The organism is Kitasatospora sp. NA04385 (genome assembly GCF_013364235.1).
Taxonomy (GTDB): Bacteria; Actinomycetota; Actinomycetes; order Streptomycetales; family Streptomycetaceae; genus Kitasatospora.
This window is the reverse complement of record NZ_CP054919.1, coordinates 229923-342901: the sequence shown is the minus strand read 5'-3', so window position 1 is coordinate 342901 and position 112979 is coordinate 229923. Positions and strand designations below refer to the sequence as shown.

Annotated in this window: 104 protein-coding genes, 8 pseudogenes, 1 CRISPR repeat array and 2 riboswitches (2 of these 115 cut by a window edge); of the genes and pseudogenes, 50 read left to right on the top strand and 62 right to left on the bottom strand. The window is 74.2% G+C overall.

Features of this window, described 5'->3' with window-relative positions; all coding sequences use genetic code 11:
* Positions 1–404, bottom strand: a pseudogene (locus HUT16_RS01500) (alpha/beta hydrolase) (its annotated part extends 232 nt beyond the left edge of the window); the annotation flags it as partial.
* Positions 405–744: 340 nt separating this feature from the next.
* On the opposite strand from HUT16_RS01500, the gene HUT16_RS01495 reads away from it, so the two are divergent.
* Entirely contained in the window at positions 745–2121 is a 1377-nt protein-coding gene (locus tag HUT16_RS01495; protein WP_254897585.1) for a Fic family protein, read from the top strand.
* 267 nt (positions 2122–2388) lie between these two features.
* Positions 2389–2788 (top strand): annotated as a pseudogene (locus HUT16_RS39595) (ATP-binding protein); the annotation flags it as partial.
* Positions 2789–2825: 37 nt separating this feature from the next.
* Here the strand turns inward: HUT16_RS39595 and HUT16_RS01485 are convergent.
* The gene (locus HUT16_RS01485) at positions 2826–3143 is read right to left on the bottom strand and encodes a hypothetical protein (RefSeq protein WP_176184666.1); all 318 of its coding nucleotides are present in this window, start codon (positions 3141–3143) and stop codon (positions 2826–2828) included.
* A gap of 471 nt (positions 3144–3614) precedes the next feature.
* Between HUT16_RS01485 and HUT16_RS01480 the strand changes: the two genes are divergently transcribed.
* Positions 3615–3965 carry a hypothetical protein gene (locus HUT16_RS01480; RefSeq protein ID WP_254897584.1) on the top strand — a complete coding sequence of 117 codons (351 nt, stop codon included), beginning with the start codon at positions 3615–3617 and terminating at the stop codon, positions 3963–3965.
* A complete protein-coding gene (locus HUT16_RS01475; protein WP_176184664.1) occupies positions 3962–4222 on the top strand; it encodes a hypothetical protein in 261 nt (86 codons plus the stop codon). Before HUT16_RS01480 ends, HUT16_RS01475 begins: the two co-directional genes overlap by 4 nt.
* Positions 4223–4534: 312 nt before the next feature.
* Here HUT16_RS01475 and HUT16_RS01470 read toward each other — a convergent pair whose 3' ends face one another.
* Together HUT16_RS01470 and HUT16_RS01465 are read right to left on the bottom strand one after the other, a co-directional pair.
* A complete protein-coding gene (locus HUT16_RS01470; protein ID WP_176184662.1) occupies positions 4535–4783 on the bottom strand; it encodes a type II toxin-antitoxin system RelE/ParE family toxin in 249 nt (82 codons plus the stop codon).
* On the bottom strand, positions 4780–5034 hold the full coding sequence (locus HUT16_RS01465; RefSeq protein ID WP_176184660.1) for a type II toxin-antitoxin system Phd/YefM family antitoxin: 255 nt from the start codon (positions 5032–5034) through the stop codon (positions 4780–4782). Before HUT16_RS01465 ends, HUT16_RS01470 begins: the two co-directional genes overlap by 4 nt.
* Positions 5035–6402: 1368 nt before the next feature.
* Here HUT16_RS01465 and cas3 point away from each other — a divergent pair.
* From cas3 to cas2e, 8 genes are read left to right on the top strand one after another with little or no spacing between them, the layout of a single operon-like run.
* Positions 6403–9276: a CRISPR-associated helicase Cas3' gene (gene cas3, locus HUT16_RS01460; protein ID WP_368662661.1), complete on the top strand. Its 2874-nt coding sequence runs from the start codon at positions 6403–6405 to the stop codon at positions 9274–9276.
* A gap of 28 nt (positions 9277–9304) precedes the next feature.
* Positions 9305–11020, top strand: coding sequence for a type I-E CRISPR-associated protein Cse1/CasA (gene casA, locus HUT16_RS01455; protein WP_254897583.1), 1716 nt, complete (start codon positions 9305–9307; stop codon positions 11018–11020).
* On the top strand, positions 11017–11682 hold the full coding sequence (casB, locus tag HUT16_RS01450; RefSeq protein ID WP_176184656.1) for a type I-E CRISPR-associated protein Cse2/CasB: 666 nt from the start codon (positions 11017–11019) through the stop codon (positions 11680–11682). Before casA ends, casB begins: the two co-directional genes overlap by 4 nt.
* Positions 11679–12875: a type I-E CRISPR-associated protein Cas7/Cse4/CasC gene (cas7e, locus tag HUT16_RS01445; protein ID WP_176184655.1), complete on the top strand. Its 1197-nt coding sequence runs from the start codon at positions 11679–11681 to the stop codon at positions 12873–12875. Before casB ends, cas7e begins: the two co-directional genes overlap by 4 nt.
* Entirely contained in the window at positions 12872–13627 is a 756-nt protein-coding gene (gene cas5e, locus HUT16_RS01440; RefSeq protein ID WP_176184653.1) for a type I-E CRISPR-associated protein Cas5/CasD, read from the top strand. The genes cas7e and cas5e overlap by 4 nt, the downstream gene beginning before the upstream one ends.
* On the top strand, positions 13627–14331 hold the full coding sequence (gene cas6e / locus HUT16_RS01435) for a type I-E CRISPR-associated protein Cas6/Cse3/CasE (RefSeq protein WP_176184651.1): 705 nt from the start codon (positions 13627–13629) through the stop codon (positions 14329–14331). Before cas5e ends, cas6e begins: the two co-directional genes overlap by 1 nt.
* A gap of 4 nt (positions 14332–14335) precedes the next feature.
* Positions 14336–15271, top strand: coding sequence for a type I-E CRISPR-associated endonuclease Cas1e (gene cas1e / locus HUT16_RS01430; RefSeq protein WP_176184649.1), 936 nt, complete (start codon positions 14336–14338; stop codon positions 15269–15271).
* Positions 15268–15618 carry a type I-E CRISPR-associated endoribonuclease Cas2e gene (gene cas2e, locus HUT16_RS01425; RefSeq protein WP_176184647.1) on the top strand — a complete coding sequence of 117 codons (351 nt, stop codon included), beginning with the start codon at positions 15268–15270 and terminating at the stop codon, positions 15616–15618. The genes cas1e and cas2e overlap by 4 nt, the downstream gene beginning before the upstream one ends.
* 101 nt (positions 15619–15719) lie before the next feature.
* Positions 15720–16540: a CRISPR direct-repeat array (repeat unit 29 nt; unit sequence CTGCTCCCCGCGCCCGCGGGGATGGTCCC).
* A gap of 762 nt (positions 16541–17302) precedes the next feature.
* Here cas2e and HUT16_RS01420 read toward each other — a convergent pair.
* On the bottom strand, positions 17303–18175 hold the full coding sequence (locus tag HUT16_RS01420) for an IS3 family transposase (RefSeq protein WP_176184646.1): 873 nt from the start codon (positions 18173–18175) through the stop codon (positions 17303–17305).
* The gene (locus HUT16_RS01415) at positions 18111–18485 is read right to left on the bottom strand and encodes a transposase (RefSeq protein WP_176184644.1); all 375 of its coding nucleotides are present in this window, start codon (positions 18483–18485) and stop codon (positions 18111–18113) included. The genes HUT16_RS01420 and HUT16_RS01415 overlap by 65 nt, the downstream gene beginning before the upstream one ends.
* Before the next feature lie 57 nt (positions 18486–18542).
* On the opposite strand from HUT16_RS01415, the gene HUT16_RS01410 reads away from it, so the two are divergent.
* Entirely contained in the window at positions 18543–18932 is a 390-nt protein-coding gene (locus HUT16_RS01410) for a hypothetical protein (protein ID WP_254897582.1), read from the top strand.
* Between the two features lie 64 nt (positions 18933–18996).
* Here the strand turns inward: HUT16_RS01410 and HUT16_RS01405 are convergent, their stop codons facing one another.
* Both HUT16_RS01405 and HUT16_RS01400 read right to left on the bottom strand, forming a co-directional pair.
* Positions 18997–19872: an IS5 family transposase gene (locus tag HUT16_RS01405; protein WP_176184642.1), complete on the bottom strand. Its 876-nt coding sequence runs from the start codon at positions 19870–19872 to the stop codon at positions 18997–18999.
* Positions 19873–19917: 45 nt separating this feature from the next.
* Positions 19918–20550, bottom strand: coding sequence for a PadR family transcriptional regulator (locus tag HUT16_RS01400; protein ID WP_176184640.1), 633 nt, complete (start codon positions 20548–20550; stop codon positions 19918–19920).
* A 45-nt stretch (positions 20551–20595) separates the two neighbouring features.
* On the opposite strand from HUT16_RS01400, the gene HUT16_RS01395 reads away from it, so the two are divergent.
* Together HUT16_RS01395 and HUT16_RS01390 are read left to right on the top strand one after the other, a co-directional pair.
* Positions 20596–21351, top strand: coding sequence for an ABC transporter ATP-binding protein (locus HUT16_RS01395; RefSeq protein ID WP_368662660.1), 756 nt, complete (start codon positions 20596–20598; stop codon positions 21349–21351).
* Entirely contained in the window at positions 21348–24182 is a 2835-nt protein-coding gene (locus tag HUT16_RS01390; protein ID WP_254897581.1) for an FtsX-like permease family protein, read from the top strand. Before HUT16_RS01395 ends, HUT16_RS01390 begins: the two co-directional genes overlap by 4 nt.
* A 230-nt stretch (positions 24183–24412) precedes the next feature.
* Here the strand turns inward: HUT16_RS01390 and HUT16_RS01385 are convergent, their stop codons facing one another.
* Entirely contained in the window at positions 24413–24586 is a 174-nt protein-coding gene (locus HUT16_RS01385) for a hypothetical protein (RefSeq protein ID WP_176184148.1), read from the bottom strand.
* A 503-nt stretch (positions 24587–25089) separates the two neighbouring features.
* Between HUT16_RS01385 and HUT16_RS01380 the strand changes: the two genes are divergently transcribed.
* The 5 genes from HUT16_RS01380 (at position 25090) to HUT16_RS01360 (ending at position 28307) form a co-directional block, all read left to right on the top strand.
* A complete protein-coding gene (locus HUT16_RS01380) occupies positions 25090–25659 on the top strand; it encodes a Uma2 family endonuclease (RefSeq protein WP_176184639.1) in 570 nt (189 codons plus the stop codon).
* Between the two features lie 591 nt (positions 25660–26250).
* Complete coding sequence (locus tag HUT16_RS01375; protein ID WP_176184637.1) at positions 26251–26472, top strand: hypothetical protein; 222 nt, start codon at positions 26251–26253, stop codon at positions 26470–26472.
* 256 nt (positions 26473–26728) lie between these two features.
* Complete coding sequence (locus HUT16_RS01370) at positions 26729–26920, top strand: hypothetical protein (RefSeq protein WP_176184635.1); 192 nt, start codon at positions 26729–26731, stop codon at positions 26918–26920.
* Positions 26917–27276, top strand: coding sequence for a DUF6221 family protein (locus HUT16_RS01365; RefSeq protein ID WP_176184633.1), 360 nt, complete (start codon positions 26917–26919; stop codon positions 27274–27276). Before HUT16_RS01370 ends, HUT16_RS01365 begins: the two co-directional genes overlap by 4 nt.
* A gap of 431 nt (positions 27277–27707) precedes the next feature.
* The gene (locus tag HUT16_RS01360) at positions 27708–28307 is read left to right on the top strand and encodes a hypothetical protein (protein ID WP_176184631.1); all 600 of its coding nucleotides are present in this window, start codon (positions 27708–27710) and stop codon (positions 28305–28307) included.
* Between the two features lie 149 nt (positions 28308–28456).
* Here the strand turns inward: HUT16_RS01360 and HUT16_RS01355 are convergent, their stop codons facing one another.
* From HUT16_RS01355 to HUT16_RS01340, 4 genes are all read right to left on the bottom strand, one after another.
* Positions 28457–28837: a hypothetical protein gene (locus HUT16_RS01355; RefSeq protein ID WP_176184629.1), complete on the bottom strand. Its 381-nt coding sequence runs from the start codon at positions 28835–28837 to the stop codon at positions 28457–28459.
* A gap of 50 nt (positions 28838–28887) precedes the next feature.
* A complete protein-coding gene (locus HUT16_RS01350; protein WP_176184627.1) occupies positions 28888–29517 on the bottom strand; it encodes a hypothetical protein in 630 nt (209 codons plus the stop codon).
* Between the two features lie 1218 nt (positions 29518–30735).
* Complete coding sequence (locus tag HUT16_RS01345) at positions 30736–31092, bottom strand: hypothetical protein (protein WP_176184625.1); 357 nt, start codon at positions 31090–31092, stop codon at positions 30736–30738.
* A gap of 57 nt (positions 31093–31149) precedes the next feature.
* A complete protein-coding gene (locus HUT16_RS01340; RefSeq protein WP_176184623.1) occupies positions 31150–31677 on the bottom strand; it encodes a hypothetical protein in 528 nt (175 codons plus the stop codon).
* Between the two features lie 102 nt (positions 31678–31779).
* On the opposite strand from HUT16_RS01340, the gene HUT16_RS01335 reads away from it, so the two are divergent.
* Together HUT16_RS01335 and HUT16_RS39080 are read left to right on the top strand one after the other, a co-directional pair.
* Complete coding sequence (locus HUT16_RS01335) at positions 31780–32508, top strand: IS630 family transposase (RefSeq protein WP_254897580.1); 729 nt, start codon at positions 31780–31782, stop codon at positions 32506–32508.
* A pseudogene (locus HUT16_RS39080) lies at positions 32442–32834 on the top strand (transposase). Before HUT16_RS01335 ends, HUT16_RS39080 begins: the two are co-directional and overlap by 67 nt.
* A gap of 170 nt (positions 32835–33004) precedes the next feature.
* On the opposite strand, the gene HUT16_RS01330 reads toward HUT16_RS39080, so the two are convergent.
* The 4 genes from HUT16_RS01330 to HUT16_RS01315 all read right to left on the bottom strand — a co-directional run bounded on the left by HUT16_RS01330 (position 33005) and on the right by HUT16_RS01315 (position 35684).
* Positions 33005–33394, bottom strand: coding sequence for a DUF4265 domain-containing protein (locus tag HUT16_RS01330; protein WP_176184621.1), 390 nt, complete (start codon positions 33392–33394; stop codon positions 33005–33007).
* A gap of 274 nt (positions 33395–33668) precedes the next feature.
* On the bottom strand, positions 33669–34109 hold the full coding sequence (locus tag HUT16_RS01325; protein ID WP_176184619.1) for a hypothetical protein: 441 nt from the start codon (positions 34107–34109) through the stop codon (positions 33669–33671).
* 632 nt (positions 34110–34741) lie between these two features.
* Positions 34742–35122 (bottom strand): DUF4259 domain-containing protein, encoded by a 381-nt coding sequence (locus tag HUT16_RS39590; RefSeq protein WP_176184617.1) that lies wholly within the window; start codon positions 35120–35122, stop codon positions 34742–34744.
* A gap of 64 nt (positions 35123–35186) precedes the next feature.
* Positions 35187–35684, bottom strand: coding sequence for a transposase (locus HUT16_RS01315; RefSeq protein ID WP_176184615.1), 498 nt, complete (start codon positions 35682–35684; stop codon positions 35187–35189).
* 606 nt (positions 35685–36290) lie between these two features.
* Between HUT16_RS01315 and HUT16_RS01310 the strand changes: the two genes are divergently transcribed.
* The 4 genes and pseudogenes from HUT16_RS01310 to HUT16_RS01300 form a co-directional block, all read left to right on the top strand.
* Positions 36291–36902, top strand: coding sequence for a DUF6461 domain-containing protein (locus tag HUT16_RS01310; RefSeq protein ID WP_176184613.1), 612 nt, complete (start codon positions 36291–36293; stop codon positions 36900–36902).
* A 413-nt stretch (positions 36903–37315) separates the two neighbouring features.
* Positions 37316–37865 (top strand): annotated as a pseudogene (locus HUT16_RS37685) (DUF6192 family protein); the annotation flags it as partial.
* A gap of 4 nt (positions 37866–37869) precedes the next feature.
* A pseudogene (locus HUT16_RS37675) lies at positions 37870–38299 on the top strand (RacP protein).
* Between the two features lie 79 nt (positions 38300–38378).
* Positions 38379–38894 (top strand): annotated as a pseudogene (locus HUT16_RS01300) (transposase); the annotation flags it as partial.
* A 206-nt stretch (positions 38895–39100) separates the two neighbouring features.
* On the opposite strand, the gene HUT16_RS01295 reads toward HUT16_RS01300, so the two are convergent.
* The 4 genes from HUT16_RS01295 to HUT16_RS01285 all read right to left on the bottom strand — a co-directional run bounded on the left by HUT16_RS01295 (position 39101) and on the right by HUT16_RS01285 (position 42110).
* Positions 39101–39574 carry a hypothetical protein gene (locus HUT16_RS01295; RefSeq protein ID WP_176184609.1) on the bottom strand — a complete coding sequence of 158 codons (474 nt, stop codon included), beginning with the start codon at positions 39572–39574 and terminating at the stop codon, positions 39101–39103.
* A 962-nt stretch (positions 39575–40536) separates the two neighbouring features.
* Positions 40537–41004: a hypothetical protein gene (locus HUT16_RS01290; RefSeq protein WP_176184607.1), complete on the bottom strand. Its 468-nt coding sequence runs from the start codon at positions 41002–41004 to the stop codon at positions 40537–40539.
* Between the two features lie 63 nt (positions 41005–41067).
* Positions 41068–41292, bottom strand: coding sequence for a hypothetical protein (locus HUT16_RS37310; RefSeq protein WP_217712010.1), 225 nt, complete (start codon positions 41290–41292; stop codon positions 41068–41070).
* A 14-nt stretch (positions 41293–41306) separates the two neighbouring features.
* Positions 41307–42110 carry a hypothetical protein gene (locus tag HUT16_RS01285; protein ID WP_217712009.1) on the bottom strand — a complete coding sequence of 268 codons (804 nt, stop codon included), beginning with the start codon at positions 42108–42110 and terminating at the stop codon, positions 41307–41309.
* Positions 42111–42208: 98 nt separating this feature from the next.
* Positions 42209–42330, bottom strand: a riboswitch (cobalamin riboswitch).
* Positions 42331–42661: 331 nt separating this feature from the next.
* Between HUT16_RS01285 and HUT16_RS01280 the strand changes: the two genes are divergently transcribed.
* Positions 42662–44791, top strand: a complete 2130-nt coding sequence (locus HUT16_RS01280; protein WP_176184605.1) for a tetratricopeptide repeat protein — start codon at positions 42662–42664, stop codon at positions 44789–44791.
* Here the strand turns inward: HUT16_RS01280 and HUT16_RS01275 are convergent.
* From HUT16_RS01275 to HUT16_RS01265, 3 genes are all read right to left on the bottom strand, one after another.
* Positions 44775–46055, bottom strand: a complete 1281-nt coding sequence (locus tag HUT16_RS01275) for a hypothetical protein (protein ID WP_254897579.1) — start codon at positions 46053–46055, stop codon at positions 44775–44777. The genes HUT16_RS01280 and HUT16_RS01275 overlap by 17 nt on opposite strands.
* Before the next feature lie 635 nt (positions 46056–46690).
* Complete coding sequence (locus HUT16_RS01270; protein WP_254898211.1) at positions 46691–47335, bottom strand: response regulator transcription factor; 645 nt, start codon at positions 47333–47335, stop codon at positions 46691–46693.
* Between the two features lie 59 nt (positions 47336–47394).
* Positions 47395–48663: a sensor histidine kinase gene (locus HUT16_RS01265; RefSeq protein WP_176184601.1), complete on the bottom strand. Its 1269-nt coding sequence runs from the start codon at positions 48661–48663 to the stop codon at positions 47395–47397.
* A 150-nt stretch (positions 48664–48813) separates the two neighbouring features.
* On the opposite strand from HUT16_RS01265, the gene HUT16_RS01260 reads away from it, so the two are divergent.
* The 4 genes from HUT16_RS01260 (at position 48814) to HUT16_RS01245 (ending at position 52436) form a co-directional block, all read left to right on the top strand.
* Positions 48814–49176: a DUF4190 domain-containing protein gene (locus HUT16_RS01260; RefSeq protein WP_254897578.1), complete on the top strand. Its 363-nt coding sequence runs from the start codon at positions 48814–48816 to the stop codon at positions 49174–49176.
* A gap of 198 nt (positions 49177–49374) precedes the next feature.
* Entirely contained in the window at positions 49375–49794 is a 420-nt protein-coding gene (gene mscL / locus HUT16_RS01255) for a large conductance mechanosensitive channel protein MscL (protein ID WP_176184599.1), read from the top strand.
* A complete protein-coding gene (locus HUT16_RS01250) occupies positions 49791–51035 on the top strand; it encodes an aromatic acid exporter family protein (protein ID WP_176184597.1) in 1245 nt (414 codons plus the stop codon). The genes mscL and HUT16_RS01250 overlap by 4 nt, the downstream gene beginning before the upstream one ends.
* Positions 51036–51146: 111 nt before the next feature.
* On the top strand, positions 51147–52436 hold the full coding sequence (locus HUT16_RS01245) for a TIM44-like domain-containing protein (protein ID WP_254897577.1): 1290 nt from the start codon (positions 51147–51149) through the stop codon (positions 52434–52436).
* A 54-nt stretch (positions 52437–52490) separates the two neighbouring features.
* Here HUT16_RS01245 and HUT16_RS01240 read toward each other — a convergent pair whose 3' ends face one another.
* Together HUT16_RS01240 and HUT16_RS01235 are read right to left on the bottom strand one after the other, a co-directional pair.
* On the bottom strand, positions 52491–55037 hold the full coding sequence (locus HUT16_RS01240; protein ID WP_176184593.1) for a glycoside hydrolase family 9 protein: 2547 nt from the start codon (positions 55035–55037) through the stop codon (positions 52491–52493).
* A 287-nt stretch (positions 55038–55324) separates the two neighbouring features.
* Positions 55325–56002 (bottom strand): hypothetical protein, encoded by a 678-nt coding sequence (locus HUT16_RS01235; protein WP_176184591.1) that lies wholly within the window; start codon positions 56000–56002, stop codon positions 55325–55327.
* Between the two features lie 111 nt (positions 56003–56113).
* On the opposite strand from HUT16_RS01235, the gene HUT16_RS01230 reads away from it, so the two are divergent.
* The 5 genes from HUT16_RS01230 to HUT16_RS01210 all read left to right on the top strand — a co-directional run bounded on the left by HUT16_RS01230 (position 56114) and on the right by HUT16_RS01210 (position 59274).
* Positions 56114–56548 (top strand): Hsp20/alpha crystallin family protein, encoded by a 435-nt coding sequence (locus tag HUT16_RS01230; RefSeq protein ID WP_176184589.1) that lies wholly within the window; start codon positions 56114–56116, stop codon positions 56546–56548.
* A gap of 392 nt (positions 56549–56940) precedes the next feature.
* Positions 56941–57336, top strand: coding sequence for a DUF2267 domain-containing protein (locus HUT16_RS01225; protein ID WP_176184587.1), 396 nt, complete (start codon positions 56941–56943; stop codon positions 57334–57336).
* A gap of 185 nt (positions 57337–57521) precedes the next feature.
* Complete coding sequence (locus HUT16_RS01220) at positions 57522–58022, top strand: hypothetical protein (RefSeq protein ID WP_176184585.1); 501 nt, start codon at positions 57522–57524, stop codon at positions 58020–58022.
* Between the two features lie 358 nt (positions 58023–58380).
* The gene (locus tag HUT16_RS01215; RefSeq protein WP_176184583.1) at positions 58381–58683 is read left to right on the top strand and encodes an STAS domain-containing protein; all 303 of its coding nucleotides are present in this window, start codon (positions 58381–58383) and stop codon (positions 58681–58683) included.
* 162 nt (positions 58684–58845) lie between these two features.
* On the top strand, positions 58846–59274 hold the full coding sequence (locus HUT16_RS01210) for an ATP-binding protein (protein ID WP_176184581.1): 429 nt from the start codon (positions 58846–58848) through the stop codon (positions 59272–59274).
* A gap of 32 nt (positions 59275–59306) precedes the next feature.
* On the opposite strand, the gene HUT16_RS01205 is transcribed toward HUT16_RS01210, so the two are convergent.
* From HUT16_RS01205 to HUT16_RS01195, 3 genes are all read right to left on the bottom strand, one after another.
* Complete coding sequence (locus HUT16_RS01205; protein ID WP_176184579.1) at positions 59307–60107, bottom strand: aminoglycoside adenylyltransferase domain-containing protein; 801 nt, start codon at positions 60105–60107, stop codon at positions 59307–59309.
* Between the two features lie 161 nt (positions 60108–60268).
* Entirely contained in the window at positions 60269–60721 is a 453-nt protein-coding gene (locus HUT16_RS01200) for a heme-degrading domain-containing protein (protein ID WP_176184577.1), read from the bottom strand.
* Positions 60718–61779, bottom strand: coding sequence for a Gfo/Idh/MocA family oxidoreductase (locus HUT16_RS01195; RefSeq protein WP_176184575.1), 1062 nt, complete (start codon positions 61777–61779; stop codon positions 60718–60720). The genes HUT16_RS01200 and HUT16_RS01195 overlap by 4 nt, the downstream gene beginning before the upstream one ends.
* A 53-nt stretch (positions 61780–61832) precedes the next feature.
* Between HUT16_RS01195 and HUT16_RS01190 the strand changes: the two genes are divergently transcribed.
* Both HUT16_RS01190 and HUT16_RS01185 read left to right on the top strand, forming a co-directional pair.
* Positions 61833–62972, top strand: coding sequence for an ROK family protein (locus HUT16_RS01190; protein WP_176184573.1), 1140 nt, complete (start codon positions 61833–61835; stop codon positions 62970–62972).
* A gap of 179 nt (positions 62973–63151) precedes the next feature.
* Positions 63152–63715, top strand: coding sequence for a dihydrofolate reductase family protein (locus tag HUT16_RS01185; protein WP_176184571.1), 564 nt, complete (start codon positions 63152–63154; stop codon positions 63713–63715).
* Here HUT16_RS01185 and HUT16_RS01180 read toward each other — a convergent pair.
* The 12 genes and pseudogenes from HUT16_RS01180 to HUT16_RS01135 all read right to left on the bottom strand — a co-directional run bounded on the left by HUT16_RS01180 (position 63697) and on the right by HUT16_RS01135 (position 83651).
* Entirely contained in the window at positions 63697–65667 is a 1971-nt protein-coding gene (locus HUT16_RS01180) for a N,N-dimethylformamidase beta subunit family domain-containing protein (protein WP_254897576.1), read from the bottom strand. The genes HUT16_RS01185 and HUT16_RS01180 overlap by 19 nt on opposite strands.
* On the bottom strand, positions 65664–67091 hold the full coding sequence (locus tag HUT16_RS01175) for a condensation domain-containing protein (protein WP_254897575.1): 1428 nt from the start codon (positions 67089–67091) through the stop codon (positions 65664–65666). The genes HUT16_RS01180 and HUT16_RS01175 overlap by 4 nt, the downstream gene beginning before the upstream one ends.
* Complete coding sequence (locus HUT16_RS01170) at positions 67088–67399, bottom strand: acyl carrier protein (protein WP_254897574.1); 312 nt, start codon at positions 67397–67399, stop codon at positions 67088–67090. The genes HUT16_RS01175 and HUT16_RS01170 overlap by 4 nt, the downstream gene beginning before the upstream one ends.
* Positions 67396–67605, bottom strand: a complete 210-nt coding sequence (locus tag HUT16_RS01165; protein ID WP_176184567.1) for an MbtH family NRPS accessory protein — start codon at positions 67603–67605, stop codon at positions 67396–67398. The genes HUT16_RS01170 and HUT16_RS01165 overlap by 4 nt, the downstream gene beginning before the upstream one ends.
* 2 nt (positions 67606–67607) lie before the next feature.
* The gene (locus tag HUT16_RS01160; protein ID WP_176184565.1) at positions 67608–70643 is read right to left on the bottom strand and encodes a non-ribosomal peptide synthetase; all 3036 of its coding nucleotides are present in this window, start codon (positions 70641–70643) and stop codon (positions 67608–67610) included.
* The gene (locus HUT16_RS01155; RefSeq protein ID WP_176192417.1) at positions 70640–72151 is read right to left on the bottom strand and encodes a class I adenylate-forming enzyme family protein; all 1512 of its coding nucleotides are present in this window, start codon (positions 72149–72151) and stop codon (positions 70640–70642) included. Before HUT16_RS01155 ends, HUT16_RS01160 begins: the two co-directional genes overlap by 4 nt.
* Before the next feature lie 42 nt (positions 72152–72193).
* On the bottom strand, positions 72194–77824 hold the full coding sequence (locus HUT16_RS01150; RefSeq protein WP_176184563.1) for a non-ribosomal peptide synthetase/MFS transporter: 5631 nt from the start codon (positions 77822–77824) through the stop codon (positions 72194–72196).
* Complete coding sequence (locus HUT16_RS39585) at positions 77821–78270, bottom strand: phosphopantetheine-binding protein (protein ID WP_368662659.1); 450 nt, start codon at positions 78268–78270, stop codon at positions 77821–77823. The genes HUT16_RS01150 and HUT16_RS39585 overlap by 4 nt, the downstream gene beginning before the upstream one ends.
* A 148-nt stretch (positions 78271–78418) precedes the next feature.
* Positions 78419–79621 (bottom strand): annotated as a pseudogene (locus HUT16_RS39580) (amino acid adenylation domain-containing protein); the annotation flags it as partial.
* 121 nt (positions 79622–79742) lie between these two features.
* Positions 79743–81221: pseudogene (locus HUT16_RS39575) on the bottom strand (condensation domain-containing protein); the annotation flags it as partial.
* A 179-nt stretch (positions 81222–81400) separates the two neighbouring features.
* Entirely contained in the window at positions 81401–82642 is a 1242-nt protein-coding gene (locus HUT16_RS01140) for a benzoate/H(+) symporter BenE family transporter (protein ID WP_176184561.1), read from the bottom strand.
* 220 nt (positions 82643–82862) lie between these two features.
* Positions 82863–83651 carry an amidohydrolase family protein gene (locus HUT16_RS01135; RefSeq protein WP_176184560.1) on the bottom strand — a complete coding sequence of 263 codons (789 nt, stop codon included), beginning with the start codon at positions 83649–83651 and terminating at the stop codon, positions 82863–82865.
* A 103-nt stretch (positions 83652–83754) separates the two neighbouring features.
* Between HUT16_RS01135 and HUT16_RS01130 the strand changes: the two genes are divergently transcribed.
* Positions 83755–84117 (top strand): MerR family transcriptional regulator, encoded by a 363-nt coding sequence (locus tag HUT16_RS01130; RefSeq protein WP_176184558.1) that lies wholly within the window; start codon positions 83755–83757, stop codon positions 84115–84117.
* Between the two features lie 67 nt (positions 84118–84184).
* Here the strand turns inward: HUT16_RS01130 and HUT16_RS01125 are convergent, their stop codons facing one another.
* The 4 genes from HUT16_RS01125 to HUT16_RS01110 all read right to left on the bottom strand — a co-directional run bounded on the left by HUT16_RS01125 (position 84185) and on the right by HUT16_RS01110 (position 85745).
* Complete coding sequence (locus HUT16_RS01125; protein ID WP_176184556.1) at positions 84185–84439, bottom strand: hypothetical protein; 255 nt, start codon at positions 84437–84439, stop codon at positions 84185–84187.
* Positions 84436–84780 carry a CU044_2847 family protein gene (locus HUT16_RS01120; RefSeq protein WP_176184554.1) on the bottom strand — a complete coding sequence of 115 codons (345 nt, stop codon included), beginning with the start codon at positions 84778–84780 and terminating at the stop codon, positions 84436–84438. The genes HUT16_RS01125 and HUT16_RS01120 overlap by 4 nt, the downstream gene beginning before the upstream one ends.
* A 198-nt stretch (positions 84781–84978) precedes the next feature.
* A complete protein-coding gene (locus HUT16_RS01115) occupies positions 84979–85245 on the bottom strand; it encodes a DUF4235 domain-containing protein (protein WP_176184552.1) in 267 nt (88 codons plus the stop codon).
* A complete protein-coding gene (locus HUT16_RS01110) occupies positions 85242–85745 on the bottom strand; it encodes a DUF3618 domain-containing protein (RefSeq protein WP_176184550.1) in 504 nt (167 codons plus the stop codon). The genes HUT16_RS01115 and HUT16_RS01110 overlap by 4 nt, the downstream gene beginning before the upstream one ends.
* 269 nt (positions 85746–86014) lie before the next feature.
* On the opposite strand from HUT16_RS01110, the gene HUT16_RS01105 reads away from it, so the two are divergent.
* Positions 86015–86803, top strand: coding sequence for a DUF6193 family natural product biosynthesis protein (locus HUT16_RS01105; protein WP_176184548.1), 789 nt, complete (start codon positions 86015–86017; stop codon positions 86801–86803).
* Between the two features lie 69 nt (positions 86804–86872).
* On the opposite strand, the gene fxlM is transcribed toward HUT16_RS01105, so the two are convergent.
* From fxlM to HUT16_RS01065, 8 genes are all read right to left on the bottom strand, one after another.
* The gene (gene fxlM, locus HUT16_RS01100) at positions 86873–89203 is read right to left on the bottom strand and encodes a methyltransferase, FxLD system (RefSeq protein WP_176184546.1); all 2331 of its coding nucleotides are present in this window, start codon (positions 89201–89203) and stop codon (positions 86873–86875) included.
* 164 nt (positions 89204–89367) lie between these two features.
* Complete coding sequence (locus tag HUT16_RS01095; RefSeq protein WP_176184543.1) at positions 89368–89991, bottom strand: NUDIX domain-containing protein; 624 nt, start codon at positions 89989–89991, stop codon at positions 89368–89370.
* Between the two features lie 67 nt (positions 89992–90058).
* A complete protein-coding gene (locus HUT16_RS01090) occupies positions 90059–90280 on the bottom strand; it encodes a hypothetical protein (protein ID WP_176184542.1) in 222 nt (73 codons plus the stop codon).
* On the bottom strand, positions 90277–90843 hold the full coding sequence (locus HUT16_RS01085) for an AAA family ATPase (protein ID WP_176184540.1): 567 nt from the start codon (positions 90841–90843) through the stop codon (positions 90277–90279). Before HUT16_RS01085 ends, HUT16_RS01090 begins: the two co-directional genes overlap by 4 nt.
* Positions 90840–91454: a hypothetical protein gene (locus HUT16_RS01080; protein ID WP_176184538.1), complete on the bottom strand. Its 615-nt coding sequence runs from the start codon at positions 91452–91454 to the stop codon at positions 90840–90842. The genes HUT16_RS01085 and HUT16_RS01080 overlap by 4 nt, the downstream gene beginning before the upstream one ends.
* Positions 91451–92038 carry a GNAT family N-acetyltransferase gene (locus HUT16_RS01075; protein ID WP_303392059.1) on the bottom strand — a complete coding sequence of 196 codons (588 nt, stop codon included), beginning with the start codon at positions 92036–92038 and terminating at the stop codon, positions 91451–91453. The genes HUT16_RS01080 and HUT16_RS01075 overlap by 4 nt, the downstream gene beginning before the upstream one ends.
* 283 nt (positions 92039–92321) lie before the next feature.
* On the bottom strand, positions 92322–93797 hold the full coding sequence (locus tag HUT16_RS01070; RefSeq protein ID WP_176184535.1) for an NUDIX domain-containing protein: 1476 nt from the start codon (positions 93795–93797) through the stop codon (positions 92322–92324).
* Between the two features lie 476 nt (positions 93798–94273).
* On the bottom strand, positions 94274–95026 hold the full coding sequence (locus HUT16_RS01065) for a phosphotransferase family protein (protein ID WP_176184533.1): 753 nt from the start codon (positions 95024–95026) through the stop codon (positions 94274–94276).
* Positions 95027–95253: 227 nt separating this feature from the next.
* Positions 95254–95320: riboswitch (Fluoride riboswitch) on the top strand.
* A gap of 47 nt (positions 95321–95367) precedes the next feature.
* Here HUT16_RS01065 and HUT16_RS01060 point away from each other — a divergent pair.
* The 6 genes from HUT16_RS01060 (at position 95368) to HUT16_RS01035 (ending at position 100719) form a co-directional block, all read left to right on the top strand.
* Entirely contained in the window at positions 95368–95856 is a 489-nt protein-coding gene (locus tag HUT16_RS01060; RefSeq protein ID WP_176184531.1) for an NUDIX domain-containing protein, read from the top strand.
* Positions 95853–96383, top strand: coding sequence for a phosphatase PAP2 family protein (locus tag HUT16_RS39570; protein ID WP_176184529.1), 531 nt, complete (start codon positions 95853–95855; stop codon positions 96381–96383). The genes HUT16_RS01060 and HUT16_RS39570 overlap by 4 nt, the downstream gene beginning before the upstream one ends.
* Positions 96384–96511: 128 nt before the next feature.
* Positions 96512–97000: an inorganic diphosphatase gene (locus tag HUT16_RS01050; RefSeq protein WP_176184528.1), complete on the top strand. Its 489-nt coding sequence runs from the start codon at positions 96512–96514 to the stop codon at positions 96998–97000.
* Positions 97001–97043: 43 nt separating this feature from the next.
* The gene (eno, locus tag HUT16_RS01045) at positions 97044–98309 is read left to right on the top strand and encodes a phosphopyruvate hydratase (RefSeq protein ID WP_176184526.1); all 1266 of its coding nucleotides are present in this window, start codon (positions 97044–97046) and stop codon (positions 98307–98309) included.
* 221 nt (positions 98310–98530) lie between these two features.
* Entirely contained in the window at positions 98531–99268 is a 738-nt protein-coding gene (locus HUT16_RS01040) for a hypothetical protein (RefSeq protein ID WP_176184524.1), read from the top strand.
* Between the two features lie 113 nt (positions 99269–99381).
* The gene (locus HUT16_RS01035; RefSeq protein WP_254897573.1) at positions 99382–100719 is read left to right on the top strand and encodes a PP2C family protein-serine/threonine phosphatase; all 1338 of its coding nucleotides are present in this window, start codon (positions 99382–99384) and stop codon (positions 100717–100719) included.
* A gap of 164 nt (positions 100720–100883) precedes the next feature.
* Here HUT16_RS01035 and HUT16_RS01030 read toward each other — a convergent pair whose 3' ends face one another.
* The 3 genes from HUT16_RS01030 to HUT16_RS01020 form a co-directional block, all read right to left on the bottom strand.
* A complete protein-coding gene (locus tag HUT16_RS01030; protein WP_176184523.1) occupies positions 100884–101765 on the bottom strand; it encodes a metal ABC transporter permease in 882 nt (293 codons plus the stop codon).
* Positions 101762–102568, bottom strand: coding sequence for a metal ABC transporter ATP-binding protein (locus tag HUT16_RS01025; protein ID WP_176184521.1), 807 nt, complete (start codon positions 102566–102568; stop codon positions 101762–101764). Before HUT16_RS01025 ends, HUT16_RS01030 begins: the two co-directional genes overlap by 4 nt.
* Before the next feature lie 86 nt (positions 102569–102654).
* Positions 102655–103590: a metal ABC transporter solute-binding protein, Zn/Mn family gene (locus HUT16_RS01020; RefSeq protein WP_176184519.1), complete on the bottom strand. Its 936-nt coding sequence runs from the start codon at positions 103588–103590 to the stop codon at positions 102655–102657.
* 250 nt (positions 103591–103840) lie between these two features.
* Here HUT16_RS01020 and rpmB point away from each other — a divergent pair, with 250 nt between their 5' ends.
* The 4 genes from rpmB (at position 103841) to rpmF (ending at position 105855) form a co-directional block, all read left to right on the top strand.
* On the top strand, positions 103841–104077 hold the full coding sequence (gene rpmB, locus HUT16_RS01015) for a 50S ribosomal protein L28 (RefSeq protein WP_176184518.1): 237 nt from the start codon (positions 103841–103843) through the stop codon (positions 104075–104077).
* Positions 104077–104382 carry a 30S ribosomal protein S14 gene (gene rpsN / locus HUT16_RS01010; RefSeq protein WP_176184516.1) on the top strand — a complete coding sequence of 102 codons (306 nt, stop codon included), beginning with the start codon at positions 104077–104079 and terminating at the stop codon, positions 104380–104382. The genes rpmB and rpsN overlap by 1 nt, the downstream gene beginning before the upstream one ends.
* A 5-nt stretch (positions 104383–104387) precedes the next feature.
* Positions 104388–105551, top strand: a complete 1164-nt coding sequence (locus HUT16_RS01005) for a GTP-binding protein (RefSeq protein ID WP_254897572.1) — start codon at positions 104388–104390, stop codon at positions 105549–105551.
* A 139-nt stretch (positions 105552–105690) separates the two neighbouring features.
* Positions 105691–105855 (top strand): 50S ribosomal protein L32, encoded by a 165-nt coding sequence (gene rpmF / locus HUT16_RS01000; RefSeq protein WP_176184514.1) that lies wholly within the window; start codon positions 105691–105693, stop codon positions 105853–105855.
* A gap of 187 nt (positions 105856–106042) precedes the next feature.
* Here rpmF and HUT16_RS00995 read toward each other — a convergent pair whose 3' ends face one another.
* The 6 genes from HUT16_RS00995 to HUT16_RS00970 all read right to left on the bottom strand — a co-directional run.
* A complete protein-coding gene (locus HUT16_RS00995; protein WP_176184512.1) occupies positions 106043–107755 on the bottom strand; it encodes a methyltransferase in 1713 nt (570 codons plus the stop codon).
* A 411-nt stretch (positions 107756–108166) separates the two neighbouring features.
* Entirely contained in the window at positions 108167–109189 is a 1023-nt protein-coding gene (locus HUT16_RS00990) for an ABC transporter permease (protein WP_176184511.1), read from the bottom strand.
* Positions 109186–110757 carry a sugar ABC transporter ATP-binding protein gene (locus tag HUT16_RS00985; RefSeq protein ID WP_176184509.1) on the bottom strand — a complete coding sequence of 524 codons (1572 nt, stop codon included), beginning with the start codon at positions 110755–110757 and terminating at the stop codon, positions 109186–109188. Before HUT16_RS00985 ends, HUT16_RS00990 begins: the two co-directional genes overlap by 4 nt.
* A gap of 101 nt (positions 110758–110858) precedes the next feature.
* On the bottom strand, positions 110859–111908 hold the full coding sequence (locus tag HUT16_RS00980; protein WP_176184507.1) for a substrate-binding domain-containing protein: 1050 nt from the start codon (positions 111906–111908) through the stop codon (positions 110859–110861).
* 95 nt (positions 111909–112003) lie between these two features.
* Positions 112004–112759 (bottom strand): SDR family NAD(P)-dependent oxidoreductase, encoded by a 756-nt coding sequence (locus HUT16_RS00975; RefSeq protein WP_176184505.1) that lies wholly within the window; start codon positions 112757–112759, stop codon positions 112004–112006.
* On the bottom strand, positions 112756–112979 hold the 3' end of the coding sequence (locus tag HUT16_RS00970) for a dihydrodipicolinate synthase family protein (protein WP_176184503.1). 757 nt of this gene lie beyond the right edge of the window; 224 of the gene's 981 nt are visible here — the last part of the coding sequence; its start codon lies beyond the right edge, outside the window — the gene reads right to left on this strand; it ends in the stop codon at positions 112756–112758. The genes HUT16_RS00975 and HUT16_RS00970 overlap by 4 nt, the downstream gene beginning before the upstream one ends.

Sequence of the window (112979 nt, the reverse complement as noted above, 5' to 3'; positions counted from 1 at the left end):
TCTGGCCAGTGCTGGCCGAAGACCTCAGCCGTGATTCTCGGTTCGGCCGCCACGAACGGCACGCCGATCGCGGTGCTCATGTTGATGCCCCAGAAATCGGTCGGGCCGTCGGCGCCGATCTCCGGGCGCTCCCGGAGGGCGTCCAGGAGCGCCCGGTACTCGGGCACGGCGAGCTTCGCCAGGTGGTCGTTGTAGCGGATGACGATCGGGCCTTCCGGTTCGCCGGCCGTTCGGGCCGTGAACAGCGCGGTGATCTCCGCCTCGTCGTGCTCCGTGCGCGGCCGGTCGCCGTGACCGGGCACGTCGATGACCGCGACGTGGAAGCCGTAACCGTTCACGGGCAAGCGGGCGCGGCCAGCCATCGCAGGGTGCTTCTTGTGGTTGCCGCCGCCTTGGCCCATCAGGTGTTCTTCCTTGATCGGGAGTTACACCGATGACCGTACAAACCCTCCGTATGGCGAGCGGCGATGGGCCCGCCGACCAGCCACGATGGCGACGGCGGGCGATCCGAGGCCACGACAGCCTCGACCGTTACACAACGTCACCACCGGATATGAGACAGAGCCGTTCTTTTGCAGACCCTAAACGAGCGGTCAAACCTCATGGGGGTCTCTGCTACTCGATCTTGACTGGGTGTGTTCGGCAGCTGTTGCCGATACGCGCATGGCCGGTCTTGCCGGGGGTGGGGGCCGGGTTCGCGGAAAACCTGTTGAGGGGCTGGTCAGCGGTCGGCAGGCTTGGGCGGTGATCCGTACGCTGACCCCCAGCGATCTGAGCTGGGATGACGTGGACCCTTCCCGATACCCCTTCGACGCTGCCGCGGTGCACCAGGTGGTGCACTCTCTCGGGCCGGCCTCGCATGTTCCCCACCGTGTCGATCTTTCCTCGGCCGACCGGGCAATGACTAGCCGGAGGCTCGATGAGGGTCGCGCGTGGGCCGACGCGATGTCCCACGCCCTCGTCGAGCACTACGGCCGCTGGAGCGTGGGCTGGCGTTGGGCGCACGACGAAGGCGATGTGGGCGGCGGGCCGGTGGGGAGCTGGTGCTGTCCCAGGGACTCGATCACCATGCCGCAAGAGACGCTGGCCCGGGTCGCCTCCGCGCTGTCCGAGTGGCGTGCGTGGCTGGAGAGCCTCGCCGGACGCTTCGACGCGTACCCGCTGGACCTCTCCTCGGTCGGCGAGCAGCGAATCCTTTGGGAGCGCGCCGCACACCACCTGATCCTGCAGGTGACCGACCGCACGGGCTGTGGCAGCGGTTGGCACGGGCACTGCCGCCAGGTACTCACCTGGTTCCTCACGCACTGGGGAGTCGAACCCTCGGTCGCACGGACCATGGTGGACCAGGCGATCGGCGGACGGTTCAAGAGCTGGACCGGCCCTGACGTGCTGCTGGTCGAGGAGGTCGCGGAGCGGCTCTCGTTGTCGCTGCGGCCGGATCACGGCGAGTGGTCCGACCCCCCTCCCGCGCGGGACCACCTGCAGAGCTGGCTCACGATACGCGCGACCGCCCCCTGGCAGAAGTGCCCCGTCAGCGACAGCGGACCGGTGACTGCAGCACGGGACGGTGCGGCCGACGACATCCGGACCTTCGACCACGCCCTGGACCCCGCCCGTGCCCAAGGCATGCTCGCCGCACTCGACCTGGCGCGGACCGACGCGGCCCGCGGCGCCGCACTCGACTTCGAACTCCTCCGCGGATGGCAGCAGCACGTCCTGGGCACCAACCAGCCGCCACCCTTCCGCAGCAGGCCGGCATTCGCCAAGGAAGGCCGGGAGCGCTACGGCATCGGCCCGGACACCCGCGCCCGGATGGACTCCTGTCTAGCCGAAAGCTCCCCCGGCCTCGACGATCCACTGCCCATCACCGCCCGCGCCGCCCGCGCCTACCTCGACGTCTGCTTCTTCCATCCCTTCGACGACGGCAACGCTCGCGCCGCCTTCCTCGCAGCCGTCTTCGTCCTGGCCCGCGAAGGCATCACGCTCCACAGCGTCCCACTGCTGCGGCGCGTCTCCTTCGAGGCTGACGACCCGCGAGATGGCCCAACTCTCGCCTACTACATCAACATGCTCATAGAAGAGACCCGCCGTAACTCGGTTCCTCCCCAGCAGGGGCGGTAGGACGGACGGCAAGATCCCCCGATGCCCCGGTGGAACAGCCCAACCGGGCCGGTCAAGGTCACCTGGCAAAGGTCAAAGCGTTGTCCTCCGTCAGGTGATCTTGACCGGCGCGGTTGAACGGCCGTTGGTGCGGTCGGTCCGTGAACGAGCTGCCGGAGAGCGTGGACCGCGACATCCTTGACCATCGAGTCGTCCAGGCGATCATGTTGATCCAGAGGGCGACCGGCTGCACGCTCCGCGAGGCGATCGATGTCTTCGCGGAACGGTACGAGGAACTTCGCCGAGACCAAGACCAACGTCGCACTGCTCGGCCCGCCCGGCGTCGGAAAGACCCGCATCGCTATCGCCCTGGCAGTGGCTGCCTGCCGGGCCGGCTTCACGATCTACTTCACCTCGCTGGACGACATGGTCCGCCAGCTCAAGGCCGCCGACTCCATCGGACGCCTGAGCCGCAAACTGCACACCTATCTGCGGTCGCGCATCCTCGTGCTCGAAAAGGTACGAGAAGGTCTCGATCATCCTGGCCTCGAACAAGAGCTTCAGAGAATTCGGACAGGTCTTCGGCGACGAAGTCCTCGCCACCGCCATCCTCGACCGGCTCCTCCACCACTGCGACGTCCTCCCGATCAGCGTCCCCAGCTACAGGTTCAAGAACCACCTCACTTGACGGCGAAGCCGGTGTCGCCTGACCGGTCTGACCGGCACTACTCGCTTCGAGCCCTATTGACCTCAGCGGCCAGCACGGCGGTCCCGTGCAAGTGCGTGAAGTACTTCGTGGCGTATTCGTCATCAGCAATGGACGGAAGGATCGTTCCAAGTTTCGCAGTGCGTCCCTGCAGGATGTCCCGGTGCCGGGCATCCAGGGGGCCGTCCAAGGCCGACGCGATACAGCCGGCGAGCGTTGAGTCCATCATCACCACGCACTCACCCTCGGGCTCTCGCAGGTAGAAGCCCGGAGGGAAGGGCATGCCCCTGAACTCGCCCCACAACTGTGCCAGCTGATCCAGATTTGCTTCCGCCATGCCCCCGATCATGCCCTACGGCCAGGAGTCACGGGAACGGGTTCTGCAGGCAGCCCTGCACGTTCACTTGTACCGGAACAGCAAGGGACCATCCCCGCAGACGCGGGAAGCAGGGTTCGGATTCTGCCGCCGACGAGCCAGCGGTGGGGCCATCCCCGCGGGCGCGGGGAGCAGGTGATGCCGAGGACGGTCAGCAGGAGCCGGGGGGCCATCCCCGCGGGTGTGGGGAGCAGGAGCTTTGTGGACAGTGTTGTGGAGGTGTCAAGGAGCGTGGTGGTGCGGGCGCATGCTCCCACGGCCCTCCGACACCGCATGGGGTTGCCCGGTGGGTGGCCCTTGCCGGTGTTGTGCCCAAGGGTTGTTCCTGCGGATGCGGATGTGGGGGGCAGAGGACGGCTGACTTCTGCGGGTGAGTGAAGTGCGTCTCGCGGAGCGAGTAGCCTCGCAGCAGAGAAGAGAGGGAGTGCCGCTATGAGTCAGCCGGTGCATGACGGAGTCGAGCTTATCCCCCGGCCCGAGCAGAACCCGGCCGCGCTCAAAGCCGCCCTGGCCGTTGTTGCCGCGGACCGCCTCCCTGAGATGGTCGACGGGCAGACGAAGGCCATGGCCGAGGCCATCACCAGCGGCAGCGTCCAGCCGATCCGTGCCTTCGTCGCGCACTGGGCCGCCGTGGTGGAGATCGAACGGCACCCGGCAACCGCGCGGGCCTACCACCGGGCGAACTACCTCGCCAACCACGCCGGCACCGTCCAGGAGTGCAGGGAGCACGCCACCGTCGTCGCCGAGGTCTACCGCTCCGCCTACGCGGCGGTGAACGGATGACCTGGAGCTGGGAGTACCTGCCCAGCAAGCAGCACGTCACCGCCGGAGCGCCGGCCGACTTCCTCGCCGCTGTCGAGCAGAGGGCGGCCGAGCTCGTCCGTGCTGCCGAAGCGCTCTACCTGGACGGGACCACCTACCAGGGCAGCGGCGAGCCGATGCACTACCTCGACGTCGCAGGCGGCCTCCTCGCCTACTACGTAGTCCCACGCCTCGAACTCGTGGTCCTCTGCCAGATCACACCACCACCAGCCCTCTGACCACACATCCACGCCTCCGGTAAACCGGAATCGAGAGCCGCCCCGCAGAAGCGGGGAGCAGGAGCCGACGGCGAGCAGGGACCAGCGGGTGAGGGGGGCATCCCCGCGGGCGCGGGGAGCAGCTGCTGACCAGAACCTTGTCGGCGCGCCAGAGGGGGCCATCCCCGCAGGCGTGGGGAGCAGCCCTCCAGGCCGACGACGGACTTGGATCGGGAGGGGCCATCCCCGCGTGGGTGGGGAGCAGGGCCACTTCGAGCCGTAGCGGTCCGTGATGTAGGGGTCATCCCCGCGGGCCCCGGTGTTGTCGAGTGGTCAGGCCCGGCCGAGGTGGAACACGGTCACGGTGACCGTCTGGTCGTGGACCTCGTACTGGACGCGGTAGAAGCCCACCTGGACCCGGTAGATCCCGCTGATCCCGACCGTGAAGGCGCCCGCGGGCCTGGGGTTGTCGGCGAGCAGGTCGACGGCCTGGAAGACCTGCTCGATCCCCGCCCGGTCGCCGACGGCGTACTTCTGCGCTACGGCCAGGGCCTCGGGCTCCCAGACGATGCGGTAGGTCACGAGGCCTCTCCGAGGACCCGGCGGCGGGCCTCATCATGGGGAACGGCCGTCCCGGTCTCGCCGCGGGCCTTGCGCGCCAGGTACTCGGCGGTGGCCCGGTAGTACTCCAGCTCCTCCAGCTCGGCCGGGCTGATCAGGACGGCCATGGTCTGGCCCCGGTCCGAGAGGGCGATGTGCTTCTGTTCGGCGCTGACCTGCCGCGCCAGGGCCCCGAGCTTGTTGCGGGCCTCAGTGATCGGATAGGTATCCATGCGTCGAATCTATCAGTAGTGCGCACTTACGCGCGGAATACCGCAGTATGGGCCTGCGGCGCCTGGGCACTGGGCCGCCCCCGAAAACAGGGTGAGCCAGTTGACTGCTGACGCGCTCGGTCCGGACGTGGGACCAACCCCGCGGTCGCGGGGAGGACCGGTTCAGCAGGGCTTCGTAGGCGGGCCTCCAGCGGCAGACCCCCGCAGGCGCGGGGAGCAGGTAGAACCGCCAGGCGCTCTCACGTTCTGGCAGGGGCCATCCCCGCAGGCGCGGGGAGCAGGTCGCCCCAGACGACGCACCCCCCGACACGGCGGGGCCATCCCCGCGCGGGCGGGGAGCAGCTGATGGAGCACGGCTACGACCCCAACGGCGCGGGACCATCCCCGCGCGGGCGGGGAGCAGTTGGTGAGCGACCGGTTGTCGCCGTCGCGGCCGGGACCATCCCCACGCGGGCGGGGAGCAGGGCCTGGTTGGGGTGGCGGTGGGCGCGGTGTTGGGGCCATCCCCGCGCGGGCGGGGAGCAGAGCGTGGGCACCCCGTTGAACTGGACGGTGCTGGGGCCATCCCCGCGCGGGCGGGGAGCAGTCCTTCGTCGCGTCGAGGGCCTGCAAGAGGGCGGGGCCATCCCCGCGCGGGCGGGGAGCAGGCCTGTGCGGCGCTGGTATTCGGCGAGGGCGCGGGGCCATCCCCGCGGGGGCGGGGAGCAGCCTTGTTGACCTGCGGTGCTATGTGCCGGGGGAGCGGAAGTCTGCAACTTTCGAAGATTTGGACATAAGTGGCATAGCTTCCTTTTCTATGGTCGAGTGGGGGTTTTCAGGGCGCGGGTGCAGTTCTGTGGTGCGGCCGTCGGGTTTCGTGGCGAGCCGATGTTGTCGCAGTGTCGCTGTGCCTGTCGTCGGGGTGCAGGGATCGGCTCGATGTGTGCGGGGAGTGGTTGAGGCTGTCTTCGCGGCCCTTTGGGTGGGTTTGTTGCTGTGGAGGTGTCAAGGGGCGGTTGAGCGGGGCTGGATGGTCCCACGGCGGTATGACACCGGGCGGGGGTCTCGGCCATCGGTGTCGGGTGTCGGGGGCCGTGCTGTCCGAGGGGTTCCGCCCCCCCCCCCCCGGGGGGGGGCAGCGGCGGTGTGGTCGGGCGGCTTCTTCCGGGTGTTGCCATACCTGGCGGTCTGGGGTGGGATCGCCCGGTGCGGGGCTTTGGAGGGGGAGAGTTTCCCTGGTCGGGCCCTGTGCGGGGTGGTGTGTCGGCATCTGTGCGTGGGGTGTCGGGATTTCGTCATGGGAGGGGGCATGGCCGTCGGTGGTCCATATGATCGTCCGTCATCTCCGGGTGCTTGCCGGGGTCGTGCGGTGCGGAGAGAGGTGGGCGGGTGGGCGGCGGGTTCGATCTGCGGTCGCGGTTGTCGGCGGGGGCCCGGAGTGTGTGGGCGAAGCACGACAAGGACGGTGAGGGGTGGCTGCCGTTGTGGTGCCACATGCAGGACAGTGCGGCGGTGGCGGGGCTGTTGTGGGACTTCTGGGTGCCGGATCGGGTGCGGGCGCTGGTGGGCGGGGTACTGCCGGAGGGGGAGGTGGACGGGCGGCGGTTGGCGGTGTGGCTGGCGGGGGTGCACGACGTCGGGAAGGTGACGCCGGCGTTCGCATGCCAGGTGGACGCTCTGGCCGACCGGATGCGTGATGCGGGGTTGGAGATGCCGTACCGGGCGGGGCTGGGTGCGGATCGGCGGCTGGCGCCGCACGGTCTGGCGGGGCAGTTGCTGCTGCAGGAGTGGTTGAAGGAGCGGCACGCGTGGCCGGGGAGGGTGACGGGGCAGTTCGCCGTGGTGGTGGGCGGCCACCACGGCGTTCCGCCGGAGCAGGTGGCGCTCCTGGAGTTGGACGGGCGTGCGGAGCTGTTGCGGACGCCGGGCGGGAGCGAAGAGGTGTGGCGGAGGGTCCAGGGGGAGTTGCTGGACGCGTGTGCGGCGGAGTTCGGGGCGCAGGGGAGGCTGGGGCACTGGCGTGGGGTGAGGTTGCCGCAGACGGTGCAGGTGGTGCTGTCCGGGTTGGTGATCATGGCGGACTGGATCGCGAGCAACCCTGATCTGTTCCCGTACTTTCCGCTGGAGGCCGGGTTCGACGGCGGGCGCCGGGTGGCGGCGGCGTGGCGGGGGTTGGACCTGCCGGGGCCGTGGCGGCCGCGGGTGCCACAGGAAGACGCCCAGGTGTTGTTCGCGTCGCGGTTCGAGCTGCTGCCGGGGGCGGTGGTGCGGCCGGTGCAGGCGGCGGCGGTGGAGATGGCGCGGGCTATGCCCGAGCCGGGGCTGCTGATCGTGGAGGCGCCGATGGGGGAGGGGAAGACGGAGGCGGCGCTGGCGGCGGCGGAGGTGTTGGCGGCGCGGGCCGGTGCGGGCGGGGTGTTCTTCGCGCTGCCGACGATGGCGACGAGCAACGCCATGTTCCCGCGGCTGCTGGGCTGGCTGGACCGGTTGCCGGTCGAGGGCGGCGAGCGGCTGTCGGTGCTGCTGGCGCATTCGAAGGCGGCGCTGAACCGGGATGCCGCCGAGTTGCGGGCCCGCTCGCGGCAGCGGGTGGCGGCGGTGGACGTGGACGGTGCGGAGCGGGTGCCGAAGGTGGGTGAGGAGGGGGCGGGGCCGGCGGAGCTGGTGGCGCACCAGTGGCTGGCCGGACGGAAGAAGGGCCTGCTGTCGTCGTTCGTGGTGGGGACGGTCGACCAGTTGCTGTTCGCCGGTCTGAAGGCCCGCCACCTGGTGCTGCGTCATCTGGCGGTGGCGGGGAAGGTCGTGGTGATCGACGAGGCGCACGCGTACGACACGTACATGAACGCCTACCTGGACCGGGTGCTGGGCTGGCTGGGTGCGTACGGGGTGCCGGTGGTGGTGCTGTCGGCGACGCTTCCGGCCGCGCGCCGCCGGGAGCTGGCGCAGGCGTACGCGGGCGTCGGCGAGGGAGATGACGGGCGGTTCGCTGCTGTGGGGCAGGCGCGGGAGTATCCGCTGCTGACGGCGGTGTGCGCCGGGCACGATCCGCTGCTGGGGCGGCCGGCGGCGTCCGGCCGCGGGGGCGAGGTGCGGTTGGAGCGGCTGGATGACGACCTGGAGGTGCTGGCGGACCGGCTGGAGGCCGAGCTGGAAGGAGGTGGGTGCGCGCTGGTGGTGCGCAACACCGTCGACCGGGTGCTGGAGGCGGCCATGGTGCTGCGGGAGAGGTTCGGGAACGGAGCGGTGAGCGTCGCGCACGCCAGGTTCATCGACACCGACCGGGCCGAGAACGACAGCGCGCTGCTGGAGTTGTTCGGCCCGGACGGCTCGCGGCGACCCGGGCGGCACATCGTGGTGGCCAGCCAGGTGGCGGAGCAGTCGCTGGACGTGGACTTCGACCTGCTGGTGAGCGACGTGGCGCCAGTGGACCTGCTGCTGCAGCGGGTGGGGCGGCTGCACCGCCACCGGCGCCCGGGCCGACCCGCGCGGCTGCGGGAGGCGAGGTGCCTGCTGACGGGCGTCGACTGGTCCGCCGCGGTACCCGCGCCGGTGCGCGGATCGGAGGCGGTGTACGGGCGGCACGCGCTGCTGCGCGCGCTCGCCGTGCTGCACCCCTACCTGGAGGAGGGACGGAGCCTGTCCCTGCCCGGTGACATCAGCGCCTTGGTGCAGGCGGCGTACGGGGACGGGCCGGTGGGGCCCGTGCAGTGGGCGTCGGTGCTGGAGGAGGCGCGGCTGGTCCACGAGCAGCTGCAGGTGAAGAAGGCGCGGGCGGCGGATGTGTTCCGGATCAGGGAGGTGGGCAAGGACGGCCGGTCGCTGATGGGCTGGCTGGCCGGGGGAACGGGTGATGCGGACGACACGCGTGCCGGGCTGGCCCAGGTGCGTGACAGCCCGGAGAGCATCGAGGTGGTCGTCGTCGAAGAGTTGGAGGACGGCTCGCTGGCGACGGTGAGCTGGGCGGGCGAGGGGAGGGGAGGTCTGCCGCTGCCGACCGGTTCGGTGCCGTCGCCGAAGGCGGCGAAAGCGGCGGCGGCCTGCGGGCTGCGCCTGCTGGCGCGCTTGGCAAAGCCGTACATTATTGACCGGGTAATTGCCGAACTTGAGCGTTTCTACTTCGAAAGTTGGCAGGTTAAGGAAAACCCTTGGTTGGCAGGCCAGTTGATCCTTCCGATCAGGCCCGGTTGTCCGACCCTTCTGGCAGGGTTCCGACTCATGTACACCCGTGAGAACGGACTCGAGGTGTCGAGTGCCGACGCATGAGCGCACCCAAGTCCTGGATGGAACAGCAGTGTTCGACCTGACAGGGCAGGCGTGGATCCCGGTCCTGCTGGCCGGCGGCCGCGAGAGCGAATTGTCACTGCGCGAGGTATTCGAGCAGGCGCAAAGAATCAGGCGACTGGCCTGCGAACTCCCCACCCAGGAATTCGCCCTCACCCGCCTGCTGCTGGCCATCGCCCACGATGCCCTGGACGGCCCGGGCGACACCGAGGAATGGGCCGACCTGTGGGAGGACCCGCAGGCGCTGCACCCGGTGCTGCCCTACCTGGAGGAATACCGGGACCGCTTCGACCTCCTCCACCCGCGCACGCCGTTCTTCCAGTGCGCGCAGCTTCGGACCGGCAAGGACGAGGTCTTCCCGCTGAACCGGATCGTGGCGGACGTGCCCAACGGCAACCCGTTCTTCACCGCGCGCTTCCCCGGCGTCGAGCGCATCACGTTCGCCGAGGCCGCCCGCTGGGTCGTGCACGCCCAGGCCTACGACACCTCGGGCATCAAGACCGGCGTGGAGGGCGACCCGCGGGCCAAAGCGGGCAAGGCCTACCCCCAGGGCCCGGCCTGGGCCGGCAACCTCGGGGCGGTGCTCGCCGAAGGCACGGACCTGCGCGAGACGTTGCTGCTGAACCTGATCGCGGCCGACCACTGGAGCACCGTCCACGGCGACCTGCCCGCCTGGCGCCGACCGCCCGCCGGCCCCGGCGCGGCCGACGACCTGGCCTTGCGTCCCACCGGCCCGCGCGACCTGTACACCTGGCAGTCCCGCCGCATCCGGCTGCACGCCGACCACGACGGTGTGCACGGCGTCGTCCTCACCTACGGCGACCCCCTCGTCCCTCGGAACAAGTTCGGCACCGAGCCCATGACCGGCTGGCGGCGCAGCCCTGCGCAGGAGAAGAAACTCGGCCAGTCGCCGGTGTACCTGCCCAGGGAAGTGGACCCGGCCCGATCGGCCTGGCGCGGTCTGGGCTCGCTGATCGCCTCCGCTGCCCCGTCCCAGGGCGCGGCCGCAGACCCTGCGCCGGAACTGAGGCCGGGGCTGGTGCACTGGCTGGCCCGGCTGGAAGCGGACGAGATCCTGCCCAAGGGGCGCCGGATGCGGCTGCGGACCTTCGGCGCCGTGTACGGCACCCAGCAGTCGGTCATCGACGAGATCGCCGGCGACGCGGTGGCGTTCGCGCTGGTCGTGCTGAGCGAACGGGACTCCCGTCTGGGCGAGACCGCGAAGATCGCGGCCACCGACGCGGATCTCGCCGTCCGGGCCCTGGGCGACCTGGCCTCCGATCTCGCACGGGCGGCAGGCAGCGAGTCCGAGACCCCCAAAGCGAGCGCACGGGACGCCGGATTCGGAGCCCTCGACGGCCCCTACCGGCTCTGGCTGGCGGCCATCCGCGACGGCGACGACCCGGCCGCGCTGCGCACCGACTGGCAGCAGCAGGCCCGCCGGATCGTCTCCACCCTCGCCGACGGCCTCATCGCCCAAGCCGGAGACACCGCGTGGGCGGGACGGACAGTGGTCACCAAACAGGGCGAGGCCTGGCTGAGCACCGACTCCGCCGACCTGTGGTTCCGCAGCCGCCTCAAGCGCGCCCTGCCGCTGGCCCACCCCACCACCCCGCAGCCCGATCCCACAGACCGCCCTCCGGCACCCCTCGCCCCCGGTACCTCCGACGCCCCGGTACCCGCAGACCCTGACACCGCCCCCGACAGCGAAAGGGCGACCGCATGACCACCGCCCCACCAGCCACCGTACAGCGCCGCCGCGTGCTCGGCCCGGTCGGTACCCTCGCCGGCAGCGAGATCGGCCGCCTGCAGAAGGGCTACCTGGACGACCGCCCCGACGCCGTCGCCGCCCTCGCCCGGCTGCGCCGCGGCGCCGGCAAGGACACCTCCACCATCCCCGACCTGTGGGGCCTGCTCGACAGCGACACCCTCCACGCCGACCCGGCATTGCACCAGGACGCCGCACACACCGCCCTGTACACGGCCGCGACCCTGTACGCCTTGCACCAGCAGTCCCGCGGCACCCGCATGCACCGGCCCGGCGGTGACGAACTCGGCACCGCCGTACGCCGCCTGATGCCCGGCGGCGACATGGACGAGCCGACCCGCAAGCGCTTCGTGCGGGCCGGATCCGCGGCCACGATGCCCGTCCTGGCCACCCGCCTGCGCGAGATCGTGCTGCTGCTGCGCCGCGGAGACTTCGCTCTCGACTACGCCCTGCTCGCCGAGCAGCTCTACCAGTGGCAGCAGCAGCCGTGGGGGCCGGACAGCATCCGGCGCTCCTGGGGCCGCTCCCTGCACGCCCACCGCGCCAAGCCCGCCAGCGGTACAGCCTCCGATACCGACAGCACCGCCGACACCGACGAGAACAAGGACAGCGCCCAGTGAGCAGCCGCATCATCCTCGACGTGCACGCCCTGCAGAGCGTCCCGCCGAGCAACCTGAACCGGGACGACACGGGCGCGCCCAAGACCGCGGTGTACGGCGGCGCCACCCGCGCCCGGGTCTCCAGCCAGTCCTGGAAGCGCGCCACCCGCCGCTACTTCGACACCATCCTCGACCCGGCCGAGCTCGGCGTGCGCACCAAGCGGGTCGCCGAACTCCTCGCCGAGCGCATCACCGAGCTCGCCCCCGGCACGGGTGAGGCCCAGGCGCTGGCGCTGGCGGCGGAGGTGCTGCAGACCGCGACCGGTTCGAAGATCGAGCCGCCCAAGCGCAAGGTCGAGCAGGCGAAGAAGAACGGCGGCGACGACCCGGCGCCCGAGTCCTCCTACCTGATGTTCCTCAGCGCCCGCCAGCTCGACCACCTCGCGGCCCTGGCCGTCGAAGGCGCCGCCGACATCAAGGCGTTCTTCAAGGACAAGGACGCCAAGGCCCGCGCGAAGAAGATCGCCGACGGCCGGCACTCCGTCGACATCGCCCTGTTCGGACGGATGGTCGCCGACTCCACCGACATCAACGTCGACGCCGCCGCCCAGGTCGCCCACGCCATCGGCGTGCACCGCAGCGAGACCGAGTCCGACTACTTCACCGCCGTCGACGACCGCAACACCGACGCCGAACCGGGCGCGGGCATGATCGGCACCGTCGACTTCAACTCCGCCACCCTCTACCGCTACGCCGCCCTCGACGTCGACCTACTGGAGCGCAACCTCGGCCGGGGCCTCGACCAGGACGAGGCGCCCGCCACCCCGGTGCGCCGCGCCGTCGAGGCGTTCCTGGAGGGCTTCGTCTCCTCCCTGCCCACCGGCAAGATCAACACCTTCGGCAACCACACCCTCCCCGACGCCGTCCTCGTCACCCTGCGGACCTCACGTCCCGTCAGCTTCGTCGGCGCCTTCGAGAAGCCCGTCGCCCCCGACGCCGACGGCGGTCACCTGGAGCCCGCCTGCGCCCGCCTCGCCGACTACGTCCCCGAGATCGAACGGGCCTACGGCGACGACGACGCCCAGACCTGGGTCCTGCGGGTGGGCCCCGCCACCGCCAAGCTCTCCTCCCTCGGCCAGGAGACCCCGCGGCTCTCCGGCCTGGTCACCACCGTCGGCGCCGCCGTCGCCGCCCGCCTGGAGCAGCGCGGATGAGCGTGCTGGCCCTGCAACTGGCCGGCCCCCTGCAGTCGTGGGGGGCCACCTCGCGCTTCGCCCGGCGCACCACCGAGAACGCCCCCACCAAGAGCGGCGTGATCGGACTGCTCGCCGCCGCGCTCGGCCTCGAACGCGGCGACGATGCGGGGCTCGCCGAACTCGCCGCCCTGCGCTTCGGCGTCCGCATCGACCAGCCCGGTGCCCGGCTGCGCGACTACCAGAGCGCCCAGCACTTCGACACCGGCGAGTCGATGCCGCTCTCCGAGCGCTTCTACCTGGCCGATGCCGTCTTCGTCGCGGCCGTCGAAGGCCCGGCCCCGCTCATCGAACGCCTCTACACGGCCGTCCGGGCCCCCGTCTACCTGCCCTACCTGGGGCGCCGCTCCTGCCCGCCCTCCCGCACGCTGGACCTGCACGACGACCGGAGCGTCCACCACGACGGCGACCTCGAAGCCGTCCTGGCCCGACTGCCCTGGCGTGCCTCCGCCTGGCACCAGCAGCGCCACCGCGACCGCACGAGCGTCGACCTGACCGTCCTCGCCGAGATCCCGCCAGGTAGCAACCCCGCCGCGTCCGTCCAGGGCGACGTGCTGCGCGACCAGCCGCTCAGCTTCGACGTCCGCCACCGCCGCCACGGCCTGCGCACCGTCCGCACCACCACCGTCACCGTGCCCAACCCCCGTGCCAGGCCACGGTCCACCGCTGCCGTGCCCGCCCACGACCCGACGACACACCTGGAAAGCGCCTGATGTACCTGACCCGCTTCCGCTTCAACACCGCGCGCGCGGGAGCCCGCCGACTGCTGTCCTCCCCCCAGCACCTGCACGCCGCCGTCATGTCCGCCTTCCCCGAGATCCTCCCCACCGCCCCCGGCCCGCGCGTCCTGTGGCGCACCGACCACAACGCCGCCGCCGAAGTGCAGTTGTACGTCGTCGGCCCGTCCCGCCCCGACCTCACCCACCTCGTGGAACAGGCCGGCTGGCCCGCCGCAGCCGCCACCGGCACGGCCGGCTGGCAGACCTACGCCTACGCCCCGTTCCTCGAACGCCTCGACAAGGGCACCGCCTGGAACTTCCGCCTCACCGCCAACCCCGTCCACCACGTTCGCACCAAGGACGGCGAGCCCACCAAGCGCACCGCCCACCTCACCGCCCGGCACCAGATGCAGTGGCTGCTCCAGCGCCAGGACGCGGGCGGCTTCCGCATCCTGGCCAAACCCGCCGAGCGCCGGCACACCGAACACGGCGACGAACACCAACTCGCCGTCCACGGCCAGCGCAGCCTCGCCTTCTCCAAGCACGGCGCCACCGGACGCGTCACCCTCACCGCCGTCACCTTCGACGGCCGCCTCGAAGTCACCGACCCCGACGCCCTGCGCGCCGTACTGACCGGCGGCCTCGGCAAAGCCAAGGCCTACGGCTGCGGCCTGATGACCCTCGCCCCGATCGGCTGACCCCGTGAGCACCGTCAGCCGCCGACCGGCCAGCAGCCCGCGCGAACTCGCCCGCGCCGCCGACCGCATCTCCTTCCTCTACCTCGAACGCTGCACCATCCACCGCGACGCCAACGCCCTCACCGTCGAAACCGCCGACGGCACCACCCACATCCCCTCCGCCACCATCGGCACCCTGCTCCTGGGCCCCGGCACCCGCATCACCCACCAGGCGATGAGCGTCCTCGGCGAAACCGGCGCAGCCGTCGTCTGGACCGGCGAACACGGCGTCCGCCACTACGCGGCAGGCCGCTCCCTGTCCCGCTCCTCCGCCCTCGCCGAAGCCCAGGCCCTTCGCTGGGCGAACCAGCGCACCCGCCTGGACACCGCCCGGGCCATGTACCGCCTGCGCTTCCCCGGCGAAGACCCGGCGGGCCTCACCCGACGGCAACTCCTCGGCCGTGAAGGCGACCGCATGAAGGACTGCTACCGCGCCGAAGCCGCCAGAACCGGCATCCGCTGGAGAGGACGCCACTACACTCCCGGCGACTTCACCTCCGGAGATCCCGCCAACCAGGCCATCACCGCGGCCGCCCAAGCCATGTACGGCGTCTCGCACGCCGTCATCGCCGCACTCGGCTGCTCACCCGCCCTCGGGTTCGTACACTCCGGCCACGAACTCTCCTTCGTCCTCGACATCGCCGACCTCTACAAGACCGACGTCGGCATCCCCGTCGCCTTCGACGTCGCAGCCGCCTCCCCCGAGGACATCGGCGCCCGCACCCGCCGCGCCCTGCGCGACCGCATCCGCGAACTGCGCCTGCAGGAACGGATCGTCACCGACATCCGCAACCTGCTCGCCGTCGAAACAGCCACCGATGACGAGGACACGGTCACCCTCCAGGCCGACCACGGGCAACACGTCGCCGCCGGAGTCAACTACGGGGAGGGCAACTGGTGACCGTCATCGTCCTCACCAACTGCCCTGTCGGACTACGCGGCCTGCTCACCCGCTGGCTCCTGGAGATCTCCGCCGGAGTGTTCATCGGCTCTCCGACCGCACGCGTACGGGACGTCCTCTGGGCCGAAGTCCGGCAGCACGCGGGCCAGGGCCGGGCCCTCCTGATCCACACCTCGAACACGGAGCAGGGTTTCACCTTCCACACCCACGACCACGCCTGGAAACCCGTCGACCACGAAGGCCTCACCCTCATCCACCGACCGAACACCACCGCAACACCGGCACCCGGTCCCGCAAAGCCGGGCTGGAGCACCGCGTCCAAACTGCGCCGTTTCGGAAGACGCTGAACGACTGCTGGAAGAGCCTGGATTGCATGTCCGTTATGCCGGAATCAGCGAAGTTTGCAGTTTCACGCCACATCGCCAGGTAAACCCACAGGTCATCAAGACTGCTCCCCGCGCCCGCGGGGATGGTCCCGTTGACGGTGATCGAGTCGTCGTACCGACCCACTGCTCCCCGCGCCCGCGGGGATGGTCCCTTGGCCGAGGCGCTCACCCACACCGCGGCCGACTGCTCCCCGCGCCCGCGGGGATGGTCCCTGCGCAGGTCGCGACACCCTTGGACGGGTGTCCTGCTCCCCGCGCCCGCGGGGATGGTCCCCTCACCCAGAGTCCGGTCCGCAGGTCGCTGTCCTGCTCCCCGCGCCCGCGGGGATGGTCCCGTCGTTCGCTTGCCCTCGATGGCGCGAAACGACTGCTCCCCGCGCCCGCGGGGATGGTCCCACCCTCACCGGCACCCAGTTCCTCACCTACTGCTGCTCCCCGCGCCCGCGGGGATGGTCCCCGTCCTCCCACGACTTCGGGGTGACCTGGAGCCTGCTCCCCGCGCCCGCGGGGATGGTCCCGCCTGTACCGAACCACCCGGGGGAGGGGTTGACTGCTCCCCGCGCCCGCGGGGATGGTCCCTTGCGCTAGCGTTCCTCTCGGGTTCCCGCGACCTGCTCCCCGCGCCCGCGGGGATGGTCCCAGTTCACCTGACTCTCCCTGCCGGTTGCCGGGCTGCTCCCCGCGCCCGCGGGGATGGTCCCATCACCTGCGGGATCAGCAGCGTGCTGTCGGCCTGCTCCCCGCGCCCGCGGGGATGGCCCCGGCTGCCGACCAGCACCTTGAGTTTGATCCTCTGCTCCCCGCGCCCGCGAGGATGGTCCCGACCGGCCCGTCGACCAGCACCTGCCCGCCCGCTGCTCCCCGCGCTCGCGGGGACGGTCCCCCGGTCGTGACGCCTGCGACGACAACGATCATCGCTGCTCCCCTTCGTCGGACGCTGGCCAGGGGACGACCAGTGACGGCACGGCCCCTGCCTGAGGACGCCGCCAGGGTCGTCCTCGGGCATGTCCCACCAGCCTCCCAGCCTTTGTTGCTTGTCGTTGGCGCGCATGCCTTCGGGTGATTGGGGCACGCGAGTCGCATGAATCTCAAGGTGATCACGAGCCTCAAGCCCAGGGCGGCGAGTTCTCTGAAGCGCGTCGAGCAGGCCGTCGCTGAGCACGCCGGTACCCGCCGTCAGCTGGATGCGGCCCTTGCCGAGGCCGTGGCCGCCGGGGTGGGCGAAGAGCAGCTGCGCGAGCTGGGCCAGTGCGAGCCCGGCCCCATGGACGTCACGCCTCCAGTGAGGCGGACCTGCCCCTCGTCCGGGCGATCTGACGAGCCCTGTGAGGGTGGACGGGCCTAGGCCGTGTATCGAAAGTGGCTGGTGGCGAGCCGTAGGTCATGCTCGTCGAGAACCAAGTCGCTGTTTGTATCGCGAATCTGCGATGGTGTCCGTCATGGATTCCGAGCCGTGTACTGATCTCTCTCGTCACTATGACCCAGGGGGTGGGTTGGCTCGGTTCGCGGGTCGGATGCTTGTGGTCTGTCCGCGATGTGGGGGCCGCGCCTTCGTGATCCCTCGGCCAGGCCTTGCTGATCCCAGATACTTCAGCGAGCTCCTGTTGAGCTTGCTCTGCTTTGACGGACACCCTCGTTGTGGTGGTCAGGCCACCGGGACGTTCTCGTAGTCGGCGGGACTGCGGTAGCCGAGGCTGCTGTGCAGCCTGCGTATGTTGTACCGGCCTTCGATCCACTCGAAGATCGCGGAGCGGGCGGCCGTCCGGCCCGGCCACAGTCGGTCACTGATCAGTTCCCGCTTCAGGGTGGCGAAGAAGGACTCAGCGAGCGCGTTGTCCCAGCACTGCCCGGTGCGGCCGGCCGGCAGACGGACTCCGAAGTCCATTGCCAGCGCGGCGAATTCACGACTGGTGTACTGACAGCCGCGATCGGTGTGGAAGATGGCCCGGCCCGATGGACGGCGGGTTCGGCAGGCTGCCCGTAGGGCGTCGGCGACCAGTTCGGTGCGCAGGTGGTCGGCGGTGGCCCAGCCGACGACGCGACGGGAGGCGATGTCGATGACGGTGGCCAGGTAGAGCCAGCCCTCCTCGGTCGCGATGTACGTGATGTCGCCGCACCAGCGCGAGTCGAGACCGGTCGGGTCGGGCCGGAAGTCGCGCAGGACCAGGTCCGGTCGCATGACGGCGTTCGGGTCCGGGGTGGTGGTGCGGTGGCGCCGACGGCGGTGCCGACCATGGAGGCCGGCCTGGCGCATCAGGCGGGCGACCCGGCGCCGTTCGCACCGGTCACCGGCCTGTTGGAGCTGGGCGTGGACGCGCGGGGCTCCGCAGCCTCCCCGGGAGTCCGCGTGGATCCCGGTGATCTTCTCGGTCAGCTCGGTGTCGCGGACCGCGCGGGGACCTGGTCCGCCGTTGCGGCGGGCGTAGAAGGCGGCTCGGGAGACCTGGAGCAGTTCACACGCTCGTTTGACGTTGTGGCCTGCCTGCTTCTCCGCCTCGATGAACGGGTGGACCGTCACCGGGTCTCCTGCGCGAAGAAAGCCGTGGCCGCTTGAGGATCTCGACGTCCCCGCGCAGCCTGCGGTTCTCCCGCCGCAGTCGGGCCAGTTCCTCACGCTCGTCGCCGGTCAGGCCCTCGCGTTCGCCGGCGTTGACCTCGGCCCGGCGCACCCAGTCGCGCACCGCGGTCCCGGTCAGGCCGAAGTCCTCCGCGACCTGCCCCACCGACCGGTCACCGCGCCGACACGGGTCGACGATCTCCGCCTTGAACTCCGGCGTGAACGAGCGCCTGGGCCTCGGCTTCTTCCCCATGCTCTCCATGATGGACATCATCCCTCCGGGGCCGAGGCCCCTGATCAGGAGTGTCCGTCAAAGCGGATCAAGCCCGTGTTCCAGCCGCGTCGTCTGGCTTGTGGAGGATGCGGTGCCGTCGCCGACTGGAAACCCGAGGTGCAGGGGGCTGGGCTGGTTGGCGCGGTGCTGGGTGGTAGTGAGGATCCGTTCTTCCGGCTGCCGCTGTGGCTTCAGACCCGTTGCGTGGGTCAGATCCTGTGGGCCTACAACGAGGATCACGTCGATGAGCTGTCCGCCTATGCCGGTGCGTACTTGCGAGAGCGCGGCGTAGCGCGGCCGACGATGGCGATGTTCGCTCGGCTGCCGGCGTGGATGAAAAGGTCGGACAATCGGTCGGAGGTGCTGGCCGGCCTGGAGACGCTGCGCGCTGGCGAAACGGACGGCACCTGCCGACCGCTCCGATGCCGCGCACGGGCGCGGTGACCGCCCACGAGCGCGCAGAAGTATGTACTTCCGGGGCGGCCCCTATGAGTTTTGAAGAGCCTGGTCACAGCCATTCGTTGATGGCGGCGATGAGGATCGTCGCCTCGTAGCGAACCGCGAGCTTGTCATATCGCGTTGCGACGGCCCGGTGCCTTTTGAGGCGGTTGATCCCGTACTCGACCGCATGACGCTCACGGTAGTCAGCCTTGTCGAACTTCGGCGGTCGATCGCCGCGGGAGCCGAGCTTTTGACGGTTGCGCGCCTGATCGGCTTTGTCGGGGATGGTGCAGCGGATCCCGCGGCGGCGCAGGTAGGCGCGGTTCTTGCGGGAGGCGTAGGCCCGGTCCGCCCGCACACGATCGGGGCGGACCCCTGGCCGACCCGGTCCGACACGGGGCACGCGGACCCTCTCCAGAACAGCTTCGAACTGCGGCGAGTCCCCGCACTGCCCAGCGGTCACCACGATCGACATGGGCTTCTTACCCTGCTCCACTGTCAGGTGGAGTTTGGTGGTGAACCCGCCGCGCGACCTCCCCAGCCCGTGGTCACCGGGCTCGATGAAGACACCGCCCGGCGGTTCCTTCTGCAGGTCGCCGTGCTTGCGGGCTCCAGCCGCATGCTGATGCGCGCGGCAGACCGTGGAGTCGACGCTCAGATCCCATGTGATCGCCCCCTTCGCGTCGGCCAGGGACTGGAGCCGGGTGATGATCCGCTGCCAGGTCCCGTTTCGTTGCCACCGACGGAAGAGGTCGTAGACCTGGCTCCACGGTCCGTACTCGGCGGGGATGTCCCGCCACGGAACGCCGGTCCGGACACGGAACCGTATGCCGTCGATCAACTGCCGCCGAGCCCAGAGCGGCGGTCGCCCCGCCCTGGCGCCCTTCGGCAACAACTGCTCCAGCACCGCCCACTGCTCGTCTGTGAGATCTCCGCGACCCATGAACCATGATCATCCACAGTCCAAGATCCACTTTCGGTACACGGCCTAGAAGGCGGACTCGGTCCGGGCCTCTCTCGTCCCGCCGTGGCCCCCGTCCTCGTCGGCGTCACCCCGCACCGGTGAAGGTGCGCCCTCCGATGCCCGCGCGCTCCGTGCCGTGGCGAGCGGGCCTAGATGCTGTGCGGCGCTGTCCAGCAGGCCGAGGTCGGCCTTGGTGTGCGCGATGGCGGCGTCGATCAAGACGGCGACCAGTGGCTCGTTGGCGTGGGAGCGGCGCTGCCGCGCCAGGCCCGCGAGTTCGGACAGGTACGTCTGCCGCTGCGACTCGATCAATTCGGCCAGGGCCTGCGGGCCCAGGGTCGACGCGCCGAGGAGCTTCAGGAACAGTTCGTCGCGGAAGCCGCCGACGCGCACCCAGGCGCTGGTCGCCCACGAGCGCAGCTCGGCCTCGCCCGCCTCGGTGAGCGTGTAGAGGTTCTTGTCGGGCCGGTCGGTCTGCGTGACCTGCGAGCGTGAGACATAGCCGTCGCGGACCAGCCGTTCGAGGATCTGGTAGAGGTGACCGATGTTCAGGCCACCCCACTGCGGGCCGATGGCCTCCTCGAAACGGGCCTTGAGTTCGTACCCGTGACTCGGTCGCCGGGTCAGTAGCGAGAGCACGGCGTGATGGAGCGGCATGTACGTCCCTTCTGCATTGTGACAATATATCGTTGCATTGGCACAATGCAGGGCGGCGACGTGCGCGCCGCGAGGGACGAGGGCGAGGCGGCATCCATGGCTGTGAGGGTGGCTTTACGCGGGGTGAGTCGTCGGTATCCCGGGCTGACCGCTCTGGACGGGGTGGACTTGGAGGTCGCGGCCGGCGAGGTGGTGATGTTGACCGGGCCGTCCGGCGCCGGTAAATCCACCGTCCTGCATGTCATAGGTGGCATGGACCAGCCCGACGAGGGACACGTCGAGATCGACGGTGCGGAACTCGCGCGCCGGGACCTGGACCGTCACCGGCGGCGCATCGGCTTCGTCTTCCAGCGCTTCCACCTGCTGCCCGCGCTGACCGCACTGGACAACGTACTCGCCCCCGTCCTGCCGCGCAGAGTGGACTTCGACCGGCGTGCACGCGGTATGGAACTGCTCGAAGCCGTCGGCCTCGACCAGCGGGCCGACGCCCTGCCTTCGCAGTTGTCGGGCGGTCAGCAGCAACGGGTCGCCGTCGCACGCGCGTTGATCAACCGACCGGGTCTGCTTCTGGCGGACGAGCCCACGGGCAACCTGGACAGCGTCATCGGACGGGAGGTCATCGACCTGCTGATGTCGCTGCGCGAGCGGTACGGGATGACGATGCTGATCGCCACGCACGACGCGGAGGTCGCCGCCAACGGCGACCGGGTGGTGCGCCTGCAGGACGGCAAAATCGTCTCGGACCAGCGGATCACGCCGTCCTGCGACGTGCTGCAGCGGCTGGGGGGCCTGCGCCCGTGATCACGGTGATCCTCGATCAGCTCCGGCGGCGGCGCGGGCGCGCGCTGGCCCTGGCCGCCGGAATCCTGGTGGCGGCGACCAGCTTCACCCTGCTGACCGCGACGGTGAGCACGAGCCAGGCCGCGACCGTGGGCACCGTACGGGACAACGCGCGGTCCGCCTACGACATCCTGGTCCGCCCGCCCGACTCGCAGACGGATGTGGAGCGGCGGAGCGCACTGGTCGCGCCCAACTTCCTGTCCGGCACGTTCGGCGGCATCACCACGGAGCAGTACAACCGCGTCCGCGGCATGGCCGGCGTCGACGTGGCCGCGCCGGTCGCCAACATCGGCTACCTCATGGTGGCGAGCACCGTCACCGTGGACGTGTCCCGCTTCCTGGACGGCCACGCGTCCCGGCAGATCCTGCGCATCAGCCCCACCCTCACCTCCGGACTGGGCAGTTACCGCACCTCGGACGAGTACGTCTACCTCACCCGCTCCCCCCTGACGTCGGGATCGGAGTCGGACGGCCTCTTCGAGTCCGACACCCTGGAAGCGGGCGACGCGGACAAGAACACCGAGGGCTACCGGATCAACGGCAAGTACGACGTCTGCTTCTACTTCAACCAGGACAAGACCGGAGGGCAGCAGTTCGGCCTGAACCTGCCATTGAAGCCGAACATCATCGCCGAGGACCTCAGTGACAGGTCACCGTTCGATCCGGACCTGAGTTCACGGATGAACTGCCAGTCCGGCCGGGACAAGGCCACCATCGACATCCCGGTCAGTTATCCCGTTCTGCTCTCCGCCATCGACCCGGTGGCGGAGGACCGGCTGGTCGGCCTGGGCAGCACCATCGCCTCGGGCCGGATGCTCAGCGAGCAGGACAAGCCACGGGAGGTGTCGGGCGCCGAGAGCATCCACGGACAGCGCGACATCTACATCCCGGCGCTGCTCAGCGACAACCCGCTGACCACCGGCACACTCGACGCCACCGTGGAGCGGCTCGACGTCGGCGACCCTGCCGAACTGCCCTCCAAGCTGGGCAACCCGGCGGCGCACAGTTTCGTCCAGAGCCTGCGCGGCACCCCGGTGGGCACGACCCGGGTCGACCTGAGCCAGGGCTACCGCAGGGCACTGAACGTGGATTCGTTCGACACCGGTGTCTACTGGACGGTCGGTCCGGTCACATACCGCCCGACCCCCAACGGCGATCTGGCCGCGCAGCCGCAACCGCCGCAGAAACCCGGCCTGTGGATCACCAACTCGAACAAGCAGCCGTTCGGCAACGTTCCAGAGGAGAACCACCAGGGCGTCCAGTACCGGGAGGTGACCAGCCACACCTCCACGGACTGCATCGGACTGGGTACTTGCGACGGTGTGGACTCCGGCCGCCTTCCCAATCCCTTCGTCCGGCTGGTCGGCCGCTACGACACCGGTCAACTTCCCGGCTTCTCGCCCCTGTCCGAGACTCCGCTGGAGACCTACCAGCCGCCCCAGGTCACCGGCGCGGACAGCGCGACCCGGGCGAAGCTCTACGACAAGCCGCTGCTACCCGACCGTAACCTAGGCGGCTACATCAGTCCGCCGCCCACCATGCTGACGACGATGGACTCCATCACCGCACTCACCGAGAGCCGTCGGGTCCCCAGCCTCCAGGACAAGGCGCCGCTCAGCGCGATCAGGATCCGGGTGGCCGGAGTGACCGGCGTGGACACCGCCTCCCGGGCGCGGGTGAACGCGGTGGCCGGGAAGATCCGTGCCACCTACCCCCTGCTCCAGGTCGACGTCACCGTCGGCAGCTCACCCGCCCTGCGGACGGTGGTGCTGGCCGACTCCGCACAGGTGACCGAGCGTTGGGTCGCCAAGGGCGTGGCCCTGCGCATCCTCAGGGCTGTGGACACCAAGAGCGCGGTGCTCTTCGTACTGGTCCTCGTCGTGTGCGCACTCTTCCTCGGCCAGGCAGCGCTGGCCTCGGTGCGCTCGCGCCGCACCGAGATCGGCACGCTGCGCTGCCTCGGTTGGAGCGGCGGCGAGGTGCTCCGCCTGGTCCTCGGTGAACTGGTGGTGATCGGGCTGGCCGCCGGGGCCGCGGGCGCGGTGCTTGCATACGTGCTGGGCGGGGCGCTGGGACAGCCCGACGCCGGCGCCAAGTCGCTCCTCGTACTCCCGGTGGCGCTTCTGCTTGCCACGGCGGCGGGCCTGATCCCCGCCTGGCTTGCCACCCGGCTGGGACCGATGGAAGCCGTCCGGCCCCCGGTGACGGCGGCCCGCCGCGCGCGTCCGGTGCGTTCGGTGGCCGGACTGGCCGCGCTCAACCTGCTGCGGGTGCGGGGCCGCACGCTGCTGGGTGCGGCGGGGCTGGCGCTGGGAGTAGCCGCCTTCACGGTGCTGCTCGCCCTGACGCTGGCCTTTCGGGGCGAGGTCGCCGGGTCGTTGCTCGGCAGCGCCGTGGTGGCTCAGGCACGCGGGGCGGACTACCTCAGCGTCGCCCTGTCCCTGGTGCTGGGAGCCGCCGGCGCCGTCGACGTCCTCGTCATCTCGCAGCGCGAACGCGCGGCCGATCTCGCGGTGCTGCGAGCGACCGGCTGGACCAATCGGGAACTGGCGAAGCTGACCCTCTACGAGGGAATCGGCCTGGCCCTGCTGGGCGGCCTGTCGGGCGCGGTGGCCGGTCTGGCCGGGGTGCTGGCCCTCGGGCGGGGCGTGCTGCATGGACACCTGTTCACGGTCACCGGCGCTGCGCTGCTGGCCACGCTCGCGGCGACTGCCCTGGTGGTGGCAGCCCTGGCGGTACCGATCCGGGGGCTGTCCCGGATCAGCGCCGCCGACCTGGCCGCAGCGGACTGAGCCGGCGGAGGTCATGGGCGCTCCTCGATGCCGGGAGACCCCAGCCGTGAATACGGCTGGGGTCTCCCGGCATCGAGGATCTCCGCGGCCGTGGTCCCCCTTCCGCCGAGTTCGCCTTCGGCGTGCTCGGCGACCTGCTCGGCCGCAAGCTGCTGATCGCTGCCGACTCGACGGCGGCGGCGCTGGCCCGGACCGTCCAGATCCTCTGAATGGGCACCACGCTGGACGGTCTAGTGACCTGAGCCGGGGATTCGCTGGTGGTAGGCGGCGACCTTGTCGAGGATTTCGTCGGCGGTCTTGGTCCAGATGAACGGGTGTGGGTTGTCGTTCCAGTCGGTGAGCCAGGTATCGACGCACGCCCGGTCGCAGCTCTTCTTCGGCCGCGCGGAAGTATCACCGGCCATGATCCGCATCGTAGGCGCGGCTGGTGACGGCCCCCGGCCGGACCCGCCCCCGCCGCCGCGGCGGGGACCGGGACCGCGCCGCCCTCCCGGCCCGGAGCCCTTGGGAGCGTGCGGGCGTGCGGAGCCGACGCGGGTTCCCGGCGGGCCGTGGCCCGGGTCGCCGGGCGGGGGTTGGAAGGGCATGAACCCTCTCCACGACTCCCTGCGCTTTCCGCCGCCCTGCCTCGACTCCTACCCGGCTGACCTCCGCTCGCGCAGGGAGGACTTCGTGACCTGTGGTGTTGTGACGGTTTTCCAGTTTCTTTGCTGTGTGTGGCTGTTGGGGTGTCAAGGAGCGGTGTGTGGGTGCATCGTGCCATGGAGGTACGACGGGAGAAGGAGTTCATCGTGGCCGGGCCGGCGAGGCCGAACAGACTCCTGCGGGTGCGAGCAGGTTGAGGGGTGTGTTGGTGGGTTGTGGGGCATGGGGTGGTGGCCTGGGTTTGGGGTGGGAGGATGGCGGTATGGCCGAGTTTCGTGTTCCTGAACGCCACGCGCAGTTGTTGGAGTTCGCGCAGAGCCTGACGCCTCCCGCTGGGTGGAAGGTCGAGGTATCGGGTGATGAGATCATCATGATGGCCGGGCCGTCGGTGATCCATCAGCGGAACCTGCTCATCGTGCGGGAGCAATTCGACGCTCACCGGCCGGTGGGGCTGATGCCCAGCGAGAACACGGATCTGGTTTCGCCGAACGTCGGCAAGCTCCGCAACCCGGACCTGACGTACATCCCGGTGTCAGTAGTGGAGCTCGGCGGGAACGAGGTGCCGGCGGAACTCGCCGAGATCGCCGTTGAGATCGTCTCCGTGTCGAACCCCGAGAACGACCTGGTCGGCAAAGTCCGCGACTACCCCCTGATGGGCATCCCCCTCTACTTGATGGTCGATCCGCGCGAGGGCACGGTCGTCCTGTTCTCCGAGCCGTCAAACGGGTCGTACCGTCAGCAGTGGACCGGAAGGTTCGGTGACACCGTCCCGATCCCGCCTCCCTTCGACTTCGACCTCACCACAACGAACCTGATCCGCTACACCACCTGAACCTGCAGAGGCCGTCCCTGCGGGCGCGGGGAGCAGGCCGTCACCTCCCGCGTCGGGTGATTCGTGCTGGGGCCATCCCTGCGTGGGCAGGGAGCAGATCGCGCAGTTTTTCTTCGGGATCGCGAAGTGGGGACCATCCCCGCGCGCGGGGAGGACTGCAGGCCCTGCCCTGCCGTTCTATGTCGCCGCGACTGACTCCCACTCCCGCGGGGACGGTGGGGTCTCCTCCAAGACCATTCACCGGACCGTCGGCTGACCCCCGCTCGAGCGGGGAGGAGTTCATCGGGTCGTACGAGAGCCAGTGCTCCGCCGGGTTCGCGAGCCATTGCTGGTCCGTCCGTGGCAACGATGTACTCGCCCGCAGGCCGGATCTCCGGTGACTTCGGGAGCCACTGATGGAGTGCTCCTGCGGGTGGCGCGGGCGCGACGGGCGGCAGAGGCGTAAAGGCTCCTTGACGCTTCGGTCACGTATAGGCACTCTCGACAGACACGGCCCTCGTGCTCATCATCGGCCACCGAGTCCGCCCCCACCATCACGCCGGACGACGTGGCTGCCGTGGCCCGCATCATCACCGAACATGGGCAGGGACAATGGGGTCGTACGCCACCACGCTGATTCCCCTCAGCGTCCTGCTCGGGAGCGTGGGCTGGGTCTACCAGGACGCGTCGGCCCGTGCCAGGCGCGGATCTCCCGTCTACTTCTCGGCGGGAGCGATCGAGCTGAGCAAACCCGCCACCTGGGCGCTCGGCTGCTTGTGCCTGTGGGTCGTCCTCCTGCCGCTCTACCTCACCTGCCGGCGGCAGGCCGGCTGAAAGCCGGTACGACGGCCGAACGGCCCATGGCCGCGGATGTGCTGAACGCGGCGCGCCAGGCGCATGGCTCCCAATCTCACCGGAGCCCAGGTGGCTCCCGAACCGGGCGAAGACGTGGCTCTCGCCAACCTCGGAGAAATCAGTGCCAGTCTGCCTGCTCGGCTGACCCCCGCTCGCGCGGAGAGGACTCAGCCTGCTCCTCGCCGCGTTCGCGCTTACCGCGCTGTAGGCCGGGCCGCTGCGAGAGGATGACCCCGTGAACGAGCCGTCCGAGTTCAGCAAGGAAGTCGCAAGGCTGACCGATGCAGTGCACAACCTGGCTGCCACGCAGGCCACCCCGGTTGACGCGATGCGCGAAGTGCAGGGCGTCATGCTGTTCGGCATGCACGACGACCTGGTACAGCTCGACGGTGAACTCGACAACATGTATCCGGAGGCGTTCGAGTGACCGCCGCCCTGCTGGCGTTCCTGCGCGAACGCCTGGACGAGGACGAGCGCGACCCGGGCGGATGGAGCCCGGCACGGGTCCTGGCCGAGGTGCTGGCGAAGCGGGAGTTGCTGAACGCCTCCAACGCGAACTGCCCGCTAGCCTGCCGCGCCGAGCACACCTTCAGCGGCTCGTGCAGCCTCCGCTGGATGGGCCCCCTCCACGAGGACGAGCACACCGGCGAGCGCTGGCTCGTCGACGACACCGGAGCCCGCCACACACCGCCCCCCGCCATCACGGAATGGGTACTGCGACTCCTCGCACTGCCCTACGCCCACCACCCCGACTACCGGCGCGAGTGGGCACCTGGGGCGTGACGGCCACAGCTCAACAACACCGCCCACACACCATCCACGCGCCCGCCAGGGTATGCGACATAACCAAGCAGACCGTCGTCACGAAGCGCGGCGCCAACCACGGCGGCTGACCCCCGCGTGCGGGAAGATCCGCTCAGTACGCCGACGAGCCCTCTCCGCGACGGCGGATCCCCGCTCGTGCGGGGACGACGCTCCGCCCCGCGGTGCTGGCCGTAAGCCGGCCGGCTGACCCCCGCTCGCGCGGGGAGGACCGCTGCGTGGCGGCGAACGGCGTGGCGCGCTGCTTCATGGCGCGACGGGCACAACGGCTGGTCGTAGAGCTTGGGTTGGGGTGACACGGTGCCGGGGCGCGGGTTCTCCCGAGGGTCGTCCGGGTGACCCGCAGCGGCTTCGCCCACCACGCCTGCGCCCGGTCCGCGACGATCAGGGCCATGCCCATGAAGACGCCCCTGACCGCGGCCGAGTACGAAGACTTCGGCGCGGTTCTCACCGGGGTCCGCAACGAGTTCCTCGAGCGCCGCGTCCGGCTGGAGAACGCCTACGCCCGTACCGGGCCGGACGCCGCCGCGGCCCGGCTGCTGAAGAAGGCCATCGACGCGCTCGATGAAGCCCGGTGCGAGCTGGACCGGCAACCTACTACCCGGGCACTGACGGGGCCGTGGTCGTGCGCCGCGAGAAGTTCCAGGGCCTCATCATGGCCGACACGGCCCCTGAGAGTCGACCACCCGGCCCGGCTACGGCCCGTACGCGGTCAGGCCCGGCGTCACCACGTTCGGGTAGCCGATCGTCTTCGCCGCGCCGTTCAGCGCGCACCGATCACCCTTTTTCCCCGGGGCTGGAAAGTCACCGCCCCGGATGCAGGCTGGTACCGCAGCACCCCGCTGTCGACCGTGAACGGCCACGGCGACACCTCGCCGCGCGACACCGACCGCTCCACCCCCCGCGCCGTCGGCAGCTCGGCCGACGGCCCGTCGTCGCTGTTCGCACTCACGATCCACATCACGATCGCCGCGCTGAACGCGACCACGTAGCCCCGACCCGTCCTCGGCTTCCCTGCCGCCATGCGGCCCCTCCCTTGAGACCGGACAGCGTAGAGCTGCACCGCCCTTGCCAGCCACCGGCCCAGGCAGCGCCATATCCCCGGCCCTGCCGTCGACACGGGCGTAAGGGCGAGGCGAACTCACACCTGCACAACACTGCTCCGGCCCGCCAAGGACGTGGCGCCCATCAGCCGCGCGATGTCACGCGGGTCGCTGGTGACGATCGCGACCCGGCCTTGCCGCTTGGCCGCCACCGCCACGACCAACGAGTCGATGGTGCAGTCCTTCCTCGGCCGGGCCTTGTCCAGCACCTGCGCAGCTTCTTTGGCCAGCCCGGCGTCAACCGAGATGACCGCCTCCGCCCCCAGCGTCTTCAGGTACCGGTGAACGTTTGTGCACCGCACTGAACCGCCCTGCAACGCCTCCGTCAATGTCACCGACGCGAGTACCACTTCGAAGTTCTCCGCCAGCGCTTTCTTTAGCGCCTGCGTCACCTTCACGTTCTTGGCCGGATTGGCCATGCAGTTCAGCCCCTGGCAGTCCAGCACCGCGAACCCAGCCGGCTGAGGGATCACTCTTCCACGGGCCACTGCTTCTCCACCTCCGCGTTGGCCTGGGCGACGACATCCGGAGGCACCGGCCCAGCATCCTGCTCGAGCTGCTCGATCAGCTCGGCCAGCCGCTCCCGCTGCACATGCTGGTTGACCACGGCCGCCACGTACTCGACGGCGAGCTCCGGGCCCACCCACTCGAGCAGGTTCTCGGCAACCGCTGGCGGCAGCACCACGCTCAGCCCCACCACCCCGACCGCACCCGCGGTCTCCGCCGCTTCCGGGAACAGAGGCTCGGTGGCCAGAGCCGACGGCTCGACCTTCCGGCCCTCCGCCTTCACCGTTTCCACGTACGGCCCCGTGCCCATGGACGTTGCCGTCCCCTCGATGTGGACACCAGCGAGGGCAGCACCGCTGGGGACAGCCACGTCGCGCATCAGCGCCTCGGCCCGGGTGTCGAACTCGGCGGGCCCCTCCGCGGGTGGCCCTTCAACGGCCATCACGCCGAATTGCTTGGACTCAGCCGCGAGCACCCCCGCCACCGTGCCCGCGGCCAGCTGCATCAGCTCCGGCCGCCGCTCGGGTGGCACCTGGTCGAACAATCCCGCAAACCAGGCCGAAATATCCGAAATGCCAGTATCTCCTGCCATGGCCCGAGCGTACCCAGACCTCACCGCACCCGCGCCCCGGCAGCAGCCTGGCCACCGCCGGGGCGCCGCTTCACGCCCCGGCCCGGCGCAGCCTCATCGCCTCCCGCTGCCGCCGGCACTCCTCGTTCGGGGCGTCCCCGTCGCCGACCCCACGTGCCCAGGACGGCGCCGGGATCCGCTCCCCGTCGTCACCGCGCTGCTCGGGCAGCACCGCCGCCCCGGCGGCCAGCGTAGGGAAACGGCCGTGGGCTCCGCCCCGGCCTCCCAGGCGGGCACCCTGATACGTCGCTGCGCCTGGGCGTCCTGCCGCAGCGACGCACACACCCGGCACCCGTGGCCGGAGTCGACCTCAACGTGCTCGTCGCACCGCGGGTCGTTGCACAGCTGGTCCCGCTTCAGCGCCGCCACCAGCGGCCCGACCGGCCCCGCCAGACCTCGGGCGAACAGCAAGGCCGCCCAGTACCGGTCCCACCTCGGCAGCACCCGGAACTCCACCAGCTGCTCCGAGGTACGCTCCCACGGCTCACCGACCGCCAGCGCCTTGAGGACCGCGTCCTGCAGCTTCCTTGGCGGCCGGAGCACCTCCGAGGCAACCCGCAGCCCGTCCGGGAGCAGGCCCAACGCCTGGCGCACCAGCGCCCGCTGAGCAGCGGTCAGCGGGGGCCGCGTCTTGCCGGGGGACTGAGAGTCGCCCCGCGAGCTTCCTCGCCGAAGGCACCGGACGCGGCGGAGCCGCCAGCCTTGCGCGCGCTACTATCTGATAGGTGCCATGCGGGCGGCCAGAGCGCGGCTGACCCTCGCTCGCGCGGGGACGACGGCCACCACCCCTGCTACGGCCTCCAGCGGACCGGCAGACCCCCGCTCGCGCGGGGAGCAGTTGCTCACATGCTTGGCGGACCTCCTGTGCTGGGCCGACAGTGGCGTTACGGCGGCGCTCCGGCCTTGACGGCACGGTAGCCTTGAAACCTGGCCTTTGGGGCGGTGATCTGCTGCGGCGCAGGTCGCTCCGGCCTGGATCGGATGGACCTGGCCGCGGTCGCCGCACATCGTCCTGGGCGCGGCCCGGCATAGGGGCACTGCACCGCCAGCGCGTCAATCCCGCCGCGCCGCTCACCAATCGGCCAGCGCGGGGCGCAGAGCGTCCAGCACCGCGGCGGGACTCCAGCGGGCGGCGGCGCCGGGCCGGGCGGCGAGGTAGTCGGCGTAGCGTTCCGGGCTTCAGCCGTGGGCCTCGGCCAGGTTGGTGGCGAAGTTGGCGAGGTAGGCCGCGCTGGGTGCGTTGAGCTCGGCGTCGGTGAGTGTCCAGGGCACGGTGAAGGTGAGCACCGGGATGTTGTCGATCGCGTCGGGGCACACCAGGGTCTCGTAGCGGCCGGGGCCGAGGGCACAGGTGAGGTCGAGGTCGGTGCCGGTTTCGCGGTGCATCTCCCGGGCGGCGATGTCGGCGAACTGCCCGATGGTGACGAGGTAGGCCGGGGAGGGCATCTCGCCGTCGACCACCGGGTCGTAGAAGCCCATCTCGCCGGTCCACACCGTCAATTCCAGGGCGAAGTAGAGCGTGCCGGGCAGTAGCACCGGCAGCTCTCCGTAGTTACCGCTGTTCCCCGGCCCCTCTGCGTTCCTGACCGAATCTCACTCGCAGTAGCCGATCCATCCGTCGGGCTGGATGCCTGTCCTCATTCCGCTGCCCAGTTCCACGGGCGCCATCAAGGCGGACGCCGCGCCGATGAGGCGCCTCATGTAGGAGTCGGCGGAATTCGCGCCATGGACGCCTTTCAGCTGCCCATAGGCATAGCCCTCGGTCTCCGGTTCCGCGTACGCCGCCCGCTGGTCACGGATCCCTCGTTCCTGCGCGGACTCCCAAACCCCCGCCACGCTCACCGGATCGAAGAACGAGCCGTCGGTAGCGATCGCCCAGCCGCCCCTGAAAGAGGCGAACTCACGATTGTGTTCGTTCCAAGGAAACGCGACCACGCACTGCAACCCCGTCCGCGTATAGCGGGACAACAACGCCTTTCCATGCCAGGTGTGCCAGTAGAACTGGAAGAGAGGCACGCGGCGGCGGGTGGCGAGGTCGAGGAACTCGCGGACCGCGCCGCGCACTCGCTGCGCGTTACGGGCCGCCTCCTCCCGCGCTTTGTCCCGCTCTGACGCTTCCACGCGAGCACGATCCGCCTGCAGTCGCGCATGTTTCGCCGCGGCACGTTCAAGATCCGACATATTAACCCGAAACGGTAAGGTTCGGCGCTCGTTGATCCGGGCGTGACGGATCTGGTGGGGGACGCTCGGTGGCTGTCGCCGAAGCCTCAGGAAGCTCTGCGGATGCGGGCGGTTGCGGCGCTTCGGGCGGGCCGTGAGCGGCACGAGGTGGCCGAACTCTTGGGCGTGACCGTGGAGTCGGTGGACAGTTGGTGGGCCGCCTGGCAGGTCGGCGGCCGGGAGGCTCTGGTGTCCAGGGCCCGCGGCCGGCGGGTGGGCGAGCACCAGCTGCTCGATCCCGACTGTCGGCAGTGCGTCCGGCAGGCCCTGATCGACCACCATTCCGAAGGCCTGGGCCTGGGCGGGCAGTTGTGGACCTGCCCGATCGTCTGCGACCTCATCGCCCTGCTCTACCGGGTGCGGCTGACCGAGCGGGGCGTGGGCAAGTACCTCAAGCGCTGGGGCCTGTCGTTCCAGCGCCCGGACAAGCGCGCGATCGAGCAGGACCCGCAGGCGGTCCGCGCCTGGCGCGAGGAGACCTGGCCCACGATCCGCGCGAAGGCCCAGGAGGAAGGTGTCGAAGCACTGTTCGCTGACCAGACCGGTGTCCGCTCCGATCAGGTGTCGGGCCGGACCTGGGCCCCGCGCGGCGAGACGCCGGCCATGCGGCGCACGGGCAATGCTTCTCGGTCAACGCGATGTCGGCGATCAGTCCGTGAGGCCGGATGTGGTTCACGGTCTACCGGGGATCGTTCACGGCCGAGGTGTTCTGCGACTTCCTCGACCGCCTGAGCAGGCAGTTCGACCGCCTGGTCCGCCTCGTCGTCGACCGGCACTCCGTCCACCGCAGCAAGAAGCTCAGGGCCTGGCTCGCCGGCCACCCCTGACGCATCACCCTGCACCTGCTGCCTGCCTACGCGCCCGAGACCAACCCGGACGAACTGGTCAACGCCGACCTGAAGCGGACCCTACTGCCGGCCTCCCGGGCCCGCAACGCCGACCAGCTCGCCGACGAGGTTCGACGCTTCTTCCGCCGCCGACAGAAGCAGCCGCACATCGTCCGCGGCTACTTCCAAGGCCCGCACGTCCGCTACATCACCGAGGTGCCGGAAATTTAGCGTTTCGGGTCAATACCAGGGCCCCAAGCGCCACCGAATACCCGCCGCCTGGGCTCCCCGAAAATTGGGATTAACCATCCCGACTACGGGTGAAACGCCCAGTGAGCGGGTTTGGCCAACGCCAGAGCGAAAGGGAGGAAGAAGGCTGTGGCTGTCCGGCCGCTGACCGCTCAGTCAGCGGAGGCTGAGTGATCTCCGTTGCCGAACCACCACTCAACCCCATCGATGCCCGCGGCCCACGTATCCATCACCCGCTCGATCGCGGGCAGCCCGATCCTCCGGCTGACAGTGACGACGATGAAGCGCAGGTCTGCCGGTGCCTCAGCCATGCCCGAGAGAAGTACGGTTGATTCTCTGAGCGCCGCAAATGACTCGGGGCTGAAATGCCCAAGACCAGCTGTCTGGATGCACCAGTTATCACCCTGTTCAACAACCTCGAACTGACCATCATCGGCAACCCGCAGCATGTCGCCGGCCGCACAACCAAGCACCATGCCCGGGCTTCCCGCCAGCTCGAACACGTCCGACCGCACCGACCGAGCCGGCAGCACTTCGAACACGGGACGCCCGGACCCGGCGTGACCCGCCAGAAGTCGTATGTGAGTACGGGCGCCGGCTGGGAGCTGAGGTTCGGACGTCATGCGGGTGATCGTCCCACAAGCCTCCGCCAGTGCCCCCGGCCATCCATGATCCGAAAGGTGGGAGGTGGGGAACCCGAGAGAGCAGGTCTGTCCCAAGTACTGAGCGCAGGGTGGGGAGATGCAGGGTTCTGGCTGGAGTTCCACGAAAGGCAGACGCATCCTCAAGTAGGCGTGATCCTGCACCCGGGCAGGATCAGCACGCCCACCGGTCGTATCCGGGCGGGACTTCACCGCGAAGAAGGCTGATGAAGGCACGACCACAGGCCAGCAACGGGTTGGTGGGCAGGTCCACGTCGAACGCCTCGTGATTGCCGCCCGTGCCGAAGGAGTTCGCGAGATCCTTCGGGATGGCCGGAGCCCATGCGAGCAGTCGTTGGACGGCACGCTCCGAGAGACGAAGCGCGAGCGCGACGCGATCGGGGTCCGTTCCAAGGCGCTCGTCCAAGCACGACGAGACGCATCCCATGAAGCCGGCCGTGGCCTGCGCCTCCCAGTCGTCACGGGCGTGGGCCAGCCATGCCGGAGCGTCAGCGACCGCCTTGGCCTCCTGTGCCAAGAGGTACAGCCACACTTCGGCCTGGTAGTCATGGACCCAGAACCCAGAGCCGCGGTAGTCCATGTTCGAGCTGCCCACGCCGCGAGTAGATCACATGGGCCCAGGGGTCTTCACAGAATTCCGGCCAGCGCCAGATTCAGAGAGCACCATCACGGAGAGAAGGCCGCGACCGTCTTGTCCCTCTGGAGCAGACCCCCGTGCCCGGAACCAGTCGCTGAAGCCGAGGTCGGTGGTGTGCCGGTCCGCCCAGCTGCGGCGGAGCGCGGAGACAGTCCAGGTCCCTCCCCGAGGGGGGCGAGGAAGAGCCGGTCGCCTTCGATCGTGTTCCCCCAGACCAGAGCACCGCCTCGGGGAGCAACACCACGTGGGGAACCGTGGGGGCCGCCTCGATCAGATGCCCTTCGTCCTGCCGGACAGGAGCCTCGAGCTGGGGCAAGAGATCGCCAGCGGTCTTCATCCGGTTTCTTGCCCCGCAGGACGGTCCCGCGCCGGAAGTCGGCGCCGCTCACTGCCGCCGATCGGCCGGAGAGTAGCTCCGCGGTCCGACCGACCCTGCAACCGGTGACGACTGTCGTCCTCTGCGCACTTGCCGCTTCGACCGCCGGGTGGGGCCAACTCACCCCGTTACCCCGGGCCAAAAAACGGTTCTGGCTCAACTTCCGTGGCGCAAATGACGATGAGTGACCGTCATCGGTTGAACGCGTCAAGGATCATCTGCACTTCACGGCGCCATTCGCTGGCATCGCTGCTGTCCGTCCAACCTTGTGCAAGTTCGGAGCCACCGCCGAGGATCCGCTGAAGTGCAATGCGTGCCGGTGAGCGCAACGAGGACGGGCCGGAGGCAACGGCTCCTCCGGCCCGTCCTCCAGGTCGATGAGGATCCCGCTGCCAGGAAGTTGGGCGGCAATCAGTGCGGCAGCGGCCACGGCTTCTTGTCCGTCTCCACCATCGACATGGTCGCCGGCACTGACGACCCGCCTGAGCGCGCCTCCCAGTACTGCGGCGAGCTCTTGCGCTGGGAGCCCGCTGAGTCGATCAACGAAATCACCGGCGAGATCACTGTCGAATGGTCCGGTTCCCCACGTTCCCATCATCGACTCCTGGTAGTGCTGATCTGTGTCGGAGGCAGTATGGCACTGCCTACCGACGGCGATATCACGGAGCCATGAGCACCCTCTTGCGAAGAAGCGCGAAGCTGGCGCGTCCGAACATTTGTCGGTTGAACATCTCGATCGGGTTGACGGTTCCTTTGGCGGGGCCGGAGTTCCAGTGGGTGGCCAGCTCCGCGTGGACGGCGTCGTAGTCGCTGCTCAGGCTGATGGCGAAGGAGGTGACCAGGCCGGAGGTGGTGTCGAGTTCGGGGCAGCGAGCGAGGAGCGTCTTGCGCTGGACCTCCTCGTCGGGGGGTGAGCCCGGCGGGGTGAGGGGGCAGCCAGCCGGCGACCTGCCGTGTCGAGGGCGGTGGGGGGCGGCGGTGTCGGCGGCCTCCGCATAGGCGCCGGCCCGGTCGCGGCGAGCGAGGAGCGCAGTCGTTCGGCGCTCTGTGTGTGACGGCGCGTCAGGCCTTCGATCTGCTCGACGAACGTTCGCCGCAGGCACGACCGGTCCGGACACCGGACAGGAGAGCCAGCGCACCCGGAGCGCGAGCACCACCCGCCGTTCCGCGCTCGGTAGATCGGCCAGGAACCGCGGGTAGGAGCCGCACGACTCGACCGGACCCCGCACCCCGGACAGTCGGCCTCGCCGGCGGCCGACCACGCCTCCACCTGCACCACGGAACCGGCGGCCTCCCCCTGGACGACCGCCATCTCCGACACCGACGGGAACAGCAACTCCCTGAACAGGGAGCACGATTGCGTCACGACCGCCGACTGTCAGCCATCCGGAAGCCGGGCCGACGACTTTCAGTCGATCTACGAGTCCGACGAGAGCCGGTGTTCCTCAACGGACCGTCACCGATCACACAAGCTGAGCCAGAACCTCATATGAGAGCCATGGCTTCGGTGTGAACGGGAGCCGGATCTGGACCGTTCGTGGCGACGGTGTACTCGTTCGTGGCGAGCGTTCTCCGGTGAGTTCGGGAACCGCTTCGGCGAGTTTGGGAGCCACTGATCGAGTCACCTGCCGAACCTGGGCGGAATGCCCGCAGGAGGCTGGGCCAGGGTGCCGATAGCTTGTGGCTGCGGGCCCGGACAGCCTCCCTGACAAGCCTCGGCCGGGGCCCGCCTCGATGTCGGAAACGCCTGGTATGCATGCGCGATGGACATTCAGGACGACCGGTTCGACTGGATCGACGAAGAGGAAGGGTTCTACTCGGTCTTCACACTCGTCGAGGGTGTTGCCGAAGACGAGGTGATCCGGCGGTTCGGAGGCGACCCCGGGAACACGCGCCTTCTGGTGACTGACGAGATCTACGATCTTCAACCGAGCCATCAAGACCACCGTGGTCATGTGGGGGTCGGCACCGTGGGCGGGGTGGTCTTCGCTCTGGAGGTCGTCGGCTCGACCGGAGCGGTGCCCGGTGTTCTGCGTGACCTGTCTCGCGGGGGCAGGTGTTTCGGGTTCCTGCTCGACATCAATGGCGACGACTCCGCGCACTACGCGGTCGACGGCGACCTTGTCGTCCACGAGGAACCCTACGGACCTGTCACGCCGCTGAGGGAAGGCGACGCCCGTTGGAATCCCGTCTGGTGCACCGGCTTGATCGATGTCGAGGACCCCACCGAGTTCTGGGGGCCGAAGCTGTTCCTCCTGGCCGAGCGGGTGATGGGCGTGACCGTCGAACGGTCGTGGTTCAGCCGACCGCTGAGAACCGCGGAGATCCCCTACTCCGGGATCTTCATGAACACCCCCGCATGGGACATCCCGTGAACGCCGAACTCCGCTTCCTCTTCTGATCAGCGCCGGAAGGTCGGCCCCGCGGGCGCGGGGAGCAGGGGGTGGTGCGCATCGTCCACTTCCAGGAGATGGGACCATCCCCGCTCGCGGGGGCAGGTGTTGGCGTACGAGTCAACGTGCACCACCTCGTACAGGTGACTGTGTGCCGAAGTTGATGCGGTGACCGGCTGTTGTCGGTGAGCCTACTGTCGTCGGTTCGGGCGGCGGAGGGGCGGTTGACGTGGTGGTGGACTCGCAACGCTGACGTCGTGTCCGAGGAAGCTGGGCGGGTCGGCGAGCGGAAGTGCGGGGCGTGTCGCGAGCGGTTGAGATCGGGCGTGCGGGCCCATGCGGAGTTCTGCTCATCGAGGCGTCGTTCCAGGCGGTGGCGGGTGCGTCGTCGGCTGCGGAAGAGGGTGGCGGCCGAGCTGACCCGTGACGACCAGGTTGCCGTGGCGGTCGCCCCGGAGTTCCTGCGGCGCCCGGCAGTGGTCGCTCGGGTCGCTGCGGCGGACAAGGTTCGGACGGTGGTCGAGGAGTTGACCCGGGACGACCGGGTCGCCGTTGAGGTGACGACCGGCTTGCTGCGGCGCCCGGACGTCGCGTTCCGTGCGATGTCGGACGGTACCGCCCGCCGCCAGGTCAACCATGCCCGGGTCGAGCGCGGCTGGCAGGCCCGCGAGCACTTCGAGCAGACCAGTTCCGTCGCGCCGGCGATCTGCCGCATCGACCGGTCGGCGGAGTTCCTGGACCTGGTCACGGCCTGCCACGCGTTCGTCGCGGCGGCCGGACGGGTCGTCCCGGGCCTGCGTGACCGGCAGCTGAGTGCGGACGAGCAGGCAGTCATCCACGCGGATCGCCGCCTGCCGGGCCACCCTCGGCTGGATCGAGACCGCGGTCGACACCGGCAAGGCCGACGTCGACGGTCAGCCGGCCCGACTCCTGCAGAGCGAGTAGCGGGATGCCCGGCGCGTCCCGGCACAGGTCGCCCGCCGCCGAGCGGCACACCGAAGCCGTCCGGTTCGTGTTCTTCGAAGCGAGGGCGGCCGGTCTGAGGTTCGACCAACTGGCCGGGTGTAGCGAACTGGGAGCGAGCCAGGTGAGGGCGGGCATGGCCTGCCTGCAGGACATCATCGCCGAACGTTCCTGGCCGCCCCCGATCTGGACCAGGGCGGACGGCTGCAAGTTCTGCTCCGGCCCCACCGAGTCGCAGGGCTACGAGGTCGCGGTGATTCGCGAGAAGCTCACCGAAGATCCGTCGCTTCATCACCGGCGTCGTCGCCCCGCACGCCGCCCTCCAGCCCAAGGGCCGATGGATCCGGCACTTGAACACCCAGCTCAACTCCGTCGAGTCCACGCTCGACGTGATCACCGACTACATCGAGGCCTGACCGTCTGGGTCCGGCCGTCCGGCCGTCCGGGCGGCCCCGGGCCCAGATCCCTGCCCATTCCCGCAGGGAGGAGGTGAACGTGGCGCGCCGTCGTTGCCACCCGTCGGACACCCGGGACGACGAGTGGGCCTTCATCGAACCGCCACTGCCGAAGCCAACCTGTGAGAACCCGGCCGGCGGGCGGCCGGAGAGGCACCCGCGACGGGAGATCGTGGACGCGATCCGGTGTGTCGTGGACACCAAGGGCCTGCCCTTCTTCGTCATGGTCACCCCGGCCGACATCACCGACCGCGACGCCGCCAAGGAAGTCCTCTTCCGGCTCCGGCCGATGCACCCCGAGATCACCATCGTCTGGGCCGACTCCGCCTACGCCGGACAACTCGTGGCCCGGGCAGAGAAGTACCTGAACCTCACGGTCAAGATCGTCAGCCGGCCGAAGGACGCGTGGGGGTTCGTCGTCCTGCCCCGCCGCTGGGTCGTCGAGAGGTCGATCGCCTGGGTGATGCACGCCCGCCGGCACGCCAGGGACTGCGAACGCCTGATCCAGCACTCCGAGTCGCTGATCATCTGGGCCGCGACCACCCTGATGACCAGGTGCATCACCCGATGCCAGTCCCGCAGGTCCAGCCAACCGGCCTCACGCGAAGCCCAGCGGGACTGACCGTTCTCGCGGCCATCTCAGTGACCCTGGCCCGGAGCCGTCCGGCCGGGCTGGCCAGCTGTCTGTCCACTCTTCCACGACCACTGTCCAAGCCGCAGTCACCCGGCCGAGGGACGCCTTCACGTATCCGGGCCACGGCTCTACGGCCACGCGACCACGCCGCCTCGAACCTCCAGAGGCTCCAACCGGTCCGACTCGTAGAACCTGGTCCAGCCCACGCGGACCGTTCCCGTGGACGGGCGGTGCCGGTCATCGGCTTTGGCGGCCAACCAGGTGAGCAGTTCACCAGTGAGGTCGAAGTCGTCGGGATGGATCTCCTGCCGGACGGTCAGAGCCCACGGCCCGTTCCACGAATGCTCAGGCCTGACCAGCGCCGAGACGAGCGCCCCGCCCACGTGGACTGCCGCGTCGTGCCGGCCCAGAAGCGGCCTGGGGTCGTCCTCGACGATGAGCCCGTCGCTGCCGTCCTCGACCACGACCGGGAACCTGGGCACGATGCGGAGGGCCTCGGGCTGCGGGCCCAGCCCAAGGTGCCACCGAAGTTCGGCTTCCTCCTGGTCGGACAGGTCCTCGCGCAGGTTCAGGACGATCGAGAGCTCATAGACGCTAGACATGGCAGCACGCTATCGCCCGGGTATGACGCCGCAGGCCACTGCGCGTGGTCACCGCAATGGGGCGGATCGAAAGGAAAGCAGGTACTCGGCACCCACGGTTAGAGTGCGGCACGGTGGGGCCGATTCCGAGGCCGCCAGCACCGGAGAACGGCAGCCTCCCTGGTCTGCTCGGGGGCGGCCACGGACCAACCAGCGTCCAGGCATCGTCGAGGGCCACGAGTGCAGCCAGTCAGCCCGGCCCCACCTCCGACCGAGCCCCTTCGCAGCCCCACAACACCGGTGCACGCAACTCTGTACTTCATGGAGCACGCGGAGGAGTACGGCGACAGCAAGACGCCTCGCTGCCGCTGGTCATGCTGTTCACGTCCTCCCGAGCGAGCGGGGATGGTCCCGCGCTGCCCCTCGGGTGGGATCAAGCCTAGGCTTGCTCCCCCGCGCCCGCGTGGAGTGCAGGGTGGCCCGGTGCGGTCGGTGAAGGCGAACACCCGGTCAGGGAGGTGTTCCAGGACATGTTCGATGCGGTCGAGGTCGGGTCGTTGGAGTTCTTCCGGGTCCTAGTGCTCTGGAAGGTGGTCCTGCGGCGGGCCGGCAGGGTGCGCAGGGTCTCGCGGTCCAGCCGGGTGGTGGCCGTCTGTGCGGCGAAGCCCTCGTTGTCGGGGCTGAGGTGGTGGGGACGGCCTCCCGCGGGGGCGGCCGTGCCCGTCTGGTCGAAGCGGTGGACGACGTCGCGGATGGGGCCGTCGTCTGCCGGAAGTGCACCGGGCGGCCCGTTCCGTGGCGTGCGATGTGTTGCAGTCTGCGGCTCCCGTCCTCGGACGGCCTCCTGGTTCTGACCGGTTCTGCCGCCGAACCTTCGGACACCGGCTGGATGTTGCGGCCGTCCAGCCGGTGTCCGGCACGCCGATGCCGATCCACCGATCCGGTGGACGTTTCCGGTCACAGCGCCAGTAGCGGCCTCGGGGTCAGGGGGCGGTGATGCCCGGCTGGGAGCCCGCGCCGAAGGCCCAGCCTTCGACCTCGCCCGGGGCCGGGTCGTAGCTGCCCGCGCCCAGGCTGCTGTAGCTCCACGCCCCGCCGTGCGAGGCGTGCCAGTACGACCAGTACGCCGACGCGGGCGCGCCGTTGCACGGGTTCGGCAGCACGTTGATCTGGCAGACGAAGCCCGGGAACCGCGGGTGGAAGGCGTAGGAGAACCCGGCGCCGGTCAGCGCGGCCAGCCCGCTGGACGGGTCGCCGAGCGCGCACCCGGTCTGGATCGTGCCGCCCAGCGCGGTGAAGTCCACCACGACGGTGACACCGGTCGTCCCGCTGCACGCCGCCGCGTGCGCGGGCGGCGCGGCCGCGGTCGACGCGCCCAGCAGCGCGGCGGTCAGGGCCGCGGCGGCGGCCAGCGGGGCGAGCGGACGGCGGAACGCGGTGGTACGGAACATCGGACGCCTCCTCGGCGGACGGAACGGGAACGTGCGTGGGGGAGTGGCCGCAGCGGTCCGGGGTCAGTGCGCGCAGGCCGGGGCCGGTGCGGCGGGGCGGGCGCCGTGCGCGCTCAGGGTCGCCAGCGGTGCGCCCGACAGCCCGAGGACGGCCTGCGCGGTGGCCCGGGGCGCGGTGGCCGGGTCCAGCCCGGTCGCGTCGTAGGCGACCGCGCCCCGGTCGGCGGCCGGTGCGCCGCAGCCCGCCTGGAGCGAGCGGACGAAGGCCCGGGCCTGCAACCCCGCCACCGGACGGCCCCCGGTCAGCAGCGCCTGCGCGGCCAGCCCGGTGGAGTTCGCGTTGCCCGCGCTCCCCCCGGCCGCCGCCAGCGAACCGTCCGCGCCCTGGTGCGCCACCAGCCAGGACAGCCCGGCCCGCGCCGCGGCGCCCGGCCGGTCGCCGCCAGCGCCTGCGCGGCCAGCGCCGTCGCGTCCGGGTCGGAGGTGCAGACCGGCTGCGCGAAGGCGACCGGGAACCCGCCGTCCGCGCACTGCGCCCCCGCCAGGTAGCCGACCGCCGTCGCCGGCGCCCCGCCGGGGGTGCGGGCCAGCGCGAGCAGCGCGTACGACTGGCCCAGGCTGTTGCTGTAGTCGCCCCACTGCGAGACGTCCGAGAACCGCCCGGACGGCTGCTGCAGGGCCCGCAGCCGCGCCACCAGGTCGACCCCGCCGAACGAGGCCGGGTCCGCGCCGCGCACCTGCGCGGCGAACGCCAGCTTGGCGGTGGCCCCGGCGTACGACTCGCCGACCCCGTCACCCGCGTACCCGGCCAGGTTGGCCGGCTGGGCGAGCCAGGCGGTGGCCCGGGCCGCCGCGTCGTCGGAGACCTTGGCCGCGGCGAACGCCAGCACCGCGTCGACGGTCAGCCCCTGGTCGGGGTAGGAGACCCCGCCGAAACTGCTCTCCAGGTGGTCGCCGCCCACCAGTTGACCGGCCAGCCAGCCCGCGGCCGCCGCGTCCGGGCGCACGGTGACGGGTGGCGCCGCCGCAGCGGTGGCCGCGGGCAGCAGGGCGGTGGCGAGGGCCGCCGTGGCGAGCAGGACGGCGGCGCGAGCGCGCAGTGACATCGGGTCAGCCTCTCCGGACCCGCGGGGCCGGACGCCCGAAGCGCCGCGCGCACGAGCGCGGCACCGGAGCCCCGACCCGCAGTCCGCGACGGGTGGAAGGTATCGGAAGACCCGGCGACGGGCATTCGGGCTCGCCCACCACCTGCGCGGATGGGCCTACCGTTGCGGGACAGCGCCGGAATTCGACCGGACTTCCCCCACCGCCTGGCGTACAGCTGAACTGACGGGCCATCATCGCGGCGACGCCGACGAACGGTCAAGGGGCCCGACGAACGGTCAAGGAGCCCGACGGGCGGCCAAGGGGCCCGACGGGCGGTCAAGGGGCCGGAGCGCGCAGTGGGGGCGCTCGCGGCCGGGCCGCCCCCCGGACGTCCGCCGTGCCGGAGGGGACCGCGCGGGAACCCCGGCGGAGCCCGCGTTCCGGGGTCTTCGGGAGGAAGCGGAAGGACGCGTGCTGACGGAGCGTGGCGTGCAGGCTACGGTTGGGCTCGTCAGGTGGCGCACGCAGGCGGCAGCGATGTCGGCCGAGCACGGTTGTGGGGGTACGGGGCATGATCGATCCGCTGTCGGTCACGGCGGTCACGGGGGTGCTGGGCGCGGTCGGCTCGGCGGTGGCGGGGGAGGCCGGGAAGTGGGCGTGGGAGTCGGTCGGGAACCTCGCGCAGCGGGTGACCGGGCGCCAGGTCGCCGCCCCGGCCGGGGCGGAGGAGCGGGAGGCCGTCGCCCGGCTGCTGGTCGAGGGGGCGCGCAACGACCCGGCGCAGGCCCGGGCGCTGGCCGCCTGGATGAGCGGCCTGGCCGGCGGCGCCCCGGGCCCGGCGGACGCGGTGCCGCGGCTGCTGCCCGCCTCCACCCGGTACTTCACCGACCGCAAGGGGCCGCTCGCCGAACTCGACAAGGAGGCCGGGCGCAAGGCGGACGGCAGCCCGCGCCAGGTGCTGCTGCACGGCCCGGACGGCATCGGCACCAGCGCGGTGGCCATCCACTGGGGCGCCCGCGAGGCGCACCGCTTTCCCGACGGCCAGCTGTACGCCGACCTGCGCGCGGCCGGGCCGGGCGGCGTGCTGGACCCGACGACCGTGCTGCGCCGCTTCCTGCGGCGGCTCGGCGTCCCCGCCGACCACCTGCCCGCCACCGTCGAGGACCGCGCCGAACTGTTCGCCGCGCTGCTCGCCACCCGCCGCCTGCTGGTCGTCCTCGACCACGCCCACTCCGCCGCCCAGCTCCGCCCGCTGCTCACCGCCGCCCCCGGCGTGCTCACCCTGATCACCGCCCGCCGCCCGCTGGCCGGCCTCGACGCGCTGAACGTCGCCGTCGGCCCGCTCGCCGACAAGGACGCCCGCCGCCTGCTCACCGACCTCGCGGGCAAGCACGCCGTCACCGCCGCCAAGGCCGCCCTGCCCGGCGTCCTGGAGCGCTGCGCCGGGTCCCCGTTCGCGCTGCGCGCCGCCGCCCCCGTGCTGGGCGACCTCGCCCCCCGGGCGCTCACCGACCGGCCGGGCGCCGATCCGCTGGAGGCCGCGACCGCCGACCGCTACGCCCGGCTCGCCCCGAACGCGGCGCTGGTGTACCGGCGTTGCGCACTGCGGCCCTGGCCCGCGATCGACGCCCGGGCCGCCGCTGCCGCCACCGGGCTGGCCGAGGCGGAGGCGGCCGAGGCGCTCGACGAACTCGCCGCCGCCGCCCTGCTGGAGACCGCGCTCGACGGCCGGTACCGCTACCGCCCGGCCGTCCGCCGGCACGCCGAGGCCGCGGCGGTGCGCGAGGACGGCCTCGCGGCCTGCGCCACCGCCGTGCACCGCACCGTCGCGCACCACCTGCGGCTGGCCGTCGGCGCCGACCACGCGGCGCTCCCGCAGCGCTGGCACCTCGGGCCGCTGTACGCGGAGATCGGCCCCGACGGGTACCCCGACGAGGCCGCCGCGCTGGCCGTGCTCGGCGCCGAACTGCCCAACCTGGTCGAGGCGGTGGCCGCCGCCGAGGAGTTCGCCGCCCCCGGGACGGTCTGCCAACTGGTCGAGGCGCTGTGGGCGTTGCAGCTGAAGGCCGGGCGGCACGACGAACTGCTGCCCGCGCTGCGGGCCGGTGCCCGGGCCGCGCTCGCCCCGGGCACCGGCGCCCGGACGGCCGCCCGGATGCACGTCCAACTCTCCTTCGCGCTCGCCGAGTTGCAGGAGTACGACGAGGCCGAGCAGCACCTGCTGCTCGCCGCCGACGCCGAGCAGCGGGACGGCCACCTGCGCGGACAGGCCACCGCCGTCGAGACGCTCGGCCTGCTGCGGCTGCGCCAGTGGCGCTACGCCGACGCGCTGGAGTGCTTCGAACGGGCCGTCGGACTGCTCGACGGCATCGGGGACGCGGACAGCGGGCAGGGCGACCTGCCCCGGGCGCGCGCCCTGCTCGGCCGCCACCGGGGGCGGGCGCTGCGCGGGCTGGGCCGGTTCGCGGAGGCCGCGACCTCGATCGAGACGGCGGTGGCGTTCTTCCGGGGCACCGGCGAGGCGTACAACCTCGCCCGGGCGCTGACCGACCTGGTACAGACCCTGATCGACCAGGGCCGCGGGCCGGACGCGCTGCCGCTGCTGGACGAGGCGGCCGTGCTGCTGGAGCGCGGCGGCGCGACCTTCCACCTGGTGCCGATCGGGGTGCTGCGCGACCTGTGCGTCAACCGGCCGGAGTGACCGTCACCCGGTGAACCGCGCCGCCGGAGCGGACCGTCAGCACCCCCGGCACCGGCCCGGCGGCCAGCAGCGCGGAGGCCGCCGCAGCCGGGTCGATCCCGTCGTCGGCGCCCGCCAACTCCAGTGCGGCGCCCGAGCGGTGGCGGACGGTGCAGGTGGCCGGGCCGGTCACCTGCACCGCCAGCGTGCACGAGCGGTACCGGGACAGCGTCTGCTCCGCCCAGAGCAGCGGCGGGCCGAGCCGGGGATCGGCGGCGGCGCCGTGCCGGACGATCACGTCCGCGAGCGCCAGGGCGCCGGGGTCCAGGGTGTCCTCGGGTGCCACCAGGTGGGCCTCGCCCGCCCCCGCGGGCTCGTAGCGGGCCGCCGCGAAACGCCGCACCTCCACCGCCCCGTCCGCCCCGGTCCGGGTCAGCACCCGGACCGGGGCCGTCACCACGACCGGCTGGTGCGCGGGCAGCGGCAGTCCGTCCAGCAGCGCGGGCCCGGCCGGCTCGGGCAGGCCGAGCAGCCGGTAGAACAGCGACCGCAGCAGGCCCGCCGACCCGCCGGGATCGGAGGACGTCAACTCGGCGGGGCCGGACGGCACTTCACGGGCGGCGATCACCCCCTCCAGCTGCGGGCCGAGCGCCGCGTACGGGTCCAGCTTCGGCGCCGCCCGGACGAACGCCGCGACCTGCGACCCGTCGTCGATCACGGACGGCCCGGTCGCCGCCAGCACCACCGGCGTGCCGATCGCCGCCGCGTAGTAGCTCACCGACCCGAAGTCGCCCACCACGGCGTCCGCGGCGATCAGGGCCTGCCGCCAGTGGGCCACCGGATCGACCAGCGCCACCCCCGCCCGGCGGGCCCCGTCCAGCCACAGCCGGACCTGCCCCGGGCCGTGGCCGTGCCACACGTTGGGGTGCAGCACCACCGCGACCCGGTACTCGTCCAGCGGCAGCTCCGGCAGCCGGGAGAGCAGCAGTGGCAGCACGTCGTCCGGACCGCCGTCACCGAACAGCGAGGTCGGGTTCCAGGTCGAGTTCAGGACCAGCAGCCGCTGGCCGGACCGCACCCCGAACGCCCGGCGGAACGCGTCCCGGCGGGGGAGCGCCGCCAGGATCCGGTCGAAGCACGGGTCGCCGCCCAGCACCGCCGTGTGCGCGGCCTCCGGGCACGCCGCGGCGAGCCGGTCGAGCTGATCGGGGTGCGACAGCACCAGCGCATCGGCGACCGGCTCCCCGCCCTCGTCGAGCAGCCACTCCGGCGACAGCCCGAACACCGGAACCGCCCCGGCTCCCGGCTCCCGGCTCCCGGCTCCCGGCTCCCGGCTCCCGGCTCCCGGCTCCCGGCTCCCGGCTCCCGGCTCCCGGCTCCCGGCTCCCGGCTCCCGGCTCCCGGCGTTGCCAGCTTCTTATTGTAGCCGACACCGTGCGAGAGGACCGCCAACTTCCCCTTGAAGCAGTGGAGTTGGCCGCCGAAGCTGGCGGAGACCACCAGCTCGGGGTCGAGGCCGCGGGCCTGTTCCCAGGGCACGACCGGGAGGCCCAGCGCGGCGAGGAGTTCGGGCAGGCCGGAGCGGAAGGGCGAGCTGCCCGGGCAGGTGGCCAGCAGCTGGACGCGCAGGTCGTCGCGGAACAGGCCGACCACGTCCAGCAGCCGGGTCGCCGCCGTCACGTTGTGCACGACGAGCAGGACCCGGCGGCACCTGCTCCTCGTGGTCCAGCGCGCGGCGTCCGTGCCGACCGGCACCCTGATCCAGTCGTCCGACAAGCCCGCCCTCCGTGATGGCCCCGGTGGCCGAGTGTCGGCCCGCCGGGGCAGCTTAGCGATCATCCGGAGCGGTGCGCCACGCCCGCTCCGCCCGGTGCGGCCGTCGCCGGGTGCTCCGCCGGGACGGAGGCCCCCGACGGGACGTCAGCCGGGCAGGCCCGGGACGACCAGGCCCGATTCGTAGGCGATCACCACGGCGTGGGTGCGGTTCTGCGCGCCGAGCTTGGTCAGCACGTTCCCGACGTGGGTCTTGACCGTCTCCGGGCTGACGGTGAGCGCGCGGGCGATGTCCGGGTTGGAGCGCCCGGTGGCCATCAGCCGGAGCACGGCCTCCTCCCGGGGCGTCAGACCGGCCTCCGGCAGGGCCCGCCCGGAGTCCAGCGGGCGGGCGGTGACCATCCGGCGCAGGTCGGCCGGGAACAGGACCTCCTCGCCCGCCGCGACGGTCCGCACCGCCCGGGCGATCCGCGGCACCGGCAGCCGCTTGAGGACGAACCCGGCGGCTCCGGCACTCAGCGCGGCGGTGACGTGGCCGTCGTTCTCGAACGTGGTGATCACCATGACCTTGGGCGGGTCCGGCACTTCCGCGAGGATCCGCCGGGTCGCCTCGATGCCGTCGCAGCGCGGCATCCGCACGTCCATCAGCACCACGTCCGGCCGCAGCAGCCGGGCCCGTTCGACCGCCTCCAGGCCGTCGGCGGCCTCGCCGACCACGCTGATCCCGGGCTGCGCCGCGAGCAGGACGCGCAGGCCGCTGCGGGTCACCGCGTCGTCGTCGGCGATCAGCAGCGCGACCCCGGCGGCCGGGGCGTCCGCCGGCCCGGGGGGCCGGGCCGGCTCCGGGGCGTTCACCCGGACGTCCGGACGGGGAGGCGGGCCGCCAGGACCCAGTGGTCGGCGCCGTCGGGCCCGGCCCGGAACTCGCCGTCCAGCAGGCGCACCCGTTCGGCCAGGCCCGGCAGCCCGTGGCCGGAGCTCGGGAAGCCCGCCGACCGCCCGCCCCGGTCCCGGCCGGTCCGGTTGGCCACGGCCAGCTCCAGCCCGGCGGCCGAGAGCACCGCTGTGACGCGGACCGGGCCGTCCGCGCCGTGCCGCAGCGCGTTGGTCGCCCCCTCCTGGAGGATCCGGTAGGCCGCCCGCGACACCGCCCCCGGCACGCCCGCCAGGTCGTCCGTCAGCTCCGCCTCGACCTCCGTGCCCGCGTGCCGCAGCCGCTCCAGCAGGTCGGGCAGGTCGGCCAGCGTCCGGGCGGGCGCCGTCCCCGCGGCCTCCTCGCGCAGCACGCCCAGTACGTGGTCGAGGTCCTCCAGCGCGGCCCGGGTCGACTCCTCGATGCTGCGCAGCGCGGCCCGGGCGGCCACCGGGTCACCGGTGAGCACCTCGCCGGCCACCGCCGCCTGGATGGTGGCCGCCGTCAGGGTGTGCCCGATCGAGTCGTGCAACTCCGTGGCCAGCCGGTTGCGTTCGGCCAGCCGCCGTTCCCGCGCCACCGCCAGCGCGAGCCGCTCGGCGGGGGAGGGGCCCAGCAGCCGCGGCGCCAGTCGGCGCAGCACGCTCGACACCGCCGCGCACACCAGCACGGCCAGCAGCACGCACCCCAGGGCCGCCGCCCAGCTCGCCCAGCCGTCCCCGGACCGCACCGTCCGGCCGGAGAACGACAGTTCCAGCTCCCCGCCGAGCCAGCGCCCCGGCAGGGCCAGCGCCGCCAGCAGCAGATTGGCCGTCAGCCCGGCGGCCCAGCCCGCGGCGACGTGCAGCAGCAGCCACAGCCCGGTCCGCCGCCGGTCCGCGACGAACGCCCCGGAGGCCCCGGAGGCCCCGGAGGCCTCGGAGGCCCCGACCGGTGCAGCCGGTGCGGGCAGCGGTACGTCCAGCATCCGGCGGGCCGCCGCCACCAGCACCCGCCGAGTGCTCCGGGCCGTCCCGACCAGCGCCACCAGCCCCGCCCACAGAGCCGCCACCAGCGCGGCCCGCGCCCCGTACGGCCCGGACTCCCACAGCAGCGCGGGCAGCACCGCGAACGGCAGCAGCAGCAGGCTGGCCGCCGCGCCGAGGAACGCGAACAGCGCGCCCGTGTACGTGGAGCCGCGCAGGAACGGCCCGATAGCCCAGGTCATGGACGACAAGTATGGCCGCCGGCCCGCCGCGCCCCCTCCCCCGATCGGGGGAGCCCCGGTTCCCTCCGGACCGGGAGGCGCGCACCGGGCCCCGCGTTCCAGGATCGGTGCGGCCCGGAAGGACCGGGCCGCACCCGGAAGGAGCCCCGGATGGACACCCGAGGAACCACCACGGCAGAACGCAACACCCCGGCGACGGCGACGGCGACCGCGGTCCTGGGCGCGCTGGGCCTGTTCACCTCCCCCGCCGTCGTCGGCGGCCTGCTCGGCGCCGCCGGCCTGGTCACCGGAGCCGTCGCCCTGCACGCCTCCCGCCGCAGCGCCTCCGGCCGCACCGCCCCCGGCCGCCGCCGCGCCCTCGTCGGCCTGGCCCTCTCCCTCGCCGCCGTCGCGGTGTCCGTCCTGGCCGCCGTCCTGCTCGCCTGGTACGCCGACCACACCCAGGAGTGCTACCGCCCCGACGGCCTCCACCAGTACGTCGACTGCGTCCGGCGGAACCTCTCCACGCAGTGAGCGGCCGACCCCGACCGGTCCGCCGTACACCGTCCCGCCGACCCCGGCCGGTGAAGGGGCGGGCGCAGCGTCCGGGCATGGGGGCGGGCGGACCGGGCAGAAGGCCGCCGGGTGCGCGGGAGGCCGACCGCAGGCGGTCGCCGCGCCCCGGACCGGCTCGCGCGGGCGGGCGGAGGCGAACGGGAAGGATGAGCGTCAGTGAAGGGTTTCCGTGGCTTCGTCCTACGGGGCAACGTCGTCGACCTGGCCGTGGGCGTGGTGATCGGAGCGGCGTTCTCCGGCGTGGTCACCGCCCTGGTCCGCGCCTTCCTCACCCCGCTGGTCGGCCTCGCCACCGGCGCGGTGGGCGACTTCAGCCGCCGGACCGTCAGCATCCACCACGTGGAGTTCCCGTACGGCGGCTTCATCGACGCCGTGATCACCCTCCTGCTCACCGCGCTGGTGCTCTACTTCGTGGTCGTGCTGCCGTTCAACAAGCTGCACGAGCGCTTCGCCCCGCACCAGGACGTCCAGGCGCCCAAGCGGGACTGCCCCGAGTGCCTGTCCGCGATCCCCGCCCGGGCGATCCGGTGCGCCTTCTGCACCGCCGAGCTCGCCCCGATGCCCGACCTGCCGTGACCGCCCCCGGCCCGGCGTCGTGGCGCCGCCGGGCGGCCGACGGCCGGCGGGCCGCCCGGGACGCGCTGCGCCACCCCGTGCGCGCGGCCCGCCCGCACCGCGAGTCGGTCGCGCAGACCGTCCGGGTGGCGGTGGCCTGCGCACTGGCCTGGGAGGCCGCGGTGCTGCTGCTGGGCGAGGACGAACAGCCCGTCCTCGCCCCGCTGGCGGCGCTGCTGACCGTCCAGCTCACGGTGTTCCGCACGCTGGCCCAGGGCCTGCGGCAGATCGGCGGCGTCATGCTCGGGGCCCTGGCCGCCCTCGGCCTGCTGCGCCTGGCCGGGGCGGGCTTCGCCAGCATCGGCCTCGCCGTCGCCGTCTGCCTGGCCCTGGGGAAGCTGCTGCGCCTGGGTGAGCAGGCCACCGAGGTGCCGGTCACCGTCCTGCTCGTCCTCAGCACCGGCGCGCCGTACGCTCCCGTCCGGATCGGGGACACCCTGGTCGGCGTCGCCTCCGGGGTGCTGGTCAACCTGGTCGCCGCGCCCCCCACGTACGTCGGCCACGCCGCGCACCGGACCGCCCGGGTCGCGCACCGCCTCGCCGACATCGCCCACGACACCGCCCGCGGCCTGCACGAGGGTTGGGACGAACGGGCCTCCGACGGCTGGCTGCGCCGGGTGGAGGCGGCCGCCCGCGAACTCGACCAGGCGCGCCGGGTGGCCGTCCAGGCCGAGGAGGGCATCCGGCTCAACCCCCGGCGGCTGCGGCAGGGCGCCGATCCGGCGGTCGCGCTCGGCCCGCTGGGCGAGGGGCTCACCTGCCTCGGCCACGTCTGCGACCAGCTCGGATCGGTGCTCCGCGGCCTCGACGACCTGGCCCGCGGCGAGCGCCGGTTCCCGGACGGGGAGCAGGCCCGCGCCGAGGCCCGCGCCCGGGTGCGGCCGCTCGGCGACGTCCTGGAGGCGGTCGGCGACGCGCTCGACGTGCTCGCCCGCATCCAGCGCGACCACGTCCGCGAGCCGGGGCACACCGAGGACCTGACGGCGGCCCTGGAACGCGGCCGCGACCACCACGCCGCGGCCGCCGAGACGCTCCGCCGCACCGACCGGGGCCCGGCCGTCTGGTCCCTGCACGGTTCGATCGTGGACGAGACCCAGCAGATCCTGCACGAGCTCGACCCCCGCCACGGCCCCCACCCGGCCGCCCTGCACCCCCGGCCGCTCCGGCTCCCGGCCCCGCGCCGGACCCCGTCCGAGGGCTGACCCCGCGGCCGGGGCGGCCCGGCTTGTAGGCTCGCAGGGAACAGTTCTGTTTCCTGAAGGGGGAGCCCGGTGCGCGCCCGTCGCTGGATAACCGTGGTCGCTGGAGCCGTCGTGCTGAGCAGTCCGACCGTCGCGCAGGCCCGTGGCGGGGGCGGTAGCCACGGGTTCGGCGGCAGCAGCGGTGGTGGTGGGGGCAGCCACGGCGGCGGCGGCTTCCACGGGTCGACCGGGGTCGGCTTCGGCTACGGCGTCGGGGCCGGCGGCAGCGGGTTCCTCGCGCTGCTGGTGATCGTGGCCGTCATCGTCCTGGTCCTGTGGCTCAGGCAGCGGCGCCGGAAGGCGAAGCAGTCCGCCGACCTGAACACGGTCTCGGACCGCACGGCGCACCGCGCCGACGAGCAGGCCCGCGAGCGCGCCGTCCGGATCGGGGCCCGGGTCGACGCCCTCGCCGAAACCGACCCGAGCTTCGAGCGCACCGCGCTGGAGCAGCGGGCGGTCTGGCTGTACACCACCGCCCAGCAGGCCTGGACCCGCAACGACCACGCCACGCTGCAGCGGATCATGTCCCCCGTGCTCTACGGCAAGTGGGCCGACGGGCTGCGCGACTACGAGTCGCGCGGCGAGGTCAACGTGGTGGAGATCCTCTCCGGCCCGACGGTCGAGCTGGTCGACCTCGCGAACCGCGCGGGCGAGACCAACGACACCGTCACCTTCCGGATCACCGCGACGCTCAACGACTACGTGCGCCGCAGCCACGGCGCGGACGCCACGCGCAAGGACGGCTCGACCCGCCCGGTCGAGTACTGGACGCTGCGCAAGGACCGGGCCGGCGAGTGGATCGTGTCCTCGGTGGAGCAGGCGGCCGAGGGCGCGCACCACCTGACCAACGCCATCGAGACCGACGGCTGGGACCAGAAGGAGGTCGCCCGCGAGGCGGTGCTGGAGGTGGCCGGGAGGACCGCGGTCAAGGGCGCGCACGACATCCTGTCGCTCACCAACATCTCCTGGAGCACCGACGCCGACGCGGCCGTCGGCGACCTGAGCGTGCTCGACGGCCGGTTCGACCGGGCGGTCCTGGAGGTCGCCGTCGAGCGGTTCCTCGAGGAGTGGGTCATGAACGACGGCAGCCTGGACTTCACGTCCGTGCGCACGGTCGACCGGACGGTCATGCGCGACGCCCTCGTCAGGTCGGTCACGGTGCGCTCGCTGGTCTCGCGCGAGCCGATCGTCTTCCGGGTCGCGGTCGACGCGGAGGGCGTCTACTACGAGGTCGACCGGCGCACCGAGCAGGTGCTCCGCGGCGACGCCCGCGAGCGCAGGCCGATCACCTTCGCGTTCGACCTGCGGCTGGACGACACCTCGACCGGGACCTGGACCGTGGTCGCCGCCGACGTGGAGTAGGCCGCGCCCCGGGCCCGGCCCCGGCGTGACTCACCGCCGGGGCCGGGCCGGTGCTCAGGCGCAGTCGGCGCCGTTCACGGTGAACCGGGGCGGTGCCGCGTTGCCGCCGGAGTACGTCGCCTGGAAGCCGAAGCCCGCGCTCGCGCCGGGCGCCAGGGTGCCGTTCCACCCGGCGTCCCGCGCGGTCACGGCGGCGCCGCTCTGGGAGACCGTCGCGTTCCACGCGTTGGTGATCCGCTGGTCGCCGGTGAAGTTCCAGCCGAGCGTCCAGCCGGAGACGGTCGAGGCGCCGGTGTTCTTCACCGTCACCGTCGCGGTGAACCCGTTGCCCCAGGAGCTGTCCACCTTGTACGCCACCGCGCAGGACGCCGCGGGCCCCGCGGTGTCGTCGTCCGCCTCGGTCGCCGTGAAGGTCGCCGACCGGACGCCGGGGCCGCCGACCGTGAAGAGCGCGCTGCCCGCCGCCGGGTCCGCGTCCTGCGCCGCGGAGACCCGGACCTGCTGCGCGGTGGACCAGTCGGCGGGGGTGAAGACCAGCGGGGCGGCCGCCGCCGACAGGTCGGGGTCGCCCGAGGTGCGGGTGACCGTCACCGTCACGTTCTGGGCGGGCGCGGCCGAGAGCCGCACCGCGACCGCCGCCGTGCCGCCCTCGGGGACGGTCACCGCCGCCGGGGCCACCTGCACGGCGGGCGTCGCCGGGGCCGCGGGCCGCTCGGCGGCGAAGGAGGCCAGCCAGGCCAGCGAGGCGTTCCAGTTGACCGCCACCTCGTTGGTCGAGTACGAGCCGATGTCGTCGACGTAGCAGGCCGCCGGCGCGCAGCCCGCCAGCCGGGCCTGGGCGACCGGGTCCTGGAGGCCGGAGTTCGGGCCGCCCGCGAAGGAGCCGGCCGGCGGGTGCGGGAGCGCGGCGTCGTTCTGGTGCGCCCAGAAGCGGTGGTGCTCGTTCTCCGCGGCGCGCTCGCCGTAGCCGCTCACGTAGGAGCGGTCCAGGGCGTTGCGGCCCAGCAGGTAGTCCATCGCCTCCAGTGCGCCGGTGCGGTAGCGGGCGGCGCCGGTCAGCTCGTGGGCGACGGCCAGCACCATCGCGTTGTTGGCGATCGAGCTGTTGGAGCCCCACACGTAGCCGTCGGGGGCGAGCGGCACCGCGTAGCCCTGGCCGCCCATGGTGGACAGGTAGCCGTCGGCCGCCGTGGTCAGCAGGCCGCGCAGCCGGGCCAGGTCGTCGGCGGGCAGTGCCACCCCGGGCACGGTGGCCAGGGTGATCCGGCCGAGCGTCGCGGTGCCGCCCCACCAGAAGGCGTCCACCGGCGCGGTGTGCAGCGGCGAGGAGGCGACCGCGTCCCGGTACTGCGACTCGCCGGTGGTGGCGAGGAGTTCGGCCGCCGCCCAGTAGAACTCGTCGGAGACGTCGGCGTCCTCGTAGGCGCCGCCGCCGGTGCTGTCGGTGGCCGGGGCGAGCACGCCCGGGTTGGTCCGGGCGGCCGTCCAGGCGCGGCGGGCCGCGTCCAGGCAGCGGGCGGCGAAGGCGGCGTCGTACGGGGCGTAGACCCGGGCGCACTGGGCGGCGGTGGCGGCCAGGTTGAGCGTGGCGGCGGTCGACGGCTTGTGCAACTCGCGCTGCTGGTCGTCGAGTTCGGGACGGGTCGGCAGGCCGGTCCACTGCGCGTCGTGGATCTTGTGGAAGGCCATCCCGGCCATCGGCCTGCCGTCCGGGACCTGCATCCGCAGCAGGAACTCCAGCTCCCAGCGGGCCTCGTCCAGCACGTCCGGCACCCCGTTGCCGCGCTCGGGCACCCGCAGCGTGGAGTCGCCGAGGGCCGCGTCGCCGCCCGAACGGCGGGCCCGCTCGAAGGAGTTGACCAGCTCCCAGGTCGCGATGCCGCCGTTGACCACGTACTTGCCCTGGTCCCCGGCGTCGTACCAGCCGCCGCGGACGTCCAGCCGGTAGTCGCACACCCCGGCCTGGCACGGCACGCTGGTGTCGCCCTTGTTCGGCGCCACCCCCAGGTGCCCGGCGGGTCGGGCGTACGCGCTGCCGCCCGCGAGGGCCGCGTCGATCGCGATGCCGCTGCGCTGCTGGTAGAAGAAGTTCAGGCTGTCGGAGCGCAGCCCGTCGTACAGCGACGCCGAGATGTCGAACGGGTGGCCGGCCAGGCCGCCGACGGTCAGGGTGAAGCCGGTGCCGGTGCCGGTGTACGCGCCGAAGTCCACCAGGTGGGTGGACTGGCCGGACGCCTGGTCGGCGCCGTGCACGGTGGTGGTGCCGGTCGCGACCTGCGCGCCGGAGGAGTCGCGCAGCTGCCAGGTGAGCGGGGCGGTCGCCGAGCTGACCACGGTGGCCCGCTTGGGGCCGTCCGGGAGGTAGCCGAGCTGGTTGACCCGGACGGGGAAGTCGGCGGGCGTGCCGACGGTCGTCGCGCCGGTACCGGCCGCGCTGACAGTGCCGGCCGCGCTGACGGTGGCGGCCACGCTGACGGTGGCGGCGCCGGCGGCGGCCGGGGCGATCGCGGTGGCGGTGACGCCGGCGGCGATCAGCGCCAGCCCGGTCAGTGCGGCGGCCGCGCGCCGGGGCAGCCCGCGGCCTGGGGTGATCGGAGGCACGGGTGGGAGCCTTCCTGTGGGGGGGAGGGGTGCAGGGAGTGGGGCCCGCTGGGGGTGGGAGCGCTCCCACTCGTCCCCATGAAGCCAGCCCGGCGGTGGGCACGTCAAGAGGCGGTAAACGGAAGCGAGTTGACGGCGGCTCGGGGAGACCGCGGCTCGGGGGGGGCCGGCCCGCAGCGCCGACGGGTCGGGGGCGGGCGCCGTCCGCGCCGGTCGCGACCGCCTCCGTGCGTTCCGGCTGCCTCCGTGCGTTCCGGCCGCCCGGGGCCCGCCGACCCGGAAGGCGCTCAGGCGCGGCGCCGGTTGCTGGCGGCGCGGAGGTGGCCGGTGCGGTCGGTGAGCTCGTCGAGGCGGGCGGCCAACTCGGCCTGGTCGCTGCCCAGGTGGGGGCGCAGGCCGACGAGCGGAGCGAGCAGGTCGGCCGCGTCGGCCGTACCGAGGGTGGCGGTGAGGGCCTCCTGGGCCGGGCGGGCGTCCGGGCCGAGCCCGGCCGCGCCGAGCCGGGCGGCCAGGACGCGCAGTTCGGCGGCGTGGTCACGGGCCCAGCCGGTGACGGCGCGGTCGGCGGCCCGGTGGTCGCGCACCGCCTNGACGCGCTCCGCGCCCGTCCCCGCGCCGTCCGCTCCGGTCCGGCGTAGCCGCAGGTAGCGGTTCTCGGCGGCCTGGCGGCTGGCCACCCCCATCGGATGGGCGAGGTCGGCCCAGGTGGCGCCGCCCGCGCGGGCGCTCTCCACCAGCCCGGCCTCCCAGCCCGCGAGCCGGGCCCGCAGTTCGCGCAGGAGCAGCAGGGCGGCCAGGGCCGGCGCCGGGTCGTCCCCCGCCGGTCGCTGCTCCGGGGGCCCGGGCGTGCCGGCCCGGCGAACGGCCTCCTCGATGGCGGCCAGGGCCGCGACGGCGGCGACCGGCGAAACCGGCGCGCCGGCCTCGCCGCGGGGGTTCTCGGGGGGCGTCGGTCTGTCACTCATGGCGTCATCCTATCGATGACGTCCTGTCTTTGTCATCGGATGGACGACGTGCTACAACGGTTCCAGGTGATGTGCACCGGCACCCTTTGATCCCACAGGAGGTGTTTCGCGATGCTGCTGCGCACCGACCCGTTCCGCGAACTCGACCGTCTCACCCAGCAGTTCACAGGTGCGAACGGCACCTGGTCGCGTCCGGCCCCGATGCCGATGGACGCCTACCGGGCCGGCGACGAGTACGTGGTCCACTTCGACCTGCCGGGCGTGGACCCGGACGCGATCGACGTCGACGTCGAACGGAACATGCTGACCGTCAAGGCCGAGCGCCGCCCCCGCCCGCAGGGCGAGGGCGTCACGTGGGAGCTGTCGGAGCGCCCCCTCGGCGTCTTCTCCCGCCAGGTGATGCTCTCCGACACCCTCGACCCCGAGGGCATCACCGCGGACTACGACCAGGGCGTGCTGACGCTCCGCATCCCGGTCGCGGAGAAGGCCAAGCCCCGCAAGGTGGCCGTCGGCCACGGCGGGGCCCACCGGCAGATCCGCGCCTGACCCCGGCCCGGGCCCCGCGTCCGCGAACACCGCGCGTCGCGGGGCCCGCCGCACGCCCCGACGCGGTGCTCGCCCTCGTGGACGTGCTCTTTGACGTGACGTCCACGGACGGCGCGGGGCTGCGGGCCCTCGTCGCGGCCGGACGGCTCGGTGCCCGGACGGCTCGCTGCCCGGACGGGCGCGGAGTCGACGGCCCCGTTGCCCGGCTCCTGCGGCCCACCGGACCGGGGCCGCCTCGCGAACCCGGCACCGCCCCGCCCACCGGCGCCGTCCGCGCCGTCCGCGCCGTCCTTCCATCCGCAGCCGGGTGGTCGTCCCGCCCCCGCCCGGCGTCCGCCCCCGCCAGCCGCCGCCGCGCCCACCGCGGCGGCCACCCCAGGGAGGTTCCACCGATGACCCGGCACCGCCGCCTCGTCCGGCAGGTCCGCACCGCGGGCCGCTACGCCACGGACGAGGAGGCCGAACGCGTCCTGACCGCGGTCCTGACCCAGCTCGGCGGGCAGCTCGACGGCGAGGAGCGCTGCGCCCTGGCCGCCGTCCTGCCCGCCCGCCTCCGCCGGGTGTTCGCCGACCAGGTCCCGCTGCCCGCACCCATCGGCGCCCCGGCCTTCGTGGAGGCCCTCGCCCACACCCTCTCGACCAGCCTCGCCGCCCGCTGGGACGCCTCCTCGGTCCTGACCGCGCTGGCCGACCTGGCCGGCCCCGACTTCGCCGACCGGGTGCTGGCCCGGCTGCCGCGCGGTTACGCCCTGCTGTTCGGCCGCGCCGACCTGGCGCCCGCGGCCTGATCCCGGGCCCGCGCCGCCCCGGCGGTGCGGGCGGCGGCTCGCGGCGCGGGCGCGGAGCCGCCGCGTCCCGCTGGGGATTGCCGACCGCCTCCGGGGGGAAGCCGCGCGGTACGGCCGAACCCGCTGGTCCCGCCCCGGGGTGACCCGCCCGGCCGCACCCGACCGCACGAGAGACGGACGCGCCCATGACCGCACCACCCACCGGCCACCGGATGCTCACCCTCTACCTGAACAACCACCTCGCCGGCGCCGAGGCCGGCACCCGGCGGGCCCGTCGGCTCGCCCGGACCCGCTCCGGCTCGGACGCAGGGCGCCCGCTGCGGCAACTGGCCGCCGACATCGCCTGCGACGAGGCGTCCCTGCGCCGCCTGATGCGGGAACTCGGCGTCCCCGAACGGCGCCCGTACGCCTGGCTCGGCCGCGCGGGCGAACTGGCGGGCCTGCTCAAACCGAACGGCACCCTGCTGCGCCGCTCCCCGCTGACCGACCTGGTGGAGCTGGAGGCCCTGCGGCTCGGCGTCGTGGGCAAGCGCCAGCTCTGGGCCGTCCTGGCCGACCGCCTCGGCGACGACCCCCGGGTCGACCCGGCCCGGCTCGGCGAACTCGTCGACCGGGCCGACCGGCAGGCCGAACTGCTGGAGGAACTCCGCCTGCGCGCCGCCGGGGTACTGGCCCCCGGGGCGTGACCGCGGCGGGCCCGACCCCGAAGCAGCGGACGGCCCCGCCGAGCACGGACGGCACGCCCCACCCGGCGACCGGGCCGCCCCGGAGGCGGGCGCCGGGGCCGGTGACCGGTCGGCGACGGCGGTGGCGGTGGCGGTGGCGGGTGGATCGGCAGCGCCCGGTGAGTCCGGTGGGCCCGGTGAGTCGGGCGGGTGGGGCGGCGGTGTGCCGGATCGGTGAAGAGGCGGCACCCGTTTCGGGCGGGCGCGGCACGTCGCCGTACGGTGGCTGGAGGGGGCACACCGACAGAAAGGGGCGCGCCTCATCGACAGCACACCGAAAGCCTTCACCATCACCGCCTCCGACACCTACGTGGGGCCGGTGATCGTGTGCACCGGGGAACTCGACGTCCACACCGCCCCGCACCTGGACCGCCAGCTGGGCTGGGCCCTCGCGATCCGTCCCGCCCCGGCGATCCTCCTGGTCGACCTCCAGGAGGTCTCCTTCATGGACTCCACCGGTCTCAACAGCCTGCTCACCGCCCGGCGCGAAGCCGACCGCCACGGCGTCCTGCTCGCCCTCGCCCACCCCGGCCCGCAGGTCACCCGCCTGCTGGAGCTCACCGGGACGGCGGCCCTGTTCCCCCTCAGCCCCCGGCCCCCGCGCCCGCAGCACCCCGACTGACCCGCCCCCCCCGCGCCCCGGTGGTACGGGCCCCGTTCCGACCCGAAGACCCGATGCGGGGACGTCGAACGGACCCGTACCGCGGCGGCTGCCGTAAAATCCGACAAGCGGCCGGTCGGCCGGACGCGTCACCTGTGCACCCTCCTCATCCGAGGCGATCCCATGCCCCCCGCGCCCCCGCGAAGCCCCTTCGACGATCCGGTGCCCGCCCCGGCGGCGCCCGTGGCGACCGCGGGTGCGGCCCGGGCCGCCGTCACCGCGCTGCTGTCCGACACCGGCCGGGCCACGGTGGCTCCGCTGGGCGCGGTCCACCTGGTGGTGACGGAACTGGTGGCCAACGCCTTCCGGCACGCCGACGGCATGACCGGCTTCGACGCCCGCGTCGACGCCGACGGCGCCGCCCTGGTCGTCACCGTGGACGACGGGGACGAACGGACGCCCGTGGAGACCCCCGGCGTCCTGGACGACCCGGCCGCCCTGGGGGGCCGGGGCTGGCCCCTGGTCCGGCTCCTCGCCGCCACCTGCCGCACCGACCCCCGCCCCGAAGGGGGCAAGCGCATCACCGTCACGTTCCCGCTGCGCCCCCGCTGACCCGCGCACCCGGCACGGCGGGCGGTGCCAGGTCAGGCGCCGGCCGCCGCGGCGCTCTCGTCGACCAGGGCCCGCACCCGGGCGAGGAAGCTCCGGACCTGCGGGCCGGGCAGCGGCAGTGCGGCGGCGCGGGGGCGTTCGAAGCTGCGGACGGCGGCCTCGATCAGCGGGCGGAACTCCGCCTCCGTGGCGGCGACCTGCCCGGCCGCCGCGCGCTTGGCGAGCCAGCGCCCGGTGCGGCAGTGGACCACGGAGCGGCAGCCGTTGAGGACCCGGTTGTCGGCGAGGTGCCCCTCGCCGTCGCCGTGCTCGCGCACCGAGGCCCGGACCGCGGCGTACAGGTCCGCCGGGCCGGGCGCCGCGATCAGCTCCGGCGCGGGCGGGCCGTACAGCGCGATCCCGTCCTGGTGGGCCACGGAGCGGTCGATGACGTACCAGAACGACGGCCCCCCGGCCGGGTCGAAGGCGGCCCGGCCCGGCAGGTGGGCGCCGGTGTTGAGGTCCAGCAGGTAGCCGGCCTCCCCGGACGGGACGCGGGCGAAGTCGGCCGGGTAGACGACCAGTTCCAGCCCCGCCGCCGGGCACGGCAGCCGCCGGTGGTCGAGGGCGTCGGCCAGCTCCCGCAGGGTCGCGGCCGGGGGCGGGCCCGCCACGAGGACCGTGACGTCCACGTCGCTGCGGCCGTGCCGGTAGTCGCCGAGCGCGAGGGAGCCGACCGCGACCACCCCGGTCAGCCGGGGGCCGCACACCGCGTGCGTGCGGCGCACCAGCTCCGCCAGGTAGGGCCGCACTTCGGCGGGAACGGTCCGGAACGGCTCGGTCTCGGTGCCCATCCGGCCAGTATGGGCCACCCGCCGGGAGGGACGGCCCGAGGAGCTCCCCGCCCGTCGCCCGTCGCTCCCCGCCCGCCGCCCGCCGCTCCCCGCCTGTCGTCAGCCGTCCGCCGCGCCCCGGCCGGGCGAAACGCCGCCGCCGGGGGCGCTCGGCTCCGGGGTTACCGCTCCGCCAGGTACCGGGCCAGGCACTCGGTGACCAGCAGGTGGTCCTCCAGTTGCGGCAGGCCGGAGACGGTGACCGTTCCGACCATGCCGGTGCCCCGGACCAGCAGCGGGAAGGAGCCGCCGTGGGCGGCGTACCGCGCGGGGTCGAGGTCGAAGGTCCGGCCCCCGGCGCGGTGGCGCTCGCCCACCAGGTAGGAGGCCTCGCCGAAGCGGCGGACCACGGCCGCCTTGCGGCGGATCCAGTCGTCGTTGTCGGCGCTGCTGCCCGGCAGGGCGGCGTGGAAGGCCTGCTGCTCGCCGTGGCGGATGTCGACCGCCACCGGGAGGGTGCGCTCCAGGGCGGTGGCGACGATCAGCGAGCCGAGCCGCCAGGTCTCCGCCAGACCGGCCGCGGGGAGCTGCAACTCCCGGTGCTGGCGCTCCAGTTCGGGGATGCTCGGGCTCACGGCGCGACCACCTGGCCGGTGCGGGAGGAGCGCTGCGCCGCCTCCAGCACGCGCAGCACCTCGACGGCGTCGCCCGCTTCGACCGGGGCGGGCCCGCGGCCGTGCAGCGCCTCGGCCAGGCCCGCGTAGTAGTCCTGGTAGCTGCCGGGCCGGGTCGCCACCGTCTCGACGGCGTCCCCGGCCCGCAGCGAGCCCCAGCGCTCGCGCGGGAAGACGCCCCAGTCCGGGTCCGCGGGGGTGCGGCCCGCGCGCAGCGCGTCCTCCTGCCCGTCCAGGCCGTGGGTGACGTACGCGCCCCGCGAGCCCAGGACGCGGAAGCGCGGGCCGAGGTCGCCCGCGGTCGCGCTCATCCACAGGTGCGAGCGGGTGCCGTCGGCGTGGGTGAGGGCGACGAAGCTGTCGTCGTCGGTGGCGGCGCCGGTGCGGCGCGCGTCCAGTTCGGCGTAGACCCGCTCGGCCGGGCCGAAGAGCACCAGCGCCTGGTCGACCAGGTGCGCGCCGAGGTCGTAGAGCAGGCCGCCGGCCGCGGCCGGGTCGCCCGACTCCCGCCAGGCGCCGGTGAGTTCGGGGCGCCAGCGTTCGAAGCGGGACTCGAACCGGTTCACCCGGCCCAGCCGGCCGGTGTCGAGCAGCTCCCGGACGGTGCGGAAGTCGCCGTCCCAGCGCCGGTTCTGGAAGACGCTGAGCAGCAGCCCCCGCTCCCGGGCCAGGGCGACCAGCCGGTCGCCCTCGGCGGAGGTGGCGGCGAGCGGCTTGTCGACCACGACCGGCAGCCCGGCCTCCAGCGCGGCGGTGGCCAGCGGGACGTGGGTGCGGTTGGGGGAGGCGACCACCAGCAGGTCCAGGCCCAGCTCGGGCGCGGCGGCCAGCAGCGCGTCGGCGTCCGCGAACAGGGCCGCCTGCGGGTGCTCGCGGGCGGCCCGGGCGCGGCGCTCCGGGTCGGCGGTCACCACGGCCACCAGGCGCAGGCCCGGGGTGGTGCTGATCAGGGGGGCGTGGAAGACGGCACCGGCGATGCCGTAGCCCACCAGCCCGACGTTGAGGGGTGAGGAGTCCATGCCCCAAGTTAAACAACAGTGTGGACTAACCGGCAAGCTCCCATAATCGACAGGTGACCACCGACCCGGCCCCCTCCGACGCCCCCGGCACCCCCGCCCCGTCCGACGCCCCCGCCCCGGCCGCCGCGCGCGGCGCCCTCAACCTCGCCCTGCTCCGCGACCGCAACGACGCCGCCGTGCTGCGCGCCGTCCGCGCCGCCGAGGACGGCACCAGCCGGGTCGAACTGGCCGCCCGCACCGGTCTCACCGCCCAGGCCATCAGCAAGATCACCGCCCGCCTGCTCGCCGACGGCCTGCTCACCGAGGCGGGCCGCAGCCACGTCGCGGGCCGCAGCGGCAAGCCCCGCACCCTGCTCCGGCTCGTCCCGGACGCCCGCTCCGCCCTCGGCGCCGAGATCGGCCGCCACGAGCTCCACCTGCTCCGCACCGACCTCACCGGCGCCGTCGTCGCCCGGACCCGCACGCCGATCGACCCGGAGGGCGAGCCCGGCCCGATCCTGGACCGCCTGGCCGCCATGGTCCGCGAACTCACCGCGGACGCCGGGGGCGCGGCGGGCGGCGGCCGCGTCCTCGGCCTCGGTCTGGCCTGCCCCGGCCCGCTCGACGCCCGCGACGGCGTCCTGCACCAGGTCACCGGCATGCCCCGCTGGCACGGCCTCCGCCTGCGCGAAGCCGTCCAGGAGCGCACCGGGCTCCCGGTCCTGGTCGAGAAGAACACCACCGCGGGCGTCCTCAGCCGTCCCGGCCCCGACCACCGCGCCTTCGTCTACCTCGGCGACGGCGTCGGGGCGGGCCTCGTCCTCGGCGGCCGGGTCCAGCGCGGCGCCCGCACCAACGCGGGCGAGTTCGGCCACCAGTGCCTCGACCCGGACGGCCCGCGCTGCGCCTGCGGCGCCCGCGGCTGCCTCGAAGCCCTCTGCCTGGCCGCCCTGCGCGCGGGCCGCACCGACCGGGCCGCCGCCGCCCTCGCCCTCGGCGTCGCCAACCTGGTCCGCCTGCTGGACGTCGAGGAGGTCACCCTCGGCGGCGCCGCCCTGCTCGACGACCCCGAACCCTACGAGGCCGCCGTCCGGGCCGCGCTCGCCGACCGCCTCCCCGACCCGCACTGGCAGCACGTCACCCTGGCCCGCGCCGCCGCGCACGCCGTCCCCCGGGGCGCGGCTGCCCTCGCGCTGTCCCGCCTCTTCGGCTGACGGCGCCCGCCCGCCCGACGGCCGGTCCGCCCGCCCCCCGGCCGGTCCGCCCGACGGCCCGACGGTCCGTCAGTTCGCCACCGGCGGCGGGCCGGTACTGCTCCGCGGCCCGCGCCGCACGCCTCCGGAGCGCTGTCGGTGCCCCGCAGTAGGGTCGGAACCCACCCCGAGGAGGCCCGATGCGCAGCGTCACCTATTCGATGAGCACCTCGCTCGACGGCTACGTCACCGGCCCGGACGGCGGCATCGACTGGGGCCTCCCCGACGAGGAGACCTTCCGCCTCGCCACCGACGAGGTGCGCGCGGCGGGCGTCCACCTGCTGGGGCGGCGGCTGTACGAGGCGATGCTCTGCTGGGAGGACGCCGACTGGGACCCGGGGCTGTCCTTCCCGACCGACGAGTTCGCCGCGCTCTGGAGGGCGCTGCCCAAGGTGGTCTTCTCCACCACCCTGACGGAGGTGCGGGGCAACGCCCGGTTGGCCGCCGGCGGCCTCGCCGAGGAGATCGCCCGGCTGCGGGCCGAACCGGGCGGCGGCGACATCGCGATCGGCGGCGCCACCCTCGTTGCCGCGGCCGCCGCCGCCGACCTGGTCGACGAGTACCGGGTCCGGGTCCACCCCGTCCTGCTCGGCGGCGGCCTCCCCTTCTTCGCCCGGCACGGGCGCCGCGTCGCCCTCGAACTGGTCGAGGCCCGCCCGGTCGGCCCCCGCGTCCTCCACTACCGCTACCGCGTCGCGCGCTGACCGGCCCGGCGGCCCTCCTCGGCGGGTGCCGTCGGCAGGTCGCCCGGATGGCTGAGCAGCCGCCCGTCGCCCGTCGCCAGCAGCAGCCGTCCGGCGTGCCCGGCCAGCGGCCCGGGGGACGGGACGGCCACCGGCGCGGCGAACGGCGCGAACGGCGCCCGGGTGAGCACCGGGGGGCGGGTGAGCAGCCCGTCGGGGGTGACGGCGTGCAGCCGGGCGTGCAGGACGGCGAGCGCGCTCGCGCCGCCGGCCGGCCCCAGCGCGGTCCACGCCGCCCCGGGGAGGTGGGCCGGGCGGTGGTGCAGGGTGTCGTCGTGCGCGGTGACCGCGAAGAGCGCGTTGTCGCACATCGCGAGCGCCGTCGTGCCCGGGGGGACGGCCCCGGCGTCCACCCACGGCGCCGCCCCGGCGACCGGCGCGCGGTGCACCAGCCGGTCGTCCTCGGTCACCGCCAGGAGCGCCAGCGGCACCGGGTGGCAGGCCTCGCGCGGGGCGGTCAGACAGCGCAGCCGGAGGCCGGGGCCGTCCGGCGAGGACGGGGAGGGCGGGCAGGGCGTCCACGGCAGGTTCTGCTCGGACGGCTCGCGGTGCAGCAGGGTCGTCCCGTCCCCGGCCACGGCGAACAGCAGGCCCTCGCAGGCGGCGAGCGCCCGGAGGCCGGGCGCCGGTCCGACGGCGTGCCAGCGGGGCGCGGGCGGCGCGGAGAACCGGTCGAGGACGTTGCGGGTCACCCGGGCCACCGCCGGGTCGTCCAGCGCCCGCCCCCAGTTGATGGTGGCGGCGTTGAACACCGACCCCGCCCCGAGCCGCATGACCCCCATGGTGGCCCACCCGCCCTGCCCGTAGGCGCGCCAGTGCCCCAGGTCGGCGGTGGCGAGGACGGCGAAGGAGCCCGGCGTCCCGTCCCGGCCGGTGGCCCGCGGCACGCCGAGCGACCAGTCGAGTTCGGCCGCGTCCGTCTCGTAGCCCAGCGCGCCCCGGGCGAAGGCGTCGCCGTCCGCCAGCCCGGTGCCCTCGAACACCCAGTGGTCCGCGAAGCGCACCGTGTAGGACTCGCGGCCCATCACCGCCATGCCCTCGCCCCAGGCCCCCGCGCCCCGGCGGAAGCTCACCCCGGTCATCGCGTTCTCGGGGCGGTCGACCGGCGCGCCGGACCACTCCACCGTCGTCCGGGCCGGGTCGGTGGCGGCCAGCGGGTCGCTCGCGGCGTCGCGGTGGCAGACCATGGTGCGGCCGCCGTCCTCCAGCCGGAACTGCCACCAGGCGGTGTTGCCCGCGAAGACCGCGAGGTTCCCGCCCCGGCGGACGAACCCCTCGACGCCGTCCCGCATGCCCGCCGTCCAGTACTCGTCGTGGCCGTTCACGACCAGCAGCCGGTAGGCCGCGAGGAGGTCCGCCCCGTCGTCCAGGTCGAAGCCCGAGCAGTACTCGACCGGGCGCCCGGTCCGGTGCAGCCAGCGCAGCAGCGGCTCCTCCCAGCGCTCCGGCGGCGGGCCCCCGCCGGGCGCGTCCAGCCGGACCCGGGCCGCGCGCCCGGGCTGCTCCGAGTAGTACAGGCTCCGGCCCGGCTCACCGGCCCGGTGGTACGCGCGCCAGGTGGGGAACGGGACGCTCACCAGCACCGGGGAGGCGGCCCCCGGGCGGGCCGCCCGCACCGCGAACCACACCTCGTGCTCGGCGTCCCGCTCCGGCTGCGGCACCTCGGGCCGGTGGTCGTGGAAGCTCGCCCGGTACAGCGAACTCGGCCACGCCGCGGGCACCTCCAGGTCGTGGACGGAGCCGCGCACCTGCGCGACCAGCACCGTGCGGTCCGCCACGACGTCGGTGACGACCACCCGGCCGGTCAGCGGACCGCCGTCGCCCGCCGCCGTCCGGCAGCGGATCCGGCCGCCCTGCGGGCAGGAGGTGGCGTCCGCGCCGACGACCGGCCGGGGGACGGGTGCGGCCGTCACGCGCGGGCCCGCGGCCGGTCGAGCAGCCCGCCCAGGTCGGCCAGCCGCGGCGGCGCACCGGCGGCCGAGGCGACCACCACCTCCTCCAGGGCGCGCAGGTGCGCGTGGATCGCCTCCGGCGGCAGGTACCCGGTGTCGGCGGTCAGCGTGACGGTCAGCTCGGCGTCGTCGCCGGTCAGGTGCAGGCAGTACCGGCAGGCCACCCGGTCCTGGGTGGCCGGGAAGTCGAGGACGGTGCGCCCGCGCAGCCGCTCCAGCTCCCCGGCGTCCGGCGCGCCGCCGGGGGCGGCGCTCCGCTCGGTCAGCCGCATGTCGTTGAAGCAGCAGTACGGGTGGACCTCCGTGCCGCGCTCCCGGGCCAGCCGCGCCAGCAGCGCGTCCCACCCGGCCGGGTCGTAGGACGCGGCCCGGTACCCGGCCAGGGACGCGGCGAACGCGCCGGGGAGCAGGTCGGTGAAGACCGCCGTCCCCGCCGGGTCGTCCGGCAGCGGCAGCACCACCAGGGCGTCCTGCGACAGCGTGCTGACCATGGTGCGGCGGTCCGCCGCGGCCCGGTTCCCGGCGATCGGCATGATCGCCGCCGCCCGGTGCCCCCGGTCGGCGGCGACCAGGGCGGCCGCCGCGGTCAGCAGCACCGAGGACCCGCTCACGCCGTGCCCGGCGGCCAGCGCGTCCACGGCCCGGGGCAGGGCCGCCGAGACCAGCCGGCCGGTCCAGAACGCGGGCGAGCGCGGCGCCGCGACCGGGCGGCGAACATCGTCGGCGGGGCCAGCGCGAGGCCCCGCTCCCAGTGCGCCAGCGCGGCCTCGCCGGCCCGCCGCCGGGCCGGACTGCCGCCGGGCCAGGTCCAGCGGCGTGTCCGGGCAGGCCGGCCCGGCCGAGCCGCGGCGCACCAGCAGCCGCAGGTCGCGCACCAGGACCTCCGCGCCGTGCCCGTCGGACGCCAGGTGGCACAGGGCCAGGACGGCGTGGGTGATCCGCCCGGCCCGGCGCACCGCGCCCAGCCGCACCGGCCACTCCTCGGCGTACCCGAAGCGGTGCCCGGACAGCTCCGCCAGCAGCTCCTCGGCCGTCCGGTCGGCCCGGTCGGGGTCGGGCTCCTCGCGGACGACCAGGTCGAGCCGGCCGTCCCCGTGCAGCCGCTGGCCCGGGGAGCCGTCGGGCAGCTCCGCCAGCCGGGTCCGCAGCGCCTCGTGCCGCAGCACCAGGGCGGTCAGCGCCGCCACCAGGCGCCCGGCGTCCACCGGGGCGCCCCGGTCGGCGAGCGGCAGCACCCGGCCGAGGTTGAAGTAGTGGTCGTTCGGCGCCGTCCGGCCGATCGCGTGCCAGATGGCGCGCTGCCCCCAGGTCAGCGGCGCCGTCCCGGCGCGGCCCCCGGCGAACGGGACGGCGAGCACCTCGTCGCGCACCGCGGCCCCGGTCACGGGGCCCACCGCGGCTGCGCCGCGCCGAGCCGCAGCAGCTGCGCGACGAGCCCGTCGAACCCGTCGGTGTGCAGCGCCCCGTCGCCGAGGTCGAGCAGGACCCCGAACTCGTCCTCCACCGCGTCCGCCAGGCGCAGCAGGGCGAGCGAACCGACCCCGAGCGCGGCCAGCGACTCGGTGGACGCCAGCACCTCCGCCGCGCCGACCGCGCCGTCGCAGGCCCGGGCGACCGACTCGGCGAGCCGCAGCCGGAGCGCCCCGGCGTCCAGGGAAGGGGACGGGGGCGGGGGAGTGCCGGGGGCGCTCACCGGGCGTCCGCCCCGGCGTCCAGGCGGCGGCGCACCGAGAGCGGCCGGATGTCCGGCCAGACCCGGTCGACGTGCGCCGTGCACTCCTCCTCGGAACCGGCGAACCCCTCGGGCCGCCAGCCGGCCGGCAGGTCGGCGCCGTCCGGCCACAGGGCGTGCTGCTCCTCGTCGTTGACGACGACGCGGTAGCGGATCTCGTGGGTCACGGTCAGTCCTCTCGCAGGGCACGGACGGCGGCTGCGACGTCCCGTGCGGTGGGGGTGTCGAAGAAGACGTCCAGCGGGACGTCCACGTCGAGGCGGTGGCGGATCCGGGCGGTGATGGCCGTGATCGTCAGCGAGTGCCCGCCGAGGTCGAAGAGGTCCTCGTCGGGCCCCAGGTCGTCCAGGCCGAGGACCTCGCGCCAGATGTCGAGGACCACCGCGTCGGTGCCGTCCGCCCCGGCCCGCTCCGGCCCGTCCGGCCGCCCGGGGCGGACCGGCTCCGGCTCCGGCAGCGCGGCCCGGTCCAGCTTCCCGTTGGGGGTCAGCGGGAAGGCGTCCAGGACGACGTACGCGCCGGGCAGGACGGCGGCGGGCAGCACGCCCGCCAGGTGCGCGCGCAGCTCCTCCGGGGCGGGGGCCGGTCCGGCCGGGACGACGTAGGCGGTGAGCCGGCGGTCCCCCTCCGGGCCGTGCACGGCCACGGCCGCCCGCGCCACGCCCGGGTGGCCGGCCAACCGGGCCTCCACCTCGCCCAGTTCGATCCGGTGGCCGCGCAGCTTCACCTGGCCGTCGAGGCGGCCGAGGTACTCCAGCGCGCCGCCCGGGCCGCGCCGCACCAGGTCCCCGGTCCGGTACATCCGGCTGCCCGGGGGCCCGTACGGGTCGGGCAGGAACCGGCCGGCGGTCAGGCCCGGGCGGCCCAGGTAGCCGTGCGCCACCCCCGCCCCGCCGAGGTACAGCTCGCCCGCCACGCCGTACGGCACGGGCCGCAGCCCGGCGTCCAGCAGGTACGCGCCGGTACCGGCCAGCGGGGCGCCCAGACAGACCGTGCCGTCGCCGGTGACGGCGGGCTCGGCCAGCGTCGACCAGATCGTCGTCTCGGTCGGCCCGTACACGTTCACCAGCCGCGCGGTGGCCGCGCCCAGCTCGGCGGCCAGCGGGGCGGGCAGCGCCTCGCCGCCGGTGAGCGCGGTCAGGCCCGGCACCGGGCCGGGGAGCCCGGCGTCCAGCAGCAGCCGCCAGCCGCTGGGCGTGGCCTGCACGTGGGTGACCCGCTCGTCCCGCAGCAGCTTGAGCAGGGCCGGGCCGTCCCTGTGCTCCTCCTCCGCGACCAGGACGACGCTGCCGCCGGTGGTCAGCGGCAGGAACAGCTCGACGGCGGAGATGTCGAACGACAGCGAGGTGAGCCCCAGCCAGCGGTCCCCGGCCCGGGAGCCGAGCCGCTCCCGCAGCGCCGCCAGCACGTTGGCCAGCGCCGAATGCGGCACCTCGACACCCTTGGGGCGGCCGGTGGAACCCGAGGTGTACAGCACGTACGCGGGCAGCGCGAGGTCCGGCGCGGGCCGCGGCGCGCGCCCGCCCGCGGCGGCGAGGTCCGCGGCGGCGAGGTCCGCCGGGCTCAGGTCGCCGGGGCCCTCCGGCGTCCGGGTGATCCGCAGCGCGGGAGCGGCGTCCGTACGGACGAAGGCCAGCCGCTCCGCCGGGTACCCGGGGTCGAGCGGCAGGTAGGCGGCCCCGGCGGCCAGCGCGGCGAGCACCGCGACCAGCTGGTCCAGGCCCCGGGGCAGCTCGACGCCGACCAGCCTCCCCGCCCCGGCCCCGTGCCGGGCCAGCGCCGCCGCCGCGCGCTCCACCCGCTCGGCGAGCGCGGCGTAGGTCAGGGCGGTGCCCGACGCGACGACGGCGACCGCGTCCGGCCGCTCGGCCGCGCGGGCGAAGAACTCCTCGGGGACGGTCGCCGGGGCCGGGCCGGTGCGCGCCACCGGCGCCGCGACCTGCTCCCGCAGCTCGTCCGGGCCGAGCAGCGGCAGCGCGCCGAGCGGCGTGCCGGGGTCGGCGAGCGCCCCGTCCAGCAGCCGCGTCCAGTGCGCGACGATCCGCTCGGCACTGCCCGGCGCCAGCGCCGAGCGGCGGTACTGGAGGCTGCCGAGCACCTCGTCGCCGCAGTCGACCAGCTGGAGGTGGAGCAGGTTGCGCGCCGTGCCCGCGAAGCCGATCCACCGCACCTCGGCGGCGACCGGACCGAAGTCCGGCGCGGCGGCGGCCGGGCGGCGCCGGTAGCTGACGGACAGCGGGGCGAGCGCCGTCCGGGGGGTCAGGCCCCGCACGATCCGGCCGAAGGGCGTCGCCCGGTGCCGGTACACCGCCCGCAGACCGGCCCGCACGGAGCGCGCCCAGTCCGCGAACGGCAGCCCGGCGGCGCCCGCGGCGGCGACCCGCAGCGGCAGCTCGTTGACGGCCAGGCCGACGGCCACCGGCGCGCCCGGCGGGCGCAGCGAGAGCTCGACCGCGGTGGTGGGGGCCGGGTCGCCGTAGCGGACGAGCAGCGCATGCCAGGCCGCGGTCAGCAGCTCGAAGCGGGTGACGCCGATCCGGCGCGCCGTCTCGGAGAGGGCCGCGCTGCGCCGCCCGTCGAGCCGGAAGGCGGTCTCGGCGCCGGGCGCGGGCAGCACGCCGCCGTCGGCCGGCGGGACGAGGCCGGGCAGGACGGGGGCGGCCGGGTCCGGCCCGTGGCCGGCCCACAGCGCGNGGGCGTCCGCCAGGTCCTCCGGCGCCGGGTCCGCGGCCGGGTGCACGGCGGCGGGCACCGGCGGGAGCGGATCGCCCCGGTAGGCCGCGGCGAGGTCGCCGACCAGCCGCTCCTTGGACTCGCCGTCGAACACCAGGTGGTGGGCGGTGAACAGCAGGACGTGCCGCTCCGGCCCGGTGCGCAGCAGCGCGAACCGGCACAGCGGACCGGCGAGCAGGTCGAAGGCGGCCGCGCGCTCCTCGGCGAGCCGCGCGTCCAGTTCCCCGGCGGCGCACTCGATCCGGCGCGGCGCGGGCACCGCGACCGTCCGGCCGTCTCCGCCGTCCGGCGCCGGGACGCTGCGCAGGGCCGGGTGGTGGGCGGTGACGGCGGCGCACGCCCGGTCCAGGGCCGGGACGTCGAGCGGGCCGGTCAACTCGACGGCGACGGCCAGGTGGTAGGCGGAGCCGACGTCCAGCGCGTGCTCGGTGAGCCGCAGGCCGTGCTGGGCGGGGGAGGTCGGGAGGGTCACGGGGCGGCCTCACGGGGGTCGGGGTCGAGGGTGCGGCGCAGCTCCCGCTTGAGGACCTTGCCGGCCTCGTTGCGGGGGAGGGCGTCGCGGAAGTGCACGGTGGCGGGGAGCTCGTGGACGGCGAGCCGGTCCAGCAGGAAGGTGCGCAGGGCGGCCGGGGTCGGCTGCCCGGCCCCGGCGGGCACGACGAACGCCGCCACCACGCTGCCCAGGACGGGGTGCGGGACGCCGACGGCCGCCGCGTCGGCGACCAGCGGGTGGGCGTGCAGCGCGTCCTCGACCTGGAGGGTGGAGACCTTGTGGGCACCGGACTTGACGACGTCGCGCTCCCGGTCGAGCAGGTGCAGGAAACCGTCCCGGTCGATCCGGCCGAGGTCGCCCATCCGGGTCCACCGGCCCCGGAAGGTCTCCTCGTCCCGCTCGCCGAGGTAGCCGCGCGGCGCGGAGGGCGAACGCAGCCACAGCTCGCCCGCCTCGCCCGGCGGCACCGGGCGGCCCGCGCCGTCGGTGACCCGAAGGTCTGCCAGCGACGCGGGGCGGCCGGGCGACTGCGGACGGGCGGGGTCGAACAGCAGGGTGACCTGGGCCGGGGCGGCCTCCGTGGACGTGTAGTAGTTGACGATCTGCGCCTTGCCGAAGGCCCGGCTCAGGCCGAGCGCGACGGGCTGCGGCAGCGCCGCGGCGGTGGAGCCGACCAGTCGGACGCCGTCCAGGGCCCCGCTCCCGGCGGCCGCGGCCAGGGCGGGGGAGGCGAGTATCTCGATCGCCGTGGCGGGCACCAGGAACACGCTGCCGACCTCGTGCTCGGGGATCAGCCGCAGGAACCGGGCCGGGGTGAACTGCGGCGCGGCCACGCACCGGGCGTGCGCGTTCAGGGCGTTGACCAGCATGGTCTGGCCCGCGTTGGTGCCGACCGGGAAGGTGTGCAGGAACGCGGCCGAGTGGCGCAGCGGCCGACGGCGCTCGTCCAGCGTGCAGCCGTGCGCGAGGTTCGCGTGGGAGGCGGTGACGCCCTTGGGGGTGCCGGTGGTGCCGGAGGTGTACAGGATCTGGGCGAGCGCCGACGGGTCCGGATCGGGCAGCTCCGGGCCGGGCAGGTCTGGGCCGGGCAGCTCCGGGCCGTCCGGGCCGGAGCCGGTCTCCTCGGTGAGCGTCCGTACGCCCGTCGGCACCCCCGCCGGAGCCCCGGCGGGGCCGTGCAGCAGCAGGCGCGCCCCGGAGTCGGCCAGCACGTGGCCGACCCCGGCGGGCGGCGTCCGGTCGGAGAACGGCACGGCGACCCCGCCGGCCCGCAGCACGGCGAGGAACGCCACCGCGAACTCCGTCCAGCCGCCGGTGCCGTAGCACAGGCCGACCCGGTCCCCGGCGGCCAGCCCGGCCGCGCGCAGCACGGCGGCGAGCGCACCGCTGCGCCGCTGCCAGTCGGCGAAGCCCAGACGCCGTTCGCCGTTGACGATCGCGATCCGCTCCCCGTGCGCCGCGGCCCGGTGGGCGAGCAGGGCGGGCAGGGTGGCCGGGGCCGGGGAGCGGTCGGCGCGGTGCGGGCGCGCTCACGCGGTGCCCCCCTCGGCCCGGCGGGCCGCGGCGGTCCGGGCCCGTTCGCGCAGGCCGACCAGGTCGTCCGGCTCGGCGTCGGGCACGTCGCGGTCGAAGCGGGCCAGCGCCGGGAGCCGCAGCCCGAGGGCGACCAGCGCCATCATGGCGAGGCCGAACAGCACGTACATCAGGGCGATGCCGCGCCCCGGGCCGGTGCCGACGAGCGGGCCGAACACCGGGGCGAGCGCGCCGCCCGGCTCCATCAGCGGGCCGAACACGGCGGAGCCCAGCGGGGCGACGACCCCGTGGCCCAGTGGCAGGGTGGACCAGGCGATGAGGGTGTTCAGGGCGAACACCCGGCCGTGGAAGCGCTGCGCGACCTTGGTCTGGACGATCGTCGCGTAGATGCCGTTGACCAGGGACAGCGCGAACGACATGCCGAACGCCCCGGCCGCCACCACCCACAGGTTCGGGCGCAGCCCGGTGACGGCGCCGGCCACGGCGAGCAGGCCCGCCAGGGCCAGCATCCCGCGCAGCCGGTGCCGCCGCGGCCCGCCCCAGAACCCCATGGCCACCCCGCCGAGCAGGGCCCCGGCGCCGCCCGCGACCGCGACCCGGGCGGCCGCCCCGAGGTCGGCGAAGGCGAGCACCAGCGGGGTGGTGAGCAGGAACAGCGGCGACAGGAAGACGTTCAGCCCGGCGAACCACAGCAGCATCGCCCGGAAGCCCCGGTGGCGCCAGGTGTGGGCGAAGCCGTTGCGGATCTCGGCGACCAGCGACTCCCGCCTGGTCCAGGGCAGCGTGCGCGGGAAGCGCACTGCGAGCAGCACGCCGACGGCGAGCGCGTAGCTGACCACGTCGATCACCAGGATGCCCCGCAGCCCGATCGCGGCGAGCAGCGCCACCGCGGCCAGCGGAACGACGAACTGCGCCGTCCCGAAGGCGAGTTGGACGATGCCGTTGGCGTGCCCCAGGTACTGCTTGGGGACGAGCTGCGGCACGGCGGAGGCGTAGGCGAGCCGTTGGAAGGTCAGGGCGACGGAGAGCACGCCGAGCAGCGCGTACACCTCCCAGGACTGCAGCCGGCCGGCCAGCAGCAGCCCCAGCAGTGCGGCCTGGGTGGCGGCGGCGGTCAGGTCGCCGCCGAGCATCACCGCGCGGCGGTCCAGCCGGTCGACGACCGCCCCGGCCAGCGGGCCGACCAGGATGCCCGGGAGCATCGCGACCACCGCGTACAGGGCGTAGCGGGTCATCGAACCGGTCTGCAGCAGGATCCAGATCGGCAGGGCGAACTCGGTGAGCGCCGAACCGGTGATGGACACCAGCTGGCCGCCGGCCACCAGCAGGAAGCGCCGCATGCTGGGCTGCGGCCCGTCGTCGGCCGGGGTGGCGGGTCCGGCGGCGGTCTCGGCGGTCTCGGCGGTCTCGGTCGTCTCGGCGGTCGTCCCGGTGGTCGTCCCGGCGGCGGGCCCGGTCTCGGCGTGGAACCACCAGGAGTTCTCGGGGCCGGGCGCGGGCAGCGCGCCGGTCGTCCCGGCGACGACGGCGCGGTGCACGCTGGTGACGGCGGCGGCGACCTCGGCCGCGCGGTAGGTGATGAAGAAGTGCCCGCCCTCGTCGAGCACGGCCACGGCCGAGCGCTCGGCCAGCAGCAGCCACTCGCGGTAGCGCTCCTGGTAGAAGTCGGCCGCCGGGTCGCGGTCGCCGACCAGGGAGACCAGCGGCGCCCGCAGCCGGGGCGCGCCGTCGGCGACCTCCGCGATGGCCCGGGTGAACCAGTCCTCGGCCGCCCTGGTGTCCCGGCGCATGTTGCCCACCACGAACCGGACCTGCTCCTCGTCCAGTTCGGAGGTGTCCACGCCCATGCCGGTCAGCCAGTTGGCGTACGTGCGGTCGCCGACCAGCGGTTCGAGCGAGGCGATCTTGCCGAGCGCGGAGAGCACCCGGCTGCGCGGCCGGGCGAACGGGAACTGGGCGCCGGCGTAGACGCCCTCCAGCTCCCGGCCGGACGCCTCCAGCTCGCGGGCCACGCAGACGGCGAGCGCCGTGCCGACCGCGCAGTGGCCGTACACGACGAGCGGGCCCTCGACCCGCTCCCGGACCTCGGCGGCGATCCTGGCCGCCAGCTCGTCGAAGGCCAGGTGCTCCTCGGTCACGCCGAGGTCGTGGCCGGGGACGGCCACCGCCCACAGCTCGGTGTCGGCGGGCAGCGCGTCGGCGACGGGCTGGTAGACGACGGCGCTGCCGCCGCCGTACGGGACGCAGACCAGGGTCAGCCGGCGCCGCTCGGCCGGCACCGCCCGGGTGAGCCGGTGCAGCAGGCCGCGCGGGGCGCGCTCGCCGTCGGTCCGGTCCGCGACGGCCGCCAGCTCGCGGACGGTCCGGTGGGTGAACAGGTCCATCACGCTGATCGGCCGGGCCTCCACCGCGGCCAGCCGCCTGCGGGCCCGGGCGACCACCTGGGTGGCCAGCAGCGAGTGGCCGCCGAGGTCGAAGAAGCTCTCGTCGGCGCCGACCGAGGGCAGGCCGAGGACCTCCGCCCAGATCTCGGCGAGCACCCGCTCGGCCGGGGTCGCGGGTTCGGCGGCCCCGGCCGGGCGGTGGACCCGCGGCACCGGCAGGGCGCGCCGGTCCAGCTTCCCGTTGGGGGTGAGCGGCAGGGCGGGCACGGCGGTGAAGGCCGTCGGCACCTGGTGGTCGGGCAGGCTGCGCCGCAGCGCCGTCCGCAGCGCCGCGTGGTCGGGCTCCTCGGCGCCGTCGGCGACCACCAGGTAGCCGACCAGCCGCTGGTCGCCGGGGCGGTCCTCGCGCAGCACGACGGCGGCGTCGGCGACGCCCGGCTGGGCGCGGAGCGCGGCCTCGGTCTCGCCGGGCTCGATCCGCATGCCGCGGAGCTTGACCTGCTGGTCGATCCGCCCGAGGTGTTCGAGGGTGCCGTCGGCGCGGCGGCGGGCCAGGTCCCCGGTCCGGTAGAGGCGGGAGCCGGGCGGCCCCCACGGGTCGGGGACGAACCGGGCGGCGGTGAGCCCGGGGCGCCGGTGGTAGCCGAGGGCGACGGCGGTGCCGCCGATGTGCAGCTCCCCGGGGGCGCCGGGCGGCACCGGGCGCAGCCGCTCGTCGAGCACGTACAGCCGGGTGTTGTGGATCGGGAGGCCGATCGGCACGCTCTCCAGCGGCCCCGTGCACTCCCAGGCGGAGACGTCGACGGCGGCCTCGGTCGGCCCGTACAGGTTGGCCAGTGCCAGCCCGGGCAGCCGGGAGGTCAGCTCGCGGGCGGCGTCGGGCGGCAGCGCCTCGCCGCTGCACACCACCCGGCGCAGCGTGGTGCAGCGCTCGACGCCCTCCTCGGCGAGGAACGCGGTGAGCATCGCGGGGACGAAGTGGGCGACGGTGACGCCGGCGGAGACGACGAGGTCGCGGAGGTAGCCGCTGTCCTTCTGCCCGCCCGGCCGGGCCAGCACGATCCGGGCCCCGGCGGTCAGCGGCCAGAAGAACTCCCAGACGGAGACGTCGAAGCCGGTCGGGGTCTTCTGCAGGACGGCGTCGTCGGGGCCCAGGCGGTAGGCGTCCTGCATCCACCGGACGCGGTTGGCGATGGCCCGGTGGGTGTTGGGCACGCCCTTGGGGGTGCCGGTGGAGCCGGAGGTGTAGATCAGGTACGCGGTGTCGTCCGGCCGCGGCCCGGCGGGCAGGCTACGGGCCCGCGGCCACTCCGCCGGGTCGTCGAGCAGCAGCACCCGGGCGGTGCAGCCGACCGGCGTCGGCAGGCCCCGCTGGGTGAGCAGGACGGTGGCGCCGCTGTCCGCGAGCAGCAGGGCGCGGCGCTCCGCCGGGTGGTCCGGTTCGACCGGCGCGTAGGCGGCGCCGGAGCGCAGCACGCCGAGCAGCGCGGCGACGAGCTCCGGCGAGCGCTCGGCGCTCACCGCGACCAGGCTGCCGGGGCCGACGCCCTCGGCGGCGAGCCGGGCGGCGATCCGCCCGGCCAGGGCGTCGAGTTCGCGGTAGGTGAGCGCGGGGCGCCCCTCGACGGCGACGGCCACGGCGTCCGGCGTCCGGGCGGTCTGCTCGGCGACCAGGGCGGTCAGCGTGGTGGCGGGGCGGTCGACCGCGGTGTCGTTGAAGCGCTCGGTCTCGAAGGCGAGTTCGGCCGGGGTGAGGGTGTCGAGCGCGGACAGGCGGGTGTCGGGGTGGGCGGCGACGGCCCGCAGCAGCCGGTCGAAGTGGCCGGCCAGGACCGCGACGTCCGGCTCGGCGAACAGGTCGGTGTTGTAGTTGAACGAGCCCCGCAGGCCGTCCGGCCACTCCTGGAGGAACAGCTCCAGGTCGAACCGGGTGCCGCTGGCCCGGACCCCGAACGGCTCGACCTCGAAGGGCAGTTCCACGGCCGCGGAGCGCTGGGTGGCGTAGTTCTGGACGGCCAGCACGGCCTGGAAGACCGGCGGCCGGGAGGCGTCCCGGGCCACGTTGAGCTCGCTGACCAGGTGGGCGAACGGCAGCTCCTGGTGCGCGTACGCCTCCAGGCAGGTCTCGCGGGTGCGGTCGACCAGTTCGCCGAAGGTCGGGTCGCCCCCCAGCCGGGCGGGCAGCGCCAGCACGTTGACGAACATGCCGACGAGCGGCTCCAGTTCGGGTTCCGGGCGGCCGGCCACCGGCGAGCCGACCGCGAAGTCGCGCTGGCCGCTGTAGCGGGCCAGCAGGAGCTGGAACGCGGCGAGCAGCACCATGTACGGGGTGGCGCCGTGCCGGTCGGCCAGCGCGGACAGCCGGTCGAGCAGCGGCCGGTCCACCGCGAAGCCGTAGCCCGCGCCCTCGAAGGTCTGCTGCGGGGGCCGGGGCCGGGAGAAGGCCAGCTGCAGCGGCTCGACACCGGCGAGTTCGCGCCGCCAGTGGGCGAGTTCCGCGGCGAGCCGGTCGCCGCTCAGCCGCTCGCGCTGCCACAGGGCGAAGTCGCCGTACTGCACCGGCAGTTCGGGCAGCGGATCGGGCGCGCCGGCCGCCCGGGCGGCGTACCCGAGCAGCACCTCGCCGAGCAGCACCTCGCTCGACCAGCCGTCGCCGACGCTGTGGTGGACGACGAGCAGCAGGACGTGGTCGTCCGCCGCCAGCCGGACCAGCAGCACCCGCAGCAGCGGGCCGGCCTCCAGGTCGAAGGGGACGGCGGCGGCCTCGTCCACCAGGCGTTCGGCGGCGCGCTCGTCGGCGGCCGCGACCACGGGCACCGGCGTCGGGGCGGGCGGGTCGACGACCAGCAGCGGGCGCCCGTCCTCGGTCGCCGGGTAGCGGGAGCGCAGCGTCTCGTGCCGGGCGACGCTGGTGTCCACCGCGGCCCGCAGCAGCTCGGCGTCGAGCGGGCCGCGCAGCCGCCGGACGACCGGGATGTTGTACGCGCTGGTGCCGGGGGCGAACTGCTCCATGAACCACAGGCGTTCCTGGGCGAAGGAGAGCGGCACGGGCGTTCCGGGCTCCCGCCGGGGCACCGCGGCCGTCCGGGTCCGGTTCCGGGCGGCCAGCCGGCGGCGCAGCAGCTCCCGCTTGGGGTCGGAGAGCGCGGCGGCCGGGGAGGGGACGGCGGCTGGGGCCGGGACGGGAGCGGGCGCGGCGGCCGGGGAAGGCTCGGCCGTGGTGGTTCTGTCGGCGGTGCTCATGGGGTCGGGCGGGGTCCTTCCACGGCGTCCTGGGCGGCCAGGAGTTCTTCGGCGGCGGCGTCGGAGAGGGTGTCGATCTCGGCGGCGAGCGCGGCCTCGACGGCCTCGGCGAAGGCCGCCACGGTGCGGTGGGTGAACAGCGTCCGGAGCGGGACGGCGAGGTCGACCGCGGCCCGCAGCCGGGCGATCACCCGGGTGGCGAGCAGCGAGTGCCCGCCGAGGTCGAAGAAGTCGTCGTGGGCGCCGACCCCGTCGACGCCGAGCACCTCCTGCCAGACCTCGGCCACCAGCTCCTCGGCCTCGGTGCGCGGCGGCACGTGCGCCGCCGACGTCCCGGCGCCGGGGGACGGGACGGGCAGCGCCCGGCGGTCCAGCTTCCCGTTGGGGGTGAGCGGCAACGCGTCGAGCGGCACGAACGCGTGCGGGACGGCGTGCGGCGGCAGCACGGCGGCGAGCGCGGCGCGCAGCGCGTCCGGGGCGGGGCCGGTCCGGCCGCGGGACGGTGTAGGCGGCGAGGACGTCGCCGTGCGCGGCGACGGCGGCGTGCGCCACGCCCGGGCACCCCAGCAGGGCCGCCTCGACCTCGCCGGGCTCGATCCGGTAGCCGCGGACCTTCAGCTGGTCGTCGATCCGCCCGAGGAACTCCAGGGCGCCGTCGGCGCGGTACCGGACCAGGTCGCCGGTGCGGTAGCGGCGGGCGCCCGGCGGGCCGTCCGGGTCGGGGACGAAGGACCGCGCGGTGGCCCCGGACCGGCCGAGGTAACCGTGCGTCAGCCCGGCGCCGCCGAGCACCAGCTCGCCCGGGGTGCCGGGCGGCACCGGGGTGCCGTACCGGTCCAGGACGGCCGCGGTGGTCCCGCCGATCGGCCGGCCGATCGGCGGGCGCGCCCGCCCGTCGGCCGCGCCCAGCTCCCAGGTGGTCGCGATGACCGTGGTCTCGGTGGGGCCGTAGGAGTTGACCACCCGGACGCGGTCCCCGAACCGGGCCCGCCAGGCGGCGACCGCGTCCGGGCGGAGCTGGTCGGCCCCCAGGACCAGCAGCCGCAGCCGCTCCGGCCACGGCGTCTCGTCCAGGTCGGCGACCAGGTGGTGCCAGTAGGGGGTCGGCAGGTCCAGCACGGTGACACCGGCGGCGTACGGCTCGGCCAGCTGGTCCGGGAGCGCGGCGCCGGGCCGGGCCGTCACCAGGACGGCCCCGGCGGCGAGTGCCGGGAAGAGCTCCTCCGCGCTGGTGTCGAAGGCGAGCGTGGCGTACTGCAGGACGCGGTCGTCCTCGCCGATCCCGTAGCCCGCCACCATCCAGGCGACGCGGGCGGCCAGCGCCCGGTGCGGCACCAGCACGCCCTTGGGGCGGCCGGTCGATCCGGAGGTGTAGATCAGGTACGCCGGGTCGTCGGGGCGCGGCCCGGACGGCTCCTCGGACGGCTCCCGGGCGGGGCCGCTCGCGGCGGCGGACAGCACCGGGACCCGCACGTCCACCCCGTCCGGCGCGCGGCCGTCCGGTGTGAGCAGCAGGACGGCCCCGCTGTCGGCCAGCACGAAGGACAGCCGGGCGGACGGGTAGGCCGGGTCCAGCGGCAGGTAGCCGGCGCCCAGGCGCCAGACCGCCAGCATGGCGGTCACCGCCTCCGGGCCCCGGGGCAGGCAGAGCGCCACCACGTCCCCGCGGTTGACGCCGTGCGCCGCGAGCCGGGCCGCCAGGGCCCGGGACGCCGCGGACAGCTCGCCCCGGGTGAGGGAGCCGTCCGGGCCGACGACCGCGGTGGCGCCGGGACGGGCCGCCGCCGCCCGGTCGATGGCCGGAGCACGCCGGAGGCCGCGGGAGGTCCGGGCCGCGGCCCGACTCGGCCAGCCGGGCGAGGTCGGCGGCGTCCAGCAGGGGCAGGCGGTGCACGGGCGTGTCGGGCCGGTCCAGCGCGCCGCGCAGCAGGGCCTCGAACCGGCGGCCGGTCGCGGCGACCGTGGCGCCGCTCAGCAGGTCGGCGCGGTAGCCCAGGACGACGTGCAGGTCGTCCCCGTCGGGGCGGACGTCCATCCCCAGTTCGAACTTGACGGCGCGGTGCCCGCCGTCGACCTCGGCGCAGGTGAGGTCGGCGAAGGGCTGGGCGCCGAGCGCGCCGCCGTCCTGGGTGTGCACGGTGAGCATGGTCTGGAAGACGGGGGTGCGCCCGGTGTCCCGGGCCGGCCGGAGGTCCTCGGCCAGCCGCTCGAAGGGCACCCGCCGGTGGGTCAGGGCGCCCGTCCACTCGGAGCGGGTGCGGCGCAGGGCCTCGCCGAAGGTCGGCGCCGTCGAGAAGTCGGCCCGGAGCACCAGGGCGGAGGAGAAGTAGCCGATGGCGTCCTCGCTGCCGAGGGTGTCGCGTGCGGCGGTCGGCACCCCGACGCAGAAGTCGTCCTGCCCGGTGATCCGGTGCAGCAGGGCCAGGTAGGCGGTGGCCAGCACCATGAACGGGGTGACGCGGTGGGCGCGGGCGAAGGCCGCGAGCTGCGGGCCGAGGCCGTGCAGCACCTGCGTGCGGTAGCCGCCGGTGCTCCCGTCCCCGGCGCTCCCGTCCCCGCCGGTCCGGTCTCCGCCGGTCCCGTCCCCGCCGGTCCGGTCCCCGTCCGCCCGGGGCGTGTCGAGCGGGAGTTCCAGGGCGGGTGCCCCGGCCAGCCGGTCGCGCCAGAACTCCAGGGCCCGGGCCGCCTCGGGGCCGTCCAGCCAGGCGCGTTCGGCGGCCGCGAGCGCCCGGTACGAGGCCGGGGCCGGGAGGGCGGGCCGGGCCTCGCCCCGTTCGACCGCGTAGTGGTGGGCGAGTTCGGAGCGCAGCAGGCCGAGCGACCAGCCGTCGGCGACGATGTGGTGCAGCACCAGGCACAGCAGGTGCTCCTCGTCGCCCGTCCGCAGCAGGTCGGCCCGCAGCAGCGGCCCCGCGGCCAGGTCGAAGCCGCGGTTGGTGAGCGCCGCGAGGGCCGCCGCCCGCTCGTCCTCCCCGGCCTCCCGCAGGTCGACCGGGCCCAGCCGCACCGGCGCCGGTTCCTCCACCACCACCCGCGGCCGGCCGTCCGCCGCGGGGAACCGGCTGCGCAGCGCCTCGTGCCGGGCGGCCACCGCCTCCAGCGCCCCCGCGAGGGCGGCGACGTCGAGCCGCCCGGTCAGCCGGAGTACCAGCGGAACGTTGTAGGCGGCCGTCCCCGGCTCCAACTGGTCGAGGAACCACAGCCGTTCCTGTCCCACGGACAGTTGCTCCGCCGCGTCGTGGGGGACACCGGCGGTGCCGTCAGCTGTGATCGTCAAGTCGACTCCGGTCCGGTGTGGGTGCGCAGTGCCGCCGCGCGGCAGGCGGTGGGACCGCCGGGCCGCGGCGCCGCCGGGCCGTGCGTGGGCGGACGGCTGACGGAACGCGCCAGACAGCATGAGGGGTGAGGTCAGGGCGCTCTCGTGGGGCTGCCGTGACGGCTCAGATGCTAGGGAGGCGCGGACCGCGAGGTCAATGGTCTAAACCATCTCGGGATTTGGAGGAGTTGTGCCCATCGCGCGGCGCGACCACCGCGCGCACCGGCGGCGCCGGGGGTCAGCGGCGGTGGCGCCGGGGGTCAGCGACGGTGGCGGTGGGTCAGGACGGCGTGGGTGGCCAGGCCCAGCAGGAGGCCCCAGAAGGGGGCGCCGATGCCGAACAGGGTCATGCCGGAGGCGGTGGCGAGGAAGGTGACCACCGCGCCGTCGCGGCCCCGCTCGTCGGCGACCGCGGCGGCCAGGCTGCCCTGGAAGGAGGCCAGCAGGGCGACACCGGCGATCACCGCGACCAGGGCGGGCGGCAGGCCGGTGAACAGGCTGACCAGGACGCCGCCGAAGCTGCCGACCAGCAGGTAGAGCAGGCCCGCGGACATCCCGGCCACGTACCGCCGGCGGGGGTCGGGGTGGCTCTCGGGGCTGGTGCAGATCGCGGCGGTGATCGCCGCCAGGTTGACGCCGGGCGAGCCGAACGGGGCGAGCAGCACCGACAGGCCGCCGGTCGCGCCGACCAGCAGCCGGTCGTCGGGCTCGTAGCCGGAGGCCCGCATGATGCCGAGGCCGGGGGCGTTCTGCGAGGCCAGCGCGACGATGGTGAGCGGCAGCGCCAGACCGACGGCGGCGGACCAGGAGAACGCCGGGGTGGTCCAGACGGGGTGGGTGGGGCCGCCGGAGCCGAGGCGCAGCGGCAGCCCGACGGTGCCCGCGGCCAGCAGCGCGCCCGCCAGCAGCGCCAGCGGGACGGCGTAGCGCGGCAGCAGGCGCTTGGCCAGCAGGAAGACGGTGAAGCTGCCCAGCACCAGGACGGGGGCGGCGCGCAGTTCGGTGAAGATGCCCGCGCCGAAGGCGAACAGGATGCCGGCCAGCATGGCGTTGACGATGCCCGCCGGGATCGCCCTGATCAGCCGCCCGAACAGGCCGGTGGCGCCGAACAGCGCGACGGCGACCGAGCTGACCAGGAACGCCCCGACCGCCTCCGGGTACGGGTGGGCGCCGAGGCTGCCGATCAGCAGCGCCGCGCCGGGGGTCGACCAGGCGGTGATGACGGGCGTGCGGGTCCACCAGCTGAGCAGCAGGCAGGTCAGTCCGCTGCCGATCGACACCGCCCAGATCCAGGAGGCGGTGTGCGCCGGGTCCAGGTGCCCGGCGGCGGCCGCGGCGAGCACGACGACCAGCGGGCCGGAGAAGGAGACGGCGATGCACACGAGGCCGGCCAGCAGGGCGGGGACCGAGACGTCCCGCCGCAGCGAGGGCCGGCCGGGCGGCGGGGCGGGGGATTCGACCGGTGCGGTCCTTGCCGGAGCGGCGGTCCGATGATCTGGCATTCGAGCAGTATCCCGTCCCCCCGGCCCCCGCCCCGCCGGAATCGGAGGAACGGCGCTGGCGGCGCAGGACGATTGAGGAGCGGCACCGGCGGCGCAGGACGGTGGAGGAGCGGCACCGGCGGCGCAGGACGGCTGCCGAGACCGGGACCCGGCCCCTCCGTCCGACCGGTACGGCCGGGCCCCGCGCCGCGGTGCCCCAGCGCCCCGGTGCCCCGGTGCCTCAGCCGAGGCCGACCAGTTCGGCGAGCGTCCCGCCCAGCACCCGGTCGCGGACCTCGCCCGGCGCGGTGACCCGTTCCACCAGGGCGCGGGCGAGCACCGGGTCGCCGTACGGTGCGTCCGAGCCGAACAGCGTCCGCTCGGGCAGCTCGCGGACGGCCAGCCGGACCGCGAAGACCACCGGGGCGGTGGACAGTTCCAGGTACAGGTTCGGCGTGTCCCGGGCCAGTTCGACGGCCTGCATCCAGTGCTGACCGCCCAACTGGCTGACCACCAGCGGAACGCCGGGGTACCGGCGGGCCAGCGCCGCCAGCGTCGCCAGGTCCGGCCCGGTGGTCGGCGCGGACCCGTGCACGACCACCGGGAGCCGCCCCAGGTCGGCCGCCGCCCGGAGCACCGGCTCGACCAGCCCGGCCCCGCCCGGCGGCGGCGTCAGCTCGCCGATCCCGTGCAGCCCGCGCCCGACCACCTCCCGTTCCACCAGTTCGGCGGTCGCGCGGGCGTCCAGCCCCAGCGGCACCGACAGGAAGCCGATGAACCGGTCCGGCCGGGCGGCCAGCGCCGCGTCCAGCTCCCGCCAGGCGCCCCGGTACGCCTCCACCGTGGCGGACCGGCCGTCCAGCGCCTCCGCCAGGACGGCCAACTCCCGGCGCAGCGCGGCCAGGTCGCCCGCCCGTTCCGGGTGCGGCCGGGTCGCGAAGAGCACCGCGCGGTCGACCCCGGCCTCGTCCAGCAGCTCCAGGTGCGCCCCGACCGGGTCGTGGACGTGGCTGTGCGCGTCGATGATCACTGGTTCGTTCCCCTCCGTCCCGGCGGGCCCGGAATGCCGCCGCTGGAAGCACTGTTGCGCCCTGACACCATGGGAAGGTCAAACGGGACGGGGGCGGGTACGGGTGCTGATCGGGGAGCTGGCCCGGCGGACGGGCGTCGGCGAACGGCTGCTGCGCCACTACGAGCGGGCCGGGCTGATCCGCTCCGAACGCCGCGCCAACGGCTACCGCGACTACGAGGAGCACACGGTCGAGACGGTGCGCCGCATCCGCGCCCTGCTCGCCGCCGGCCTGCCCACCCGCACCATCCGCCTGCTGCTGCCCTGCACCGACGGCGCGGCCGCCCTGCGCCCCTGCCCCGGCGTCCTGGCCGGCCTCCGGGACCGGCTGGCCGTCCTCGACCGCCGGGCCGACGAACTGGAGGCCGCCCGGCACCTGCTGCGCCAGTCGATCGCCGCCACCGCCCGCCGCCAGGACGACCCCTGACGACCGGTACCGGCCACCGGTGACGGCCACCCGCTCCGCTCGGCCCCGCGGCCCGCCGGGGCGCGGTTCAGCGCGGGCATCCGGGCGCGTACGGGATGCCGGGCGCGGCGCGGGCCCACTCGTCCCGGGTCCACCCGTCCCGGGCGACGTCGCCACCGGGGAGGCCCAGCGCGCTGCTCACGACGTGCGCGCAGGTCAGCACCAGCCGCTCGGCCACCAGGAACCCGACCCCGACCGGCCCTGCCGCCGCGCCGCGGACCCGCACGATCGCCGCCTCCAGCGTCCCCGCGTCGAGGCCCGGCACGGGTTCCGGCGCCGTCACCGCGACGGGTTCGGCTCAGGGCTGCCCTGCGCGGGGCGCCACGTCAGCGACACCTTGAAGTTCGCCTCCGCCGCCGCCGAGGAGACCACCAGGTCCGCCTCCGCCGACATCGTCAGCCCGAACTCGAGCGACACCTCGTCCGGGCGCCGGGCCATCGAGCCGAGCCCCGCGACGAACTCCTCGGCGACCGGGCGGACGTCCGCGAGCATCTCGCCCAGGGACCTGGCCGCCCGCCGGGCCAGCCGGTCGGACCGGGACACCTGCACCAGTCCCTCGTCCTCCGCGATCACCTCCACGTTCACCGTCGTCGTGCCGACCGGCAGCTCCACCAGGTACTTCATCCCCCGCCTCCCCCTTCGTACGGTCCGTGGACCACGCGGCCCGCGCCCTTGCCGCGCGCCCGCCGCCCCGCGTCCGGCATCGTCGCCGGGGACCGGATCACCACCATAGAACCGGTGTTGACTCATCGTCAGGAAAATCGGGGACCCGTACGGGGGGTGCCGGACCCCGCCCGGGGTCCGGCACCCCCCCGGTGCGGGTCAGTCGGGCCAGGTCCCCGTCAGGCGCCGGACGCCGACGGCCCCGCCGCGGTCGATGGCGGCCTTGACCAGCCCGAAGACCGCGCCGTGGAGGGCGGCGGCGAACAGCACCTCACCCCAGCCGTGGTCCTTGTCGGTGGGGTCCGGGGCATCGTCGCTGTGGCCGACCGCCTTCCACACCTGCTTGAAGGCGACGCCCGCGACCATGCCGCCGACGACGCCGAGCGTCAGCCCGACCGGCTTGTAGAGGACCGCGACCGCCTTCACTTGCGCTTCCGGCCGCGCAGCAGGACCAGGACGGCCACCAGCACCGCGGCCCCGGCCAGCAGCGGGACGCGGTTGGCCCGCACCGCCGCCGCGGCACTCGTCGCCTTCTCGCCCACCTCGTCCGGCGTCCGCTCGGCCGCCAGGTGCCCCGCCCGGGCCGCCGTCCTGCGGACCTGCGCCGCGGCCTGGACCGCCTTGTCGAGCACCGGATCGGGAGTCTTCTCCTTGACCAGCCCGGCGGCCTGCCCGGCCTTCTCCCGGGCCCAGTCGGCCGCCTGGGCGGCCGCCCCGGCCGCCTGCTCCCTCACCTCGGCCGCGTGCTCCTTGACCTGCTCCTTGACGTCGGCGGCCTGCTCCTTGACGTGGGCGGCCTGCTCCCTGACGTCGGCCTTGGCCGCCAACGCCTCGACGGTGCGGCCGAGGTCCTCACGGGTGTGCCCGACCTGCTCGGGCACCTGGTCGGTCCGCGCGGGTTCGTCGCTCTGGAACGGCTGGTTCATCGGTGTGCCCTCTCCTCGATCTCGGCGGTGTCGGCCTTCGCGCTGCCGACTGTCTGCTCGGGCGCGGGGACGCCGGGGTCCTCCCCGCCCGTCCGCGCCTACCCCTGAACTCGCAGGTCATCCACCAGCCGCACCGCCGACGCACGACCTCCCGCCGCACACCACCGCGTACGGGCACTTCCACGGGCACTTCCACCGGCACTTCGAGGAGCGGGAACGCGAGGGCCCCACCGGCCGGTGCGGCAGGCCGTTCTGGCAGACTCGGCCGCATGCCCGAGGTCGACAGCCCCTTTCACGAGCACGGACCGCTCCCGGACGTGGCACCGGCTGATCCCGCGCACCCTCTGCACGCGTACGCCGCCCACTACCCCGAGGTGGCGGACGCGGGCTCCCTGCGCGACGCCCTCCAAGCGGTGATGGACCGTGAGGGCCCCGGACTCACGGTCGAGTTGACGTCCTCGCCGGGCTGGCGCCACGTAGCGGCGGAGATCGAAGCCGGCGACCGCTTGGTGAACGTCCTGATGGCGAAAAACGAACGCTGTTTCCTGGTCGACTGCTGGGCCCGGAACGTCCACATGGCTTCGGGCAAGTCGCGGGACCTGTCCGAGGTCGCGGGCGCGATGCGCTCCTGGCACGCAGGCTCCAGGGTGCGCGAACTCACCGCGCAGTGGCCCTTCCTGCGGACCTGGGAGCTGGCCGAGGCCCATGAGCGGGGCGAGGCCGTGCCCGCGCGCTGGGCGATGATGCGCCGGTCCGCCGCGGCGGACACCAGGACCAGGCACGCCGCCGATTGGCGGGACCTGGTCGAGGCGGCGTTCGAGCAGGCGCCGCTGCGCGCCCTGTCCCCGGGGCGGAGCATGTGGTGGTTCACCCTCAGCCGCCGGGCCGAGCCGCCCATCTGCTCCGACTTCCCGCGGACCAGACCGCTCGGCAGCGGCCGCTTCGAGGTGACGTTCGCCGACCGCCGGGTGCAGGAGGTGGACGGGGCGGCGGCGACCGTGGCGGTGATCGTGGAGAACCTCCCCGACGACGCCGTCCCGCTGCCTGCCGGGCCGTGACCACGGTCGTGAGCCGTTGCGGCAGCTCCGACAGCTCCGGCAGTTCCGGCAGTTCAGCCCGCAGGCAGGCTACGCGGGGGCGGTGGCCGGGCGGAACGCCAGGCGGGCGGACGGCTTGTCGAGGACGAGATCGAGGGCGGCCGGGGGGGCTGCGTCCGGGGCCGTGGTGGGGTGGACGGTCAGGCGGGGGTAGCCGTGGCCGCGCAGGTGCCGGTCCCAGTGGCGGACGGCGGCGGCCATCCGTTCGGCCAGCGCGGGGGCGTGCTCGCCGAGGGCGTGGACGGTGAACTCGGCCCCGTCCGTTCCGCCCGCTCCGTCCGCGGTGGGTTCGGGGACGAGGTAGGCGAGTGAGCCGCCCGCGGTGAGCGCCGGGGTGGTGCGGCCGCCGGGCAGCCGGGTCAGGCCCGAGGGCTCCCGGTCCTGGAACAGGGTGCACCCGCCGTGCCCGTGCAGGGTGGTCAGCAGGTGCAGGTGCAGCGAGTCGTACGGCTCGCCGAGCCTGACCCGGACGCCGGTGCGCCGCTCGTGGCCGGGGCCGTGCGGGGCCCGCGCCAGCCCGTCGGTGTCGGGGACGGGGCCGTCGGCGTGCCACAGCAGCACGTCGTCGGCGAGGCGGGTGTGCGGGACCGGGGCGGCGGTGGTGTCGGGGACGAAGCCGCAGCCGATCCAGTCTCCGGTGCTGACCAGCCGGTCGCCGTGGCGTTGCAGGGCGAGCGACCAGGTGTGGGTGTGGAGGTCGAGCGGCAGGACCAGGCGTCCGCCGTCGGCGAGTTGCCCGGACCAGGCGGGGGCGAGGTCGCGGGCGGCGTGGGTGACCACGATCGCGTCGAAGCCGCCGCGCGGCACCAGGTGGGCGGGCGCCCCGTGGTTGCCGTCGCCCAGCAGGGCGGTGACGCCGGTGGTGCCGGTCTCGGCGAGGGCGCGGCGGGTGCGGTGCACGACGTGCGGGTCGAGGTCGACGGTGACGACGTGGCCGGAGGGCCCGGCGAGGTGGGCGAGGTAGGCGGCGTTGCAGCCGCCGCTGCCGATCTCCAGCACGCGGGCGCCGGGGGTGACGGCGGCCTGGGCGAGCATCAGGGCCTGTAGGTCCGCCGCCGAGACGGAGCTGGTCGCCTGCCCGTGGGCCCCGCGGCGGGTGACGTACGGGCGGTCGGGGGCGTAGGCGGCGGCGAGGCCCGCCTCGGGCAGGAACCGGTGCCGCTCGACGGTGCGCAGCGCGGCCAGGACCTCCACGGGCAGCCGCGGGTGGGCGGCGGCGACCTGTTCGGTCATCGCGGTGCGGCGCCGGGCGGCCTCGGGGTCGGCGCCCGGCACGGCCGGGGCCGGGGCGTCGTGCGGGTAGGCGGAGATCTCCGGTAGGCGGTTCACGGTGCCGGGCCAGATCGCGTTCAGGGCCTGCGCGGCGGGCGCGAACACCGGTCCGAGGCAGTCCAGGGCGTCGAGGTCGAACCACTCCCAGCGCACGAACTTCTCCGGCTCCCGCACCGCCGGGGTGCCGGTGACGTCGAAGGCGCGCACCACCCCGGTGATCCGCGGCACCCGCTGGGCGTGGTCGACCAAGAGGGTGATTACTGCGGCGCCGTCGGCCTTCAGGCCGGTCTCCTCGGCGAGTTCGCGCACCGCGGTCTCCTCCAGGGTCTCGGCCCGCGCCCCGCCGGTGCCGTCCTCCACCGTGTCGGTCTTGCCGCCGGGCAGTTCCCACATGCCCCGGGCCGACCAGCCGAGCAGCACCCGGCCGCGGCTGTTGGTGACGACGGCCAGCGCCCCGGCGATCGCGAGGTTGCCGGTGGCCGGGGTGCTGCGCTCGGTGGCGGCGGTGTCGCGGCAGGGGGCGCGCAGCACCAGCAGGCCGAGGCCGTCGGCGTCGAGGCGGCGCACGTCCGTCCAGCCGGAGGTCAGGGCGGCGATCTCGTCCTCGTCGAGCGCGATGCGCCTGCGTTCGGCGGGGGTGGTGGCGGTGAGCGGGGTGGTGATCAGCAAGGTCCCTCCGGGGGCCAGCAGGTGGCCGAGCCGGTGCAGGGTGTTCGTCCGGTCGGCCAGGAAGGCTACGGACAGCCGCATCGTGACCAGGTCGTAGGGCCGGTCGCCGAGGAGGTGGTGCAGGTCGGCGACCTCGACGTCCGCCTCCAGCCACCGCACCCCGGCCTCGGGGTGGGCGGCGCGGGCGCGTTCCAGCGCGGCCGCCGACAGGTCGACGGCGTCCACCGCGTAGCCGACCAGTGCGAGGTGGGCGGCCAGGTCGCCCAGGCCGCAGCCCACGTCCAGGGCCCGGCCGCCGCCCTCGGGGGCGGGCGCGTGCTCGGCGAGCGCGGCGATCTCCTGCGGGCGCAGCGCGCTGAAGGCGATGCCGTCGGTGTAGCTCCGGTTCCAGTGCGCGGCGGTGAGAGCAGGTGCGGTCACGGTCTCGGTCCTCGGGTCACGTACGTGCGGGGGCCGGTGGTCGGAACGGGGCGCGCTGCCGCGGCCCGGGTCGGTGGGGAGCCGAGTGGCCGGTGGCACACCCGTCGGCGAGCAGGCGCTCCGGGACGTCGGGCGGCGCGGGCCGGGGCTCCGGTGACGGGCGGTCAGCGGGGTTCCGTTCCCGGCTCGCCGACGGTCGCCCCGGGGGCGGGGGACGCCGGGGCCCGGTCGGTGGCCCGGTGCGGCAGTGGGCGGGCGGTGCGCTGGGCGGTGAGCAGGACGGCCGCGAGGGTGCCGGCCTCGGTGATCCGGCCGTCGGCGCACATCGCCACCGCCTCGGCCAGCGGGACCCAGTGCAGTTCCATGTCGGCCTCGCTGGCCTCCCGCCGGTGCTCGCCGACGGTCAGGCCGGTGGCGAGGTAGAGGTGTTCGCGGGTCCGGGCGCCCGCGGGCATCCGCCACATCGCGGTCAGCGGCTCGATCCGGGCGGCGCGGATGCCGGCCTCCTCCAGCAGCTCGCGCCGCGCGGCCGCCGCCGGGTCCTCGGCCGGATCGCAGCCGCCGCCGGGGCAGAGCAGCAGCCGCAGGCCGCAGACGTAGACGTCCTCCGCGACCAGCGCGACGCGGCCCCGGCCGTCGAGGGCCAGGACGCGCACCCCGTCGACCGCCTCGGTGTACTCGTACGTCCCCGGGCTGCCGTCGGCCCGCCGGACCTCGTCGCGGCGCACCGTCATCCGGCGCCCGCGGTGGACGACGGTCGACGATTGCGTGGTCCAGCCTTCGATCATCTCGGCTGCTCCTTCTTCGGGTCGTGCCGGGCGGGCGGTGGCGGTGTGCTCGGCGCACGGGCCGGGGTCAGGGGAGCAGGGGAGGCGGGGGCGGGTCCAGGCGTTCGAGGTGGCGCTCGCACCGTCCGTCCGGCCGGTGCACGGTCCGGTAGGCGTAGGGCACGGCGCTGCCGTCGAAGACGACGACGCCCTCCTCCACGACGGGCCGCCCGGCAGCGGCGGCGTGCAGCAGGGCGGCGGCGTCCTCCGGCGGCCCGGGCGGTGGCGGCCGCCGGTGACGGCCCGTCACCGCCCGCCCCCTTCCGGGCCGCCGGTCGCGAGCAGCTCCAGCGCCCGGTCCGCGACCTGACGCGGCGCGAGGCCGGTGGTGTCGATCACCTCGGCGTCGGCGGCGAGCCAGTCGGCGAACGCCTCGGTGTAGCGGGGGAGCCGCCCGCGCCGGAACGCGCGGACCTTCGCGCTGCGCGCCTCGTCGCCGGGGTACTCCGGGTCGGTGTCGATGCGGGCGGCGACCGTGTCCGGGCGGGCGTGGAGCAGCAGGTGGCGCAGTGGGACACCGGTCGTGCGGACGGCGTCGTGGATCTCGGCGGCGTAGCTGCGGCGCAGCAGCGTCATCGGGACGAGCACCGGGCGGCCGCCGTTCTCGCGGTGGCAGTGGATGACGAGTTGGGCCACCAGCGGGCGCCAGGCCGGGTTGTCCTGGAAGTCGGCGTACTTGCCGGGGAAGACCTGGCGCAGCACGAAGCCGATCTCCTCCGGGTCGGTGACGACGGCGCCGGGCAGTTCGTTGCGGAGGGTGGTGGCGAGCGTGGTCTTGCCCCCGCCGAAGGGGCCGTTGATCCAGACGATCACCGAAGGCTCCCCTCGTCCTCGTCCTCGGCGGCGGGGGAGGTGGGTGCGGAGCGCGGGCCGGGCAGCCGGGTGGCGTACTGCTCGGCCTGGAGCAGGTAGGCGGCGCGGTAGCCGCCCGCGGCCGGTCGCTCGTCCTCGGCGCCCACGGCCATGAGTTCCTCGTGGGTGCCCTGTTCGACGAGGCGGCCGTCCTTGAGGACGTAGATGAGGTCCGCGGCGGCGCAGGCGGCCAGGCGGTGGGTGATCAGCAGTACGGTCGCGCCCTGGCCCGCCAGGCGGCGCAGGCTGTCGAACGCCCGCACCTCCGCGGCCGGGTCGAGCGCACTGGTCGGCTCGTCGGCGACGACCGGGGACAGCGCCGCCGCGCCGGCCCGGCCGATCTCGGCGAGGACCACCCCCGCCCGCGCCGTACGGTCGGCCCGCCGGGCGAGCCGCCATGCCAGGCGCAGCATGCCGGGGATCTGCCGGGCCACCGCCCACAGACCGGCCTGCACGCCCGCTTCCTCGTGGCGGACGAACCCGGCGTCGTAGCGCATCGGGCCGCCGAACAGCAGCCGCTCGCTCGGGGACGACCCGCCCTCCGCAGCTGCCCCGTGCCGACGCCGTTTCACGCCGGCCCGCCCGCGGCCGCGGGCCGGACGGTGACGGCCTCCGCGAGGGGGTGGCGCAGCGTCAGGTAGTGGGCGGCCGGGTCGAAGCCGAGCTTCTCGTACAGCGGCAGGCCCTCCGGGGTGGCGATCAGTTCGACCGAGGAGCAGCCCCGCTCCTGGAGCGCGCCGACCAGGGCCCGGGTGACGGCCTCGCCCAGGTCCCGACGGCGGTGGCGCGGGTCGGTGACGACGGTGTGGATCCGGCCCCACCGCCCGTCGGGGTAGGCGGGGCCGTCGTAGCCCCGGTAGACGACGCCGATCGCGCACGCCGCCAGCGTGCCGTCCCCGGCATCGGCGACGTAGGCGAGCAGGTGCGGGTCGGTGCCGAGCCGGGCCCGCAGGTCGGCGAAGAAGGTGGTGCGCCAGGCGTCGGTGGCCGGTCGGCCGGTCAGGACGTCGACCCGCAGGCGCAGCAGTTCCTCGGCGTCCTCGGACGTGGCCGGGCGGACGGGGGGCGGTGTCATCGGGCTTCTCCTTCGGGTCCTTCGGGTCCTTCGAGCGGCGGGCGGTGCGTTCCGGGCCGGTCGGAGCGGTGCGTTTCGCATCGGTCAGGGCGGTGGTGCGGACGGGCGGGTCGGGTCACGGGCAGCTCCCAGGACGCCGCCGCCCTGCCGCCCCCGTACCCGCGCGCCGCCGAACTCCACCCCGTACCCTTACCCGGCGGGTCGACCGGCCGCAGCCCACCGAGCGTGCACCGCCTCGGCCTCCGCCCACAGTGCGCGCGGATCCCGCGCAAGGGCCCGCGAGCCGTCGGCCGCCGTGGCCGGTCCGGGCCGGGCAGACGGGACGGGGCGGGGCGTGGGCCGGTGCCGGTGTCAGGGCAGGGTGTCAGCGGACGACGTGGGCGGGCGTGCCGGTGCGCGCCGCGTCCAGCACGGCGAGGGTGAGCTGCGCGTGGCGGGGATCGCTCAGCGCGGCCAACTCGTCGCGGGAGAGCAGGACGACCTCGGTGTGCTCGGCCGGGTCGAGCCGGATTCCGGCCACCTGCTCGGGCGTCAACGCGCCGCCGTGGAAGGCGAATCCGACCTTGGCCGGCCAGCCGCCCCCGGGCTGTTCGAACACGGTGGCCAGCAGCGGCAGCCGGGCCGGGTCGGGCTCCAGCCGGATTCCGGTCTCCTCCGCGCACGCGCGCACCGCGGTGTGCAGCGGGCTCGGGTCGCTGAATTCGACGTCGCCGCCCGCCCATGGGAGGCCCTCGGCCGGGTCGGTGGCGCGCAGCAGCACGGCCCTGCCGTCCTCGGTGGTGAAGAAGACGCTGCCCCACATCGGGGCGGCGGGGGCGGTGGGCGGGTGGGCGGGCAGCGGTCGGTGCCCGGGCAGCGCGGGCGGCCGGGTGGCGGCGTGCTCCCGGATGAGGTGGCGGGTGGAGTCGCGCAGGCGGAGGCGGTGCAGGTCCGCGGGCCGGAACCAGTGCACGAGGACGCCCTCGCGCAGGTCCGCGGTGTCGGGGTGGCCGTCCCAGCGGGCGCTGAAGACCTGGATCGGGACGGCCAGGCCGTGCCGGTCGGTCGTCCACTCGACGGTCAGCGGCTCGACCGGCCCGAGGCTCAACCCGGGCACCTCCTCCGCGAGTTCGCGTCGTAGTGTCGCCTCGATCGTGGCGTCGCCCGCCTCGCGACCGCCACCCAGCAGGCTCCACTCGCCCGGCGCCCAGATGCCGGGGACGTCGTCGCGCAGGTGCAGCAGGTACCCGCCGCGGCCGTCGTGGACGAGGGCGGAGGCATTCACGGGCTCCGGTCGGCCGGTCAGCCCCGCCGCCAGGAGCTTGGCGCGCAGCTCGGGCGAGGAGACCTCGGTGAGCGGGCGCCACTCGGCCCCGGTCACCTCCGCCTCCTGGAGGCGCACGGGCGGTGGTCCGTCGTCGGCGAGGTGGAGGACGAAGCGGAAGTCGTAGTGCCGGTGGGCGCCTTCGCCCTTGCCGGGGTTCGGGTCGATGTCGTTGACGTCGATGTCGACCGGCGTGTCCAGCAGCCCCGGCACCAGGCAGAGCGCCCCGGGCGGGATTCCGGTCTCCTCCGCGACCTCGCGGACCGCCGTCGCCAGCAGGCTGGTGTCCCCGGGTTCGCCGTGCCCGCCCGGGCAGAGCACCAGCCCGGTGGCCCGGTGGTGGACGTGCAGCACGCGCAGGTCGCGGTCGACGACGACGCCGCTGCAGGTGACGTGCGCGGGCAGCGCGGCGCGGCTGGTCGGGTCCGGCACGGCGGCCAGCAGGTCCAGCAGCGGCTGGAGCCGGCCCAGTTCGCCGGGGTGGCGCCGGAGGTAGGCGCGGGTGGTGGCGGCGATCTCCGCGGAGGTGACAGGCAATCAGGGCTCCGTATCCGGTCTCACGGGACGGCCCGACCGGGCGGGCCGGGCGGGCCGGGTCGGCAAGTACCAGCTCTCCATGGCAGGTCGGGAACTCGACGGGGCGGCCGGGGGTCCGATGCTCGGGGATCGGGCAGCCCCCGATCAAGCGGGTTTCCTCCGGGCGTGCCTGGGTCGAAGGGGGCGTTTTCGAGCACCCGGGCGGCGCCGTCCACCGCGAGGTCCGGTCGGCGGGAGCCCCTCGGGCCGGCGGCCGCTTCCCAGCACACAGGCGGCGAGAGCCTGTTCGAGGGCGACTGCCCGCTCGGCGTCCGGGACGGCGCGGGCGGCGCGGGCGGCGGGGCGGACGAGGAGGCCGCAACCGTCGCCGGATTCACCCGTTCGGCTGACAGTGGCCCGGGCGAGGTTTCGGGCGATCGGGGCGTCGCCGTGGCCGCGCCGCGGGCGGTGGGAACGGGGGAGCAGGTCCCGCGATCTCACCTCAGGGATCTCAGCGCGTCGACTTCACAGCCCGGCGCGAACGGGTCGAAGCCGTGCTCGATCAGCCAGCGAACCGCCAGCAGGCTTCGCAACGACCACCACGCGCGGATCACGTCGAGGTCGATGTCGATGTCGGTGCCGTAGCCCGCGAGGACGTCGCCGAGGTGCTCCTCGTGCCCGAGCGTGAAGGTGGCGAGGTCGTACAGGGCGTCGCCCCGGCCCGCCTCGGACCAGTCGATGATGCCGGTGACCTGGTCGCCGTCGACGAAGACGTGCTCGATCTGCAGGTCGCCGTGCGTGAAGACCGGAGTCCACGGCCGGAGCGCGGCCTCGGCGACCTGGCGACCGCGGGTGACCAGGTCGGCGGGCAGAACGGCGTTCGCCAGGAGCGACTCGCACTCGTCGTCGAGTTCCGCCGTCAGCGCGCCGATGCTCCGGCCGGCTCGGCCGGGCCGGGGTGGCAGCGGCGCGTCGTGCAGCTTCCGGATGGCGGCGCCCGCTGCGGCCCACGCCGTCGGCGACGCGGTCGACGGCGCACCGAGGTGCCCGAGCGTCGTCCCCGGGAGGGCGGCGATCGCGAGCACGGGCGGCTTGCACCAGAGGATCTCCGGGGTCGGGACGGGCGCCAGGGCCATCGCCTCGACTTCGGCGTCGAGGCGCGCCCGATCGGCGTCCACCTTCAGGAAGACGTCGCCGACCCGCAGGGTCGCGCGCTCGGAATGGGCGACGAGAACCTCGACTTCATCCATGGCGGCCAGTATTCCGGGCCGGTCGATGACGGTCACCGGGATATCGCGCGGCAGCCGGAGCCCGGCCGGTGGTTCCTGGCGACGACCGAGCGGCCCGCTCCTCGCGCTCGACGTGGACGCCGTCAGCCGGGGCGCGCGATGCCCGGCAGCGGATCCGGTCGTCCGGGGTGCGGTCGTCCGGGGGCGCGGCCGTCCGGGGGTGCGACGGGCGGGCGGCTGTGCTGGCATGGAAGGCAGGCGATGGGGCTCGCCTTCGACCGCGCCGTTCCCGGCGCTGATGGCTCCTGCGGACGGTCCGCCCCCGGCAGCGGGCGGCGGACCCGGACCGGCGGGAGCGGATCATGCCGGATGTGGACGTGCGGTGCAGCGCGCTGGTGTTCAGCGGGACGGCGGTGCTGCTGGTGCGGCGCTCGCGACCGAACGACTGGAGCCTGCCGGGCGGGGTGCCCGGCGCCGTCGAGGGGCTGGAGGAGTGCGCGCGCCGAGAACTGGCCGAGGAGACCGGCCTCGTGTGCCGGGCCGGGCGCGCGGTGCTGGTGGTGGACTCGGTGAACGAGGCGGTGTCGCGCCGGATGCTGGACGTGGTGTTCCGCTACCCGGACGTGGACGAGCGGGCGGCGTGCGCGCTCGCGCCGTGCGAGAGCGGACTGCGACCGCAGCTGGTGGCGCTCGACCAGCTGGCGCGGATCCGGCTGCGGCCGCCGATCGCCGACCGGATCGGTGCGCTGCACCGCGTCCGGCACCAGGTGCCGGAGATCGTCGTCGAGGGCCTGCGCCCCTGGGAGATGGCCGTGGACCTCGGCGAGGACCCGTCCCCGGAGCACCGGTGAGCGCGCACCGCGCCGAACGCCGCCTGTTCGCCGTGCTCACCGGCGACGGCCGGGACGCGCCGTGGTGGCGGGCGGTGAGCCGCCTCGGTGACCGGCCGGCCTCCTACGGCCTCGCCGCCGCCCGGTGCCTGCGCGGCCGGGGCCGGGGGCGCTGGCGGCCGCTGGCCGCGGTGGCGGGCGCGGACGCGGGCCAGGGGGTGCTGAAGCGGGTCCTGGTCCGTCCCCGGCCGCCGAGGTCGGCCTGGCGGGTCCGGCCGCACGGGGCGAGTTTCCCGTCCCGGCACACCGCCCTCGCCGCGGCCGCGGTCGGGCGCGGCCCGGCCGCCGGGGCGGCGGTGGCGCTGGTGGGCGCGTCCCGGATCAGACTGGGCGTGCACTGGCCCGGCGACGTCGTCGGGGGCTGGCTGCTCGGTGCCGGCTGCGCCCGCCTCGCACGCGGCGGCCGTCCGGCTCCCGGGACGGCTGCGACAGCACCCGCGGGCACGGCGTATCCTGACGGTGTTGCACGGCGGTGGGGCTCGCCGTAACCGCAGCCTCGGGCTGCCAACAGTCCCTACCCTTCCCGGTAGGAGAGCTGTGCCCCCGCACCCCTCGGCCACGTGCATCGTCGGCCTGCCGGAAGGTCCGTCACATCCGGTACGGCAGGGACGAGAGCATGGAATTCGACATCGTCGTGGAGATCCCCCGGGGATCGCGCAACAAGTACGAGATGGACCACGAGTCGGGTCGCATCCGGTTGGACCGGATGCTGTTCACCTCCACCCGCTACCCCGCGGACTACGGCTACGTCGACGGCACGCTGGGCCGCGACGGCGACCCGCTGGACGCGCTGCTGCTGACCGGCGAACCGCTCTTCCCCGGCACCTGGGTCCGCGCCCGGGCGATCGGCATGTTCCGGATGAGCGACGAGCACGGGGAGGACGACAAGGTGCTCTGCGTGCCCGCCGGCGACCCGCGCAACGCGCACCTGCGGGACCTCGCGGACGCGCCCGAGCACGACCTGCGCGAGATCCGGCACTTCTTCGAGGTCTACAAGGACCTGGAGCCCGGCAAGTCCGTCGAGGGCGCCGACTGGGCCGACCGCGCCGCCGCCGAGGCCGAGATCACCGCCTCCCTCGCCCGCGCTACCGCCCCGCTGGGCTGACCCTCCCCCCACCCCTCCCTCCTCCGTCAAAGGACCCGCACCGATGGCGATCCACCTCGCGCACGTCCACGCCGCCGAGATCCTCGACTCCCGCTCCCGGCCCACCCTGGAGGTCGTCGTCGGCCTCGGCGACGGCAGCCGGGGCCGCGCCGGAGTCCCGTCCGGCGCCTCCACCGGCGCCACCGAAGCCGTCGAACTGCGCGACGGCGACCCGGCCCGCTACCGCGGCCAGGGCGTCCTGAAAGCCGTCGCCGGGGTGAACGGCGAGATCGCCGACGCCCTGCGCGGCGCGACCTTCCCCGACCAGGAGGCCCTCGACGCCGCCCTGCGGGAGCTGGACGGCACCCCGGACAAGTCCCGCCTCGGCGCGAACGCCCTGATCGGCGTCTCCATGGCCGCAGCCCGGGCCGACGCCGTCCGCGCGGGCGTCCCCCTGTGGCAGCACCTGACGCCCGGGCACGTCGAACCCCGCCTGCCGGTGCCGCACTTCAACGTCCTCAACGGCGGCGTCCACGCCCCCAACCCGCTCGACTTCCAGGAGTTCATGATCGCCCCCCTCGGGGCGCCGTCCACCGCCGAGGCGGTGCGCGCCGGTTCCGAGGTCTACGGCGCCCTGCGCGCCCGGCTCGCCGCCGCGGGCCACGCCACCGGCCTCGGGGACGAGGGCGGCTTCGCGCCCGGACTGCACCGCCCGGAGGAAGCGCTGTCGCTGATCGTCGCGGCGATCGGGGACGCCGGCTACCGGGCGGGCCGCGACGGCGTGGCCATCGCCCTCGACCCGGCCGCCAGCGAGTTCCGCCGCCCCGACGGCAGTTACCTCGTCGACGGGCAGGCCCGGTCGAGCACGGACATGATCTCCTGGTACCGGCAGCTGGCGGACGACTTCCCGATCTGGAGCATCGAGGACGGCCTCGGCCAGGACGACTCCGACGGCTGGGCGGAGCTGACCGGCGAACTCGGCGACCGGGTGCAGCTGGTCGGCGACGACAACCTGACCACCAACCCCGCGCTGATCGCCGCGGCCGTCGAGGCGGGCGTCGCCAACGCCGTCCTGATCAAGCCCAACCAGATCGGCACCGTCAGCGAGACCCTGCACGCGATGCGGCTGTGCCGGCAGGCCGGTTACGCGGCCATGGTCTCCCACCGCTCCGGCGAGACCGACGACACCTTCATCGCCGACCTCGCCGTCGGCACCGGCTGCGGACAGATCAAGTCCGGCGCACCGGCCCGCGGAGAGCGCACCGCCAAGTACAACCGCCTCCTACAGATCGCCGACACCCACCCCGCGCTGCCCCACGGCCTGCGCTGACACCCACCCCGCGCTGCCCCACGGCCTGCGCTGACCCCCGCCCCGCGCCCGCCACCGCGGCGGCACGACCGCGGCGATCCGGGTACGCCCGCCCGCCGTCCGCCCCTGCCGGAGCGCGGCACGCACCGCCCGGCCCGGCCTGCCCCCGGGCCGTCGCAGGAGTGGACCGCCCGGGGCGGGGAAGCCGCAGGTGGCAGCCGTACCGAGGCAAGGGGACGTCCATGGAGCAGGGCAGGAAGACGCCCGACCACCGGGTCAAGGCGCGCGAGCGCTTCGCCCGGCACGAGCGGCGCGGCGAGGCCAGGCTGCCCGCCGTCGTGGCGACGCTGGTGGCGATCGCGCTCTACCTGGCGCTCCCCGAGCAGTTGCTGGTGGGGCCGCGGTTCGTGCTGCCCGGGTTGGAACTGCTGCTGCTGATCCCGCTGATCGCCGTCAACCCGCGCCGGATGACCCGGCAGAACCGCTTCTCCCGCGGCGTCTCGCTGGCGCTGGTCGGTCTGATCGGGTTCAGCAACCTGGTGGCGCTCGGACTGCTGGTCCACGCCATGGTCACCGAACAGGCCGCCGACGGCGGTTCGCTGCTGCTGGCGGCGCTGCAGGTCTGGGCGACCGACATCGTGGTCTTCGGCCTGGCGTTCTGGGAGCTGGACCGCGGCGGCCCGGTGGTGCGCACCCAGGCGGAGCGCTCCGAACTCCCGCTCGCCGACTTCCGGTTCTCCCAGGACGAGAACCACGACACCGTCGAGGAGGTCGCCGACGGCTCCAGCCGCACCAGCGACTGGGTGCCCACCCTGATGGACTACCTCTACATCTCGGTCACCAACTCCACCGCCTTCAGCCCCACCGACACCATGCCGCTCTCCACCCGCGCGAAGGCCCTGATGTCGATCGAGAGCATCGCCGCCCTCATCACCACCCTGCTGGTGATCGCCCACGCCGTCGGCGTCCTCGACAGCTGACCCGGCCGCTGGGCCACGAGACCGGACCCGGCGACCCGCCCGGCAGGGCCGTGCGGGCACACTGGAGGGGACGGGACGGCACGGGCGGCACGGAGCAGGGAAGAGGACGGCTGGTGGTGGAGCATCCGGGCGGGGTGCGGGTGGACGGCCTGCCCGCGGCACTGTCCGATCCGGACCGGCTGCGGGCGGTGGCGGCGACGGGGCTGATGGACACCGGCCCGGAGGAGGTCTTCGACGACCTCGCCTCGCTGGCCGCCCGGATCACCGGCGCGGGCCGTGCGTTCGTGACCCTGGTCGACGCCGACCGCTCGTTCTGGAAGTCCAGCATCGGAGTGGACCTGCCCGACCTCGCCGACCGGCAGGGCCCGCTGAGCGCGAGCTACTGCCCCTTCGTGGTCGGCACCGCCGACGCCTTCGTCGTGGACGACGCCGCCCGCGACCCGCGCACCGCCCACCACCCCGCCACCCACCCGATGCACATCGGCGCCTGGGCCGGCCAGCCCCTCCTCGACGCGGACGGGCACGTGCTGGGCACGCTGTGCGTCATCGACGACGACCCCCGCCCCTGGTCGGACGCCGACATCGCCACCCTGGCCACCCTGGCCCGCTCGGTGTCCGCCGAGATCAACCTCCGCCAGGCCCTCACCACCGCCCGGCACGCCCACCGGCGCTCCGCCGACCTCGCCCGCACCCTCCAGGCCGGGCTGCTGCCCGACGCGCTGCGCACCGTCCCCGGCCTGGAGGCCGCCGCGTCCTACCTGCCCGCCTCCCGACGCGACCGCGCCGACATCGAGGTCGGCGGTGACTTCTACGACCTCTTCCCCACCCACGGGGACAACTGGGGCGCGGTGATGGGCGACGTGTGCGGCAAGGGCGTGCAGGCCGCCCAGCTCAGCTCGATGGCCCGCCACACCCTGCGCGCGGACGCCACCGACACCCGCAGCCCGGCCGTCCTGCTCAAGCGCCTGCACGACGCGATGGTCGCCCAGGGCGCCGACCGGTTCCTGACCTGCGCCTACGCCGCCTTCCACCTCACCGATCAGGGCGTCGTCGGCACTCTCGCCCTCGGCGGCCACCCGCCCGCGCTGATCCGCCGCACCGACGGAGCCGTGGAGCAGCTCGGCGAGCCGGGCACCGTGCTGGGCGTCCTGCCGGAGCCCCACGTCCACCTCACCGACGTTCCCTTCACCCTCGCCCCCGGCGACCTGCTGCTCCTCTACACCGACGGCGCGATCGAGGCCCGCCCCCGCACCGGCACCGCCCCGCGCGAGGCGGTGGCACGCTTTGAGGAGGCCGACCTCGCCCGGGCCCTGGTCGACACCCGGGGCCTGGACGCCGTCGCCACCGTCGCCCACCTCGACGCCGTCCTGGAGGCCCAGCACGGCGGCCGGCCCAGCGACGACACCGCCCTGCTCGCCCTGCGCGCCGCCTCCGACGGCCCGGCCCGCTGAACGCCGCCGGCGGACCGGAGTGGCACGACCCGCCGATGCTTCACGCCCCGCTCCCCGACGCCCACGTCCTGGCCCTGCACGGCAGCGCCGACATCAGCACGGGCGCGAGGGGCTCGAAGCGGACTTCGCCGGGGCCGTGGCCCCCGGCCTGCGCCCGGTGCGGTTCAGGCCGTTCGCGGGGTCCTCCGCCTGCTCTCCCACCGTCGGCTCCGGCGGGTGCCGACGAGGCGGCAGACCACGTAGATCGCGAACGAGACGGTCGTGACGTAGGGGCTGATGGGAACGGAGCTGCCCAGGGCCAGCAGGATGCCGCCCTCGATCGAGACGATGGCGAAGACGACGCTGAGCAGGGGCATCAGGACGGGTGACGCGGTGATGCGGGAGGCGGCCGCGGCGGGCGTGACGACGAGGGTGAGGACCAGGAGCGCGCCGACGACCTGGACCGACAGGGCGACCGCGAGACCGAGCACGATCATGAAGGCGAAGGAGAGGGTGCGCACCGGGACGCCCCGGGCCTGGGCGACGTCCGGGTCGGCGCTGGCGAAGGTCAGCGGGCGCCACATCACCGCCAGTGCGGCGAGGACGACGGCCGAGGTGCCGAGCAGCCAGGCCGTCTGCGGGGTGTCCACCGCGACGATCTGGCCGGTGAGCAGGCCGAACTTGTTGGCCGCGCGGCCGTGGTAGAGCGCGAGGAACAGCACGCCGAGCCCCAGGCCGAACGGCATGAGGATGCCGATCGCGGAGTTGCGGTCCCGGGCCCGCGCGCCGAGGACGCCGATCGCGCCGGCCGCGACGATCGAGCCGGCGATCGAGCCCGCCACGACGTTCACGCCCAGCAGCAGCGCCCCCGAGGCGCCGGCGAAGGAGAGTTCGCTGATGCCGTGCACGGCGAAGGGCAGGTCGCGCATGATGACGAAGACCCCGGCCAGACCGCCGATCAGACCGAGCGCGGCACCGGCGATCAGGGAGTTGCGGACCAGGGCGAGCAGTTCGCCGTAGTTGTCGTAGGCGAAGATCTGGTGCCAGATCCCGTCGGCGAGGTTCATGGGCGGGTTCCTCCAGGCTCGTCGGCGTGGTGCGCCGGGGTGCCGGGTTCGTCGGGGACGCCGAGGACCACGACCCGGCCGTGCACGCGGACCACGTCGACCCGGGTGCCGTAGAGCCGGGACAGCGACGCGGAGGTGAGCACCTCGTCCGGTGTGCCGACCCGGTGGCCGCCCGGTGCCAGGTAGAGCACGCGGTCGACGAGGTCGAGGACGGGGTTGATCTCGTGGGTGACGAAGACCACCGCCGTGTCGTGCGAGCGGCGCCGGGCGTCGATCAGTTCGGTGACGGCCCGCTGGTGGTGCAGGTCGAGGGAGACCAGCGGCTCGTCGCAGAGCAGGACGCTCGGGTCGGTGGCCAGGGCCTGCCCGATGCGCACGCGCTGGCGCTCGCCGCCGGACAGCAGGCCCACCGGGGCGTCGGCGTAGGCCGAGGCCCCGACGGACTCCAGGATCTCGTCGACCCGGCGCCTGATCCCGGCGGTGCGCAGCCGCGGCCCGAAGCGGTGGCCGTCGATGCCGAAGCGCACCAGGTCGCGGGCGCGCAGCGGGGCCTGCGCCGAGAGCGCCGCCTGCTGGGGGACGTAGCCGATCCGTCGGCCGGCCTCGCGCGGGGCGCGGCCGAGCACGGTCACGCTTCCGGCGGACAGCGGCTGTCGGCCCAGCAGGGCTCGCACCAGGCTGCTCTTGCCGGACCCGTTGGGGCCGAGCACGGCCAGGAACTCGCCCGGCCGCACGTCGAGGTCGAGGCCGTGCCACACCGTGCGTTCGCCGTAGGACAGCGCGGCGCCGCGCAGGCTGATCACGGGGACGGTGCCGGAGGCGGCCGGCTCCGCCCCGGGGCCGGGCCGGCCCCGGGGCGCCCGCGGTGCGGGGGCCGTGGCCGGTCGCCTCACTTGCCCAGCGCGCCGGCGAGCGCGTCGACGTTGGCGGTCATCCAGGTCAGGTAGTCCTTGCCCCGGGGCAGGGTCTCGGTGACGGGGACGACGGGGATGCCGGCCGCGGTGGCCGCGTCCTTGACCCTGTCGGTCTGGGGGCCGCTGGTCTGTGCGTTGTAGACGAGCGCCTTGACCTGCTTGTCGCGGTACAGGGCCAGGGTCTCCTGCAGGACCTGCGGGGAGACGTCGTCCCCCTCCTCGATCGCCTCGCTGAACTCGGAGGGGGTCTTGTCGACCAGGCCGGCGGCTTCGGTCATGTACAGCGGCACGGGCTCGGTGATGCCGATGGCCGCGCCGTCGTGCGCCTTCTTGACGTCGGCTTCCTCGGCCGCCAGGCCCTGGAGCTTCGTCTTGAAGTCGTCGGCGTTCGCGGTGAAGGCGGCGGCGTTCGCCGGGTCGGCCTTGCCGAGGACGGCGGCGATCCGGTCGGCGAGCGCGGCCATGGTGGGGAAGTCGTACCAGACGTGCTCGTTGAGCTCCCCGCCCGCCGGGGCGGTCTTGCCGGAGAGGTCGACGACGTTGATCAGCTCGGGGGAGGCGTTGCTGCTCTTGAGCATGCGGTCGACGAAGTCGTCGTAGCCGCCGCCGTTCTCGATGACCACCTTCGCCTTGGACAGGGTCAGCTGGTTCTGGGTGCTGGCCTCGAAGGAGTGCGGGTCCTGGTCGGGGCTGTCCATGATCGAGGTGACGGTGACCTTGTCGCCGCCGATCTGCTTGACGATGTCGCCGTAGACGTTGGTGGAGGCGACCACCGGGACGGTGGAAGCGCCGGGGCCGGTCGAGGGGTTCTTGTCGGTCCCGGAGTCGGACGAGCTGCCGCAGCCTGCCAGCAGGGCGAGGCAGGCACCGGATATCAGGGCTGCCAGGCGACGGGACGTGGGCGTGGGCATGAGTCCTCCAGGACTGGGTGGTGCGGGACTTGTTCGTCGGGGCCGCCACGGGCGGCCCCGGCCCCTCCGGGCAGGCGCCATGCTAGATGAAAATGAATGTCGAAACCATGGTCGATGAGCGTCGAGATGAAAACCGTTGCCAAGTTTTGACCGTCGACGGGGCGGTGCTCGGGGTGGGGTGCGACTGTAGCAAAATGAAATCCATTTTCATGTAGAGTGCTCGCATCAACCTGCCCGGAACGGAGCACCGATGTCCGCCCACTGCCAACTGACCGGCCGCAGGCCGGGATTCGGCAACGCGATCTCCCACTCGCACCGCCGCACCCCGCGCCGCTTCGACCCGAACGTCCAGCGCAAGCGCTACTGGCTGCCCAGCGAGGGCCGCTACGTCCGCCTCACGCTCAGCGCCAAGGGGATCAAGACCGTCGACACCATCGGGATCGAGGCCGCCGTCGCCCGGATCCGCGCCCGCGGGGAGAAGGTCTGATGGCCAAGCGCAGCAAGATCGCCAAGAACGAGCGCCGCCGAGCCCTGGTCGCCCGCTACGCCGAGCGCCGGGCCGAACTGAAGCGGACCGTCGCGCACCCCGCCAGCACGCCGGAGGAACGCGCCGCCGCCCAGGCCGAGTTGGCCCGCCAGCCCCGGGATGCCAGTGCCACCCGCCTGCGCAACCGCGACTCCGTGGACGGCCGCCCGCGCGGCTACCAGCGGGCCTTCGGCCTGTCCCGGATCAACCTGCGCACCATGGCGCACGCCGGACAGCTGCCGGGCGTGCGCAAGTCGAGCTGGTGAGCGCGGTGCCCGCACACCTGCGGCTCCCCGTCGTGGTGGTCGTCGGCCTGCACCGTGCCGAACGCCGCCGCGCCGTCAAGGAGTTGCTCGACGCGAGCATCGGCGCGGTGGTCCTGCACCACGACCTGCGCGACGCCGACCGCGGCGTGGTGCACCGCGAACTGCGGGACGCGGAAGGGATGGTGGACACCGGCGAACTGCCGCTGGTCAACGACTGCCCCTGCTGCGCGGTGCGCGAGGACCTGCTGCCCGAACTGGCCGGGCTCGCCGAAGCCGGTGAGCACGGCCTGGCGATCGTCGAACTGTGGGGCGGCAGCGATCCGCACCCGGTGGTCGAGGTGATTGCCGAAGGGGAGGTGGACGGCCGTCCGATGGCCGAACTGATCGAACTCGCCGGGGTGGTCACGGCACTCGACCCCGACCGGCTGCTCGGCGAACTCTCGGTCTCCGACGACCTCGCCGAGCACGCCGAGCACACCTCTGCCGACGACACCCGAACCCGGGCCGGGGCGCTCGCCCACCAGATCGAGTACGCCACCACCCTCGCCGTCGCCCGCGGCGGCGACACCGGCATCGCGATGCTGCGCCAACTGCACCCCACCGCCCGGCGGGTGGTGCTCGGGACGGGCGAACTGCTGCGGGCCGCACTCGGCGGCTTCGACGTCCCCGCCGCCCGCGACCGGGTCAACCCGGCCCTGGCCCTGCTGCCGCAGCAGGCCGACGACGCGGGTGTGGCCACCCTGGTCTGGGAGCGCCGCCGCCCGTTGCACCCGGTGCGGCTGCACGACGCGCTGGAACTGCTCGTCCCGGCCGCGCAGCGCAGCCGCGGCCGGTTCTGGCTGGCCAACCGCCCCGAACTGATGCTGGCCTGGGACGCGGCCGGGGCCGACCTGGCGGTCGAGGAGTGCGGGCCGTGGCTGGCGGTGCTGCCGGACGAAGAGTGGGAGCACTACCCGCCCGAGCGCCGGGCCGCCGCCGCCCTCGACTGGCACCCGCGGCACGGCGACCGCATCCAGCAACTCGCCTTCACCGCCGAAGGACTGGACGCCGACGGGATCACCGAACTGCTCGACTCCTGCCTGCTCACCGACGCCGAACTGCTCGCGGGCGAGCCGGGCTGGAAGACCCTCCCCGACGCCTTCGCGGACCTGCTCGAACCCGTCTCCTGACCACCCGAATGAACGGAACGAAGGGCCAGACATGGCCAAGCGCCCCGACCCGCCGAGCGAGGCGGGCATCGAGTGCACCGACTACCAGAACACCACCCTGCTGCGGAAGTTCATCTCCGACGTTCGATAGGAGCTCATGATGGCCGTACCCAAGCGGAAGACGTCCCGTAGCAACACCCGCCACCGCCGCGCCCAGTGGAAGGCCGCGGCCCCGCAGCTGGTTCCGGTCACCGTGGACGGGCGCGAGCACCTCGTCCCGCGCCGGCTGGCGAAGGCGTACGAACGCGGCCTGCTGACGCCGTGAGCTGAGCAAGGAGCAGGGGGTCGCAGCTTCGCGCTGCGGCCCCTTGCCGTCTTCGGGTCAGGAGGCGTCGAGCGCGGTGCCGTCGACGACGAAGCCGGTCTGCGGGGAGGAGCTCCCGGTGGGACGCCCGCGCTCCACCGGGGTCGGCGAGTTCCTGACCGTCAGCCCGCGCGGCAGCGTGCGGCGGTCACCCGGCGCGGGCGGCGAGGAGCTGGTCGCCGAGCAGGGTGACGGGGTGGTCGTCCCCGGTGACGGCCAGGACGGTGCGCACCCCCGCCCGGGTCAGGGCCGCGTGCCAGCGCGGGGCGCCGGGCGGGGGTGCGTCGGGGTCGGTCCGGGGGTCGTGCGGGTGCAGGTGGGGCAGGAACGCGTCGCCGACCAGGAACTCCAGGCGGGTGCGCACGGGTTCGTTGAGCAGCAGCCATCCGCCGGGGGCGAGCAGTGCGGTCAGCCGCCGGGCGGCGAGGTCCGGGTCGGGGGCGGCGGCCAGCGCGCCGTCGGCGACCACCACGTCGAACGGGCCGTCGGCGGCCCCGGGCCCAGGCCCGGGGTGGTGCAGGTCGAACCGGGCGTACCGCAGGTGCGGGTGGCGGCCGACCCGGGTGCGGACGGCGGCCAGCAGCAGGTCGGACGGGTCGGTGCAGAGGTAGTCGGCGGCGGGCGCGGTCCGGTCCGCGAGGGCGCGGGTGATCTCCCCGGTGGCGGCGCCGGCGGCCAGTTCCAGCACCCGCAGCGGTCCGGGCCCGGGGTGGTCGGCGGCGATCCGCCGCAGGGCCGCGGCGAGGACGGCGGCGCGGTAGCGGCCCGCGGCGGTCCTGGTCGCGCGGGCGTCGACGATCCGGGTGCTGCCCTTGGGCAGCAGCAGCGCGGCGGCCTGCTGCTCGCCGGTGAGCAGGGCGGGCAGCCGTTCGGCGGCGGTGCGCAGGTGGTCGATGACGGTGGCCGAGCCGAGCCGGCCGGTCCAGGCGTCGGCGGCCGACTGCCAGGCGCGGGCGGCGTCCGCCGGGTGGACCGGCCGCGTCGCGGCGAACAGCCCGCCCCGGCGGGTCGTCAGCCCGTGCCGGGTCAGCTCGGCCAGCCAGCGTCCGACCAGCCGGCGGTGGGCGGGGGCGACCCGGGCCGCGCGCAGGATCTCGGGGAGCGGGTGGCCGCGGCCGGGTTCCTCGAGGACGCCGTCGCGGCGCAGGGCGAGCAGCATCGAGGAGAGCACGGCGGCGTCCAGGCGGGCGGTGAACACCCGGGCCTGCTCGGCGGTGACGCCGATGAGCCGCTTCCAGGCCGCGTCGGTGGCGGCGGTGACGACCTGCCGCAGGTCGTCGTCCGAGGCCTCGGCGTTGCCGCGGGGCGCGCGGACGTGCGCCACGACCGCGCCCAGCGCCTCGACGGCGGCGTACACGTCCTCCTGGCGCGGCTCGGGGCCGACGTGCAGCACCCGGCGCAGGGCGTCCAGCTCCTGGGCGTGCTGATCGTCCAACGCGCTGATCCGCCAGAGCAGTTCCGAGGGAAGGCTCAGGTGGGTGGAGCGCGAGCGGGACAGGTCGGCGAGTAGCTCGGCCGGCGGCCGGGCCGGGTCGCCGTGGACGACCGTGCCGCCGGCGAGCAGGGTGGCCAGGGCCAGTTCGACGCCCAGGCCGGTCGGCGGCAGCAGCACGGTGTGCCGGATCGGCGGCGGGCCGAGGACGCCGGCCCAGTACCGCAGGCGCCGTTCCTCCGGATCCTCCTCGCGGGTCGCCGCCCGGGCGGCCCAGACCCGGGCGGCCACGGCCTGCGACAGCGGGTCGGTCGGTGCCGCGCCGCTCAGCAGTTCGGCGCCGCTGACCGCCCGGCCGGCATCGCCGATCAGCGCCGGGCCTTCGGCGATGCCGCGCAGGGCGGTGATGAGCGGAGGAACGGAATCCACGGCGGACGCTCCGGGGTCGGCGTCGAGGGAGGCACCACTGAACCACGGACCGCACCAGAATGACAATCGTTATCGTATTCACTGAATGGCGGTGCCCGACCTGGCCCGGGTCAGGGACCGGCCGCGATTTCCATCCATGCGCATCTCCGCTGCGGGCCGCGTCGACACCGTCCGGGACGACTCCGGCGAGCGCCTCTTCCGGCACCGCCCCGGGCCCGGCGCATCGCGGTCCGCTCGGGTTTCAGCGACGTCCGCCACACCGTCGAGCTCTCCGGCACCTGCCCGGCCTGCCCGGCCCGTCCGGAGCACTCGCCCGGAACGGGCGCCGCCGAGGCCGTGGTCCGGCCACCGCACGGCGGTCGGACCACGGCCTCGGACTCCGGGCTTCCGCCCGCCGGGTGCGGCGTCGGGTCAGGCGGGTAGGCCGACGGCGCGTTCGCCGCTGCGGCGCTGCTGGATGACGACGGCGGCGACGAGGAGGGCGCCCTGGGCGACGTTCTGCCAGAAGGCGTTGATGCCCTGGACGGTGAGGCCGTTCTCCAGGCAGCCGAGCAGGGCGACGGCGAGCAGGGTGCCGCCGATGCCGCCCTTGCCGCCCTTGAGGGCGCAGCCGCCGAGGGCGGCGGCGGTGATGGCCTTGAGTTCCAGGCCCTCGCTGCCGGAGGTGGGCTGGCCGGAGCCGGTGCGGGCGGTGAGCAGGATGCCGGCGACGGCGGCGACGGCGCCGATCAGGCCGTAGACGGCGATCAGGTACTTGTTGATGTTGATGCCGGCGAGGCGGGCGGCGGTGTCGTTGCCGCCGATCGCGTAGATGTTCCGGCCGATGTCGGTGTACTTGAGCAGCAGGTGGACGGCGACGGCGGCGAGGATGAGGATCCAGACCATCACGGGCAGTCCGGCGATCTTGCCGCGGCCGAGGAAGATGAACACGTCGTCGTTGAGGACGTAGCCCTGGGCGCGGCCGTTGGAGATGAGTTGGGCCAGGCCCTTGTAGGCGGCGAGGCCGGCGAGGGTGGCGATGGTGGGGTTGACGCGCCCGTAGACGATGATGACGCCGTTGAGGACGCCGATCGCGACGCCGACGGCGACGGCGGCGGCCATGCCCGCGAAGGGGTTGGCGCCGCTGGAGGTGAAGGCCATCGCGGAGACGACGGAGGCGACGCCGGCCTGCGAGCCGACGGAGATGTCGAGGCCGCCGCAGATGATGACGACGGTCTGGACGACGGCGAGCAGGCCGGTGATGGTGGCGGCTTCGGCGATGACCTGCATGTTGGACAGGCTGAGGTAGTTGTCGTTCAGCACGCCGAACAGGGCGAGGACGACGGCGAGCGCGCCGATCAGGCTGAGGTTCTGCCCGCCGACCGAGGCCAGCAGGGAGCGGGCGGTGGTGCCGGTGGGCTCGGTGGGCGCCGCCGGCCGGGTGGTGGTGGTCATGAGGTGGCTCCAGGGGCGGGTGCGGTCGTGCTGAGGTCGTCGGCCATGGCGAGGTTGAGGATCTTCTCCTCGGTGGCGCTGGCGCGGTCGAGTTCGCCGGTGATCCGGCCGCCCTGCATGACGACGATCCGGTCGGCGAGGCCGAGGACCTCGGGCAGTTCGGAGGAGATCACCAGGATGGCGACGCCCTCGCGGGCGAGGTCGGCGATGATCTGGTAGATCTCGGCCTTGGCGCCGATGTCGATGCCGCGGGTGGGCTCGTCGAGGATGAGGACCTTGGGTTTGTGGGCCAGCCAGCGGGCCAGGACGACCTTCTGCTGGTTGCCGCCGGAGAGCTTGCGGACCTCCGTCTCGATGGAGGGGGTGCGCACCCGCAGGCGGTCGGTGTAGTGCTGGGCGAGTTCGCGCTCTGCGCCGCGCCGTACGAAGCGCAGGCGTCGTAGCCGCTTGAGGACGACGGTGGAGGTGTTGTCGCGGATCGAGCGCTGCAGGAACAGGGCCTGGGCCTTGCGTTCCTCGGGGGCGAGGCCGAGTCCGGCCTCGATGGCCTCGCCGGGCCGTCCGGTGCGCAGCCGCTTGCCGTCGAGGGTGACGGTGCCGGAGTGGACGGGCAGGTCGCCGGCCAGGGCGAGGGCGAGTTCGGAGCGCCCGGCGCCGATCAGTCCGGCCAGGCCGACCACTTCGCCGGCGCGGACCTGCAGGTCGATGCCGTGGACGTCGTCGGTGGTGAGGTCCTTGACGTCCAGCACGATGCGGTCGGTGGCGACGTGTTCGCGGGAGAACATGGCGGACAGGTCGCGGCCGACCATCAGGCGCACCAGTTCGCCGTCGTTGGTGGTGGCGGCGTCGAGCACGCCGGCCAGCGCGCCGTCGCGCAGGACCGCGATCCGGTCGGCGAGCCGGAAGATCTCCTGCATGCGGTGCGAGACGTAGATGACGGCGATGCCCTCGTCGCGCAGGCGGCGGATCAGGGCGAACAGCGCCTCGACCTCGTGGTCGGAGAGCGAGGAGGTGGGCTCGTCGAACGCGATGACCTGGGCCTCGCCGGTCAGGGCCCGCATGATCTCGACCAGTTGGCGCTGGGCGGGGGTGAGCTGGGAGCCCAGCAGGTCGGGGTCGAGGACGCCGGCGAAGCCCAGGCGGTCCAGGTCGGCGCGCACGCGGCGGCGCAGTTCGGCGCGGTCCAGGCGGCGGCCGGCGCGGCGCGGGAGGGAGCCCGCGTAGACGTTCTCGGCGACGGAGACGTGCGGGATGATCTCGGGTTCCTGCGGGATGATGCGGATGCCGGCCCGGCGGGCGTCGGTGGGCGAGCCCAGCGCGACGGGTCGGCCGTGCAGCAGGACCTGGCCCTCGGTGGGCTGGTGGTCGCCGGTGAGGATCTTCAGCAGGGTGGACTTCCCCGCGCCGTTCTCGCCCATCAGGGCGGTCACCTGGCCGGCCGGGAAGTCCAGGGTGACACCTGCCAGTGCCTGGACGGCGTCGAAGCGTTTGACGAGGTTCTTGACGCCGGCGCCGCTGCCGGGGCTGCCGGCGGCGGGGGAGGGCGGCCTCTCGGCGGGTGTGGTCATAGGGCGGGCCTCGCTGGAGAAGTCTGGGCGGTGGGAAGGGCGGAGGGGCCGGTGCGGTCCGCGAGGAGGGACGCGGAGCCGCACCGGCGGCCGTTCGGAGGTCAGCTGCAGGTGGCGCCGGTGCTCTTCCAGGTGGTGGCGTCGACCATGGTGGTGGGGGCGAACGCCTCGGCCGGGAAGTCCTTGCCGTTCTTGAGGCGGTCGTACATGGTCTGGACGGCGAGCGCGCCGACGTCCTTGCCGTTGATGAACAGCGCGGCCTTCATGCCGGTGGGGGTGGTGCTCTGCCAGTCCTTGCAGGCCAGGTAGGCGCCGAGGCCGACGCCGATCACGTCGTCGGCCTTGAAGCCGGCGTTGGCGAGCGCGGTGACGCCGCCCTGCACGTTCTCGTCGTTGCAGCCCCAGACGATCCAGTGCTTGACGCCGGGGTTGGCGGTGACGGTCGCGGCGATCTTGTCCTGGGCGCCGGTGGGGGTGTTGTCGGTGGCGACGTCGATCTTCTGCACCTGGGCGCCCGCACCGGCGTTGAACGCGTCGTTGGCCGCGTTGACCCGGTCGCCGCAGACGGTGACGTCCTGCTTCCAGGCGGAGACGATCCGGGTGTCGGCCGCGTTCCAGCCCGCCTTCTTGAACTCCTCGGCGGCGCGCTTGCCGACCTCGCCGCCCATCTGCTGGCCGGAGAAGCCGATCCGGGGGATGAGCCCGGCCTTGTCGCAGGAGGCCGGGTCCGGGCCGGTGGCGCAGATCTGGTCGTCCGAGGTCAGCAGCGCGACCTTGGCGTCCTTCGCGGTCTGCACGACCTGCGGGCCCACCGCCGGGTCCGGCACCACGATGATCAGGCCGTTGCTCTTCTGCGCGATGGCCGACTGCACCTCGCTGATGGTCTTGTTGGCGTCGTTGCCGAGGTTGACGACCTTCAGGTCGACGCCCAGCTCGGCGGCCTTCGCCTTGGCGCCCTCCGCCTCGCCGATGAAGTACTCCTGGTCGCCCTGCTTCTGCAGGTACGTCATGGAGATCTTCCCGCTGACGGTGGCCACGCTGCCGGCGGAGGAGGTGGACTCCTTGCCGGTGGAGCAGCCGGTCAGGGCGAGGGAGGAGACCAGGGCGGCGGCGCCGAGGGCGGCGGCTCTCCGGGAGGGGGTGAGGGACATGTCGGGCTCCATGAGGGGTGGGATGGTGCTGGGTGGAAGGTGGTACGGAAGGGAGGAGTGGTCGCGTGGCCCGGGCGGCGGCGGTGCCGCGGCGCTCAGGCGAAACGGGCGGACACGCCGCCGTCGACGGGCCAGTCCGCGCCGGTGACGAACCCGGCGAGGTCGGAGAGCAGGAAGGCCACCACGGCGGCGACGTCCCCGGGGGTGCCGAGGCGGCCCAGGATGTGCTTGTCCAGCGCGTCCTGGCGGACCTGCGGGGGGTTCTGGGCGAAGTACTCGGCGAGCAGGTCGGTCTCGATGTAGCCGGGGCTGACCGCGTTCACCCGCACGCCCCGGGGGCCGACCTCCAGGGCGAGGCTGCGGGTCAGGCCCACCAGGCCGGACTTGGCGGCCGCGTACGGGAACATGCCGGGGCAGGTGAGCGAGGCGTGCATGGAAGCGATGTTGACGATCGAGCCGCTGCCCCGGTCGAGCAGGTCGGGCAGGACGGCGCGGGCCACCAGCCAGGCGCCCTTGAGGTCGACGCCGAACACCTCCTCCCACTGGTCGACCGTCATGGCGACCGGGTCGGCGTAGGAGTTGCGGCCGGCGTTGTTGACCAGGCCGGTGGCGGGCCCGAGCCGCTCGCGCAGGGCGGCGACGGCCGAGGCGACCTGCGTCTCGTCGGTGATGTCGCAGGCGGCCGAGGCGGTGTCGGGGCCGAGCCGCTCGGCGAGCCGGGCGGCGCCCTCGCCGTCGATGTCGAGCAGGCCGACCCGGGCCCCGGCGCCGACCAGGGCGGTCGCGACGGCGGCGCCGATGCCCCGGGCGGCGCCGGTGACGAGGACGGTGTGGCCGGAGAGGTCGATCATGTGCTGCTTCCGTTCCGAACGGGGTTCAGGAACTCGCCGAACTCGGCGAGGAACCGGTCGACGCCGGCGGTCTCCTGCGCGTCCAGGGCGCGCGCGGGGCGGCGGCAGTACGGGCTGCCGATCAGACCCCGGCGGAACGAGATGAGCTTCTCGACCGCGATGATCAGCTCGACCTCCTGCATCCAGTACGCGAGGTACGGGACGAGTCGGGCGTGCAGCC

Bases quoted from the DNA above. Each gene is read 5' to 3' on its own strand.
- HUT16_RS01485 (WP_176184666.1), bottom strand. From the start codon at position 3,143: ATGGCGGAAGCAAATCTGGATCAGCTGGCACAGTTGTGGGGCGAGTTC.
- HUT16_RS01480 (WP_254897584.1), top strand. From the start codon at position 3,615: ATGAGTCAGCCGGTGCATGACGGAGTCGAGCTTATCCCCCGGCCCGAG.
- HUT16_RS01475 (WP_176184664.1), top strand. From the start codon at position 3,962: ATGACCTGGAGCTGGGAGTACCTGCCCAGCAAGCAGCACGTCACCGCC.
- HUT16_RS01465 (WP_176184660.1), bottom strand. From the start codon at position 5,034: ATGGATACCTATCCGATCACTGAGGCCCGCAACAAGCTCGGGGCCCTG.
- casB (WP_176184656.1), top strand. From the start codon at position 11,017: ATGACCACCGCCCCACCAGCCACCGTACAGCGCCGCCGCGTGCTCGGC.
- cas5e (WP_176184653.1), top strand. From the start codon at position 12,872: ATGAGCGTGCTGGCCCTGCAACTGGCCGGCCCCCTGCAGTCGTGGGGG.
- cas6e (WP_176184651.1), top strand. From the start codon at position 13,627: ATGTACCTGACCCGCTTCCGCTTCAACACCGCGCGCGCGGGAGCCCGC.
- HUT16_RS01415 (WP_176184644.1), bottom strand. From the start codon at position 18,485: ATGTCCATCATGGAGAGCATGGGGAAGAAGCCGAGGCCCAGGCGCTCG.
- HUT16_RS01405 (WP_176184642.1), bottom strand. From the start codon at position 19,872: ATGGGTCGCGGAGATCTCACAGACGAGCAGTGGGCGGTGCTGGAGCAG.
- HUT16_RS01400 (WP_176184640.1), bottom strand. From the start codon at position 20,550: ATGCCGCTCCATCACGCCGTGCTCTCGCTACTGACCCGGCGACCGAGT.
- HUT16_RS01395 (WP_368662660.1), top strand. From the start codon at position 20,596: ATGCAGGGCGGCGACGTGCGCGCCGCGAGGGACGAGGGCGAGGCGGCA.
- HUT16_RS01385 (WP_176184148.1), bottom strand. From the start codon at position 24,586: ATGGCCGGTGATACTTCCGCGCGGCCGAAGAAGAGCTGCGACCGGGCG.
- HUT16_RS01380 (WP_176184639.1), top strand. From the start codon at position 25,090: ATGGCCGAGTTTCGTGTTCCTGAACGCCACGCGCAGTTGTTGGAGTTC.
- HUT16_RS01375 (WP_176184637.1), top strand. From the start codon at position 26,251: ATGGGGTCGTACGCCACCACGCTGATTCCCCTCAGCGTCCTGCTCGGG.
- HUT16_RS01360 (WP_176184631.1), top strand. From the start codon at position 27,708: ATGCCCATGAAGACGCCCCTGACCGCGGCCGAGTACGAAGACTTCGGC.
- HUT16_RS01355 (WP_176184629.1), bottom strand. From the start codon at position 28,837: ATGGCCAATCCGGCCAAGAACGTGAAGGTGACGCAGGCGCTAAAGAAA.
- HUT16_RS01350 (WP_176184627.1), bottom strand. From the start codon at position 29,517: ATGGCAGGAGATACTGGCATTTCGGATATTTCGGCCTGGTTTGCGGGA.
- HUT16_RS39590 (WP_176184617.1), bottom strand. From the start codon at position 35,122: ATGGGAACGTGGGGAACCGGACCATTCGACAGTGATCTCGCCGGTGAT.
- HUT16_RS01310 (WP_176184613.1), top strand. From the start codon at position 36,291: ATGGACATTCAGGACGACCGGTTCGACTGGATCGACGAAGAGGAAGGG.
- HUT16_RS01295 (WP_176184609.1), bottom strand. From the start codon at position 39,574: ATGTCTAGCGTCTATGAGCTCTCGATCGTCCTGAACCTGCGCGAGGAC.
- HUT16_RS01290 (WP_176184607.1), bottom strand. From the start codon at position 41,004: ATGTTCCGTACCACCGCGTTCCGCCGTCCGCTCGCCCCGCTGGCCGCC.
- HUT16_RS01285 (WP_217712009.1), bottom strand. From the start codon at position 42,110: ATGTCACTGCGCGCTCGCGCCGCCGTCCTGCTCGCCACGGCGGCCCTC.
- HUT16_RS01280 (WP_176184605.1), top strand. From the start codon at position 42,662: ATGATCGATCCGCTGTCGGTCACGGCGGTCACGGGGGTGCTGGGCGCG.
- HUT16_RS01265 (WP_176184601.1), bottom strand. From the start codon at position 48,663: ATGACCTGGGCTATCGGGCCGTTCCTGCGCGGCTCCACGTACACGGGC.
- HUT16_RS01260 (WP_254897578.1), top strand. From the start codon at position 48,814: ATGGACACCCGAGGAACCACCACGGCAGAACGCAACACCCCGGCGACG.
- HUT16_RS01230 (WP_176184589.1), top strand. From the start codon at position 56,114: ATGCTGCTGCGCACCGACCCGTTCCGCGAACTCGACCGTCTCACCCAG.
- HUT16_RS01225 (WP_176184587.1), top strand. From the start codon at position 56,941: ATGACCCGGCACCGCCGCCTCGTCCGGCAGGTCCGCACCGCGGGCCGC.
- HUT16_RS01220 (WP_176184585.1), top strand. From the start codon at position 57,522: ATGACCGCACCACCCACCGGCCACCGGATGCTCACCCTCTACCTGAAC.
- HUT16_RS01210 (WP_176184581.1), top strand. From the start codon at position 58,846: ATGCCCCCCGCGCCCCCGCGAAGCCCCTTCGACGATCCGGTGCCCGCC.
- HUT16_RS01205 (WP_176184579.1), bottom strand. From the start codon at position 60,107: ATGGGCACCGAGACCGAGCCGTTCCGGACCGTTCCCGCCGAAGTGCGG.
- HUT16_RS01195 (WP_176184575.1), bottom strand. From the start codon at position 61,779: ATGGACTCCTCACCCCTCAACGTCGGGCTGGTGGGCTACGGCATCGCC.
- HUT16_RS01185 (WP_176184571.1), top strand. From the start codon at position 63,152: ATGCGCAGCGTCACCTATTCGATGAGCACCTCGCTCGACGGCTACGTC.
- HUT16_RS01150 (WP_176184563.1), bottom strand. From the start codon at position 77,824: ATGAGCACCGCCGACAGAACCACCACGGCCGAGCCTTCCCCGGCCGCC.
- HUT16_RS01140 (WP_176184561.1), bottom strand. From the start codon at position 82,642: ATGCCAGATCATCGGACCGCCGCTCCGGCAAGGACCGCACCGGTCGAA.
- HUT16_RS01120 (WP_176184554.1), bottom strand. From the start codon at position 84,780: ATGAAGTACCTGGTGGAGCTGCCGGTCGGCACGACGACGGTGAACGTG.
- HUT16_RS01110 (WP_176184550.1), bottom strand. From the start codon at position 85,745: ATGAACCAGCCGTTCCAGAGCGACGAACCCGCGCGGACCGACCAGGTG.
- HUT16_RS01105 (WP_176184548.1), top strand. From the start codon at position 86,015: ATGCCCGAGGTCGACAGCCCCTTTCACGAGCACGGACCGCTCCCGGAC.
- HUT16_RS01095 (WP_176184543.1), bottom strand. From the start codon at position 89,991: ATGATCGAAGGCTGGACCACGCAATCGTCGACCGTCGTCCACCGCGGG.
- HUT16_RS01075 (WP_303392059.1), bottom strand. From the start codon at position 92,038: ATGCGAAACGCACCGCTCCGACCGGCCCGGAACGCACCGCCCGCCGCT.
- HUT16_RS01065 (WP_176184533.1), bottom strand. From the start codon at position 95,026: ATGGATGAAGTCGAGGTTCTCGTCGCCCATTCCGAGCGCGCGACCCTG.
- HUT16_RS01060 (WP_176184531.1), top strand. From the start codon at position 95,368: ATGCCGGATGTGGACGTGCGGTGCAGCGCGCTGGTGTTCAGCGGGACG.
- HUT16_RS01050 (WP_176184528.1), top strand. From the start codon at position 96,512: ATGGAATTCGACATCGTCGTGGAGATCCCCCGGGGATCGCGCAACAAG.
- eno (WP_176184526.1), top strand. From the start codon at position 97,044: ATGGCGATCCACCTCGCGCACGTCCACGCCGCCGAGATCCTCGACTCC.
- HUT16_RS01040 (WP_176184524.1), top strand. From the start codon at position 98,531: ATGGAGCAGGGCAGGAAGACGCCCGACCACCGGGTCAAGGCGCGCGAG.
- HUT16_RS01030 (WP_176184523.1), bottom strand. From the start codon at position 101,765: ATGAACCTCGCCGACGGGATCTGGCACCAGATCTTCGCCTACGACAAC.
- HUT16_RS01020 (WP_176184519.1), bottom strand. From the start codon at position 103,590: ATGCCCACGCCCACGTCCCGTCGCCTGGCAGCCCTGATATCCGGTGCC.
- rpmB (WP_176184518.1), top strand. From the start codon at position 103,841: ATGTCCGCCCACTGCCAACTGACCGGCCGCAGGCCGGGATTCGGCAAC.
- rpsN (WP_176184516.1), top strand. From the start codon at position 104,077: ATGGCCAAGCGCAGCAAGATCGCCAAGAACGAGCGCCGCCGAGCCCTG.
- rpmF (WP_176184514.1), top strand. From the start codon at position 105,691: ATGGCCGTACCCAAGCGGAAGACGTCCCGTAGCAACACCCGCCACCGC.
- HUT16_RS00990 (WP_176184511.1), bottom strand. From the start codon at position 109,189: ATGACCACCACCACCCGGCCGGCGGCGCCCACCGAGCCCACCGGCACC.
- HUT16_RS00985 (WP_176184509.1), bottom strand. From the start codon at position 110,757: ATGACCACACCCGCCGAGAGGCCGCCCTCCCCCGCCGCCGGCAGCCCC.
- HUT16_RS00980 (WP_176184507.1), bottom strand. From the start codon at position 111,908: ATGTCCCTCACCCCCTCCCGGAGAGCCGCCGCCCTCGGCGCCGCCGCC.
- HUT16_RS00975 (WP_176184505.1), bottom strand. From the start codon at position 112,759: ATGATCGACCTCTCCGGCCACACCGTCCTCGTCACCGGCGCCGCCCGG.